Annotated in this window: 107 protein-coding genes and 1 riboswitch (1 of these 108 running past the window's edge); of the genes, 78 read left to right on the top strand and 29 right to left on the bottom strand. The window is 39.7% G+C overall.

The genetic code is table 11. The annotated features are described in order from the left end of the window. Positions 1 to 720 carry the beginning of a GMC family oxidoreductase gene (locus JOC34_RS15865; protein ID WP_205137764.1) on the bottom strand. Its footprint begins 1,020 nt before the window's first position, so only the first 720 of its 1,740 coding nucleotides appear in the window; it begins with the start codon at positions 718 to 720; the stop codon falls past the left edge of the window. 25 nt (positions 721 to 745) lie between these two features. Then, on the bottom strand, positions 746 to 1,486 hold the full coding sequence (locus tag JOC34_RS15860; RefSeq protein ID WP_205137763.1) for a gluconate 2-dehydrogenase subunit 3 family protein: 741 nt from the start codon (positions 1,484 to 1,486) through the stop codon (positions 746 to 748). Positions 1,487 to 1,779: 293 nt separating this feature from the next. Between JOC34_RS15860 and JOC34_RS15855 the strand changes: the two genes are divergently transcribed. From JOC34_RS15855 to JOC34_RS15825, 7 genes are all read left to right on the top strand, one after another. Then, complete coding sequence (locus JOC34_RS15855; protein WP_205137762.1) at positions 1,780 to 2,154, top strand: CidA/LrgA family protein; 375 nt, start codon at positions 1,780 to 1,782, stop codon at positions 2,152 to 2,154. Beyond that, positions 2,147 to 2,833: an LrgB family protein gene (locus JOC34_RS15850; protein ID WP_338062689.1), complete on the top strand. Its 687-nt coding sequence runs from the start codon at positions 2,147 to 2,149 to the stop codon at positions 2,831 to 2,833. The genes JOC34_RS15855 and JOC34_RS15850 overlap by 8 nt, the downstream gene beginning before the upstream one ends. Before the next feature lie 182 nt (positions 2,834 to 3,015). Next, positions 3,016 to 4,278, top strand: coding sequence for an argininosuccinate synthase (locus tag JOC34_RS15845; RefSeq protein WP_205137760.1), 1,263 nt, complete (start codon positions 3,016 to 3,018; stop codon positions 4,276 to 4,278). Beyond that, the gene (gene argH / locus JOC34_RS15840) at positions 4,275 to 5,699 is read left to right on the top strand and encodes an argininosuccinate lyase (RefSeq protein WP_205137759.1); all 1,425 of its coding nucleotides are present in this window, start codon (positions 4,275 to 4,277) and stop codon (positions 5,697 to 5,699) included. The genes JOC34_RS15845 and argH overlap by 4 nt, the downstream gene beginning before the upstream one ends. Before the next feature lie 70 nt (positions 5,700 to 5,769). Next, positions 5,770 to 6,732, top strand: coding sequence for an ornithine carbamoyltransferase (gene argF, locus JOC34_RS15835; protein ID WP_205137758.1), 963 nt, complete (start codon positions 5,770 to 5,772; stop codon positions 6,730 to 6,732). A gap of 125 nt (positions 6,733 to 6,857) precedes the next feature. Continuing rightward, a complete protein-coding gene (locus JOC34_RS15830) occupies positions 6,858 to 7,613 on the top strand; it encodes an SDR family NAD(P)-dependent oxidoreductase (protein WP_205137834.1) in 756 nt (251 codons plus the stop codon). A gap of 18 nt (positions 7,614 to 7,631) precedes the next feature. Further along, positions 7,632 to 8,057 (top strand): MarR family winged helix-turn-helix transcriptional regulator, encoded by a 426-nt coding sequence (locus JOC34_RS15825; protein WP_205137757.1) that lies wholly within the window; start codon positions 7,632 to 7,634, stop codon positions 8,055 to 8,057. Between the two features lie 71 nt (positions 8,058 to 8,128). Here the strand turns inward: JOC34_RS15825 and JOC34_RS15820 are convergent, their stop codons facing one another. Continuing rightward, on the bottom strand, positions 8,129 to 9,025 hold the full coding sequence (locus JOC34_RS15820) for a DMT family transporter (RefSeq protein ID WP_205137756.1): 897 nt from the start codon (positions 9,023 to 9,025) through the stop codon (positions 8,129 to 8,131). A 74-nt stretch (positions 9,026 to 9,099) separates the two neighbouring features. Next, positions 9,100 to 10,161 carry an NAD(P)/FAD-dependent oxidoreductase gene (locus JOC34_RS15815; RefSeq protein WP_205137755.1) on the bottom strand — a complete coding sequence of 354 codons (1,062 nt, stop codon included), beginning with the start codon at positions 10,159 to 10,161 and terminating at the stop codon, positions 9,100 to 9,102. Between the two features lie 216 nt (positions 10,162 to 10,377). Here JOC34_RS15815 and JOC34_RS15810 point away from each other — a divergent pair, with 216 nt between their 5' ends. The 3 genes from JOC34_RS15810 to JOC34_RS15800 all read left to right on the top strand — a co-directional run bounded on the left by JOC34_RS15810 (position 10,378) and on the right by JOC34_RS15800 (position 12,453). Further along, complete coding sequence (locus tag JOC34_RS15810) at positions 10,378 to 11,517, top strand: MFS transporter (RefSeq protein ID WP_205137754.1); 1,140 nt, start codon at positions 10,378 to 10,380, stop codon at positions 11,515 to 11,517. 80 nt (positions 11,518 to 11,597) lie between these two features. Then, a complete protein-coding gene (locus tag JOC34_RS15805; protein WP_205137753.1) occupies positions 11,598 to 12,071 on the top strand; it encodes a PaaI family thioesterase in 474 nt (157 codons plus the stop codon). A gap of 88 nt (positions 12,072 to 12,159) precedes the next feature. After that, positions 12,160 to 12,453 (top strand): TIGR04104 family putative zinc finger protein, encoded by a 294-nt coding sequence (locus tag JOC34_RS15800; protein WP_205137752.1) that lies wholly within the window; start codon positions 12,160 to 12,162, stop codon positions 12,451 to 12,453. A gap of 277 nt (positions 12,454 to 12,730) precedes the next feature. Here JOC34_RS15800 and JOC34_RS15795 read toward each other — a convergent pair whose 3' ends face one another. Further along, positions 12,731 to 13,168: a MarR family winged helix-turn-helix transcriptional regulator gene (locus JOC34_RS15795; RefSeq protein ID WP_205137833.1), complete on the bottom strand. Its 438-nt coding sequence runs from the start codon at positions 13,166 to 13,168 to the stop codon at positions 12,731 to 12,733. A gap of 184 nt (positions 13,169 to 13,352) precedes the next feature. Between JOC34_RS15795 and JOC34_RS15790 the strand changes: the two genes are divergently transcribed. Both JOC34_RS15790 and JOC34_RS15785 read left to right on the top strand, forming a co-directional pair. Beyond that, entirely contained in the window at positions 13,353 to 14,891 is a 1,539-nt protein-coding gene (locus JOC34_RS15790) for an MDR family MFS transporter (RefSeq protein WP_205137751.1), read from the top strand. Positions 14,892 to 15,079: 188 nt separating this feature from the next. After that, complete coding sequence (locus JOC34_RS15785; RefSeq protein WP_205137750.1) at positions 15,080 to 15,490, top strand: VOC family protein; 411 nt, start codon at positions 15,080 to 15,082, stop codon at positions 15,488 to 15,490. A gap of 212 nt (positions 15,491 to 15,702) precedes the next feature. Here the strand turns inward: JOC34_RS15785 and helD are convergent, their stop codons facing one another. Further along, entirely contained in the window at positions 15,703 to 18,006 is a 2,304-nt protein-coding gene (gene helD / locus JOC34_RS15780; protein ID WP_338062688.1) for an RNA polymerase recycling motor HelD, read from the bottom strand. 152 nt (positions 18,007 to 18,158) lie between these two features. After that, a complete protein-coding gene (locus JOC34_RS15775; RefSeq protein ID WP_205137748.1) occupies positions 18,159 to 19,385 on the bottom strand; it encodes an MFS transporter in 1,227 nt (408 codons plus the stop codon). 188 nt (positions 19,386 to 19,573) lie between these two features. Here JOC34_RS15775 and JOC34_RS15770 point away from each other — a divergent pair, with 188 nt between their 5' ends. Next, positions 19,574 to 21,499, top strand: coding sequence for an ATP-dependent DNA helicase (locus JOC34_RS15770; protein ID WP_205137747.1), 1,926 nt, complete (start codon positions 19,574 to 19,576; stop codon positions 21,497 to 21,499). A 211-nt stretch (positions 21,500 to 21,710) separates the two neighbouring features. Next, positions 21,711 to 22,016 carry a hypothetical protein gene (locus JOC34_RS15765; protein WP_205137746.1) on the top strand — a complete coding sequence of 102 codons (306 nt, stop codon included), beginning with the start codon at positions 21,711 to 21,713 and terminating at the stop codon, positions 22,014 to 22,016. Between the two features lie 115 nt (positions 22,017 to 22,131). Here the strand turns inward: JOC34_RS15765 and JOC34_RS15760 are convergent, their stop codons facing one another. Next, the gene (locus JOC34_RS15760; protein WP_205137745.1) at positions 22,132 to 22,461 is read right to left on the bottom strand and encodes a DUF3899 domain-containing protein; all 330 of its coding nucleotides are present in this window, start codon (positions 22,459 to 22,461) and stop codon (positions 22,132 to 22,134) included. Positions 22,462 to 22,944: 483 nt separating this feature from the next. On the opposite strand from JOC34_RS15760, the gene JOC34_RS15755 reads away from it, so the two are divergent. From JOC34_RS15755 to JOC34_RS15715, 9 genes are all read left to right on the top strand, one after another. Beyond that, positions 22,945 to 24,648 carry a peptide ABC transporter substrate-binding protein gene (locus JOC34_RS15755; RefSeq protein WP_205137744.1) on the top strand — a complete coding sequence of 568 codons (1,704 nt, stop codon included), beginning with the start codon at positions 22,945 to 22,947 and terminating at the stop codon, positions 24,646 to 24,648. A gap of 129 nt (positions 24,649 to 24,777) precedes the next feature. Next, a complete protein-coding gene (gene opp3b / locus JOC34_RS15750) occupies positions 24,778 to 25,710 on the top strand; it encodes an oligopeptide ABC transporter permease (RefSeq protein ID WP_205137743.1) in 933 nt (310 codons plus the stop codon). Further along, complete coding sequence (opp3C, locus tag JOC34_RS15745) at positions 25,707 to 26,726, top strand: oligopeptide ABC transporter permease (protein ID WP_205137742.1); 1,020 nt, start codon at positions 25,707 to 25,709, stop codon at positions 26,724 to 26,726. Before opp3b ends, opp3C begins: the two co-directional genes overlap by 4 nt. Positions 26,727 to 26,744: 18 nt before the next feature. Beyond that, positions 26,745 to 27,803 carry an ABC transporter ATP-binding protein gene (locus JOC34_RS15740; RefSeq protein WP_205137741.1) on the top strand — a complete coding sequence of 353 codons (1,059 nt, stop codon included), beginning with the start codon at positions 26,745 to 26,747 and terminating at the stop codon, positions 27,801 to 27,803. A 1-nt stretch (position 27,804) separates the two neighbouring features. Further along, the gene (locus JOC34_RS15735; protein ID WP_205137740.1) at positions 27,805 to 28,746 is read left to right on the top strand and encodes an ATP-binding cassette domain-containing protein; all 942 of its coding nucleotides are present in this window, start codon (positions 27,805 to 27,807) and stop codon (positions 28,744 to 28,746) included. Positions 28,747 to 29,516: 770 nt separating this feature from the next. Next, a complete protein-coding gene (locus tag JOC34_RS15730; protein ID WP_205137739.1) occupies positions 29,517 to 30,161 on the top strand; it encodes a LytTR family DNA-binding domain-containing protein in 645 nt (214 codons plus the stop codon). A 111-nt stretch (positions 30,162 to 30,272) separates the two neighbouring features. Further along, positions 30,273 to 31,802, top strand: a complete 1,530-nt coding sequence (locus JOC34_RS15725) for an acetyl-CoA hydrolase/transferase family protein (RefSeq protein WP_205137738.1) — start codon at positions 30,273 to 30,275, stop codon at positions 31,800 to 31,802. 200 nt (positions 31,803 to 32,002) lie between these two features. Continuing rightward, positions 32,003 to 33,046 carry an ArsR/SmtB family transcription factor gene (locus tag JOC34_RS15720; RefSeq protein WP_205137737.1) on the top strand — a complete coding sequence of 348 codons (1,044 nt, stop codon included), beginning with the start codon at positions 32,003 to 32,005 and terminating at the stop codon, positions 33,044 to 33,046. Positions 33,047 to 33,082: 36 nt separating this feature from the next. After that, positions 33,083 to 34,294, top strand: coding sequence for an MFS transporter (locus JOC34_RS15715; RefSeq protein WP_205137736.1), 1,212 nt, complete (start codon positions 33,083 to 33,085; stop codon positions 34,292 to 34,294). 62 nt (positions 34,295 to 34,356) lie between these two features. Here JOC34_RS15715 and JOC34_RS15710 read toward each other — a convergent pair whose 3' ends face one another. Continuing rightward, the gene (locus JOC34_RS15710; protein ID WP_205137735.1) at positions 34,357 to 34,989 is read right to left on the bottom strand and encodes an NUDIX hydrolase; all 633 of its coding nucleotides are present in this window, start codon (positions 34,987 to 34,989) and stop codon (positions 34,357 to 34,359) included. Positions 34,990 to 35,251: 262 nt separating this feature from the next. Here JOC34_RS15710 and JOC34_RS15705 point away from each other — a divergent pair, with 262 nt between their 5' ends. From JOC34_RS15705 to htpX, 7 genes are all read left to right on the top strand, one after another. Next, positions 35,252 to 36,151, top strand: a complete 900-nt coding sequence (locus JOC34_RS15705) for a polysaccharide deacetylase family protein (RefSeq protein ID WP_205137734.1) — start codon at positions 35,252 to 35,254, stop codon at positions 36,149 to 36,151. Positions 36,152 to 36,170: 19 nt separating this feature from the next. Then, entirely contained in the window at positions 36,171 to 36,830 is a 660-nt protein-coding gene (locus tag JOC34_RS15700; protein ID WP_205137733.1) for a YkyA family protein, read from the top strand. Between the two features lie 757 nt (positions 36,831 to 37,587). After that, positions 37,588 to 38,271: a phosphoribosylaminoimidazolesuccinocarboxamide synthase gene (locus JOC34_RS15695; protein ID WP_205137732.1), complete on the top strand. Its 684-nt coding sequence runs from the start codon at positions 37,588 to 37,590 to the stop codon at positions 38,269 to 38,271. A gap of 284 nt (positions 38,272 to 38,555) precedes the next feature. After that, positions 38,556 to 39,608, top strand: a complete 1,053-nt coding sequence (gene desA / locus JOC34_RS15690; RefSeq protein ID WP_205137731.1) for a Delta(5) desaturase DesA — start codon at positions 38,556 to 38,558, stop codon at positions 39,606 to 39,608. Between the two features lie 611 nt (positions 39,609 to 40,219). Continuing rightward, positions 40,220 to 41,347, top strand: a complete 1,128-nt coding sequence (locus JOC34_RS15685) for a sensor histidine kinase (protein ID WP_205137730.1) — start codon at positions 40,220 to 40,222, stop codon at positions 41,345 to 41,347. Further along, complete coding sequence (locus JOC34_RS15680; RefSeq protein WP_205137729.1) at positions 41,344 to 41,943, top strand: response regulator transcription factor; 600 nt, start codon at positions 41,344 to 41,346, stop codon at positions 41,941 to 41,943. The genes JOC34_RS15685 and JOC34_RS15680 overlap by 4 nt, the downstream gene beginning before the upstream one ends. Before the next feature lie 124 nt (positions 41,944 to 42,067). Further along, entirely contained in the window at positions 42,068 to 42,946 is an 879-nt protein-coding gene (gene htpX / locus JOC34_RS15675) for a protease HtpX (RefSeq protein ID WP_205137728.1), read from the top strand. A 96-nt stretch (positions 42,947 to 43,042) separates the two neighbouring features. On the opposite strand, the gene JOC34_RS15670 is transcribed toward htpX, so the two are convergent. Then, entirely contained in the window at positions 43,043 to 43,723 is a 681-nt protein-coding gene (locus tag JOC34_RS15670) for a universal stress protein (RefSeq protein WP_205137727.1), read from the bottom strand. A 471-nt stretch (positions 43,724 to 44,194) separates the two neighbouring features. On the opposite strand from JOC34_RS15670, the gene JOC34_RS15665 reads away from it, so the two are divergent. The 9 genes from JOC34_RS15665 (at position 44,195) to JOC34_RS15625 (ending at position 52,217) form a co-directional block, all read left to right on the top strand. Beyond that, the gene (locus JOC34_RS15665; protein ID WP_205137726.1) at positions 44,195 to 46,603 is read left to right on the top strand and encodes a Na+/H+ antiporter subunit A; all 2,409 of its coding nucleotides are present in this window, start codon (positions 44,195 to 44,197) and stop codon (positions 46,601 to 46,603) included. Continuing rightward, entirely contained in the window at positions 46,593 to 47,015 is a 423-nt protein-coding gene (locus JOC34_RS15660) for a Na(+)/H(+) antiporter subunit B (protein ID WP_205137725.1), read from the top strand. Before JOC34_RS15665 ends, JOC34_RS15660 begins: the two co-directional genes overlap by 11 nt. A gap of 3 nt (positions 47,016 to 47,018) precedes the next feature. Continuing rightward, positions 47,019 to 47,357: a Na(+)/H(+) antiporter subunit C gene (locus JOC34_RS15655; RefSeq protein ID WP_205137724.1), complete on the top strand. Its 339-nt coding sequence runs from the start codon at positions 47,019 to 47,021 to the stop codon at positions 47,355 to 47,357. Next, complete coding sequence (locus JOC34_RS15650) at positions 47,350 to 48,828, top strand: Na+/H+ antiporter subunit D (protein WP_205137723.1); 1,479 nt, start codon at positions 47,350 to 47,352, stop codon at positions 48,826 to 48,828. The genes JOC34_RS15655 and JOC34_RS15650 overlap by 8 nt, the downstream gene beginning before the upstream one ends. Before the next feature lie 33 nt (positions 48,829 to 48,861). Then, positions 48,862 to 49,344 carry a Na+/H+ antiporter subunit E gene (locus JOC34_RS15645; protein ID WP_205137722.1) on the top strand — a complete coding sequence of 161 codons (483 nt, stop codon included), beginning with the start codon at positions 48,862 to 48,864 and terminating at the stop codon, positions 49,342 to 49,344. Next, the gene (locus tag JOC34_RS15640) at positions 49,344 to 49,628 is read left to right on the top strand and encodes a Na(+)/H(+) antiporter subunit F1 (RefSeq protein ID WP_205137721.1); all 285 of its coding nucleotides are present in this window, start codon (positions 49,344 to 49,346) and stop codon (positions 49,626 to 49,628) included. Before JOC34_RS15645 ends, JOC34_RS15640 begins: the two co-directional genes overlap by 1 nt. Continuing rightward, positions 49,606 to 49,968, top strand: a complete 363-nt coding sequence (locus JOC34_RS15635) for a Na+/H+ antiporter subunit G (protein ID WP_205137720.1) — start codon at positions 49,606 to 49,608, stop codon at positions 49,966 to 49,968. The genes JOC34_RS15640 and JOC34_RS15635 overlap by 23 nt, the downstream gene beginning before the upstream one ends. A gap of 217 nt (positions 49,969 to 50,185) precedes the next feature. Next, on the top strand, positions 50,186 to 50,794 hold the full coding sequence (wrbA, locus tag JOC34_RS15630; protein WP_205137719.1) for an NAD(P)H:quinone oxidoreductase: 609 nt from the start codon (positions 50,186 to 50,188) through the stop codon (positions 50,792 to 50,794). Between the two features lie 163 nt (positions 50,795 to 50,957). Further along, the gene (locus tag JOC34_RS15625) at positions 50,958 to 52,217 is read left to right on the top strand and encodes a CYP152 family fatty-acid peroxygenase CypC (RefSeq protein ID WP_205137718.1); all 1,260 of its coding nucleotides are present in this window, start codon (positions 50,958 to 50,960) and stop codon (positions 52,215 to 52,217) included. Positions 52,218 to 52,266: 49 nt separating this feature from the next. Here the strand turns inward: JOC34_RS15625 and JOC34_RS15620 are convergent, their stop codons facing one another. Continuing rightward, on the bottom strand, positions 52,267 to 53,283 hold the full coding sequence (locus JOC34_RS15620; RefSeq protein WP_205137717.1) for an LLM class flavin-dependent oxidoreductase: 1,017 nt from the start codon (positions 53,281 to 53,283) through the stop codon (positions 52,267 to 52,269). Between the two features lie 226 nt (positions 53,284 to 53,509). On the opposite strand from JOC34_RS15620, the gene rlmN reads away from it, so the two are divergent. Then, entirely contained in the window at positions 53,510 to 54,577 is a 1,068-nt protein-coding gene (gene rlmN / locus JOC34_RS15615; protein WP_205137716.1) for a dual-specificity RNA methyltransferase RlmN, read from the top strand. A gap of 17 nt (positions 54,578 to 54,594) precedes the next feature. On the opposite strand, the gene JOC34_RS15610 is transcribed toward rlmN, so the two are convergent. After that, the gene (locus JOC34_RS15610; RefSeq protein WP_205137715.1) at positions 54,595 to 55,506 is read right to left on the bottom strand and encodes an EamA family transporter; all 912 of its coding nucleotides are present in this window, start codon (positions 55,504 to 55,506) and stop codon (positions 54,595 to 54,597) included. Positions 55,507 to 55,908: 402 nt separating this feature from the next. Here JOC34_RS15610 and JOC34_RS15605 point away from each other — a divergent pair, with 402 nt between their 5' ends. Both JOC34_RS15605 and JOC34_RS15600 read left to right on the top strand, forming a co-directional pair. Continuing rightward, entirely contained in the window at positions 55,909 to 57,096 is a 1,188-nt protein-coding gene (locus tag JOC34_RS15605; RefSeq protein ID WP_205137714.1) for a ParM/StbA family protein, read from the top strand. Positions 57,097 to 57,105: 9 nt separating this feature from the next. Beyond that, positions 57,106 to 57,639 (top strand): hypothetical protein, encoded by a 534-nt coding sequence (locus tag JOC34_RS15600; RefSeq protein WP_205137713.1) that lies wholly within the window; start codon positions 57,106 to 57,108, stop codon positions 57,637 to 57,639. A 25-nt stretch (positions 57,640 to 57,664) separates the two neighbouring features. Here JOC34_RS15600 and fdhD read toward each other — a convergent pair whose 3' ends face one another. Then, the gene (fdhD, locus tag JOC34_RS15595; protein ID WP_205137712.1) at positions 57,665 to 58,477 is read right to left on the bottom strand and encodes a formate dehydrogenase accessory sulfurtransferase FdhD; all 813 of its coding nucleotides are present in this window, start codon (positions 58,475 to 58,477) and stop codon (positions 57,665 to 57,667) included. A 405-nt stretch (positions 58,478 to 58,882) separates the two neighbouring features. Here fdhD and JOC34_RS15590 point away from each other — a divergent pair, with 405 nt between their 5' ends. From JOC34_RS15590 to JOC34_RS15575, 4 genes are read left to right on the top strand one after another with little or no spacing between them, the layout of a single operon-like run. Beyond that, positions 58,883 to 59,428 (top strand): GbsR/MarR family transcriptional regulator, encoded by a 546-nt coding sequence (locus tag JOC34_RS15590; protein ID WP_205137711.1) that lies wholly within the window; start codon positions 58,883 to 58,885, stop codon positions 59,426 to 59,428. Beyond that, a complete protein-coding gene (locus JOC34_RS15585; protein WP_205137710.1) occupies positions 59,421 to 60,296 on the top strand; it encodes a beta-keto acid cleavage family enzyme in 876 nt (291 codons plus the stop codon). The genes JOC34_RS15590 and JOC34_RS15585 overlap by 8 nt, the downstream gene beginning before the upstream one ends. A 20-nt stretch (positions 60,297 to 60,316) precedes the next feature. After that, positions 60,317 to 61,279, top strand: coding sequence for a 3-hydroxyacyl-CoA dehydrogenase NAD-binding domain-containing protein (locus JOC34_RS15580; RefSeq protein WP_205137709.1), 963 nt, complete (start codon positions 60,317 to 60,319; stop codon positions 61,277 to 61,279). A gap of 16 nt (positions 61,280 to 61,295) precedes the next feature. Next, positions 61,296 to 61,772, top strand: coding sequence for a thioesterase family protein (locus tag JOC34_RS15575; RefSeq protein ID WP_205137708.1), 477 nt, complete (start codon positions 61,296 to 61,298; stop codon positions 61,770 to 61,772). 104 nt (positions 61,773 to 61,876) lie between these two features. Here the strand turns inward: JOC34_RS15575 and gdhA are convergent, their stop codons facing one another. After that, entirely contained in the window at positions 61,877 to 63,262 is a 1,386-nt protein-coding gene (gene gdhA / locus JOC34_RS15570) for an NADP-specific glutamate dehydrogenase (RefSeq protein WP_205137707.1), read from the bottom strand. A 167-nt stretch (positions 63,263 to 63,429) separates the two neighbouring features. Between gdhA and gltC the strand changes: the two genes are divergently transcribed. The 4 genes from gltC (at position 63,430) to JOC34_RS15550 (ending at position 68,472) form a co-directional block, all read left to right on the top strand. After that, positions 63,430 to 64,335, top strand: coding sequence for a glutamate biosynthesis transcriptional regulator GltC (gene gltC, locus JOC34_RS15565; protein ID WP_205137706.1), 906 nt, complete (start codon positions 63,430 to 63,432; stop codon positions 64,333 to 64,335). A 97-nt stretch (positions 64,336 to 64,432) separates the two neighbouring features. Then, positions 64,433 to 64,623, top strand: a riboswitch (cobalamin riboswitch). 153 nt (positions 64,624 to 64,776) lie between these two features. After that, positions 64,777 to 67,017 carry a ribonucleoside-diphosphate reductase subunit alpha gene (locus tag JOC34_RS15560; RefSeq protein WP_205137705.1) on the top strand — a complete coding sequence of 747 codons (2,241 nt, stop codon included), beginning with the start codon at positions 64,777 to 64,779 and terminating at the stop codon, positions 67,015 to 67,017. After that, positions 67,014 to 67,448 carry a flavodoxin gene (locus tag JOC34_RS15555; protein WP_205137704.1) on the top strand — a complete coding sequence of 145 codons (435 nt, stop codon included), beginning with the start codon at positions 67,014 to 67,016 and terminating at the stop codon, positions 67,446 to 67,448. The genes JOC34_RS15560 and JOC34_RS15555 overlap by 4 nt, the downstream gene beginning before the upstream one ends. After that, positions 67,429 to 68,472, top strand: a complete 1,044-nt coding sequence (locus tag JOC34_RS15550) for a ribonucleotide-diphosphate reductase subunit beta (RefSeq protein WP_205137703.1) — start codon at positions 67,429 to 67,431, stop codon at positions 68,470 to 68,472. Before JOC34_RS15555 ends, JOC34_RS15550 begins: the two co-directional genes overlap by 20 nt. A 92-nt stretch (positions 68,473 to 68,564) precedes the next feature. Here JOC34_RS15550 and JOC34_RS15545 read toward each other — a convergent pair whose 3' ends face one another. After that, a complete protein-coding gene (locus JOC34_RS15545; protein WP_205137702.1) occupies positions 68,565 to 69,827 on the bottom strand; it encodes a hypothetical protein in 1,263 nt (420 codons plus the stop codon). Between the two features lie 193 nt (positions 69,828 to 70,020). On the opposite strand from JOC34_RS15545, the gene JOC34_RS15540 reads away from it, so the two are divergent. Together JOC34_RS15540 and JOC34_RS15535 are read left to right on the top strand one after the other, a co-directional pair. Next, complete coding sequence (locus JOC34_RS15540; RefSeq protein WP_205137701.1) at positions 70,021 to 71,070, top strand: MerR family transcriptional regulator; 1,050 nt, start codon at positions 70,021 to 70,023, stop codon at positions 71,068 to 71,070. After that, positions 71,070 to 71,552: a GNAT family N-acetyltransferase gene (locus tag JOC34_RS15535; protein ID WP_205137700.1), complete on the top strand. Its 483-nt coding sequence runs from the start codon at positions 71,070 to 71,072 to the stop codon at positions 71,550 to 71,552. The genes JOC34_RS15540 and JOC34_RS15535 overlap by 1 nt, the downstream gene beginning before the upstream one ends. A gap of 238 nt (positions 71,553 to 71,790) precedes the next feature. Here JOC34_RS15535 and JOC34_RS15530 read toward each other — a convergent pair whose 3' ends face one another. Then, entirely contained in the window at positions 71,791 to 72,921 is a 1,131-nt protein-coding gene (locus JOC34_RS15530) for an N-acetylmuramoyl-L-alanine amidase family protein (RefSeq protein WP_239544490.1), read from the bottom strand. Positions 72,922 to 74,052: 1,131 nt separating this feature from the next. On the opposite strand from JOC34_RS15530, the gene JOC34_RS15525 reads away from it, so the two are divergent. Continuing rightward, positions 74,053 to 74,253: a hypothetical protein gene (locus JOC34_RS15525; protein ID WP_205137698.1), complete on the top strand. Its 201-nt coding sequence runs from the start codon at positions 74,053 to 74,055 to the stop codon at positions 74,251 to 74,253. A gap of 65 nt (positions 74,254 to 74,318) precedes the next feature. Here JOC34_RS15525 and JOC34_RS15520 read toward each other — a convergent pair whose 3' ends face one another. Genes JOC34_RS15520 through JOC34_RS15495 form a run of 6 tightly spaced genes read right to left on the bottom strand, consistent with a single transcriptional unit; the run spans position 74,319 to position 79,399 of the window. Further along, the gene (locus tag JOC34_RS15520) at positions 74,319 to 75,557 is read right to left on the bottom strand and encodes an ABC transporter permease (protein WP_205137697.1); all 1,239 of its coding nucleotides are present in this window, start codon (positions 75,555 to 75,557) and stop codon (positions 74,319 to 74,321) included. Then, a complete protein-coding gene (locus JOC34_RS15515) occupies positions 75,550 to 76,476 on the bottom strand; it encodes an ABC transporter ATP-binding protein (RefSeq protein ID WP_205137696.1) in 927 nt (308 codons plus the stop codon). The genes JOC34_RS15520 and JOC34_RS15515 overlap by 8 nt, the downstream gene beginning before the upstream one ends. Before the next feature lie 16 nt (positions 76,477 to 76,492). Next, positions 76,493 to 77,392, bottom strand: a complete 900-nt coding sequence (locus JOC34_RS15510) for a M23 family metallopeptidase (RefSeq protein ID WP_239544488.1) — start codon at positions 77,390 to 77,392, stop codon at positions 76,493 to 76,495. Position 77,393: 1 nt separating this feature from the next. Beyond that, positions 77,394 to 78,257 (bottom strand): ATP-binding cassette domain-containing protein, encoded by an 864-nt coding sequence (locus JOC34_RS15505; RefSeq protein WP_205137695.1) that lies wholly within the window; start codon positions 78,255 to 78,257, stop codon positions 77,394 to 77,396. Then, positions 78,254 to 78,649 (bottom strand): GntR family transcriptional regulator, encoded by a 396-nt coding sequence (locus tag JOC34_RS15500; RefSeq protein ID WP_205137694.1) that lies wholly within the window; start codon positions 78,647 to 78,649, stop codon positions 78,254 to 78,256. Before JOC34_RS15500 ends, JOC34_RS15505 begins: the two co-directional genes overlap by 4 nt. 30 nt (positions 78,650 to 78,679) lie before the next feature. Continuing rightward, positions 78,680 to 79,399, bottom strand: coding sequence for a hypothetical protein (locus JOC34_RS15495; protein ID WP_205137693.1), 720 nt, complete (start codon positions 79,397 to 79,399; stop codon positions 78,680 to 78,682). Positions 79,400 to 79,719: 320 nt separating this feature from the next. On the opposite strand from JOC34_RS15495, the gene JOC34_RS15490 reads away from it, so the two are divergent. The 4 genes from JOC34_RS15490 to JOC34_RS15475 all read left to right on the top strand — a co-directional run bounded on the left by JOC34_RS15490 (position 79,720) and on the right by JOC34_RS15475 (position 83,133). Then, the gene (locus JOC34_RS15490) at positions 79,720 to 80,235 is read left to right on the top strand and encodes a DoxX family protein (protein WP_205137692.1); all 516 of its coding nucleotides are present in this window, start codon (positions 79,720 to 79,722) and stop codon (positions 80,233 to 80,235) included. A gap of 117 nt (positions 80,236 to 80,352) precedes the next feature. Further along, on the top strand, positions 80,353 to 80,952 hold the full coding sequence (locus JOC34_RS15485) for a superoxide dismutase family protein (protein WP_205137691.1): 600 nt from the start codon (positions 80,353 to 80,355) through the stop codon (positions 80,950 to 80,952). 198 nt (positions 80,953 to 81,150) lie between these two features. Further along, complete coding sequence (locus JOC34_RS15480) at positions 81,151 to 81,867, top strand: sulfite exporter TauE/SafE family protein (protein ID WP_205137690.1); 717 nt, start codon at positions 81,151 to 81,153, stop codon at positions 81,865 to 81,867. Positions 81,868 to 81,939: 72 nt separating this feature from the next. Further along, positions 81,940 to 83,133 carry an MFS transporter gene (locus JOC34_RS15475; protein ID WP_205137689.1) on the top strand — a complete coding sequence of 398 codons (1,194 nt, stop codon included), beginning with the start codon at positions 81,940 to 81,942 and terminating at the stop codon, positions 83,131 to 83,133. A gap of 58 nt (positions 83,134 to 83,191) precedes the next feature. On the opposite strand, the gene JOC34_RS15470 is transcribed toward JOC34_RS15475, so the two are convergent. Next, a complete protein-coding gene (locus tag JOC34_RS15470) occupies positions 83,192 to 85,033 on the bottom strand; it encodes an FtsX-like permease family protein (protein WP_205137688.1) in 1,842 nt (613 codons plus the stop codon). A gap of 15 nt (positions 85,034 to 85,048) precedes the next feature. Beyond that, positions 85,049 to 85,813: an ABC transporter ATP-binding protein gene (locus JOC34_RS15465; protein ID WP_205137687.1), complete on the bottom strand. Its 765-nt coding sequence runs from the start codon at positions 85,811 to 85,813 to the stop codon at positions 85,049 to 85,051. 259 nt (positions 85,814 to 86,072) lie between these two features. Between JOC34_RS15465 and JOC34_RS15460 the strand changes: the two genes are divergently transcribed. After that, on the top strand, positions 86,073 to 89,249 hold the full coding sequence (locus JOC34_RS15460) for a DEAD/DEAH box helicase (protein ID WP_205137686.1): 3,177 nt from the start codon (positions 86,073 to 86,075) through the stop codon (positions 89,247 to 89,249). 132 nt (positions 89,250 to 89,381) lie between these two features. Continuing rightward, entirely contained in the window at positions 89,382 to 89,534 is a 153-nt protein-coding gene (locus tag JOC34_RS15455) for a hypothetical protein (protein WP_205137685.1), read from the top strand. 1,009 nt (positions 89,535 to 90,543) lie between these two features. Here JOC34_RS15455 and JOC34_RS15450 read toward each other — a convergent pair. Beyond that, complete coding sequence (locus JOC34_RS15450; protein WP_205137684.1) at positions 90,544 to 91,338, bottom strand: serine hydrolase; 795 nt, start codon at positions 91,336 to 91,338, stop codon at positions 90,544 to 90,546. A gap of 346 nt (positions 91,339 to 91,684) precedes the next feature. Between JOC34_RS15450 and JOC34_RS15445 the strand changes: the two genes are divergently transcribed. The 5 genes from JOC34_RS15445 to JOC34_RS15425 all read left to right on the top strand — a co-directional run bounded on the left by JOC34_RS15445 (position 91,685) and on the right by JOC34_RS15425 (position 97,591). Continuing rightward, positions 91,685 to 93,361 carry a peptide ABC transporter substrate-binding protein gene (locus JOC34_RS15445; protein ID WP_205137683.1) on the top strand — a complete coding sequence of 559 codons (1,677 nt, stop codon included), beginning with the start codon at positions 91,685 to 91,687 and terminating at the stop codon, positions 93,359 to 93,361. Between the two features lie 330 nt (positions 93,362 to 93,691). Further along, complete coding sequence (locus JOC34_RS15440; protein WP_205137682.1) at positions 93,692 to 94,621, top strand: ABC transporter permease; 930 nt, start codon at positions 93,692 to 93,694, stop codon at positions 94,619 to 94,621. Positions 94,622 to 94,626: 5 nt separating this feature from the next. Beyond that, a complete protein-coding gene (locus JOC34_RS15435) occupies positions 94,627 to 95,547 on the top strand; it encodes an ABC transporter permease (RefSeq protein WP_205137681.1) in 921 nt (306 codons plus the stop codon). An 18-nt stretch (positions 95,548 to 95,565) separates the two neighbouring features. Next, positions 95,566 to 96,594, top strand: coding sequence for an ABC transporter ATP-binding protein (locus JOC34_RS15430; RefSeq protein ID WP_205137680.1), 1,029 nt, complete (start codon positions 95,566 to 95,568; stop codon positions 96,592 to 96,594). After that, a complete protein-coding gene (locus JOC34_RS15425) occupies positions 96,587 to 97,591 on the top strand; it encodes an ABC transporter ATP-binding protein (protein ID WP_205137679.1) in 1,005 nt (334 codons plus the stop codon). The genes JOC34_RS15430 and JOC34_RS15425 overlap by 8 nt, the downstream gene beginning before the upstream one ends. A 46-nt stretch (positions 97,592 to 97,637) precedes the next feature. Here JOC34_RS15425 and JOC34_RS15420 read toward each other — a convergent pair whose 3' ends face one another. After that, a complete protein-coding gene (locus JOC34_RS15420; RefSeq protein WP_205137678.1) occupies positions 97,638 to 99,257 on the bottom strand; it encodes a long-chain fatty acid--CoA ligase in 1,620 nt (539 codons plus the stop codon). Between the two features lie 181 nt (positions 99,258 to 99,438). Here JOC34_RS15420 and JOC34_RS15415 point away from each other — a divergent pair, with 181 nt between their 5' ends. From JOC34_RS15415 to JOC34_RS15385, 7 genes are all read left to right on the top strand, one after another. Next, positions 99,439 to 100,449: a TAXI family TRAP transporter solute-binding subunit gene (locus JOC34_RS15415; protein ID WP_205137677.1), complete on the top strand. Its 1,011-nt coding sequence runs from the start codon at positions 99,439 to 99,441 to the stop codon at positions 100,447 to 100,449. A 105-nt stretch (positions 100,450 to 100,554) separates the two neighbouring features. Further along, the gene (locus JOC34_RS15410; protein WP_205137676.1) at positions 100,555 to 101,082 is read left to right on the top strand and encodes a DUF1850 domain-containing protein; all 528 of its coding nucleotides are present in this window, start codon (positions 100,555 to 100,557) and stop codon (positions 101,080 to 101,082) included. Beyond that, complete coding sequence (locus tag JOC34_RS15405; RefSeq protein ID WP_205137675.1) at positions 101,075 to 103,078, top strand: TRAP transporter permease; 2,004 nt, start codon at positions 101,075 to 101,077, stop codon at positions 103,076 to 103,078. Before JOC34_RS15410 ends, JOC34_RS15405 begins: the two co-directional genes overlap by 8 nt. Positions 103,079 to 103,187: 109 nt before the next feature. Then, positions 103,188 to 104,531: an MATE family efflux transporter gene (locus JOC34_RS15400; protein ID WP_205137674.1), complete on the top strand. Its 1,344-nt coding sequence runs from the start codon at positions 103,188 to 103,190 to the stop codon at positions 104,529 to 104,531. Between the two features lie 57 nt (positions 104,532 to 104,588). Next, on the top strand, positions 104,589 to 105,023 hold the full coding sequence (locus tag JOC34_RS15395) for a hypothetical protein (protein ID WP_205137673.1): 435 nt from the start codon (positions 104,589 to 104,591) through the stop codon (positions 105,021 to 105,023). A gap of 1 nt (position 105,024) precedes the next feature. Further along, the gene (locus tag JOC34_RS15390) at positions 105,025 to 105,651 is read left to right on the top strand and encodes a lysozyme family protein (protein WP_205137672.1); all 627 of its coding nucleotides are present in this window, start codon (positions 105,025 to 105,027) and stop codon (positions 105,649 to 105,651) included. 49 nt (positions 105,652 to 105,700) lie between these two features. Next, positions 105,701 to 106,078 carry a RidA family protein gene (locus JOC34_RS15385; RefSeq protein WP_205137671.1) on the top strand — a complete coding sequence of 126 codons (378 nt, stop codon included), beginning with the start codon at positions 105,701 to 105,703 and terminating at the stop codon, positions 106,076 to 106,078. Positions 106,079 to 106,149: 71 nt separating this feature from the next. Here the strand turns inward: JOC34_RS15385 and JOC34_RS15380 are convergent, their stop codons facing one another. Together JOC34_RS15380 and JOC34_RS15375 are read right to left on the bottom strand one after the other, a co-directional pair. Further along, positions 106,150 to 106,395: a YuzB family protein gene (locus tag JOC34_RS15380; RefSeq protein ID WP_205137670.1), complete on the bottom strand. Its 246-nt coding sequence runs from the start codon at positions 106,393 to 106,395 to the stop codon at positions 106,150 to 106,152. Between the two features lie 144 nt (positions 106,396 to 106,539). Then, complete coding sequence (locus JOC34_RS15375; protein WP_205137669.1) at positions 106,540 to 107,745, bottom strand: MFS transporter; 1,206 nt, start codon at positions 107,743 to 107,745, stop codon at positions 106,540 to 106,542. A 300-nt stretch (positions 107,746 to 108,045) separates the two neighbouring features. On the opposite strand from JOC34_RS15375, the gene JOC34_RS15370 reads away from it, so the two are divergent. From JOC34_RS15370 to JOC34_RS15360, 3 genes are all read left to right on the top strand, one after another. Beyond that, entirely contained in the window at positions 108,046 to 108,960 is a 915-nt protein-coding gene (locus JOC34_RS15370; protein ID WP_205137668.1) for a DUF1002 domain-containing protein, read from the top strand. A gap of 82 nt (positions 108,961 to 109,042) precedes the next feature. Further along, the gene (locus JOC34_RS15365; RefSeq protein ID WP_420856156.1) at positions 109,043 to 110,575 is read left to right on the top strand and encodes an MFS transporter; all 1,533 of its coding nucleotides are present in this window, start codon (positions 109,043 to 109,045) and stop codon (positions 110,573 to 110,575) included. Between the two features lie 217 nt (positions 110,576 to 110,792). Further along, positions 110,793 to 111,629 (top strand): 3D domain-containing protein, encoded by an 837-nt coding sequence (locus tag JOC34_RS15360; RefSeq protein WP_205137667.1) that lies wholly within the window; start codon positions 110,793 to 110,795, stop codon positions 111,627 to 111,629. A gap of 81 nt (positions 111,630 to 111,710) precedes the next feature. On the opposite strand, the gene JOC34_RS15355 is transcribed toward JOC34_RS15360, so the two are convergent. After that, positions 111,711 to 111,866, bottom strand: a complete 156-nt coding sequence (locus JOC34_RS15355; RefSeq protein WP_205137666.1) for a hypothetical protein — start codon at positions 111,864 to 111,866, stop codon at positions 111,711 to 111,713. 192 nt (positions 111,867 to 112,058) lie between these two features. Here JOC34_RS15355 and JOC34_RS15350 point away from each other — a divergent pair, with 192 nt between their 5' ends. The 4 genes from JOC34_RS15350 (at position 112,059) to JOC34_RS15335 (ending at position 115,254) form a co-directional block, all read left to right on the top strand. Beyond that, entirely contained in the window at positions 112,059 to 112,448 is a 390-nt protein-coding gene (locus tag JOC34_RS15350; RefSeq protein WP_205137665.1) for a hypothetical protein, read from the top strand. A 193-nt stretch (positions 112,449 to 112,641) separates the two neighbouring features. Then, positions 112,642 to 113,832 (top strand): glycine C-acetyltransferase, encoded by a 1,191-nt coding sequence (locus JOC34_RS15345; protein ID WP_205137664.1) that lies wholly within the window; start codon positions 112,642 to 112,644, stop codon positions 113,830 to 113,832. Positions 113,833 to 113,960: 128 nt separating this feature from the next. Next, the gene (locus JOC34_RS15340; protein WP_205137663.1) at positions 113,961 to 114,908 is read left to right on the top strand and encodes an NAD-dependent epimerase/dehydratase family protein; all 948 of its coding nucleotides are present in this window, start codon (positions 113,961 to 113,963) and stop codon (positions 114,906 to 114,908) included. Between the two features lie 142 nt (positions 114,909 to 115,050). Continuing rightward, the gene (locus tag JOC34_RS15335) at positions 115,051 to 115,254 is read left to right on the top strand and encodes a hypothetical protein (RefSeq protein WP_205137662.1); all 204 of its coding nucleotides are present in this window, start codon (positions 115,051 to 115,053) and stop codon (positions 115,252 to 115,254) included. Positions 115,255 to 115,343 lie beyond the last annotated feature (89 nt).

Genomic DNA, 115,343 nt, shown 5'->3' with positions numbered 1-115,343 from the left:
GCTTGACTTTGCGCCATATTCACAGCCAAACCGCTCACAGAAACCACAATATTGACATGCATTGATCGTTTCTCCGTCTGGGTTCTCATACTGCTCAGATAAGTTTGCTGATGGCAGTTGAAATGGGTGAAGCTTCATATTTTTAGTTGCTTTCTTAAAACGGTAAAGGATTGGTGAGCTTTTCATTGGCCCAGTTGGATAATCATGTTTTCGGGGAGCACCCATTGGGTTTTCTTCCCCGCTAATACCTGCTGTTTGTTCAAACTTGTAAAAGTAGGGTTCTAATTCATCATAAGTAATACCCCAATCTTGAATGGTGTAGTCTTCCCCGAGCTTGTCCTTTCCATATTTCTTATCGGTTTGTGACTTTATTTCCAGGTCATAGGGTAGGAAACGCCATGTATGCCCATTCCAGTGATCGCCTGCTCCGCCAACACCTTCTCCAGGGAGGAAAGATCCCAGGCGTCGCATAGGTAGTGCACGTTCATCCGGTTTATTTCTGAAGGTAATCGTTTCTTTGGATGTATCTTGCATCAAACCATAACGAACCGCATACCGATATTCATCATGGATCATTTGGAAGTCCTCGGTTGATCGATCGCCACCACGTTCAAGACCAACGACATTTAAACCTTCTTTAGCTAATTCTGCAGCAATAATGCCGCCTGTCCAACCTACTCCAACGGTTACAGCGTCCACCTTGTCTAATTTCTTTGCCATGTCTTCTATTCCCCTTTCATTTTACTTAAAGATGTTCGTGTAATGCGCTAGGTTTCATCTCTACAAAATCTTCTTCTTCAATTTCATTGATATAACTCATTTGGCTACCAGGGTATTCTTTCATTTTCCAACCAGCCATATCTTCATTTCCGCCATATAAAGGATCTGAATATGCGCCTGCAAGTGTCGCAGACCTTAACAGGTCAAAGAACTCTGAAGCTTTCACGCCTTTTAATTTCACTTTGTCATCTTCGAACTTCTGTAGTATTTTATCTTGCTGTTCCCCTTCTAGACTTGTAAAAGAATCGTTGAAATCTGATTGACTTTCTTTCTCAAGCGCCCGGATGCCCTGCATAAATATTTCGTGTCGCTTCAATGGTGATTGAAGCCCTTGAAAGGCTGTTCCATCATGAAATGGACCCTGCATATATTCCTGATCATTTCTTCCGTAGGATCCGGCTAATTGGTGATCGATAAAGTAAGGTACACCAAGCGCTAGCGCACCAGGTCCGTTATCATCTTCAGGGAAGATTCGCTCCGTTGCGGCTCCAAGCGTCTTAAAATCTGCTTGTCTAGTAAAATACATCAATGCCTGATTGAACTTTGCTTCTTTAACGGGAGCTGTGGAGGTTTGTTCTGATCCTTTAAAATTAACTCCAAGGAGTGAACCAAGCAATCCTCCGCCAACGACACCACCCGCTACATAACCTGAGTTTTTAACAAACTTTCTACGAGAAATTTTGGAATCCTTTTCTTCGTTAGCCATTTTCCTCCCCCTAATTTTTAATTTTGAATAAAATGTAAGTTATTGTCTATTCCACACAATTAAGAATATTAAACCTAAAATAGCTTGTAAATATAAAGGTACCTCAATTTTAAAAAAGATGATGTGAGCGCTTGCTCTTTATAAAGGCTTTCCATTTTCCTAATGGGGTGTTATATACTAATGAATAGATTGTGAGATTTTCAGGCTAAATGCTTTATTAATTAGGCTGGAAGAATTAGTATTGTATACTTGTGATGTTTTTATTTTTGTTAGAAAAGTAGGAGTGTTGAACGTTGTTGAAGCTGATTAAAATTATCATGCATATCATTATTTTATATGGCATTTATCTAATAGGAAACTGGATTCAGGTTGCGTTAAACCTGTTTATACCAGGAAGTGTAATTGGGATGGTGCTTCTGTTTATTGTTCTGATGACAAACATCATCAAGGTAACATGGATTGAGGAAGGATCGAAGTTAATTATCAATCATTTAACATTATTCTTTATCCCTGCAACGGTAGGCGTTATGAATTATTTTGAATTATTTAAAGGAAATGGCTTCCTGCTGGTTTTGATTGCGCTCTTGAGTACAGCGCTTGTGATGGCGTTATCGGGTGTTATAAGTCAGTGGTTGATGAGAAGGAAGGAAGTGCCGCATGATGAATAGTTTAATTGCCTTATTATCTATCGGCGGTACACTTGTAATCTATACTTTTGCGAGACAGCTTCATATCCGGGCCGCCCGCACATTTACATTACCTGTTATCACCTCAACATTTATCATTCTTGTCATTCTGTTAACGTTTCACATTCCGTATGAGACGTATATGATTGGCGGAGATTGGATTAATGAATTACTTGGTCCGGCTGTTGTTGCCCTGGCATATCCGCTTTACCAGCAACGCGACATACTGAAACAAGTGATGGTGCCAATTTTATGTGGTGCGTTGATCGGGGCAATCGTGGGAATTTCAACGGGAATATTATTGGCAAGGTGGGCGGGATTTGATGAACTTATCATCTATTCTTTAACGCCGAAATCCGTAACGACGCCGGTTGCGATGGCTGTTACCGAGTCATTGGGCGGGATTACACCACTGGCGGCAGTGTTCGTCATGATTGCTGGAATCGGTGGCGTGCTGATGAGCGCTGGTATCTTTAAGCTTTTCCGGATTGATCATTATCTAGGGCGTGGTGTCGGACTTGGCAGTGCGTCACATGCCATGGGTACGGCAAAGGCACTAGAAAGCAGTTTAGTAGAAGGATCCATCAGTACAATCGCAATGGTATTCAGTGCAATACTTGTATCCATCCTAACACCAGGGATGATTCTATTACTGATGTAGGCAGACATCTTACTTGATGGGAGATCCAAAAGGACCATAAGAAAATATTGAATTCCAAATACCTGTAATGATGCGGGTGTTTGGAATTTTTTAATATTTATTGCATTTACCCCTTGCATTAATATTCATTATAATGCATAATAATTCAATAATACTTATAAAAATAAAGGAGCGGTTGAGATATGGATAAGGAAAAGATTGTTTTAGCTTATTCAGGTGGTTTGGATACATCGGTTGCGGTGAAATGGTTACAGGATAACTATAACTATGATGTGATTGCAGTTGCGCTTGATGTTGGGGAAGGTAAAGATCTTGAGTTTGTTAAAAAGAAAGCATTGGATGTTGGTGCAATAAAGTCCTATGTGATTGATGCGAAGGCATTATTTTCAAATGAATATGTTTTGCCAGCATTACAGGCGAACTTACTATATGAAGGTAAATACCCACTGATATCAGCACTTTCCCGTCCATTAATCTCTAAGATCCTTGTTGATGTTGCGGAGAAAGAAGGCGCGGTAGCCGTAGCGCACGGTTGTACTGGTAAAGGAAATGATCAGGTTCGGTTTGATGTTTCTTTTACCGCACTGAATCCGAATTTAAAAATTGTTGCCCCGGTACGGGAATGGGCAATGACAAGAGATGAAGAAATTGCTTACGCAGAAGCACATGGTATCCCTGTTCCGGTTGATGTGAATAATCCATTCAGTATTGATCAGAACCTATGGGGACGTAGTAATGAGTGTGGCGTACTGGAGGATCCTTGGGTTGAAGCTCCTAAAGAGGCATATGATCTCACTGTAGATCCGGTTGCAGCACCTGATGAACCACAGGTCGTTCAAATTGCCTTTTCACAAGGAAAGCCTGTTTCTTTAGATGGGGAGCCACTTCCGTTAGAAGAACTGATTTTAAAACTAAATGATATCGCGGGTAAGCACGGGGTTGGACGGATCGACCATGTGGAAAACCGCCTTGTTGGTATTAAATCAAGAGAAATTTATGAAGCACCGGCAGCAATGACACTCATTGCTGCACACCAAGAGCTGGAAGCATTGACGTTACCAAGGGAAGTCGCACAGTTTAAACCAACGATCGAACAAAAGCTTGCGCAAACAGTCTATGATGGGCTTTGGTATTCTCCGTTAACAGATGCATTGAAAGCATTTATTAAAGAAACACAGACACATGTTTCCGGCAATGTAAAAGTTAAATTATATAAAGGCCATGCACAGGTAATCGGACGCGAATCTGCCCAGTCGTTATATGACTTTGACCTGGCAACATACAATGCAGGCGACGCTTTTGATCATGAAGCTGCATTAGGCTTTATCAAACTTTGGGGTCTGCCAACAAAAGTGCATGCCGAAGTGAATCAAACGCATATCAAGCAAGACGAGGACTCGATTGAAAAGGTTGACCTTGAAATAGAGGAAGCTGTGAAACAATGAAGTTATGGGGCGGGCGTTTTACGAAACCAACAAATGAACTAGTGGATGCTTATACGGCTTCCATCCATTTTGATAAAAGGTTAGCAAAATATGATATCCAGGGAAGTCTCGCCCATGTAGAAATGCTGAAGGTATGTGGGATTTTGCCAGCTTCGGATACGGAGGAGATTTCCAAAGGACTCAAAGCAGTTGCTGCAAAAATTGAAACAGGAGAAGCGGAGTTAAGTGAACAGCATGAAGATATTCATATGAATATTGAAAAGTTGCTTATCGATGAAGTTGGTCCTGTCGGAGGTAAACTGCATACAGGTAGAAGCAGGAATGACCAGGTAGCACTTGATATGCGCTTGTACTTGAGGGAAGCCTTGTTGGAAATTACCCAGTTGCTCGTTCATTTACAGGAAGCACTTCATCAACAAGCTAAAGCAAATTTGGACACGGTGCTCCCAGGTTATACGCATTTGCAGCGTGCACAGCCAGTATTGTTTGCCCATCACATGATGGCTTATGTGTTTATGTTTCAGCGTGATGTTGAGCGACTGACGGACAGTTGGAAACGGGTGAATAAATCACCGCTTGGTGCAGGTGCATTGGCGGGAACGACGTTTCCGATTGATCGGGAACTGGTAGCGGAGCAGTTACAGTTTGATGGCATTTGTGAAAATAGTCTTGATGCAGTAAGTGACCGTGATTTCGTTGTTGAATTTTTAGCGGATAGCGCATTGATTGCCGCGCACCTATCCAGATTGTGTGAAGAGCTTGTGCAATGGTCAAGTGCCGAGTTTAATTTTATTGAATTGGATGATGCCTTTTCAACGGGAAGCAGTATGATGCCACAGAAGAAGAATCCGGATGTCGCAGAGCTGGTTCGTGGGAAGACCGGCCGTGTATATGGTCATTTGATCGGTATGCTTACCACGTTGAAGGGACTGCCACTCGCTTACAATAAAGATATGCAGGAAGACAAGGAAGGTATGTTTGACACCGTGGAAACATTAAGAGGTGCACTTGCACTATTTGCTCCGATGGTAGAAACAATGGATGTCAAAAAAGAGAACATGTATGAAGCAGTTTCCAATGATTTTTCTAATGCCACTGATTTAGCGGATTACTTAGTTGGAAAAGGAATGGCATTTAGAGAATCACACGCGGTTGTGGGGCAGGTTGTCCTACATTGTATTAATGAAAACAAATATCTGTTGGATCTAACATTAGAAGAATTTCAGGACTTCTCAGCATTGATCGAGGAAGATATTTTTACTTTGTTAAGGCCAGAAGCAGTTGTAAATGCACGTGACGTTGCCGGTGGAACAGCTAAAAATAGAGTGGAAGACCAAATAACACTAGCAAATAAATTGTTTGAAGCAAGTAAAGTTTGGATTTTAGAGCATGAAGAAGCCATCGTATTAAAAAATAACTAAATGGTGTGTTCAAAAGACCGGTAAAAAGGACTGTATGAACATCCCTTAAACTAAAGGAGTGTATGTTTAGATGGGAATCGTGGCGAATAAAGTGACTTTGGAACAACAACTTGCAGGTAGAGATTTTTTAACGCTTGCAGATTACAATAAAGAGGAGATTGGTTATTTATTAGAGTTGGCCGCACATGTCAAGCAGCAGAAGCAGTCAGGAAATATAGAACAGCCATTAAAAGGAAAAACACTTGGCATGATTTTTGAAAAATCCTCTACGAGAACGCGCGTATCTTTTGAAGCGGGCATTTATCAATTGGGTGGAACCGGATTATTTTTAAAGTCTGATGATATTCAAATTGGCAGAGGTGAACTTATCTCCGATACGGCAAAAGTACTTTCCGGCTATTTGGATGGCATCATGATCCGTACGTATTCGCAAAAAGATGTAGAAGCGTTGGCGAAGCACGCGAGTATCCCGGTGATTAATGGTTTAACGGATACGTATCATCCTTGCCAGGTGTTGGCAGATATGCAGACGATTCAGGAAGTTAAAGGCGGCTTAAAAGGCATAAAGGTTGCTTATATTGGGGATGGAAACAATATGGCACATTCCTTGATGCTTGGTGGAGCCACAATGGGAATGAATATAAGTATAGCAGCACCCGAAGGTTATCAGCCGGATGAGGCGATTACAGAAAAGGCAATGTCACTTGCCGGTGTTGAAGGCTGTAAAGTGGAAGTAACGGATAATCCTGAGCAGGCTGTCCAGCAAGCTGATGTGATCTATACGGACGTATGGGCCAGCATGGGTCAAGAAAGCGAGCAAACATTAAGAGAAAAAAAGTTTGCTGATTATCAGGTAAACAAAGAATTATGTTCACTGGCCAAGAAAGATGCAGTTATTATGCATTGCCTCCCTGCGCATCGTGGTGAGGAAGTCACCGCAGACATTATTGATGGAGAACAATCGGTCATCTTTCAGCAGGCGGAAAATAGACTGCATGCACAAAAGGCACTTATGACTGCCTTAATGGGATAAATTAAAGGATAGATTTCATAGATAAATAGGGCTGGCTTACATAAGCCAGCCCTATTTATTGCATAATACTTCAACGTTAAACTATTTAGTGTTAAACTATATATTGACGAAGGAGATGTTTAATGATGAGGAAACTAGAGAATAAGATTGCAATTATAACTGGTGGGGCATCAGGAATTGGAAAAGGTATGGCTATGGCTTTTGTAAAAGAGGGAGCAACGGTTGCCATTGTCGATTTGAACGAAGAAATTGGACATGAAACAATAAAGGAATTACAAATCTATCAGCCGAAATCAATGTTTATTCAAGCAAACCTTGCCGAACATGATAAATTAGCAGGTATCGTTCAACAGGTGATTGATAAATTTGGTAAACTAGATATTTTAGTGAACAATGCACATGCTTCAAAAAATATGCCGTTTGAACAGGTTACGCAGCAGGATTTTGATCTATCCTTTGGTACAGGTTTTTATCCAACTTATTATCTGATGCAGGCAGCTCTACCGTATTTAAAGGAATCAAAAGGGAAAATAATTAACTTCGCATCTGGTGCAGGAATTAACGGCGATGCAACCCAGGCAACTTATGCAGCAGCAAAAGAGGCTATTCGTGGGATTTCACGTGTAGCAGCAAATGAATTTGGACCATTTGGAATTAATGTGAATTTAATTTCCCCGATCGCAAACTCACCTGCTGTACAGAAGTGGGCGAAAGAAGAGCCGGAATATTATCAATCCATGCTTTCAAAAATTCCGTTGCGCAGACTTGGAGAGCTTGAAGAAGATATCGGACGTGCCGCTGTATTTCTAGCTAGTGAGGACTCAGATTATATTACTGGACAGACGATCATGGTAGATGGTGGAGCAACAAAACTGCGTTAAATGAATAGGAGGGAAGAGATGGATGAATCAAATATTTTTAAATTGATTCGTACAATTGAGTTGTTTACAAATGAAACAATTATAAGGTGGACAAAGGCATTTCAGCCAAACCTCGGGATATCCTCCATTCTGGTTCTGGCTGAATTAAGAGATAAGGGCGAGCAAAAACAGTCCTCCTTGTCCAATGGATTAGGCTATACACCAGGGGCCATGACCAATATTGCCAATAAGCTAATTAAAGAAGGCTATGCAGAGCGAAAATATAATCAAGACGATCGCCGACTAGTTTTACTTGTGATTACAGACAAAGGAATTTCCGTCTTAAACGAGGCCAGGCAAACAGGAGAAGCGTTAAGAAAAGAGCTTTTTTCTGTGCTAAGTGAAGCGGAAATAGCACAGCTTTTAGTGATTCATGAAAAATTGTTAAAGGGATTGGGTAAATAGCCTATTATCTTTGTTAGGTTATCGATCAAAAGGGTTGAATATATATTCAACCCTTTTAATCTGCAAAATATTTATCCTGCGTCTTTATATGCAATCCGGTTCTTTTGCTGAATCAGGAATAAAAAGACACCAGTCAGTACGAAAATGCCACCAATAATTTGCCAGCCGACAAGTCGTTCACCTAAAAGCAATACAGCTAATAGCGTTGCCCCAACTGGCTCACCTAAAACACTCATGGATATCGTTGTTGAATTTACATAGTTTAATAACCAGTTGAAAATAACATGCGCAATCGTTGGGAAGATCGCCAATAGTAGGAAAATCCCCCAATCTTGTTTTTCATAGCCAACAAAATCAATGCCCGCGATTAGGTTATAGATGCCTAGAAAAATGGCGGCAAACGAAAACACACAAAAGCTATAGATCCAATGCGATATTTTCCGTACGATATTTTGCCCAATCAACAGATAACAAACCACGGCAATCACACATAAGAAAGACAGGATATCCCCGATAATTGCTTCTTTACCTAACCCAATATCACCCCAGCCAATCATCATGACGCCAACAATGGCAATCCCCATCGTAACCAATGCCGCTTTGTTTGTCCGTTCTTTATATAAAATAAATCCGCCAACCAAAGCAACTACAGGCTGCAAGGCAAGTATGACTGTGGAACTGGCAACCGTAGTTAACTTCAACGACCCGAACCAAAGTGCAAAATGCATGGCAAGGAAAAAGCCGGAGAAGACTAAAAAGAACCAATCCTTTTTCGTGATTTGTTTAAATGCATCCCGTTTTTTCCATGCAATTGGAATAATAAATATACTGGCAAAAACCATACGGTACATACTTAAAATAGTAGAGGGTGCATCGGACCATTTAACAAAAATAGCCGCGAAGGAAATGGCAATAATAGAGATGATTAGTGGAATACTGATAGATTTCGGTTTGTCTTGATGATTCATTTTTCTTTAGCTCCTTCATAAAAGTAAAAAAGGATCAGGGTATAAACCTGATCCCTCTCCACATTTTATACAATTTAATGACGTTTATTCAACCAAAGCACCCCAGACTTTGCAATGCGTGGTACAAGCCCTGTGATTGGCATTTGCATCATGTTGCCAAAGCCATCTGACTTACCTAAGGATCCAAGTGTACCTTTTAGTTTTATTTCTTTTGGTTTCTTTGGTTTCTTATCCTGTAATACAGCTAATAAAACTTCGGCGATCTGTTCCCCCTGTTGACCGGCCAACTGACCACTTGGGGAGAACTCAGAGGAAGCACAGTCTCCAACAACATACACGTTTGGACTTTCTGGTACCTGATAATAATCGTTCAATACGATTTTTTCTTGTCTATCTTTTGTAAATGGTAATTCTCTTACTAAGTGATGTGGCTGCACTCCTGCTGTCCAAATGGTAACGTCGTTGACATAGCAAACACCGTTGTTACATACGCCGTCTTTCTCCACATACTCAACATTGGCGTGGTGTAGCACATCTACATCGTTTGCAATAAACCATTCCGCAACATAGTCTTGAATTTTTGAATCAAATGCCTTCAATACAGATGCTCCCCGATCAAGCAATCGGATGTTTAAGTCCGGTCTGCTTTCTCTAATTTCAGAAGCAACCTCAATCCCGCTTAGACCAGCACCTACGATGGATACTTTTCCGTAGGCCTTCAAATTCCCGACAGCAAGACCAGTATGACGCGCCTTGGCGAATGTTTGGACACTTTCTGTAAATTCCTCTACGCCTTCAACCCCATGGTAATTATCTTCACATCCGAGTCCAATCACGAGGTAATCATAGGAAATAACTTCCGTTGAATTTTCAAATGTGATTTTTTGGTTTTCTGAATCAATCTTATTAATCTCTTTATAAACATAGTTAATCCGGTTATCATCAGGAAAATCCAGTCGCACATCCCGCTCAGCGACTGTCCCTGCTGCGATTGTAAAAAACTCTGTCTTCAATGAGTGATATGGATTCCGATCAACTAGTGTAATGTGCACATCTTCAGGTAATTGATGGTCTAATAGACTGAGCAGAATCTTTATTCCGCCGTAACCACCACCCAAAATGACTAACCTTTTCATATTAAAATCCCCCTGCCCTTTGTGAAATAAATTCGGGTTATCCACGTGAAAAAATAAAAATTTAAAATGGCATAGAAAACGCTCCTGCCTAAAGAGTAACAAATGTAAGACTAGAAAACCAGAGGGATCTCTAAGTCTGATTTTTTAGTAAATCCTTTTTATTTAATATCCTGTATTTTGCGGTATAATACAGAGGTAGAAAGAGAGGAATTACTTATGACTAAAATGCTCTACTTTATTATTATTGTTTCTTTTTTAGATACATTTATCCAATTGCCAATTATAACACCTTATGCGTTGGAACTCGGTTCATCGCATATTCTAGCGGGAGGTATTGTCGCGATTTACTCGCTTACAAATATGATAGGTAATATTATAGGCGGTCATTGGAACGATCGTTTCGGACGAAAAAGGATGTTGTTGGTAGGTATGCTTGGTGCAGCCTTCATTCTATTGTTATATCCATTTGCACAAACGGGTGAACAGCTTTTCGTGATTCGATTGCTACACGGTTTGGCTGGCGGTGTCTTAATTCCTGCAGCTTTCGCCTATGTAGGTGATCAGACAAATAAAAACACCAGAGGAAAATCGATGGCATTAACAGGTGCATGTATCGGAACAGCAGCTATCATTGGTCCAGCACTCGGCGGAATCATGGCTGCAAGATCTCAAATTGATTATGTTTTCTTCCTTGTCGCCGGATTATTTTTTATCGCTACGATACTATTATTATTGTTTGTGAAGGAGTCCTTTACCTCCTCGGAAAGGGAAGGTGTTTCCCTCAAGCACTTTGTTCCATTAATGAAGGATAGATTGCTACTGCAAGCTTCGTTGGCAGCTTTTGCTTTGATGGTTAGTAATGGTACATTAGCATTTGCTCTCCCATTAAAAGTAGCGGAAATGGGACTCGATTCGGAAACAACAGGTATGCTGCTGAGTACATTCGGCATTGTTGCCTTAATCGTCTTTTTGACGCCGTTAAATCGGATGTTTGATCATTTCTCATCTATTATATTGGTTGTTATTGGCTTATCCATGATTGCTTTTGTACATATATTGCTGAACTTTACTGCCAATTATACTATTAGCTTTTTACTAATGGTTGTATATGGGGTTGGATTTGCGTTTGTATTCCCGGCAATGAATCGAATCGTCGCCGACGCGTCCTCGAAGGTTGACCGGGGAAAAGCTTATGGTATTTTCTATGCATTTTTCTCCCTTGGTTCTGTTGTCGGATCCTTTATGTCCGGAGCTGCAGCTGAAATTATTGGGTTGCCCTTTACAACTAGCGCGGCGATTATGCTAACTATTGGCATGGTTTTATTGTATATGTCTAGAAAGAATAAACACACTTAAAAAGGGGACTGTCCCCTTTTTAATCGTGCGCAGGGTAATTCTGATATGTTATACTATTCTAAAAAGGGAGGCGATTTGTAATGGGGAAAGTTATAAACGCAATTCAAGATGAGTATGCTGACGATTATTCCTGGTGTTATGGTTGTGGCAGGTTGAATGAAGAGGGAATGCATTTACGAACAGGTTGGCAGGGGGAGAAAACCGTAACGGTATATGAACCACGACCGGAGCAAACAGCCATCCCTGGTTTTGTTTATGGGGGTTTAATTGCATCGCTAATAGATTGTCATGGTACAGGGTCAGCCTCCCTTGCATTGCATCGGAAAAATGGCCATGAACCTGGAGATGGTGTTGAACCACCAAGATTTGTAACCGCCTCATTAAATGTGAACTTTGTAAAACCAACACCACATGGCGTGCCTTTAAAAGCAGTCGGTACAATAGAGGAAATCCATCCAAAGAAATGGAAGATACATACAGAAGTTTTTGCAGATGATGTATGTTGCGTAACCGGAGAAGTAGTAGCGGCCGTAATGCCGAAGACGTTTATGTAAGGGGACTGTCCCCCACAATACTACCACGTTAAAGCGCTAAAGCGATAAGGGACTGTCCTTTGATAATAAGAAGAAGGTGGGTCTAGTGATGCCGGTTTGCCAAAGTTGCGGGAAAGAATGGACATGGAAACAGACGATGAAAACATTGTTTAAATTGAAATGCCCCTATTGCGGGGAAAAGCAATATGAGTCAGCCAAATCCAGAATGAAGAACGGTATGATTAGTGTATTGATCAGTTTAATTGCAATGCTTGCAGCAAATATATTATTGGACCTATCGCTCGTTTCAGCAATTATATTCGGTCTTCTAGCCGTCGTCATTTTGTTTAGTGTCTACCCATTCGTATTGAAACTGTCTAATGAAGAAGAACCTTATTGGTAACAAAAGGAACAGTTTCGTTATATTACTCAACGTATTAACTAGTTTGTAGGATTGAAAGCGTGACTATATTAGTAGGGGAATAATGGTTATACGTAATAGGTGTTGAAAAATTTCCGTCACATAAAGTGAAACTTCATTCAGTAGGGGTTTTACTGCCCGTCAAACTGCGATAAAAATAAAATAGAAAGTCAAATCAAAAACCATTTTGCTCAATTATTGTTCAAAATGGTTTTTTCTTGTTTATTTTAATATAAGGTTCCATACGAAAATATTAAGTTCAGGAAGAAGACTTGTTACTTTTAGTGGAGCTAAGATGTTGAATCTGATCCTCCAGAACCGTACCTGCTTTATCTAGAAACTGCGTTATAAGCTCCAGTTCTTCAGGTGTATAAGATGAAGCCAGTTTAATCATTGCTTTGTGAAGTGGGTCGTACGCATTGACCATCTCTTCTTTTGTTTCATATTCGGGGACAATAATCACTCTCCGTCGGTCACTGGGATCATTTTGCCTGCGAACATAACCAATTTTTTCAAGTCGGTCAACTAATGCGGTGACGCTACCCGTAGCAAGCCCAGTTTTCTTTGATAGCTCTCCGGCAGTGATTGGACCAGTTTCACGCAGGATATCTACGGATGTGAAATCATGATTGTATAACCCAAGAGAGCTAGCTACGTTTTGTTGGTATAATACCGTTCTGGTCCCCAGTCCACGCATGAGCGAGACAAAGTTTTCCTGTGAATCTGTAGTTTTATTTTGTTGATAGCTTGACAAAAGAAAAACCTCCCTTTAAAGTATATCTTGATGATCGAGATATTCGACAAACTAGATACTTGTTTATCGTGCAATTATATAAGTCCATTATATCGAAGTCATTAATAGATTGTAAAGGGGTTTACAGATGGAGACTGCAAAAAGTAATACGAAGTTAGTTGTGGCAGGCTTGTTACTGGCTGTATTTATGTCAGCGATTGACAATACCATTGTTGCAACGGCAATGGGATCGATTGTATCCGACCTTGGTGGACTAGATAAATTCGCTTGGGTTACGGCTGCTTATATCGTCGGAACAATGGCAGGTATGCCGATATTTGGTAAATTATCCGATATGTATGGCAGAAAAAGATTTTTTATTTTTGGTATATTGATGTTCTTATTTGGTTCGGTACTGTGCGGTTTTGCTCAGTCTATGGAGCAGCTCAGTATTTTTCGTGCAATTCAAGGGGTTGGCGGCGGCGCGTTGATGCCAATAGCCTTTACTATTGTATTTGACATCTTTCCACCAGAAAAACGGGGGAAAATGATTGGATTGCTTGGTGCAGTATTCGGTGTAGCAAGTGTTGTTGGCCCACTTCTCGGTGCTTTTATTACAGACGCTTTAGGCTGGGCATGGATATTTTATATTAACGTGCCGATTGGTATCATTTCGTTCATTCTGACTATGAAGTATTATAAAGAATCTTTGTCGTATACGAAGGAGAAGATCGACTGGTGGGGGGCCTCGACACTTGTTATTGCTGTCGTTAGCTTGATGTTTGCACTGGAGCTGGGGGGCGATCAGTATGAATGGAATTCAACACCTATCATTGCATTGTTTGCCAGTTTCACTGTTTTCGCTATTGTGTTCCTTTTCGTGGAATGGCGAGCTGAAGACCCAATATTGCCGTTCTTTTTGTTTAAACGTCGTTTATTTGCTACTTCCCAAATTCTAGCTTTTCTGTATGGCGCTACATTTATTTGCTTGGTCGTTTATATTCCTATCTATGTTCAGGCGGTATATGGAGCCACGTCTACCAGTGCTGGACTGATCCTGACACCAATGATGCTAGGGACTGTTGTAGGAAGCGCGATGGGAGGTATCTTCTCGACAAAAACAAGTTATCGCAACTTGATGATCCTTTCCGTTATTCCTTATTTTGTTGGAATGTTTTTGCTCGGTACGCTTACACCAGATTCAGCCCGTATGACGCTTACGGTATATATGATTCTCGTAGGATTTGGTATGGGATTCTCGTTTTCATTGCTACCGACGTCTTCTCAGCATAATTTGGAATCTCGCCACCGTGGTACGGCAATCTCAACCAATTCGTTCGTACGTACGCTTGGAATGACGCTAGGAGTTACTATTTTTGGTACGATTCAAAGCAAGATGTTTACCAATAATCTAACTGAAGGTTTCAAGGGTATGGGGGAGAATACGGATGCAGTAATGGGGAATGTGAGTGACGTGAGTCAGATTTTCGAACCAAGTGTGCGTGCAAATGTGCCTACTGTAATTCTAGAGAAAATTATTGATGCAATGTCCAACTCAGTTGCGCATATTTTCCTCCTTTCACTTATTCCGGTCGGCATTGCGGTCATCGTTGTCTTCATGATGGGGAATACCCGGGTTACCGTTTCAGAAAATGGAGATGACGAAGCAAAGCATGATTCGTTGTAAACTGCTTGGCTTTCTATAAATAGCCTCAAATAATCAATTAGGTATTTTACCTTTTAGGAGCTAATTTGAATGAAGCAATCGGATGGCTTTTGCACTTTGCTAAGGATTTGGAAGGAATCAAACGTTTTGCAAAAAGCAAAACATGCATGTAATAAGCAAAAAACAAAAGAAAAAGTGAGGGGATTACAATGAAGATCAACCATCTTAATTTAACAGTAACGGATGTCGCTGCGGCAAAAAAGTTCTTAGAAACCTATTTTGGCCTAGGATGTAGTTTAAACCTAGGAAATGCGATGGTCGGCATGTATGATGACGATGGATTTTTGTTAAATTTAATGAAAGGTAAGGATGTAAACTATCCAAAAACATTCCATGTTGGTTTTCCACAAGAAACTAAAGAAGAGGTGGATGCGTTGAACCAACATTTAAAAGCGGATGGATTTGAAGTAGAGGAACCTGCACTCTCTCATGGATCCTATACTTTTTATCTTCAAGCGCCAGGAGGGTTTACGATCGAAGCCTATTGTCTCATAGAAGGGGAAGATCCGACCGCTGGAAAGATTCCCAGTTTCGGGAAGACAAAGGGCACTTCTTTTTAAATGCTTTTTACAATATAGGAATGAACAGATTCTGGCGGGATTGAAATTGATGGAGAAAATCCCTTCTTAATTTAGAAATTATTCCCGCTTCATCAAAAAAGGAACATTCTCCCACCAGATTAAAGTGATAATAGGGTGGGAAATGTTGCTTTCTTACTGCATAAATGCAACTAAGGCAATTCGCCCAAAAGGCCTGGCGAATGCCAAGTTTTCTAATAAACATATGTTTCAGGCGAAGCTTCTTCAATAAACCTGTTACTCTCTTCCAATGAGAACATATGCAGCTCATGCATGGCCCGGGTACAGGCGGTATAGAAAAGATTTCTTTCCGATTCTTTGCTATAGTCGGATGCATCATAAATGATGACTGCATCAAATTCGATGCCCTTGGCTAAATAAGCAGGGAGAATTAACAGTCCTTTGTTAAACGTGTATGTTTCCTGATCCATCAATTGAACGGTAGTTTGCGACTTCAACTGCTGATAAGCTTGGTTGCTTTCCGCCATCGTTTTGCAGATAATCGCAATCGTTTGGTGTCCCGATGATTGCAAAAGATGAATTCGATCAAGCATTTTCTCACTTAACTCCTGTTCATTATTTCGGATTGTCAATGTTGGCTTATCACCGTCCCGGTTAAAGGGTTCGATCTGTTCGCCCCCTTCGATCAACTGTCTCGTAAATTCGACAATCGGTTTGGTGGAACGGTAACTGCGCATTAGTTGGATCTTTTCCTGTTTGTCCGTTGCAACGTTTTCTAGGATAGAGGTTGAAGTCAACGAATGGACATAAATTGCTTGATTCATATCTCCCAATATTGTCATATGGCAATGGGGAAAAAGTGCTTGCAAATAAGCAAACTGAAATGGTGAATAATCCTGTGCCTCATCAATAAAAACATGTTGAATATGTGTGTAGGATTTTCTTCCTTGAAGTTGGTCGAGAAAATAAATATATGGCGTTACATCCTCCCAGAATAGTTCATCATTGTTTAGTTTTTCCAGTGTTGTTTTACATATGGATTTCCAGTTTTCAGGCAAGCTACCCAATGCTTTCTCATCGTTGAAAAGTTGATTGTAGCTTGCTTTTACATCCATAAATCCTAAATCACTAATCATCTCTTTAATCGGCTGAAAATGTTCACGAACCACATTCTCGCTTAGTATTTCCCATTCCTGATCCACGTCGTCAAAGGTTTCGTCTTCATATTGCTGATTTCTTTGTGCTTCATGATACGCATCCATATAGTCCGCTTTGTCTAGCAGTTCAATTTCCTCCGTCACCCAATCTTCGTATTGTTCATAGCGTTCCTGTTCCTCGATTTTATCCATAAGCCATTCCGCTACCATTTCCAATCGGTTTGGGATCGAGATCGAAGTCTCGAATCCATAAAAGTGCTGTTGTATTTTTTCGGCAGAAACGATTGTCCTCTCCTGGAAGGTAATATCATGAAATTGTAATCCTTGTTGGGCTAATTCATCTATATAATTGTCGATGAACGCTTTAAATGCCAAGCTGGATTTATATTGTATGCCTTCGATCCGGATTGCATTATCTTTGGTCGTAAGGATGGTTTCCATCTGCTCGAAAGGGTCTTCTATAAGATGTTGCGTCCCAATACGTTCCGCTGCATACTCCTGGAAGGTAGTTTGACGCATGTTTTCTTCGCCGAGTTCAGGAAGAACGGTTGCTACATAGCTATTGAATAATGGGTTAGGGGAAAATAAAAGCATGTTCCCTGCTTGCAATGTTTTGCGATTCGTATAAAGCAAATAGGCAATTCGTTGAAGAACTGCTGATGTTTTTCCGCTTCCTGCGACACCTTGAACAATCAACAGTTTACTTTTTTCATCCCGGATAATTCGGTTTTGCTCCTGTTGGATTGTGGAGACAATGCTTTTCATCTTTGTACTGGAATGGTTCCCAAGCATTTTCTGTAGTAAATGATCACCAATAGTTAAACCTGTATCAAATAATCCTTCTATTTCGCCATTTTTTATAATGAATTGCCGCTTTAATGAGATTTCACCTTGAATGGATCCGTCCATTGTTTCGTATTTGGCTTGGCCTAAGGTGTAATCATAGTACATGCTTGAAATAGGTGCTCGCCAGTCATAGACTAAAAAGTTTTCGTCTGCTTTATCCATTAATGAGGCCATCCCGATGTAAATAGAATCTGGATAGTTTTCGCCATCTTCCAGGAAATCAATCCGCCCAAAATAAGGACTATCATGTAGTCGATCAAGCGTTTTTAATTGGTCATGCTGATGCCCGTGACTTCTTTCCTTTTCGGACAACAATTCAGCTTGTTGTTTGATACTGGCCTGCGTTTCAATGATGTCATCTGGTTCATCGACGTTTACAGTTACATCCTCCCAGAAATTTTTCCGTAATTCGATGATGCCTTTCTTTAGGCTTCCTGTATTTTGTTGTAGGTGAGTTTGCTTCGCTTCAATTTCAAATATTACATCGTTTACGCGCCGTTGTTCTTGTAACAATAATTTGCTCTTATTATCCACCCAAACACTCCCTATGAAAATGTAGTTTAAATGCTTGACAAACATATTTTAACAATGTATAATTATATTTGGATATCTATCTGCATTTTTATGAGCGAATAGACCATTTTAAACTATAACATTTTATTGGGAGCTTTTCAAGGCTTCTTTTTTTATGCGTACCATTCTTGTACTTTTTCATCTGTTGGGAGTAGATAAGTTAACACACCTAGCAGCGGTAACAATGAGATAGCTATCATCGTTGGTGTTAAACCGACAAGGTCAATCAAGGAACCGAGCGCTACAGATCCAACCGCGCCCATCCCGAATGCTAGTCCTACAATTAATCCGGACATGGTGCCGATTTTCCCTGGGACGAGTTCTTGGGCATAGACAACGGTTACTGAAAAACTCGCCATTAATAAGAAGCCAATGAGAGCTAATGCGATAATTGCTCCACTTGCTCCGAGATAGGGCAATGCCAATGAAAGTGGTGCTGGCGCAAGTAATGAAAATAGAATGACGGTTCGTTTACCAAAGCGGTCTGCTAATGGGCCACCAAAAAACGTACCAACTGCACCCATGAACAGGAATGTAAATATGTAAATTTGTGATTTTGCAATGGAAAGACCGTAATTTTCTATTGCGTAGAATGCATAGAAGTTAGAGATAGCACTCACATACCAAGAACGGGCAAACACCAGAAAAATGAGTACAATGATCGCACCTTTGATTGCTTTGGATATGTGTTTATTTGTGTTTTTCTTCGTAGTTGAAACTTTATTGGCAGCAAAGACCTTCATTTTAGCGGCATACCATTTAGCAATATAGATGAGAAAGAAAACTGCCAATCCTGCAATGAGTGTAAACCAAATGGCACCAAACTGACCTAATGGGACGAGCACCAATGCTGTAATAACAGGTGCTAAAGCCTGTCCCGTGTTACCACCAACTTGGAAAATGGACTGCGATAGACCACGGCGTGGGCCTGCAGCAAGATAAGCTACGCGCGACCCCTCTGGATGGAAGATAGCTGATCCGAAACCAATAAACAGAACGCTTACAAGAATAGTCCAAAAGTTAGGTGCGAGTGCCAATCCAAGCATACCCAGCATGCTGCTTGCCAGCCCAACAGGTAAAGCAAATGGCATCGGGCGTTTATCCGTATACATGCCAACTAAAGGCTGCATCACGGAAGCAACCATGTTTAAGGTGAATGTGATAAGTCCAAGTTGGGTAAAAGTCAGTCCCAGTGATTTCTCTAATATTGGGAACATAGCAGGAATAACTGCTTGCAGTGAATCATTTAACAAGTGACAAATACCAATAATAAACAAAATAGAGTAGACCGTTTGCGTGCTTGAATCAGTGATTACTTTCGTTTGTGTATTTTTTTCCATGACTTCTCCTTTCGATAAGCAATATAGCAGTTTAAAGTATTTGTATTTATGCTTATCAATAGTTTGCAGTTTTTTTCCCGTTTATGCTAGTATTATAGCTTGTTGACTGAATTTTAATAGGGACAGTCCCCCATCGCTTTAGCACTTTAACGTGGTGGGGGACTGTCCCCGGAAAGAGGCGTTTTAAGATGGTAAGAAAGCAGGCACTTCCATTTACTGTAGGGAAGACAGAGAACTTCTTCGATCGTTTAGGCGATTATGTTGGGGATGTCTTCTACGATATTTTACCTGAAAAGGGTTTCGAACTGCGTGATGAACAAATATATATGGCCTTTCAGTTGGAACAGGCTTTTAAACATAAACGTACTATTTTTGCGGAAGCTGGCGTTGGAACAGGGAAGACCCTTGTTTATTTATTATACGCTATTAGCTACGCGCGTTACCGGGGAAAGCCGGCAATTATCTCTTGTGCTGATGAAACGCTGATTGAACAGCTTGTCAAAAAGGGTGGGGATATTGAAAAGTTAGAAGAGGCATTAGGACTTCGCATTGATGTTCGATTAGCCAAAGCCCGGGAACAATATGTATGTATGAAGAAGTTGGATCCACTTGCCAATCGAACAGATGATGAAAGTATTTTACAGGTTCATGACCAAATTCCGGATTTCGTTTTTGATACAGGTGCTTCGATGCAATCATTTGAGCGCTATGGGGATAGGAAAGAATATCCTTGGGTGTCAGACGAAGCGTGGGAGAAAATCGCCTGGGATCCTTTGCAACAGTGTTCAACTTGTGAATGGCGCCATCGCAGTGGACAGACGTTAAATAGGGATTACTATCGCCATGCAACAGACATTATTATTTGTTCCCATGATTTTTATATGGAACACGTTTGGACGAAGGATTCACGAAAACGCGAGGGGCAAATGCCATTACTGCCGGAAGCGAGCTGTGTTGTATTTGATGAAGGGCACCTGTTGGAACTTGCTGCACAAAAAGGCTTAACCTATCGATTTAACTTTGATGCATTGAATAAAGTGTTGACGGGTTACATGGGACAGGATGTAAGAGAAGAATCCCTTGTTCTGGTAGAAGACATATTGATGCTACATGAAGAATGGTTCGATTTACTGGGCGAAACGGCAACCGCTGTAGAAGGGTCAAATCGCTTGGAAGTGCCGCTTTCCGAAACAATGATCGGCATGGCAAGACGTCTTCATGACAAAGTTGAACAGTTGCTCGAGCAACTGGTGTTTGATGCTGAGTTATTTACGATTGAGGACTATCACATTAAAATTATTGAGGAGTACTTGGAGTTCTTCTCCTATGGTTTATCTATTTTACTAAAAGAGGATGAGGGCATTTTTTGGCTAGAGGAAAATAGTACGACAAGTAGTTTGGTTATTATGCCTCGTTTAGTCGAAGATGTCTTGAAAAAGGAAGTATTTTCACAGGAATTGCCATTTGTTTTTTCATCAGCAACGTTATCACAGGGCGGAGACTTTTCCTACCTTGCTAACAATTTGGGAATTAAAGCATATGATGCTTGTTCAGTGGCATCACCATTTGATTATGCGCATCAGATGGAGATAAACGGCTATATTGAAAAGGATTTACAGGACAAGTGGCAGAAGATTGGTGAACAATTACTTGAAAGTGCTGGCAAGGCATTGGTACTCTTTTCCTCCAGCGAAGAAATGAATCAGTTTCGTCAATGGGCCGCGACGCAAGATTGGCCATTTCAGTTGCTCTATGAAGGAGATCGGGAAATTAGCGAGATGGTTATCCAATTTCAGAAGCATACATCATCTGTCCTTTGTTCCTACAATCTATGGGAAGGACTGGACGTACCTGGTGAAGCTTTATCAACGGTCATTATCTCATCCCTTCCATTTCCACCAAAGGATCCCGTATTTCAGGCGAAGCGAAAAGAAGCAGCGCACCCTGAACAGGAAGTGGATGCACCGTACATGATCCTCCGATTGCGCCAAGGCATTGGACGGCTCATCCGTACAAATGAGGATAAAGGGACAATTCATATTTGGATGACCGAAGCGGAGAAACAAGTATATCAACAAACAATTGAACAAGTATTACCGGTTAAGATGAAGTAGGCACTAAAATATATAAACCAGATCATGGCAGCAACTATGCTTTGATTTGGTTTTTTTATTACAGTTTGGCGGTAGTAAGACTCCCACTCAATGAAGGTTCATTTGATCATTTAAGAAAAAACGGGAGAAAAAATAAAAAAGAGCAACGAAACTATCCAACCGGGCATAAGTATAATAATATAAGGATAATGACTAAGTTAGGGGGATAAATATGTCGGGGGTTTTTTCAATTATTGCATTTATAGCGATTTTGGGCGTCACGATTATTGCAACGATGGATAGGCTCAAAGAACTAAGTGTATGGCGTAGTATTGGTATTATTTTATCTTTTTTTATGACGATTGCGATCGCTACATTATTGATTTATTTCGGTGGAGATTGGTTTGCGGGATATATCACCAATGGCTTGATGGAAAATATCGTTTTCTTCATCATTGTTGTACTCGTTATCATTTTGCTATCCAGCGGGTTAAATAAAATCATTAAGAAGTTAACCAGAGAGCACCATGAACAGTAGCGGATGCCCCGGTACTGCTCCATGCTGCTTTATACGAATATAAGAACCTTTTAAGGATAGCCGTAAAAGGCGACGAACGCTCTCACCATTAAAGCCTCGCAATAACCCAAGTTTTCTAATAAAGGAATAACGCACAGAGCATGAGCAAAATGGTTACGATACCCGTAATGAGTGGAGATTGATAATTTTGTGGAACCAAACGGGATAATGGCTCCCGATCTCTTTCGGTCATTCGGCTGAAGAAATATTGAAAACTGTAAAAAACAATATCAAAAAAGCGTCCTTTCATTACATAACCAGCCATCGATATCAGGATAAAGATCGTACCAATGACGAAAGATACATTGATATAGGATAAAAGATCAAGGCGTTTGTAAAAGATGAAGGCGCACACGAGCACCGATATTTGAGTTATAACAATCCAGGTTATCGTTTTCTTGAGCATAGGTCAGCATCCTTTATTAAACAATAATATGTGCGAAATGTGGTCGTTCTGATAAAATAGAATAAGGCAAGCTGTTTTATGAAATAACTATTGCCATCCTGTAAGTTCATTGTTATATTATATAATGGAAGCGCATCCAAGTCAGGTATTATATTAACAGTCTAGCATGAAAACTATAATCAGTTCATGTGTTTATTGCAAGTAGTTTCTCTGGTTTTTTTGAATTTTATTCAATAAGAAGTACGTGCATCACATGATTATAAAAAAATCTGGTAATTTTAGGGATAAGGACTTAGGTCTAAAAACGGGGTTAAATGGCTGATCTAGTGCATTAGATACAGAGTGGAAGAGGTGAGAGATTGAAAGATTTGTCCAATTCGAACAGAGAATTTTGTGAAATCGTGCTAAATAGTGATTTACAATTTAGTAAATTATTGTATAATGTATCTTGGGAACTATAAAATAAAAAAGGGTGGTTTAAAGATGAAAAAGTCGAAATATTATCTTTTTATTGTACTAGCTATGACTCTAGTAATGGTACTTTCTGCTTGTGGCGGTTCAGGTTCTGACTCTGATTCAAAATCTGATTCAGATGACAGTAAAAAAGATGCAGATAGTGGCGAAGCTTCAGGTGAACAAGTATTTAACATGATTGAAACGGCAGAGATACCGACTGGTGACCCATCATTAGCAACAGACGCTGCCAGCTTTATTGTTTTTGGACAAACGATGGAAGGCCTATATATTTTAGATGAAAGCGATACACCCGTTCCTGCGATTGCAGATGGCGATCCAGATATAAGTGAAGATGGTAAGGAGTATACATTTAAGTTACGCGAAGATGCGGAATGGTCTAATGGGGACCCCGTTACAGCTAATGACTTTGTCTATTCTTGGCAAAGAGCAGTAGATCCTGATACCGGATCTGAGTATGCTTACATGTTCTCTGGCATCATTGAAAATGCAACAGAAATTATGAATGGGGATAAAGATCCAGAAGATTTAAAAGTGGAAGCTGAAGATGATTTCACTTTAAAAGTGACTTTGGAACAACCTGTTGAATATTTGGATTCATTATTGGCATTCGGTACGTACTTACCATTAAATGAAAAGTTTGTTGAAGAGCAAGGAGACAAATTTGGAACGAATAGTGACACCATGTTAGCAAACGGTCCATTTGTACTAACAGACTGGGACGGCAGTGGTTTAACTTGGAAATATGAGAGAAACGATAACTATTATGATAAAGATAACGTTGCTTTAGACGAAGTAAATGTACAAGTATCTAAAGAACCAAGTACAGCAGTTAACTTATTTGAAACAGATAAGGCAGATCGTACAGCTGCATTAAGTGCTGAATATGCACAACAATATCAAAATGATGAGAATGCTTCTACATTTGAAGAAGGTAGCTCATGGTATCTGAAGTTCAATCAGGAACGGGATGGCAAAGATACACCGCTAGCAAATGAGAATATCCGTAAAGCAATAGCAATGGCTTTTGATAAACAAGCATATACAGATACAGTTTTAGCAAATGGTTCTGTTCCTACTGGTGGTTTAGTACCGAGAGGATTAGCAACCAATCCAGAAACAGATGAGGACTTCCGTGAAGAAAGTGGAGACCTGATGGGAACTGATTTGGATAAGGCTAAAGAGTACTGGGAAAAAGGTTTAGAAGAATTAGGAGAAAAGGAAATTACGCTTGATTATTTGAGTGATGATACAGAAAACGCTAAGAAAACAAGTGAGTACTTCCAAAACCAATTAGAAACAAATCTTGACGGATTGAAACTTGAATTAAAGAACGTACCGTTTAAAGTGCGTTTGCAGGATACTACTAAACAAGACTATGACATTGTCATGCATGGTTGGGGACCAGATTATCTGGATCCAATGACATTCCTTGATTTATTTGTTACAGATGGAACGAATAATGAAACGAGTTACTCAAATAAAGACTATGATAAACTGATCGATGATGCTAAGGTGAAATATGCCAATGACCCTGAAAAACGTTGGGAAGCAATGTTAGAAGCTGAAAAACTTTTAATTGAAGAAGATACAGTAATTGCACCTATTTATCAACGAGGTAGATTGGTTCTTATCAAACCAACTGTTAAAGGTCTTGAAGAACATTTATTTGGACCTGACTATTCATTGAAAAACGTTTATATGGAAAATTAATTTTGCTACGAAGTTAACTGCAACAGGTGAATGAAAAGAGAGTATTCCATAAAAATACTCTCTTTTCTCCATGTATACACCCTTTTTATTAGAAAATTTATATTTATTAGCATATAGGAGGAAACACCGATGGCGAAGTATCTCATAAAGCGTGTAATTTATTTGGTTATTACGCTGTTTATTATAACTTCATTGACATTTTTTCTAATGAAGTTCTTGCCTGGTAGCCCATTCCAAAATGAAGAAAAACTATCTGAAGAACAACGTGTGATTTTAGATGAGAAATATGGGTTAGATGAGCCAATTCCTGTGCAATATGCCAAGTATATGGTGAATATTGTTAAAGGTGATTTGGGTGTATCATTTCAGTTTGATAATCAGCCTGTTACAGATCTTTTAATAAAACGGATGGGTCCATCATTACAGCTTGGTTTCCAGGCGATGTTTATCGGAACACTTATTGGTATATTACTTGGTGTTCTGGCTGCTATGTTTCAGAATACATGGATCGATTACGGAAGTACGTTTTTAGCTGTATTAGGAAAATCGATTCCATCATTTGTGTTTGCCGCACTCTTGCAATATGTAATCGGGGTTAAGCTTGAATTGCTTCCCGTTGCTGCTTGGGACGGGTTTGCCTCATCTATTATGCCGACGATTGCCTTAGCTATTTTTCCAGTTGCAACAGCCGCTCGTTTTATGAGAACAGAGCTAATTGAGGTTTTTGGCTCAGATTATATTACATTGGCGAAAGCAAAAGGGAATTCAAGAATGGAAGTGTCCTTCAAACATGCTATCCGCAATGGGTTAATTCCTCTTGTAACAGTACTTGGACCTATGGCTGTGGGACTGATGACGGGATCTATGGTCGTGGAACAAATATTTTCGATTCCGGGAATCGGCGAACAGTTTGTAAAATCGATTCAAACAAATGATTTTCCAATTATCATGGGGACAACCATATTCTTTGCTTTCCTACTGACGGTAATTATTTTAATCGTAGATATACTATATGGAATTATTGATCCAAGGATTCGCTTGCAAGGAGGGGATAAATCATGACAAATGCTCCAGATAAAATTGAAAAGCATCGATTTGAGCCCGCTCCAAAGGATCATTTTGACAATGAGAAGATTGAGAAGCCGCAGCTTTCGTTTGCAAAGGATGCATGGCTTCGGGTTCGGAAAAATAAAGCTGCGCTCGTTTCTGCAGTCGTTTTGTTTCTTGTTATCGTGATGGCGATTATTGGACCACACATTACAAAATTTGATCCCTATGCACAAGATGTTACCAAAGGGAATCTTCCACCTCGGGTCCCACTCTTAGAAGATATTGGGATATTTGATGGCAGTCAAAAAATTGGTGGTGTTGAAACAAATAAATATGAAGATCTAGGTTTAGAAGAATACTATTGGTTTGGAACAGATAGCCTGGGGCGTGATTTGTTTTCACGTGTCTGGTTAGGAACAAGGGTGTCATTATATATAGCGCTCTTAGCAGCAGTAATTGACATGGCTGTTGGTGTCGCCTACGGATTAATTTCCGGTTTTAAAGGTGGTAGAGTGGATAATGTGATGCAGCGTATATTGGAAGTTATATCTGGTATCCCCAACTTAATCGTCGTTATTTTGATGTTATTAATAATGAAACCGGGCATCCTATCGATTACAATAGCCATGGTAATAACCGGTTGGGTTGGCATGGCCAGGGTTGTACGGGGGCAAGTGCTGAAGTTAAGGGATCAAGAATATGTACTTGCTTCGAGGACGCTGGGAGCGAAAAGCGATAGATTATTAATCAAACATTTATTACCCAATTTATCCGGGGTTATTATTATAAACACGATGTTCACGATTCCTAGCGCCATCTTTTTTGAAGCATTCCTAAGTTTTATCGGGATTGGGTTGCAGGCGCCGAGAGCATCACTTGGTACACTGATTGAGGATGGTTATAAAACGTTTCAATTTTTACCTCATTTAATGGTTATTCCGTGTATTGTTATTTGTATTATCCTAATAGCTAGTAATTTAATTGGAGATGGACTTCGTGACGCATTTGATCCTAAAATGCGTGATTAATAAGTGAGGTGAAGCTACATGAAAAAGATATTGGAAGTTGCAGATCTTAATATTTCCTTTCATACATTTGCAGGTGAAGTGCAAGCCATCCGTGGTGTAGACTTTGATTTATATGAAGGAGAAACACTTGCCATTGTAGGAGAATCCGGTTCGGGTAAATCGGTAACAACCAAGTCGATCATGCGACTGTTACCGACAGGCAATTCGGAAATAAAAAAGGGGAAAATCCTTTTTGAAGATAAAGATATTGCGAAAGCATCAGAAAAGCAAATGCAAAAAATTCGCGGAAAAGATATTTCAATGATCTTTCAGGATCCCATGACTTCATTAAACCCGACGATGACAGTTGGAAAACAAATTATGGAGCCACTATTAAAGCATCAGCATCTAAGCAAAAGTAAAGCAAAGGAACGGGCATTACATCTACTTGAATTAGTGGGGATCCCCAATCCGAAAGAGCGTTTAAAACAATACCCGCACCAATTTTCAGGTGGAATGAGGCAACGGGTTGTGATTGCTATTGCACTCGCCTGTGCTCCAAAAATATTGATTGCAGATGAGCCTACAACGGCACTTGATGTTACAATTCAAGGTCAAATATTAGACTTAATGAAGGACCTGCAAAAGCAAATAGAAACATCGATTATTTTTATCACACATGATTTAGGAGTCGTTGCGAATGTTGCTGATCGTGTAGCGGTCATGTATGGTGGTAAAATTGTAGAGATTGGAACAGTGGACGAGATATTCTATAATCCACAACACCCCTATACATGGGGACTAATTAGTTCTATGCCTAGTTTAGATTCGAAGGATGAGGAATTATATGTAATCCCTGGTACACCGCCAGATTTACTGCATCCTCCCAAGGGTGATGCATTTGCCCCACGAAACCATTATGCGATGAAAATAGACCTGGAAGAAGATCCGCCAATGTTTAAGGTTTCGGATACCCATTTTGCTGCTACATGGCTGTTGCATCCCGATGCACCTGAAGTAGAACCGCCTGTTGCAGTTCAAGAAAGAATGGCTAAATTTCAAGCGAAACAAGCGGCTTCTTTAAAGGGGGAAAAGTGAAGTGGCGGAATTAGAAAAGTTGTTAGAGGTTAAACACCTTAAGCGGCACTTTAATGCTGGCAAACCTAGTGAAGTCCGAGCTGTAGATGACATCACGTTTGATATATATAAAGGGGAAACATTGGGACTTGTTGGTGAATCAGGTTGTGGAAAGTCAACAACTGGAAGAACCATCATCCGTCTATATGATGCAACAGATGGGGAAGTGCTTTATAGAGGTGAAAGTGTCCATGGGAAAAAATCAAAATCGGAATTGAAGAAATTCAACCGCAAAATGCAAATGATTTTCCAGGACCCATATGCATCGTTAAATCCAAGAATGAAGGTATCGGATGTGATTGCTGAAGGTATCGATATTCATCGTCTCGCCAAGTCGCCAAAAGAGCGGATGGAAAGGGTTTATTCGCTTTTGGAGACAGTGGGGTTGAATCGTGAACACGCGAATCGTTTTCCGCATGAGTTCTCTGGGGGACAAAGACAAAGGATAGGTATTGCTCGTGCACTAGCAGTAGAACCGGAATTTATTATAGCGGATGAACCAATTTCAGCCTTGGATGTATCTATTCAAGCGCAGGTAGTCAACTTGCTTAGAAAACTGCAGAAGGAAAAAGGGTTAACGTATTTATTTATTGCCCATGATTTATCAATGGTTAAATATATAAGCGATCGAATTGGTGTAATGTACTTCGGAAGATTAGTGGAACTTGCGCCGGCTGAGGATTTGTATCGTAATCCGATGCACCCATACACGCAGTCATTGCTATCTGCAATTCCGTTACCGGACCCAGATTATGAACGAACCCGCGTCCGACAATCCTATGACCCTGATGCACATAAATACGCGCAGGGAGAAGAAGTGAAAATGCGCGAAGTTGCCCCAGGACACTTTGTAAACTGTTCGAAAAAAGAGTTTAAACAATTCCAGGAAAAATATAAAAAATGAATAGAAAACAGCGTGGTATCCTTTATGATCCACGCTGTTTTTGTTGCTATTGATATAAACCGGGGCGTAACATACCGCTTCGGAAATACACTACGCGCATCCTAGGGCTCGCGCTGAGCCTTCAACGTACAGGATGTGCTAGTGCAGACGTTGCCCCAGGACTGGCGTACTTAGTCTGCCTCGCTCGCAAAGAACGCTCACTGTGGGGTCTCATCGTCTTCGCTTTCCCGCAGGAGTCTACGTGTATTTCCTTCGCTGATATATGCCTTGGGACTTGCAACTTTATCATATTTATTCATTGCTTGATTAAACAATTGCTACTTCCTTTTATGAATGAGCTGAATGAAATGACAAAGCATTTTTCGCAATTAGCTTTACTAGTCCGGATGAGTGGAGAGAGGTGACTCCTGTGGGAACAAAGGTTTTCAGTGGGACGAGTAATCGCAGTCCCAGCACGAGACTGAAGACACCAAAGAGTTGTTGGTGATGAAGGCCGACTAAAATCGTCCAGCTCATAGGCAGGCAAGCTAATTACGTCCTTTTCGGCCAACGCTTGCAGACCTCTTGTTGAGGCCGTGCCCGCGGAAAGCATCGCCCAGAGCGATCCCGGACGGCGCAAAAGCACACGTTTTGGAAACACCTCGGTGTTACCTCGCAGTTTATACTTGCTTTTAAGATTCATTACCTAGAAAAAACAATAATCTACTAGAGAGCAGCCTTGTTGTATAATAAAAGTAGTGAAGTATTATTTTCATTAAAGGAGCCTAATTATGCAAAAATTTACACTGGGACCATTATTGGATGTAGTTGGAGAGCTTTTTTCCGACGAAATATCGATTGCTGTGTCCAATACAACAGAATATATTTATTACCGACCGAGTAAACGAGTGGACTTGAAAATAAGCTCAGGGGATCCGATTAAAGCAGGAACAATGGCTTATAAGGCCATGCTGACAGATCAAAAGATGTCCGAATTTATCAATCGGGAAGTATTTGGTGTTCCTTATCACGGTATGGCAGTGCCTTTCCACAATGATGGGGAGCTTGCAGGTTGTGTTACCGCAATTTATCCGACATTCACGGAAGGAAAATCCGTCGTAACAGTCAAATCTGCTGATGGGTGGAAACCCATTCCATTTCAAGATGTCATCTACTTGGAAGTAAAAGAGAGGAAAACATATGTCAGGGCAGACGGCTTTTCGGGCACCCATAACAATCCCCTGCAGGAGTTCGAGTATACGTTGCCAAGGGAGTCATTTATTCGTTGTCATCGCTCCTTTATCGTGAATGTAAATCATATTAAGGATATTCACCCAGATACTCACTCTACTTTTGTTTTGGCAATGGATAATGGTGATCAAATTCCTGTTAGTCAATCGTATGCCAGTTATTTTCGGAAAATGTTGGATTTCTAACAGCTATTTTCTGTTCGGTGCATTCGTTTTCATGCTTCGTGCAGGATTTATCTATTTCCGTCAAAAATTCCCAATTCAATATCTGAATAAGTTAGAATAGTTTTAAAGGTTATGAAAGAGGGATTATATATGAAGAAAGTTTATGATCGTATAAAAGATCCTCGCCTACATGATCGCGTCGTTTCCGCAGAGGAAGCTGCATCATGGATTCAAGATGGCATGACATTGGGGTTAAGTGGTTTTACACGTGCCGGAGATGTGAAAGCGGTCCCAACAGCACTGATAAAGCGGGCAGCGGGGGAGACATTTAAGGTAAATGTTTTCACAGGTGCATCGTTGGGATCGGATATTGACAAAATGTTTGCTGAGGCTGGAATAGTTAGTAAGCGCTTGCCGTTCCAGGCGGATGCAACCATGCGTAAGAAAATAAATGAAGGCGAGCATTTATTTGTTGACCATCACTTATCACACACTGCTGAACTATTAAGGGGCGAAGTGATTAATAGAATCGATTACGCTATTTTGGAAGCGATTTCTATCACGGATGATGGCATGATTATTCCAACAACATCGATTGGAAATTCATTGTCATTTGCTGAAAACGCAAAGGGAATTATTATTGAAATAAATATGGCACAGTCCGAACTATTGGAAGGACTTCACGATTTGTATAATCCTGGCAAGCAAGGGGAACGTGATCCGATTCCATTGACAAAGGTAGCTGATCGAATTGGGACAAAAGGAATCCCTGTGGACTGGAATAAGGTGAAGGGGATTGTTTTTACCGATCAACTGGATTCTCCCTCCACGATTGTAGAGCCAGATCATGAAACAGAAGTGATGGCCCAGCATCTGCTGGAATTTTTCCATAAAGAAATTGAAGCAGGACGATTAACGGAAAGTCTGGCACCATTACAATCAGGAATTGGATCGGTTGCCAATGCGGTGCTACATGGCATGATTGATTCAGAGTTTAAGGATCTGGAAGTTTATTCAGAAGTATTGCAGGATGCTGTGTTTGATTTAATTGATGCAGGCAAAATTAGCTTTGCTTCCTGTTGTTCCATTACGTTATCTGAGCAGAAGATGAAACAAGTATTTGCTGATTTTGAAAAATACCGGGATAAATTGATCATGCGACCACAAGAAATATCCAATCATCCAGAAATTATCCGCAGACTTGGTTTGATTTCTATTAATACAGCATTAGAGTTTGATATTTATGGAAACGTTAATTCTACACATGTTACAGGGACAAAGATGATGAATGGAATCGGCGGATCTGGTGACTTTGCCCGTAATGCACGTTTGGCAATTTTCGTTACTAAATCTATCGCTAAGGATGGAGATATATCCAGTATTGTTCCATTTGCTTCACATGTAGACCATACAGAGCATGATGTAGACGTTGTAGTGACGGAGCAAGGTTATGCAGATCTAAGGGGGTTAGCCCCGAGGGAACGTGTGCTGTTGATTATTGAGAACTGTGCACATCCGATGTATCGGGAACAACTGTGGGAATACTATAATGAAGCATTAGAGCGGGGTGGACAGACACCACATGTCCTGGAAAAGGCATTGTCATGGCATACGAATTTTTCCAAAGATGGAACGATGAGACAATTGGTGGAAAAGGTTTAACGAAAGAAGCGCGTTCAAAATTAAATAGATTAAAAAGGCACATGAGCATCCATGCTTATGTGTCTTTTCGTTTGGACTGTTTTTCCGTTTAGCAGGGAATACGTTCAGTAATTAAAAAAGTTTAATATATTATTCTATAAATATTGAATAATATATTCTATATGTGTAGAATAAATGGTAATGAATGGAGGTTGTTAAGTATGGACGTTTTGAGTACAACAGGTAGAAGGCGTGAAACGTATCAGGTTGAAATAAAGTACTCAACCTTGTGGGAGTGCGCCCTGGGAATTGCGGCAGTTACAAATACTCCTTTATTAGATTCCTTGGAGAAGCCGATAAGTTTTTGGAAAGAAACAAGGGGCTCCTTGCCAGTGGATTTGCGTGAGCACCTGAATTATGTAGAAGAAAATAACACTTGGAAGGCATTGTTACAACTACTACATCAAGAGGACTTTCAAACTTTGGCGGCGTTTATTACTTATATAGAGGAACTTTCTTCCACAGAGCTCAAATTTAACTGTATACCTTTTGTCGGTTATGCGCATCAAACAACGAGAAAAGCTGCAGCATTAGGGAGAGAGGAAGCTATCAAGAAAATGAAGACATTAACAAGTGATAATCCCTTTTTTCCCGATTACATCGCGTTTGTTTGTAATGTAGACGTACATCAGCTTAAACATCATCTTATTACAATCATGTCACGATGGTATGAAAATGTAATTAAACCGTCGTTAGATCAATTTAATAACATGCTGCAAGCAGATGTTGAAGCAAAAATGCATATGAAAGGGAAGATGAATCCTGAAGAATTTGTTGAATGGGCAACAGCAGGCGTGTCTTACAGTCCTGAGCCTAGTGTACATAAGGTACTTTTGATTCCGCATTATATTTATCGGCCGTGGAATATCGTCGCAGATATGGAAGGAACAAAGGTATTCTATTATCCGATTTCAAATGAAAGTATTTCACCTCAAGATAAATACCTGCCAAGTAACTTTTTAGTGCTAAAACATAAAGCACTAGGTGATGAGGTGAGACTAAGAATTGTTAAGTTACTGTCTGAAAGAGATCGAACACTTCAAGAAATAACAGAAAAATTATCGGTGGGAAAGTCAACAATTCATCACCATTTGAAGATTTTGAGATCGGCACAACTCGTCGAAATTACAGATGCCGTGTATGTATTGAAAAAGAATTCAATTGAATCATTAGCAAAAGAAATAGATTTATATTTGCAACAATGAATCCACAGATAATCATGAATAGAATTGGGTGACTTCATGGGTATATTGAAAAATAGATCTTTTACCTTTATCTGGATGGGTAACGCTATCTCGGAATTAGGCGGAGCCTTTGGAACTTTTTGTAACGCGCTTTTGATATACGAAATCACAGGTTCTACAATGGCTTTAAGCAGTATGTGGCTATTATACTTTATCCCTTCACTTGTTTTACAATTGTTTATCGGCCCTTATATTGATCGATGGAGTCGGAAATGGGTGATGATATTTGCACTGTGGAGCCGCGGACTGGTTTTTCTTATCCCGTTGGGAGCTGTTGTTATGGGGCAAATAGAGCCATGGCATATTTACGCAGCCCAATTAACCGTGGGTTTAATTACACCGCTGTATGTCCCTGCAAATCAAGCGATTTTACCTACGATTGTTGAAAAGGAACAATTACGTACAGCGAACGCCTATATTGATGGAACAGTTCGACTGATGACCTTTATGGCGCCAATTATTGCCGGCATTGTAATAGAATACATTGGCATTACACTAACATTGACATCCGTATGTGTACTACTTGCGTTAAGTGGCTGTTTATTGCTAATGATTCAGGAAACGAGAAACGTGCATGCTGTTCGGCGTACATGGGTGGAACAATTCGCAGAAGGGATACGTTACTTTTTCAAACAAAGAATGATTGTATGGTTAGGCGTATTTCTGGCCTTTGTTCAATTCGGGGTAGGCGTTACAATGATTATTAACCTGCCATATATAATGAATGTGCTAAATGGGAATTATGCCATGTATGGCTATTTTATGGCATCCTTCCCATTGGGTTATGTGATGGGTTCGATACTTGTGGGAAAAGTAACATATCGAAGCAAAAGGATTCTAATGTTAGGTTCGCTTGTAATAGGGGGACTTACCTTTATCGTATTGGGATTTAACCAGTGGATTATATTGGCCCTTGTTATGGAAGCAATTGGAGGAATAGCTATGGCCTTCTTTAACGTACATAATACAACGATTTGTCAGCAAACGGTGCCCAACCATTTAATGGGAAACGTTTTCTCTGTTCGTTTATTGATTATTCGGGGTGCATTGCCATTAGGTGTATTCGTTGGCGGAACGTTGAGCGAACTGTGGGGTGTAAGGCTTTTATATATACTTATAGGTGTCATTATTTGTACGGTTTCATTGTTGGGTATTATCCTTCCTTATTTTAGATTCATTGATCAGCAAACAATGTTTCCTGAATCTTAATCCAGCACCAATTATCAATAATAATTAAAAACACATGAGCTTTTTTATGCTCATGTGTTTTGTTATAAGGTGAAGGGTTCTTTTTTTAGCAATTCTATAAAGTGGGCCAATATCTTTGCTGTTAATCCCCAAATTGCTTTTCCATCATACTGATAAAATATTTCATCTATTTGATGCATTCGCCACTTATAATTTTCTCCGCCATGAATTAATTCATAAGGAAAATCCGCTTCAGGTATAACCTGTAAATCAACTTTATATTTGTTGGGCTTTGTTTGAAGAAAATAGGTGAGCGGTACAGTAAAGACCTCATCGACCTCAGATGCGTTTGGTGAAACCTGATCCACATTAGAAATCCTGCCGATAAAAGGATAAACGATCCGCCCGGAATCAGAAACCAAATAATCAAGTGGAATAACTTCACTTATGTCCGCTTCGCTTATTCCCAACTCCTCAGAAGTTTCTCGGATAGCTGCATGCTTTTCGTCTGGATCTTCTTGATCCACTTTCCCACCTGGAAAACAAATATCCCCTGGCTGACTTCGCATATGCTTTGATCTAACCTCAAATAAAATGTGCGTTTCCTTATTAACTTCAATTAGTGGAAGCAGGATAGCATATTTTCGGTATTTTTCATAGTCAAGAATAGTAGGCTGTCGGTCTTTTAACATTGTAATGATATCCGATGCATTCATCTTATCACCCCCATATCACAAAATATATGCATGGTTCCATGTTTCTAGTATACAAGTTTCCACTGTTGAAAGACCAATAATTGAAACAAATAGACTATAGACTTATATAACTCCCCTTAATTTCTGGCATCATTAGAAATAGGGAAATTTAGGGGTGTACAGACTGCGAAATTTGTTGCATGATAGGGGTATTAATCGAATATTAGGTCATTGCACCTATTTTACATAAAGTTATCAATTAGTTATCTGGGGGGATGCGCTAATGAAACAACATAAACATTTAAATCGCAAAGGGAAAATAACACTATCTATTATCGCTGTATTTATACTGTCATTCTTCTTTCTGCGTTTAGCTAGTATCGATAAAACAGCCGCTTCTGGGGAGAAGATAGAATCTGTTTCGGCAGAACAACTTTCCCTTTCATTTGAAACCAAAAAGGCATTTTCTGACTCTGATCTCCATCAGTCTTTCCAAGAAAAGGAAAGGCAAGCAAAGCAAAAGGCTCAGGAAAAACAACGTAAAGCAGAACAAAAAGATAAAGCCATTTACTTAACATTCGATGATGGGCCATCACCCGAAGCTGGTGAATTGCTCGATATATTGGATCAATACAATGCCAAAGCAACTTTTTTCATGCTTGGTCCACAGATACAAAGCCGTCCAGAGATTGTTGAAAGAATGGTGAATGAAGGATTTGGGCTTGGTTTACATGGAATCACACATGATAAAGACCAAATATACCGTTCGACGGAAGCGCCTACAGAGGAAATGAGCGACGACCAGGAGATTGTGCAGGATGTGAGTGGTGTTTACACGGAACTTGTTCGCCTACCTTATGGCAGTATCCCTTATTTGACGGAAGAAATGAGGGGATCATTGAATCAGCAGAACTTTAAAATATGGGATTGGAATGTGGACAGCCGGGACTGGGAGTTGAAGGACCAACGATTTATCGATCATACTATTCAGGAAATCGAAAATGTAAAGCAAGCGGGCGAAACCCCGGTAGTATTGCTTCATGATAAACCGGAGACGATTCGACATTTGCCTAAATTATTAACCTATCTTCAGCAGGAAGGTTACCAAACAGAAACAGTCACAAATAAAATGGCGCCTTTAACATTTGAATGTGAAGGCCGCTGCCATCCTATCAATGGGTAAATAAGATCGGGGGATGAACATGATTAAAAACTGGAAGTTATTCATTTGTTTGATGATGTTGTTTCTGATACTGCTTAGCGGTTGTCATCACGACCAAAAACAAGCGGAGAACATTTATACAGATCTGGAAAAGGCAGCGGACCAGGAAAAGGTTTTTGCGGATAAGCAACAAGCCTTAAAGGAAACAGGTGAGGAAGAACAGACTATCTATCAAAAAATCATGGATATTGATACGGATCATGTAGAGCAATTAAAGCAGCACATAGGAGCTGCACAAAAAAACAACGAACAACAAAAGCAGTTATTGGAAGAAATTGATGCAGGTTTGAACGATGCTTATCAGCTCTCTCTACCCACTAAAAAGGTTGCAGAGGAGATTAGGGATACGGAACAACAAAAGCTCGCGATAGAAACTGTAGAATTAATGGATAAACGATATGAGCTGTTTGAGTCCTATTACAAAGATTTTGAGGATAGTCTAAAAGAAAGTAAGGAATTCTATGGACAGCTGCAAAAAGAAGATAGGGATACCGAGGCACTTGATAAACAAATTAAGAAAATAAATAAGCGCTATCGTAAAATGGAAGAACAACAAGACGAATTTAACCGCTGCACGGAACAATATAACGAAACGAAAAGTAAATACTATCAAGCAGCAGGACTTACGAAGCATACATAGAGTGAAAATTCATCTCAGTGGGAGTTTCGACGCACAGGATATGCTAGTGAAGACATTGCGACAATGCTTTTCGATGGGACGAGGAACGACAGTACCGTAGTCCCAGAACGTCGCGATTTTAGTCTTTGTTCCAAGTAAAGAAAGTATTAACGAAAGGGGATATCTAAGACTCGTCGCTTCAGAAATATACTACGCTTTCCATGGGCTTGCGCTCAGCCTCCTCGAAAAAGAAGTACACTTTTTCTGCGGGGTCTTCCCACTGCGCTTTCCCGTAGGAGTCTACGTATATTTCTTCCGCTGGTGATAGTTGGTTCTTGACGGTATATGGATAAAAAGGAAATCAAGGAGAAAACCTCCCACTCTTTTCTTTTTAGAGAAGAAAGCTAACCTTAGATTACCATGTGATGGAAGCGGAAGGTAGTCGACTCCGGCGGGAAAAGCAACAAGTCTTTATGGTGGGACGAGTTAGCGCAGTCCCAGCTGAAAATCCCGCAGGAAGCATTGATGAAGGTCGACTAAAACCGCCCTTTGTGGGCAACGTCGACATACCCCTTGCCGGGGCACCCGCGGAAAGCGACTACCTGGAGCTGACATCTTACTTGATGGAAGATCCCAATGGGAGTTTTACTGCCCGCCAAACTGCGATAAAGTTTCAAAAAAATAGGAGACATATAAGAACAATGTCGAATTTACAGTTGTATCATTCTGTGTGATAATAAAAGAATAAAACTGCTGTTGAGAAGAGAGGAAACTTTCCATGGAACTTTTATTTTCTGGTAAAACAAAAGATGTTTATGCACTTGAAGACGGAAATTACATGCTGAAATTTAAAGATGATGTGACTGGAGAAGATGGCGTATTCGATCCTGGCGCAAACACAGTTGGTCTTACAATAGAGGGTGCTGGCCAGGCTGGGCTGAAGCTGACTAAATTCTTTTTCGAAACATTAAAGGAAAAAGGTGTTCCAACACATTATATTGATGCCAATGTGGAGGAGACGACGATGACTGTTGTTCCGGCAACTGTTTTTGGAGAAGGTCTAGAAGTGATTTGCCGTTACAGGGCGGTTGGCAGTTTTCTAAGACGCTACGGTAAATATGCAAAAGAAGGACAGGACTTGAACGCATTTGTTGAAGTAACCTTGAAGGACGACGAGCGGCAAGATCCGCCAATCAGTGAAGACGCACTTCAAATGTTAGGTATTTTAACAAACGAGGAATATGGAACGTTAAAAACGTTGACACAAAAAATCTCTCATATTGTCAAGTCAGAATTGGCGAAGAAAAACATTGAACTTTATGATATAAAATTGGAATTTGGCAGAGATGCAAACAACCAAATCGTGCTCATTGATGAAATATCTGGTGGCAATATGCGTGCATATAAGGATGGAAAGTATATCGAACCATTACAATTAGAAAAAATGATGACTGCAAAATAGAAATTATTTAAAGAGGTGCTAAGCGAATTGATCGCTTAGCACCTCTGTTTTTTGGTAGATAGAAAGTGTAAACTTACCTACTATATAAGTGCAACTGAGGCACTCGCTATTAAGCGAATGCCTTAGTTTTTTAAGGACATCAAAGTTTGTGAAGTGGGTGCGATACATGACAAGTGTCATGTCCCATCCTTGACGATTATGACTTATAACATGTTGGGGTTTTGCTTATAATAAAGTTATCAATATAAAAATAAACGATGGAACACTTATTATAGGAGGAAATTATGAGTAAACAAAAACAAGCACAATTAAGAAAAAGTGTTGCTCCATTTGCAGCTTCTAATACAAAATCAAGTATCTTTCAGTTAGTAAATACGATTGTACCTTTTTTCTTACTTTGGTTTCTGGCATACCAAAGCTTGTCCGTTTCTATCTGGTTATCGCTTGCACTATCCGTTGTCACAGCAGGATTTGTTGTTCGTACGTTCATTATTTTCCACGATTGTACACACATGTCCTTTTTTAAGAATAAGAAAGCGACTCGGATTGTTGGTACAATTACAGGGATTATAACCCATTTTCCTTTTGAAAAATGGAAACGTGATCACGCAATTCATCATGCAACAAGCAGTAATTTAGATAAGCGTGGTACTGGCGATGTTTGGGTCATGACCGTAGAAGAGTATCGGGAAGCATCCTTTTGGGGGAGACTTGCCTACCGTCTTTACCGCAACCCGATTGTGCTGTTTGGGTTAGGTCCGATTTATCTGTTTCTTGTTTCGAATCGATTTAATCGAAAAGGTCCAAAAAGGAAAGAACGCTGGAATACGTATTTAATTAACTTTTCTATTGCTGCTATTTATGCCCTGCTAATTTGGGCGATTGGCTGGCAGGCATTTCTCCTTGTACAAGTGCCGATATTATTTGTATCAGGATCGCTAGGTATTTGGTTGTTTTACGTACAGCATCAATTCGAGGATTCCTATTTTGAAAATGAATCCGAGTGGGATTACGTGAAAGCTGCTGTGGACGGGAGTTCCTATTATAAGTTACCAAAAGTGATAGAGTGGTTAACCGGTAGTATTGGATACCATCATGTCCATCATTTAAGTCCAAGGGTGCCAAATTATAACTTGGAAAAAGCACATGAATCCACGCCACCATTGCAACAGGCAACAACAATCACGCTTGCTTCCAGTTTAAAGTCAATCCGCTTTCGGTTATATGATGAAGCGAGCAAAACGTTTGTTAGTTTTCGTGATGTGAAAGAACTGCTGAAAAAGCCGACATCCCAAGTAACTGTGAAGTCGAGTAAACCGAGCTTTCAAGAAAAATAAATATAGGTAGAAAAATCAAGAATACTACTTGGTTCTTATGGATTCTCCGTCAAGTGAGATGTTTGCTCCAGGTAGTCGCTTTCCGCGGGCAACACTTCAGCTTCCTCGAAAGCAAAGAACGCTTTCTGTGGGATCTTCAGTTGTTGCTTTTCCCGCAGGAGTCGATTACCTTCCGCAACCATCCATGATAATCTAAGGTAACCTTTCTTCTCTAAAAAGGAGAAAGCGGTGATTTACCCTTGTTTATCTTTTTATCATAGAAGGGTAGATAACTATCAAAACCAACGATCGCCAGAGCGGAAGAAATATACGTAGACTCCTGCAGGAAAAGCGTAGTCGCTGAGACCCCACAAGAAAAGTGGGCTTCTTTTCTGAGGAGGCTCAGTGCAAGCCTGCGGAAAGCGTAGTATATTTCTGTAGCGACAAGGACTAGATAATGCGCCCTTCGTTTATATTTTCTTAACTGCTAACATTGCCCTTCAGCTTTTGACTGAAGGGCTTTTATCATTACGCAGTGGTGCGTTATTTTGTTATACTGAGGTGGATAGATAGCAAAGTCGGATCACGCAGGTGTTGATGATGGGATAACACTGTATAAGGAGGAATTACATATGCAAAATTGGTTTCATATATTCCCGAAGAATACCGGGCTTAGTCTCTTTGCCTGGATTGCTTTTTGTGTTCTTCCTTTTTATTTTATATTTCGTTCCAACACAATGGCTGAAGTTATCATTGGTATTTTAATGATTATGATATTTTTTACCGTTTATAGAGTCTCCTTTATTTCCAAAGGGTGGACCGTATATGTATCCGTAGGCATTCAAATAGCGATCAATATTGGAATGACGTTGTATTTTGGCTATGTATATTTTGCGTTGTTTTTAACATTCTTCATCGGCAATATTCAAAATAAAGCTGGCTTTATTACGTTATATATTGTGCACCTCGTTACAACCATCGCCGCAGTAATTGCAGGATTTTTCATACAAAGTCAGATCTTTTATTCGCAAATTCCCTTTATTTTACTTAGCGTATTAGGTGTCATACTTATTCCTGTCAATTTGTATAATCGTAATAAACAGGAGGAACTGGAAGGGCAACTGGAGGATGCAAATAAAAAGATATCCCGGTTAACTGTAATGGAGGAACGGGAGCGTATTGCGCGTGATTTACACGATACATTAGGGCAAAAGCTTTCTCTTATCGGTTTGAAGAGTGATTTGGCAGGAAAATTAATAGAGCGAAATCCGGAATTGGCCAAAATAGAAATTAATGATATTCATCAGACAGCCAGAACAGCTTTAAAAGAAGTGCGAGAAATGATATCCAATATGAAAAATGCCAGACTTAAAGAAGAAATTATTCGTGTAGAGCAAGTGGTTATAGCGGCACAAATGGAATTCCATTTAAAAGGGGACCCGGATCTTATGGGGACGCCGCTGCTGGTTGAAAATGTATTGAGCATGTGCTTGAAGGAAGCTGTTACAAATGTTGTTAAACATAGTCAGGCCACGTGTTGTACGATTGATGTCATACAATCGCCGAGTAAAGTTTTAATTAAAATAGTGGATGACGGCATCGGTTTAGTTGAACACTCCGATTTCATGGAAGGACATGGGATACGGGGGATGAAAGAGCGCCTGGAATTTGTTAATGGCAGTTTATTGATCGATACAGCCAATGGGGGGACAACACTTTGTATACAGGTGCCGAATGTTATTCAGGAGGGGATATCATGATCAGTATTGTGATCGCTGAAGATCAGGGGATGCTGCTTGGAGCGCTTGGTTCTTTGCTTAATTTAGAAGATGATATGCAGGTTGTTGGAAAAGCAAAGAATGGGGAAGAAGCATTAGAATTAGTAAATGAGCACGATCCGGATATATGTATCATGGATATAGAAATGCCGGTAAAGAGTGGGTTGGATGCGGCAGAGAAATTGAAAAATAGTAATTGTAAGGTGATTATTTTAACAACCTTTGCCCGAAGCGGCTATTTTGAACGAGCCCGGAAAGCGAATGTGAGTGGCTATCTACTAAAAGACAGTCCAAGTGAGGAATTAGCCAATTCGATTCGGATTATTATGGATGGGCGTCGGATTTATGCGCCGGAGTTAGTGGACATGGCCTATCATGAAGGGACTCCACTTACAGAACGAGAGGAACAAGTAATTCAATTGATTGCCGATGGAAAGACGACGAAAGAGATTGCAGGTGCATTGTTTATAACAACAGGTACCGTACGTAATTATGTCTCCATCATCTTTGATAAATTAGATGTCAGTAACAGAATTGAAGCCATATCTAAATATAAAGATAATGGTTGGTTTAATTAGTTCACAAATTAGTAACAATTCCATTTTGTCTGGAGACGGATTGATTCCATACTTGTGATTGTACGGGCTGGATTATATAATACAACTATGTTACATGAAAAAAGTAGATAAAAAGGGTGAGATGATGGGTAAACGAATATTTTACTTTCTGCTAACAAACGTATTGGTATTACTTACGATTAGTATTATCTTCTCTATTATCCCAGGGGGCTGGGGTTATATTGATCCAAATGGCAATATTAATTTGATGCAACTGTTAACTTTTAGTGCTGTAATAGGGTTTACAGGTTCATTTATATCGCTTGCTATCTCACGCTGGATGGCAAAGAAAATGATGAATGTCCGTGTGATAGACCCGGACAATCCATCAACGGATTATGAAAGAGTTGTTGTGGAAAAGGTACATCGCCTATCCAGGGCTGCAGGGTTATTGCACATGCCAGAGGTTGGTATTTATGATTCGCCTGAAGTGAATGCATTTGCCACTGGCCCTTCAAGGAAACGCTCTTTAGTCGCTGTTTCCAGTGGGCTATTACAAGGAATGGATGATGACGCTGTCGAGGGTGTGATTGCACATGAAGTGGCACACGTTGCTAATGGGGACATGGTTACAATGACACTGTTGCAAGGAGTCGTTAACACGTTTGTTGTATTCCTGGCTCGTGTTGCTGCATGGATCGCTTCGCGTTTTGTAAAAGAAGAAATGGCACCAATTGTTCACTTTTTGGCGATCATTGTATTCCAAATTGTGTTCTCTGTTCTAGGAAGCTTGGTTGTATTTGCGTACTCCAGGCACCGCGAGTTTCATGCGGATCGTGGTGGGGCAGATATAGCGGGTAAAGATAAGATGAGGCATGCACTTGAATCGTTGAAAGCATATTCAGATCGTGTGAAGGCGAACGATGATACTTCCATTGCCACATTAAAAATAAATGGGAAACGAAAATCCAATATTTTTTCAACACATCCCGATTTAGATGAACGGATTAAGCGTTTAGCTTAATTAGAAAAAAGCTTCTCCAGCGCAATAAATTTTGCTGTTGGAGAAGCTTTTTATGTTAACGCATTATATGAAAGCTGTGCTCGTGCGAGGCACAAATTAACTTTTTTTCAAATTTGGTGGTTCTACCATTTTGCCTGTTACAACATCTTCTGTTATATGAACCTGACATGTTTTACCATGGGCTATAAATTTGAAAATGCCATTGTTGAAGTCTGTTCCGGTCTCTTTATAAAAAATCCCTTCATAAAGATTTTCTTTAGATCTTGTAAAGAAAAGTCTATAGCTATCTTTATCGGGTCGCAAAAAACCGCGTACCCCTTTTTCGTAGGAAGTATCGTCCATCTCTACGCCTTTGAGTGTCCGGTCAATAGAGACGATATGGATATCGATGAATGTCATGGCGCGCAACAGCATATTGGAAAATGACCCCTTCGTAATTTCTTCCCATCTGTTTTGTGGGCTTTGTCCAATAACGATTTGTGTAATATTGTGATTGTGTGCAACCTCTTTAATGGCTCTGACAGATGATCTCTCGCTGTCACGAATAATGAATTCCTCCGCATCCAATTCATCAGCCAGTTCTTCCCATCGTTCGATATAACTGGACTTTTCCGCATCAAATTCATCATGTGGCCGCGTGTCTACAGTTAAAATATATAAAGGGCAGTCCAGCATGTCAGCTAATTTATGGCCTCTCCGGATCAATCGTTCACCATTGGGGCCATAATACACACAAACTAAAATACTTTCATCCATTCTACCTTTTATCTTTTTCATGACAACCATCACCCCATTAATTATTCATAGTATACGTTATTAATTCTTGAATGAAACGTTCTAAAACCTAATCATTCTAACACGATTATGTGTTGAAGTAAAACCCTTTTTGTAAATGCAATAAATTTCCCGTTAAATCGGGGTTTACCAAGCGATTCCCAATGTATAAAAAGGGCTCATTTCGAGTACTATAATCGTTTAGGATACTTGTTATTTTACGCTACATTACAAGCTTTAGGAATGCAGTGTCATGATGTTTCGTGTATAATTACAGAGTATCTGTTTATTTTGGCAGATAAGAAAGTATAACTACTTTCTTACTGTATAAGTGCAACTAAGGTAAACACCGAGTTTTCTAATATTCTTATTACTGACTTGCTATGGCATACATATTATGGCGCTAGAAACCCTATAAGTCAAGGGTTGAAGGTTATTATGCAAGTCTGGTGAGGTTGAATTGGAGGTTTCATTTTGTTAACTATAAACATGGCAATTGCTATTCCATTTATCATTGCCGCGCTTATTCCATTCGTGTATAAAAGATTTACACGTGTCCACATAGGTTGGTTTGTGCTTTTCGTTCCCGCAGTTTTGTTTATAGCACTTGCTCGTTATATTCCGGCCATGGCTAAAGGAAATACATATCTTCGCTCGTTTGATTGGATTCCTTCCTACAATATTAATTTTTCGACTTATTTAGACGGGCTCAGCATGATTTTGGGACTCCTTATTACTGGTGTTGGAACACTTGTAATTCTATACTCTATTTATTATTTATCTACAAATGAATCACTTCACCGCTTTTATCTTTATCTACTGTTGTTTATGGGGAGCATGCTTGGGGTTGTTTTCTCTGATAACATGATGGTGCTATATGTATTCTGGGAATTGACGAGTATTTCATCCTTTCTCTTAATCGCATTTTGGTTCCATCGTAAGAAATCCCGGGAGGGTGCGCAAAAGTCGCTTCTTATTACTGTAAGCGGTGGTTTTGGAATGCTGATTGGTTTTATTATGCTTTATGTAATGACCGGAACGTTTAGTGTTCGTGAAGTTATCGCAACGATTTCAACTTATACAGATCATCAACTGTTTTTACCCGCAATGCTGCTAATTTTACTCGGTGCTTTTACAAAATCAGCACAATTTCCCTTCCATATTTGGTTACCCGACGCAATGGAGGCACCGACGCCTGTTAGTGCTTATCTACATTCAGCTACAATGGTAAAAGCAGGGATCTATTTGGTTGCCCGTTTTACGCCTGTCTTTGGTGGAGACGCAACCTGGTTCTGGCTGGTTAGTGGGGTTGGTTTGTTTACAATGTTTTGGGGGTCATTTACTGCAGTAAGGCAGGTCGATTTAAAAGCATTGCTTGCTTACTCGACGGTTAGTCAATTAGGGCTAATTATGAGTTTATTCGGTATAGGGTCAGCTGCGTATTATTATGACTTTTCCACATCATCCATTATCTATACGCAGGCCACATTTGCTGCGCTTTTCCATTTGATCAATCACTCAACATTTAAAGGTGCCCTGTTTATGATTGTTGGTATCCTTGACTTTGAAACAGGAACGAGGGATCTCCGGCGACTTGGAGGATTAATGGCTATCATGCCTGTATCCTTTACCATTGCCTTAATTGGAAGTTTTTCGATGGCGGGATTACCACCGTTTAATGGTTTTTTAAGTAAGGAGATGTTTTTTGAAGCTGCCCTGAATATCGGTCAGCTTGATATATTTTCATTAAGTACCTGGGGAGTCATTTTTCCGATTATTGCCTGGGTAGGAAGTGTATTTACGTTTGTTTATTGTTTGATCATTGTTTTCCAAACCTTCTTTGGCGAGCGCCACCTTGAACGATTAGAGCGCCCACCGAAGGAAGCCTCGATTGGCATGCTGACAGCCCCTGCTATTCTAGCTTTACTAGTTGTTGGTATTTTCTTTTTCCCTAATCTGATTGGACGTTATTTACTGACACCCGCAATGGCGAGTGTTTATCCACAGCTTGCTTTGGAAGGGAATTTAGGTCAAACGATTTCGGCATGGCACGGATTCAATACAGAATTAATGATGACAATAGGTGTAATCATTGTTGGTGCCTTACTCTATTTATTCCGAAATTATTGGAAAGGTGTCTACAAGCTATTTCCAGCGAGTTGGAGCTTGGATGCACTATATAATTATCTATTGGAACAGTTGGAGGGAAGCGCCTATTCGATTACTAACTTTTATATGACTGGAAGCCTTCGTAATTATTTGGTGTTCATTTATCTTTTCTTTATTGCGTTGGCTGGAGGAACATTTTTATACACCGGGGCGCTATCCATTGATTTATCCGGAGATGCTCCGATTGGTATATATGAAGGATTGATTGTGCTTGTGATGATCATCGCCGCTATTTCTATTCTATTTGCAAAATCGAGATTGACGGCAATAATATTGAATGGTGTATTGGGCTATTCCATTTCTGTTGTTTTTGTACTGCTTCGTGCTCCGGATCTCGCATTGACCCAAATCGGTGTTGAAACGATGACAACCGTATTGTTCCTGCTTTGTTTTAACTTTCTTCCCGATTGGAAAAAAGAGGATGCCCCTAAACGGTCAAAGGCCCTGAATATGGGTATTGCTGTTTCTGTGGGTGTGTTATTTGTATTAATTGCGCTTTCCGTTCAAAATGGCGATTTATTTAACTCTGTTTCAAGCTATTTTGAAAATGCGTATGAACTTGCCGGAGGTAAAAACATTGTTAATACAATTATCGGTGATTTTAGAGCGTTTGATACGATGCTCGAGGTTACTGTACTCCTTATTGCGGGAATCGGAGTTTTCTCACTGGCGAAATTGAAAACGAAGAAGGGAGACCAGAACCTTGAAGAGTAATGATGTTATTTTACAGGCTGTTACAAAAATTGTTGTATTTATTATATTAACATTGGCTGTTTATTTGTTCTTTTCAGGTCACAACAATCCGGGTGGCGGATTTATTGGTGGACTTGTTCTGGCTGCTGCCGTTGTTTTATTAATTCTTGCATTTGATGTAAATACAATGCAGCGGGCGCTCCCCTTCGACTTTAAAGTAGTTGGTGCGCTTGGAGGCTTTATCGTTATTGCGACAGGTTTTGGTTCTCTCCTATTTGATGTTCCATTTTTAACGCAAACGATGGGAGAATTTGATGTACCATTCTTCGGGGAGATGGAATTTTCTACTGTTACAATTTTCGAAGTTGGTGTTGCCTTGGCTGTCGTAGGGGTTGTAGTTACAATTATATTAAGTATTAGTAAGGATGTGTAAACCATGGAAACGTTAATAACCATCCTATCAGGTGTTTTAGTAACGGTTGCTACTTATCTGCTGCTTTCCCAAAATATGATTAGAATAATTCTGGGATCAGCGATCCTTTCCCATGCTGCGAACTTGCTATTAATGGCAATGGGAGGATTTGAAAAGGGAAATGTGCCATTATTGGGGGAAAATGCTTCAGGTTTCACTGACGCATTGCCACAAGCATTGATCCTAACAGCTATTGTGATTAGCTTTGGTGTAACGGCGATCTTTCTTGTGTTGGCATACCGTACGTATGAAGAAAACGGTACAGATAATTTGGAAGCATTGAGAGGTAATAATGATGAATAATATGCTTGTGTTACCTATGGTTATTCCGCTTCTTACCGGTATCTTTCTTATTTTTATCCGCCGTTATATCAAACTGCAAAAATGGATAAGTTTAAGCGCGATGATCGTTAATGCGGGAATTAGCTTCTACATATTAAATCGTATCCAATCAGAAGGTATATTACGGCTTGATTTTGGGGGCTGGACCCCGCCATTTGGCATATTGTTTGTGGCAGATTCATTTTCCGTGTTGCTGGTACTGACCTCAAGTATTGTTACGATCCTTTGCTTGCTTTTTGCCTTTTCATCGATTGGAAAGGCAAAAGAAAACATGTTCTTTTATTCCTTTGTTAATTTTCTTGTAGCCGGTGTTAACGGATCTTTCTTAACTGGTGATTTGTTCAACCTATATGTATTTTTTGAAGTAATGTTACTGGCTTCTTATGTATTAGTTGCATTAGGTGGAGAAAAAAGGCAGTTAAGGGAATCCATAAAATATGTTGCCATAAATATTCTGTCATCCTGGATTTTCCTCGTTGGGATTGCTTACTTATACGGTACAGTCGGTACGTTGAATATGGCACATTTATCCGAACGAATTGCTGAAGTGGGGCAGACACCATTATTAACGGTTATCAGTGTCTTGTTCATGATCGTATTCAGCTTAAAAGCTGGTCTCTTTCTCTACTATTGGCTACCGGGTTCTTATGGTGCTCCACCACCCGCTGTTGCGGCGTTATTTGGCGCATTGTTAACAAAAGTAGGTATCTATGCGATGTTTCGTTTCTTTACACTGATCTTTTACCACGAGCCATCTATAACACATACGATCATCGGTATACTAGCCGGACTCACCATGATCGGGGGGAGTATTGGTGCGGTTGCCTATAAGGATATTAGGCAGGTCGTAACTTATAATGTTGTTATTGCTGTTGGTTTTATTTTCGTAGGATTAGCGGTTGCGACTCCTGCAGCCATCGAGGGTTCTATTTATTATCTAATTCATGACATGATTGTAAAAGCACTCTTATTCTTGTTGGCGGGTACAGTAATCTTGCTTACAGGCACTGGCAGAATGGACAAGATGAGTGGGCTGATTCGAAATTACCCTTCATTAGGTTGGATGTTCTTTATTGTGATGTTGTCCTTAGCAGGAGTTCCTCCACTAAGTGGCTTTATTGGAAAAGTGTTGGTAGGACAAGGAGCCATCGAATCCGGTCATTATGTCTTGCTTACCCTTGCTTTCCTGTCTAGTATATTTGTTTTATATTCCCTGTTAAGGGTCTTCTTGAATTGTTTCTGGGGTGAAACGATAATTAGTGAAGAAGATGAAAGACCATTAAAAAAAGGATGGGTTATCCCGTGTGTCTTGCTTGTTTTGGCAACCATTGGTCTTGGCCTTGGAGCAGAGTCGATTGCTGTTTATGTTAGCGATGCTGCAAATACACTATTGAATCCGGAAATATATATTGATGCTGTCTTAAATGATTGATAGTGAATGCTAATAATAGAGGAGGTGGATTAAATGCCTGCCCAATTTTTAATTAACTTATTTATTGCTTTTTTATGGATGATGTTTGTTGATGAAGATGAATTGAAGTTCTCGACCTTTTTTACCGGCTTTATTGTTGGAGCGCTTATCGTCTTTCTGATGCATCGCTTTTTTGGAGAACAATTTTATTTGCGCCGGTTTTACGCAGTGGTTAAATTAGTGCTGATTTTTAATTCAGAGTTGATCCAGTCCAGTATATTTGTTCTTAAACATATCTTAAGCCCTAAAATTCATATTCAACCGGGAATATTCAGGTATGAAACAGTACTCAGAGGCGAATGGGAAGTCCCTGCGCTTGCATTGCTATTGACCTTGACGCCAGGATCTGTCGTAATGGAAGTGACCCCTGAGGGGAATGTGTTTTATATTCACGCTATGGATATCGAACAATCACGGGATGATTTAGTCCGTTCTTTAGCAAAATTTGAAAAAGCTATCATGGAGGTGACAAGGTAATGATTGATATCATGTTAATTATAGCGCTGGCACTATTTGGTTTAGCGGTGTTAATAACGCTCTTTCGGGTTATTGTGGGGCCAAGTCTACCTGACCGTGTGATTGCCTTGGATATGATTGGTGTTATCCTTATTTCGGGAATTGCGACCATATCTATATTGCTCGAAACAAAGGCTTTTCTTGAAGTTATTCTTATATTAGGGATCTTAGCATTTATAAGCACCATCGCTTTTTCGAAATTTATCGAAAGGGGTGTTTTTATTGAGCGTAAGCGGGATCTTTGAGTTTCTGGCAGCCCTGCTTATTTTAATCGGGGGCATTATCAGTGTGATCAGTGCTTGTGGCATGATTCGTTTCCCAGATGTTTATTCTCGTTCACATGCCGCGACCAAGAGCTCTACGCTGGCAGTGTTATTAACATTACTTGGTGCATTCTTATATTTATGGGTGACAGAATCATTAGTTAGTGTTCGTTTACTACTAGGTATTTTGTTTGTGTTTTTAACGGCCCCTGTAGCTGGACATCTGATCACCCGTGCGGCCTATAGATCAAATGTAAAGTTATCGGAATCAACGATTGTAGATGAGCTTGAGGAAGCGTTGCAAAAAAATAAGCATGAATAGTAAATTGGTAAGCTGTTGTATGAAAGCACAGCTTACCTTTTTTATGATTTTAGGAATGCTTGCTTGACACAGAGGATTACTTTATGTATTATACTTACATAAAGTAATTTACTTTCTAAACAATAGTTAAGAGGCTTACTTTTGCAATCATTCCGCATAAGATCTTTGAAATGGGAGATTTTAAGAATGAAAAAGAATGAAAAAGGAGATAGGGAAAATGGAGAACGTAAAATTAGCAGTAGTATATTATAGTTCAACAGGAACGAACTACAAAATGGCTGAGTGGGCAAAGGCAGCAGGAGAAGCTGCAGGTGCAGAAGTTAGATTAGTTAAAGCGCCTGAGCTTGCACCAGAAGCAGCAATTGCATCAAATCCGGCATGGAAAGCACATTATGATGCAACGCAGGACGTTCAAGAAGCAACTTCTGATGATCTTGAATGGGCAGATGCTATTATCTTTAGTGTAGCAACACGCTTCGGTGGTATGGCATCTCAGATGAAACAATTCTTGGATATGCAAGGCGGATTATGGGCTAAAGGTGCATTAGTAAATAAAGTAGTTAGTGCGATGTCTTCTGCACAAAATGATCATGGTGGACAAGAAGCAAGTATCCTTTCTCTATACACATCATTAATGCATTGGGGCGCTATTATTGCAGCACCTGGCTATTCAGATCCAGTACTATTCACTACTGGCGGAAATCCTTATGGTACAAGTGTTACAGTTGACGAAGATGGGAATATGTCTAGAGATGTGAAACCAGCAGTTGAACATCAAGCAAGACGTACAATCGATATTGCAGCACGTGTGAAAGCTGGTAATTAATAAGGGACTAATGATAAAAGGCAAGGCTTGGATCAAATATTTTGATCCAAGCCTTTTATATATAATTAAATATAATCGACTTAAGCTATTGTAATTCTTTGTTTGTGAATCAATAATCTCGGGAAAACTAATAGAAATAAGCCAATAGAGGAGAATTTAATATATGACTTCAAATCTGCAAATTCCTCAAGAAGAGGGGATAGATAATACACTCGCAGTGTTATCTGAAGGCTATCAATTTATTCCGAACCGATTAGTAAAATTCAATTCAAATATTTTTACAGCGCGCCTATTGGGACAACAAGCAATCATAATAGGTGGTAAAGAAGCTGCGGAACTATTTTATGATGAAGAGCGATTTCAGCGCAAGGGAGCAGTGCCTAAACGTGTATTTAAATCACTGTTTGGGGTTGGTGGTGTTCAAGGATTAGATGATGCAGCACATGAGCATCGGAAACAATTATTCATGTCACTTATGACAGAGGAGCGTATCCGATACCTAAAAAAATGCTTGAATCATCAATGGGAAATTGCTGCAAAGGAATGGGAAAGGAAAAGGAAGATTGAACTATTTGCAGCGGCAGAAGAAATGATGTGTAGAACTGCTTGTCAGTGGGCAGGTGTTCCATTATGGGCAAAGGAATTAAAACAGCGGACAAAGGATCTTGCGGCAATGATTGATGCATTTGGAGCTGTTGGACCGAGGTATTGGCGAGGCAAACAAGCCCGTTCAAGATCTGAACATTGGATAAGAGGATTGATTTTACAAGTACGGACGGGGAAAATATTCGTACATGAGGATACAGCTATATACCAAATGGCATGGCACCGTGATCCACAAGGGGATTTATTAAGTGTGAAGACAGCTGCAGTTGAACTAATCAATATCTTGCGCCCAATTGTAGCTATTGGCAGATTTATCACTTTCAGCGTTCTAGCATTGCATCAACATCCAGAAACAAGGAAACAATTTCTGGAAGAGGATGCGGATGGTTATGCGCAGATGTTTGTTCAGGAGGTGCGTCGATTTTATCCATTTGCCCCTTTTTTAGGTGCGAAGGTGCGACACGATTTCACGTGGAATGGATATGCGTTCAAGCAGGGGACACTCGTTATATTGGATTTATATGGAACGAATCACAGTCCGGCACTATGGGAGGACCCGAATACATTTTATCCGGAGCGATTTAAAGATTGGGGCGGCAGTCCATTTGATTTTATCCCTCAAGGCGGTGGGGACTACGACAAAGGACATCGCTGTGCAGGTGAATGGATTACGATCGAAGCTATGAAGACAAGCCTTCAGTTTTTGACTACGCGAATCGAATATGAGGTTCCTCAACAGGATTTGAACTACAGTATGGTGCGGATGCCAACCATCCCAAAAAGCAGATTGATGATTCAAAATGTAAAGGTAAAATAGTCTTCAGATAAAAATCCCCTGATTGGTTAACAACCAGGGGATTTTCCTATTAATCCATCATCTCAGCAAGGATTTCAAAAGATCGCAGTCTGTCATCATGATTAAAAACTTGTGTGTTAATAATGACTTCATCTGCCTTTGTTTCTGCTAGAAAGCTTTCAAGTCCTTTTTTTACGGTTTCAGGGTCCCCAATAATTGTCGCGGGGCCATTGAGCGTTTGTTGAACACCCATCCGTTCCCGTTCTGACCAGAGGTCGTCCATATTATCAACAGGGGGCTGAAGCTTTTTTGATTGCCCCTTTATTTGAAATAGAAATTGCTGTTCTTGTGAAGTTGCTAGGTATTTTGCATGTTCAGTAGTATCAGCAGCGATAACATTTACACCAATCATCGCATAAGGGTCATGCAGCGTATCTGACGGTTGAAAATTAGCTCTGTATAGGTTCAGTGCCGGAATGGTATATTGTGGCGAGAAATGGCTTGCAAATGAAAATGGCAGTCCTTTCTTTGCGGCCAACCTAGCACTAAAATCACTGGAGCCTAGAAGCCATATCGGGATATCGAGTCCATTGCCAGGGACGGCTTGTACACGATTGACCGGATCATCTGAGAAATAGCCTTGAAGTTCCTCCACTTGCATTGGGAAATCCGCCACATCCGTACTTAATGTGCGCCTGAGCGCATAAGCTGTGGCCTGATCACTTCCGGGTGCACGTCCAAGTCCCAAATCAATTCTACCCGGATAAAGGGATTCCAATGTACCGAATTGTTCAGCGATAACGAGTGTCGCATGGTTCGGTAACATAATTCCGCCAGCCCCAATTCTGATATGTTCTGTCGCGCCGGCAATGTGTCCAATGATGACAGACGTTGCAGAACTGGCAATACCCGGCATGTTGTGATGTTCAGCCAGCCAATAACGGTTAAATCCCCATTTATCGGTGTGCTGCGCCAAATCTACGCTATTTTCAAAGGATTGTTTTGGGTAACTTCCTTCTATAATTGGTGCAAGATCGAGTACCGATAACGGTACATTATTAAATGTCTTTTTATGTGTATTCTTCAATATATTCACTCCCAAATATCTTTATTAGAAATGATACGCGATATACCTCTTTCGGTCCAACCTTCGGCTTAAGGCTGAGTGGTATTTAGTATGGCTTCCGTTAGCTATAATTGTGATAGTGCCATGGATACGAGTTAATTTCATGAATATTTATTTGCATCAACTGGCTATTTCCAGTAATATAAGGGGATGATGAAATGTATTGTTCGAAGAGAGGGTACTAATAATGAGTAAAACATCCATTTATGGACTAACATATGAACAATTAACGGACTGGCTCTTAGAGCGCGGTCAAAAGCGGTTTCGTGTCGATCAGGTATGGAACTGGCTTTATAAAAAGCGTATTACAGGCTTTTCTGAAATGAAAAACGTGAATAAGGATACCATCGAATTACTGGAAGAAAACTTTGTGTTACACACGTTAGACGAGGAAATTCGACAGGAATCGAAGGATGGAACAATTAAGTTTTTATTTAAGCTGGATGATGGCAACCTAATCGAGACCGTTTTAATGCGGTTTAATTACGGTTTGTCTGTTTGTGTTACCACGCAGGTTGGCTGTAATATAGGCTGTACATTTTGCGCGAGTGGTTTGCTGAAAAAAAGCCGTGATTTAACTGGTGGAGAAATCGTTGAACAAATCATGAATGTGCAGAAACACCTTGATGCCAAGGGCAATGATGAACGTGTTAGTCATATTGTTGTGATGGGTATTGGGGAGCCATTTGATAACTTTACGAATCTAATGAACTTCCTGTATGTTGTAAACGATGATAAAGGCTTAAATATTGGAGCAAGACATATTACCGTATCAACAAGTGGTCTTGCCCATAAGATATATGAGTTTGCTGACACCGGTATCCAGGTAAACTTGGCTATTTCTATTCATGCACCAAACAATGAGCTGCGCACAAAGATTATGAAAATCAATAAAGCATTTCCAATTGAGAAGTTAATGAAATCCGTTGACTATTATTTAGAAAAGACAAACCGGCGAATCACGTACGAATACATTATGCTTCGTGATGTAAATGATCATAAGGAAGAAGCGTTGCAACTAGCTAAATTGCTCTATAATCATCGACATCTAGCTTATGTGAACCTCATACCTTATAACTCCGTTGACGAACATAATCAATATCAGCGTAGTGAGTCTGCATCCATTCAAACTTTCTTTGAAACGTTGAAAGGGCAGGGGATCAATTGTGGTGTACGCTGGGAAAATGGGGCAGATATTGATGCTGCTTGTGGGCAACTGCGAAGTAAACAAATGGAGAAAAAGAAAATTGGTTAATAAAAAAGCATACCTGCTCAGGTATGCTTTTTTATTTGCGCTCTATGAGCCTGTAATCTTACGTTACCAATCTCGTTTAATATGATCGCAAAAATAATGAGAATCGTCCCCATCCACTGCAACAGTGTAACGGATTCCGAGAGCAATATGCTTGCGGAGACAATGGCTACCGGAAGCTCTATAGCGCTTAGTATGTTGGATAAGCCGCTTGTGATTAAGGGGGCACCTTGTGCAAAGAACAGGGGTGGGAGTACAGCGCCAAATAATGCAACGCCTGTTGCAACAAGCCATAGTCCCCCATCAGTAACTGGAATGGTAGGGATATCCTTCATGAATAGGACTAAGACAAGTATAACGGATCCGCTTACCATGAAAGAACTTCGTACCCATGGATCAACTGATGTAGCAACCTTGCCGCTAAAAAAGATAAAACCTGCATAGGTGAATGCGGAGAGAATACCATAGATAAATCCTATGGTTGGCAATTCCTGTGTGGCCCCATTAAAAATATTTGATGCAAATAATACCCCTATTAAGATGAAGACGGTCGCTAATAAGGTGATAATTGTTGGTTTTGTTTTAGTGAATATCCAATCGTATATGATTCCGATCCAAACAAACTGAAAGAGCAGAATGATAGCTAGTGATGCCGGAAGAAATTGAATGGATCCGTAGTAGAAAATAGTAGTTAAGCCAACAAAAGATCCGGTCAACATGATTTGTGCCATGTTTTTCGTTGTTAACTCCTTGAAATTGGACCGTCGTAGTAATGTGATGCCCCATAATATTAAAAAGGAGATAAGCATTTGAATAATATTCAATTGTCCCAATGAATAGCCCAAACTAAAGCTTAACTTTGCGAAGATAGGGGTAAATCCAAAGCTTGTAGCCCCAATTAAGACGTAAATAATTCCTTTGTTTTTCTGCATGATAAAGCCTCCAAATAAAGCCATCATATCATATTAAAGCTTATGAATGACAAGGGAATGAAAATGGGTAGCTTGGGATTGGTCGAGAGGGGAGGTGTTTTGTGTTGCCAAATGGAGCAGACATCCAGTGAAATCTAATCGTAAAAGGCTATATCTTTTTTTGGGATAGTGTTTTATGATTCACAAAAGTGATGTATACAATTTACGAACACAAGTTTACATAGTCGTGTACAAAAGTGTTCAAAAAAGTAAACATGTATACAAACAAGTACACATGTTGGATTCTAGGCGAACGCAAAAAGATTACATGTAAACATAAATGCAAACATTAAAATAACATTTGCTAAATCTAGTAAAAAAAGTTAATCTATCTATATAGGAAGAATAGAGAGGAGAAGTAAAATGACAAAATCAAGAATCGCGGCAGTGGATGTAGGTAATGATGCACTGAAGGCTAACTTTGGAAAGATGGAACGTGAATTATATATACCAAATGTAATTGCACCTGATTTAGAAGATCGTCCAGTAATTGGAATAGAAGATTTAGACGAAAAAGATGTACTGGATAATATACATATTCGGGTACATTCACCAGCACTGGAAGAGAATGGTGTTGTTTACCGTGTAGGGAACCTAGCAACAAAAACAGATAATTCAACAGAATTGGATCCAGGCAGTAGTAAATCCGAGGAAGATCAAACACTCGTAATGCTTTTTGCTTCCTTAGCTTTGGATGCGGTAGAGGCAGAAGACTTTAAAGCGTCTAAGAATGATATTATTGATGCAAATTACACATTAGGGACAGGCCTTCCACTTAGAGAAGTGAAAGAAGGAAAAGATGTTGGTTACCGTTCCCAATTACTAGGATCTGTTCACCAAGTAGAGTTTCTCGTTACGCCAATGTACCAAGGGAAAAAGGTAAATATTAAATTTGATGAAGTGAAAGTATATCCGGAGGGCTTTGCAGCGTACGTGAACCTTATCATGGATAATGACCTTAAAGTAACGAATAAAGAATTAATTGATAAACAAATACTAATCCAGGATATTGGTGGACTTTCAACAGATGTTGCTGTAATTAGAAATCGTAATGTAGACGATGATAAAGCTCAAGGATTCAACCTCGGTGTTTCAGAATCTCTGGAAGCAATTCGCGAGGAAATCCGCTCTAAACATGGCGTAGAATTAGACAGTAGACGTGATGTCGTGGATATTATCACACGGAAGAATGATAGACATCATATCATGGTAAAAGGCAGCAGAACGAACGTACATGACATAACAGACCACATTCTATTAGAGCTGGCCAAAAAGGAGTACCGTTTTTTGAGAAACGTTTGGTCTAAAAACTCACAATCAGAAATCTGCTACTTTGTTGGTGGTGGTTCCGCAGTATTAAAGGATTATATAAAAGCACTAAACAATAAATTAGATGGATACAATATTGAATTCTTCGAAGACGAAAACGAAAGTATCTGGATGATGGCTAATGCGTATTATAAATTAATTACAGATTTCGTTAGAAAATCAGGTGGAAACACAAAAGTTGAAGCGGTTGAACCAGGGAAAGAAACTACAAAAGCAAAATAGGGTGAGACAATGTCTAAAAAGAATATAGAGCGTGGACAATCGATTACGTTTCGAGTCCCCTCTGATACACCTGATTACCTTTTGAAACAATTACAGAAGCTTAAAGAAACAGAGCGAAGGAACTTTTCGAGCCAAATTGCTCAATTTGTATTAAAAGGGGTTAATGAAACCTATACAAGAGAACGGGAGACAATTACCGTTCCGCTCCCGAAACAGTTGACAAAAGAGCAGAAAAGTTGGTTGAAGCATGAACATTCCGAAGCGCTTATTGGAAGCATTCTTTATCAATTGTTGAGTGACCCAATGCGCGCAACGACATTACTTGCCTCCCTAAATAGTAATACATCAGACATTGATGAGGCTTTATATCTTCAGGAAGAAGCAGCGGCGTCAAAAGAAGAACAAGAGCAGCCCATTTCCATCGAAGATAATGCTTTAGATGATTTGAATTTAGATGGCCTCAATTTAGAACAGGAAGAACAAGAGCAGGAACAAGAGGAAGAAGATCCTTTAGGTGACTTCTTTTCAAAAATGAATAAATAAAAGGCTGTCCATTTGGATAGCCTTTTTATTTAGAAGCTTCGCTCGTTTTACCTGTCTCGATAACCCGAAACGGGTGTGTATAGACGTTCATTTTATGTCCACGTGCAAAGCCTATAACGGTAATACCTAGGTCGTTTGCAAGTTCAAGTGCTAAATCAGTGGGTGCAGATTTAGAAATTAATATCCCGACTCCGATTTTTGAGATTTTCAATAAAACCTCAGAAGAAATTCTACCACTAAAAACAATTACTTTATCAGCTACAGGTATGCTACGCTCCATGATATGACCGTATATTTTGTCTAATGCATTATGACGACCAATATCTGTACAAATCTCAAGGATTTCATTCAACGTACAGATTGCAGCATTGTGAACCCCGCCAGTTCGTTTGAACTCTTGAGATTGGAGTTGTAATTGATTCATTAGCTCGAAGCATTGATCGGCAGAAATAGACAACTTACTTGTAATGGTTTTTGCCGTTTTTACATCACTTTGAAAATAAAATTGTCGACTTTTTCCGCAACAGGATCCAATAAATCGTTTGGAATGATTGTGCTGCAATGAATGTAATGGCTTATCCATTTCAATATAGGCAAACCCGCGTTCTTCATCAATTTTTATGGCACTGATTTCTTTGTAAAAACGGATAATACCCTCTGACGCAAGAAAGCCAATTAATAATTCGTGGATGTCAGTTGGTGAACAAACGATTGTTGCAAACTCTTCGCCATTTAAGACAACTGTGAGCGGGAATTCAGTTACAATTTCTTCTTCTCTAACAGACATATCTCTCTGATCAAATCGAATAAACTCCCATTTATTTGCACGCCCATCCATTATTATCACCTCTATGAACCTTCACCTATCGGGGCTGGCCAACTTAAAAAACTGTTTTAAAACCCAAGGATTATTCCAACTGTCATCATTTTTTAACTTAAAAGTACGTTAACATGTAAACGTGAACAACGCTAGTGATCTGCTTTAGGTGATTGGCATTTAAAATAACGGGGATAGTAGAAAGATATCTGATTTAACCAGGAGGCTATACATTTAAATAACAAAAGTGGACAAACAAAAACGTTGTAAATAACGTAAACTTTGTAAACTTTTTTGTTTATAAAGTTTACGCTAATCATACGCGTATTTACTTCCATATCCTCCATATATCTAGTGTAAATGGAACTTTTGTTTTTATCATGTAAATGTTAAAGTTTGAATAGGTCAAGAAAAAGGGTGATGGGAATGGCTTCACATTCAAAGGAAGTTGCAGCTATTGAAGCACAGTTTATTGAAAAGATAACGGATAACATGCAATCCTTCGGTGTATCTGCCACTGTCGGGCGTGTGTTGGGAATTATCTACATGAGGCAAGAGCCGATGACATTAGAGGATTTATCTGATGAAACAGGTATGAGCAAGACAAGAATGAGTCAGGTTGTTCGTGAAATGATGAATTTAAATGTGGCCGAGCGCGTTTTTAGAAAAGGAATTCGTAAAGATTTATATCAAGTTGAACAAGATTACTATCAAACTTTTGTATCCCTTTTTACATCTACGTGGCATAAAGCAATCAATAAAAATAAACATTTCGAACAAAAACTGAAGCACATGTTGCATGACTTGAAGGAGGTAGAGCAGACAGACGAACAAGTGTTGAATAACATTTTAAAGGAAATTCGCGACTGGATGGACTATTATGATTGGATTAAACGATTGGTTATATTCTTTGAAAGTGGCGAAGTATTTAAACATGTACCAAAAAGACCAGGAGGAGATCAATATGAATAAAAATGTAATCATTTCATGTGCGGTAACAGGTGCAGGGGAAACGAATGAAAAGAGTCCTCACGTACCAGTAACACCGAAGGAGATTGCTGATTCAGCAATTAAAGCAGCGAAAGCAGGTGCAACGATTGCACATATCCATGTGCGTGATCCAAAGACAGGAAAGTTAAGTCATGATGTGAATCTCTTTCAAGAGGTTGTCGAGCGAATTCGTGAGGCAGATACAGATGTCATTATTAACATTACTGCTGGTGGTGGCGGTGATTGGATTCCTAGCGAATCAGATCCAACAAGAGGCGGTGCAGGTACAGATATGCAAACGCCGGAAGAACGCCATGAGCCTGTTGGTTTGTTGCTCCCGGAAATATGTACGTTAGACTGTGGAAGTGTAAACTTTGGGGACCAAATATATATTAGCCCAACCGAATGGCTCCGGAAACAAGCCGGTCTGATTAAAGATAGTGGTGTGAAACCAGAGTTAGAATGCTTTGATACGGGACATGTGCGCTTTGCGAATCAATTGGTTCAAGAAGGTTTAATTGAGGGAGATCCTTTATTCCAATTTTGCCTAGGTATCCCGTGGGGTGCAGACGCAGATGCGGAAACGGTAGCATATATGAAGAGCCGCATCCCGGAAAACGCACATTGGGCTGCATTTGGTATCGGGCGTATGCAAATGCCAATGGTTGCAGAATCTGTGCTTCAAGGTGGTAATGCGCGTGTCGGGCTTGAAGATAATCTGTACTTGAAAAAAGGGACATTAGCAACGAATGAACAGCTTGTTGATAAAGCTGTCGGGATTATTCAAGGTCTTGGTGCAGATATTATGTCGCCAGCTGATGCCCGGGAATTATTAAAACTAAATAAATAGAAAAGAAAGAGGCGTTAAATATGACAACAGAGATGAATAACATAACCGTTGTAGGAACAGGTGTAATTGGCAATGGCTGGATAACAAGATTTTTGGCGAATGGCTATCAGGTGACAGCAAGTGACCCAGATCCATCTGTCGAAGCCAAAACACGGGATGCTGTTGCACGTGCATGGCCGTCCATGAAAAAAACAGGACTAGCTGAAGGTGCTTCTATAGACAATTTGTCTTTTGAAAAGGATCTAGCAAAGGCTGTTGCTAACGCAGATTTTGTTCAGGAAAACGTACCGGAACGAGAAGAACTAAAGCGAAAGGTGATCAGTCAAATTGATCAGCATGCACCGAAGGATACAATTATCGCTTCAAGTACATCGGGAATTTTACCAAGTACACTACAAGCAGATTGTGTCAATCACCCTGAACGGGTCATGGTTGCACATCCGTTTAATCCGGTTTATTTGATGCCTTTAGTTGAATTGGTCGGCGGCAGTAAAACAGCGTCATCCTTTGTCGAAAAGGCAAGAACGTTTTACGATCAATTGGGAATGAAGCCACTTGTCATTAGGCGTGAGATTGAAGGTCATGTGGCAGATCGATTAATGGAAGCTATCTGGCGGGAATCCCTACACATCGTAAATGATGGTATCGCAACGACAGAAGAAGTCGATGCCTCGATTGTATATGGACCTGGTTTAAGATGGGCATTAATGGGACCATTTATGACGTTGCATATGGGTGGAGGAAAACAAGGTATGCGCCATTTGCTCGAACAATTTGGCCCGGCATTGAAGCTTCCATGGACGAAACTGGAAGCACCGGAACTTACTGATGAATTGGCTGAAAAGGTGATTAATGGCTGTGAAAAACAGACAGCAGGTGTTGAAATGGAACAACTCGAAGAACGCAGAGATCAATTCTTAATTGAATTACAAGACCTGTTGGAAAAATATTGGCCAGGAGCTTCGATTAACGGAAAATTGTAAGGACGGGGGAAAGCAAATGACAAAAGCAAAAGTAATCCTGGAAGATAAAGTGCGCAAGGATTGGATCGATTATAACGGGCATATGAATGATGCGGAGTATGTGCGTGTATTTAGCTGGGGTGTTGATTGTTTCATGAAACTGATCGGTATTGATGAGCAACTTCGAGACCAGCAAAATTATACCATCTTTACAATGGAAAGCCATGTTTGCTATTTAGACGAAATGAAATTGGATGAGCCCTTTTCCGTCCATTTACAACTGATTGATTATGACGAAAAACGTGCACATGTATTTTATGAGTTATTCGGTGAAGATGGAAAACGGGCTGCAACCAGTGAGCAGATGCTGATGGGAGTCGATCAGCATACAGGTCGTGCTGCAGCCTTCCCTGAAGCGGTATTTGCGAAAGTGAAACAGCTTGCAGATGCACATACACCGGATGAGCAACCGAAGGAAGTCGGTCGTGTCATTGGGATCAGACGGAAAAAATAATGATATGTAAAATGCCCTGTCGTTTTCTCGACAGGGCATTATTGGCAGATAGGAATGTATAGCGTTTTCCTATTCTAATGTTTATTTGGTTGTTTATGAAAGTTTTAGATAACACCTTGCTCAATCATCGTATCTGCAACCTTAATGAACCCGGCAATATTGGCACCGATCAGTAAATTATCTTTATGTCCATATTCCTTTGCCGAGGTGACACAGTTGTGATAAATCTTTGTCATAATTTCCTGCAGTTGTTCATCCACTGCTCCGAAATTCCATGACAGACGCATGCTGTTTTGAGCCATTTCCAGCGATGAAACGGCAACACCACCGGCATTTACTGCCTTCGCTGGTGCATACATGATCTCATTATTAACAAAAACATTGACAGCTTCTGCAGTTGAAGGCATATTCGCTCCCTCTGCTATAACTTTTACGCCATTAGCAACAAGTTGTTTCGCTGCTTCTTCACTGATTTCATTTTGTGTGGCACATGGAAGTACAACGTCACAAGGGATAGACCAAATGCCTGTGCTGTCATCAACATATTTCGCTTCAGGATGATATTTTACATACTCACTGATCCGATCGGAATGTACTTCTTTAATTTGTTTTACTAAATAAAGATCAATACCATTTTCATCATAAATATAACCGTTCGAATCACTACATGCAACTACTTTTGCACCTAGTTCAATGGCTTTTTCCATGGCATAAATAGATACATTGCCAGACCCTGAAACAACGAAAGTACTATTATTAATCGTAGCGCCTTTGTGTTTTAGCATTTCTCTGACAAAGTAAACAGCACCATAGCCTGTTGCTTCTTTTCGTCCAAGGCTACCACCGTAATTAATTCCTTTCCCGGTTAAAACACCTGTATGGGAGGCGCCAGCCATACGCTTATACTGTCCAAACATATATCCGATTTCTTTTGCCCCTACGCCAATATCTCCGGCGGGGATGTCGATATCTGGTCCAATATGTTTCGCCAGCTCCGTCATAAAGCTTTGACAAAAACGCATAATTTCATTGTCTGATTTGCCTTTCGGATCAAAGTCAGCGCCACCTTTACCGCCACCAATTGGAAGTCCGGTAAGTGAGTTTTTAAAAACCTGATTAAATCCAAGGAATTTTACAACACTCAGGTTAACGGTTGGATGGAATCGTAATCCACCTTTATACGGTCCGATTGCACTATTGAATTGTACACGAAATCCTCGGTTCACATTTATTTTCCCGCTGTCATCTACCCATGGTACGCGAAATGAGATGACACGTTCTGGTTCAACTAATTGTTCTAGTATACCTTTTTCCATATAGATGGGGTGTTTTTCTAGGATAGGGACAAGTGATTTGAAGAAAGATGCTACTGCCTGATGAAATTCTTCTTCACCGGGATTTCGCTGTAATACGGTATTAAATACTTCGTCTAAATATTCGTGGACAACAGTTGTTTCTTTCTGTTTTGGCTGTTCTTTAGTAAGTTTCATAAATATCTGTTGTACCTCCTTTTCGTATTGCGATATATATATTATAATGCCGAAAACGCTGTAAATTATTATTGTACTAATCTTACTAGATTTAATCAATCTAAGCAATATGGAATATAGATATAATCAATGCCGATATGAGATAATAGTAAAAAGAGGTGATGAGATTGGAATTAAGGCAGATAAAGTACTTCATTGAAGTAGCCAAGCGTGAGCACGTGACAGAAGCAGCAAACGCAATGCATGTAGCGCAATCAGCAGTGAGTCGGCAAATTGTTAATTTAGAGGAAGAGCTTGGTGTCAGTTTATTTATAAGGGAAGGACGTACCGTAAGATTAACGCCAATCGGTAGAATTTTTCTGGACCATATGGAACAGGCGGTTAATGTAATTGATGATGCGACACAGGTGATTGAAGAATATACGGATCCGGAGAAAGGGACTATCCATGTTGGTTTCCCCAGTAGTCTTGCAACATATATTTTACCTACAGCAATATCAGTGTTTCGGGACAGGTATCCGGAAGTTAAATTTCAATTGAATCAGGGCTCTTATTACGATTTAAAAAAGGCAGTTGTTAAAGGTGAAATAAATATGGCATTGCTCGGCCCTGTACCAATGAATGAAAAGAAACTAAAGGGAAAAATCTTGTTTACGGAAAACATTGTCGCTTTATTGCCAAGAAGCCACCCATTAGCAAAGGTTCCTTCTTTAAAACTAACGGAGTTGCGTGAGGACGCGTTTGTTTTGTTCCCGAAAGATTATGTATTAAGGGATATTGTTATTGATCTTTGCAGAAATTTGGGATTTGAACCGACCGTATCGTTTGAAGGAGAGGATATTGATGCGATTAAAGGGCTGGTGTCAGCTGGACTTGGTGTTTCGCTTGTGCCGGAAATCACCTTGATTGATAACCTGCCGCGTGCAACAGTTAGCGTGCCTGTAGCAGAAGCAAATGTTACCCGAACAGTTGGGGTTGTCATACCAACTGAACGTCATTTGCTCCCGACGGAAAAATTGTTCTATGAATTTTTGCAGGAATTCTTTACTCGGCTAGAAAAGTTCCAAAATTAATTCGTGTTTTTTCATCCTTTTCTCCTTGCATAAAAATATTGGATATGCTAGTCTTTAGATACAATATATCGAGACGATGTTGAAATAAAATACCATATATAGTGTTACGAGTCATGGTGACATGTTTTGTCTTAATAGGGAATTCAGTGGAAAACTGAAGCTGTCCCCGCAACTGTAAGTGCAGATTAACGAGAAATCCACTGTATCTATCATGAAATTGACGATATGGGAAGGACTCTAGTAGATGGAAGCACAAGTCAGGAGACCTGCCACAACTTGTAGTTTCATATCTCCGGGTTGAGAGAAGTTGAAACGATGGAAATAGTATGTCTGATTTCTGTCGTTTTTGAGCTGCTCATCCCCTGGGATGCGTGGCTTTTTAGTTTTGGGGATAGTACTTATTTAATCGTCGCCAGATATACATAAAGGGAGGAATTAATGATGACACTTGCTACAACTGTTACACCGAAAATAGATGATCTTCATTTATTCATTGACAATGCTGCGAAAGGTCTATCAATTAACACAGAAGAATATAAGGAAAAAGCAGAAAGAACCATTCAGACGAATTCCACGGTCGAAAAAGTCACGGAAGCCCTTATCAAGATTGCATTGGAAAATATCGATGAAGCACAGCCGGAATGGACGTTTTTAGCGGCAAGAATCTATGTACAGGAGTTATATCGAAAAGCGGGTGAAAATCGTCATTATGATCCAGCTAAACAGTATGGCAATTTTTATGAATTAATTCAAACCTTAACAGATAAAGGGATTTATGCCAATAACCTGCTTGATAAATATACAAAAGAGGAGATTGCAGAACTTGGGGAGAGTCTGCAGCCTGAAAGAGATTTACTGTTTAATTATTTAGGTATATATACGATTGCAACACGCTACTTGGCAACAGATCATGAAAAGAACATCTATGAGCTGCCACAGGAGCGTTGGATGATTATTGCCATGTACCTGATGCAGGATGAGGATAAAGCACAGCGTACACACTTGGTTACAGAAGCATACTGGGCGCTTAGCAACCTGTATATGACAGTTGCAACACCAACATTAACGAACGCAGGGAAAACACATGGACAATTATCGAGCTGCTTCATTGATACAGTGGATGATAGCCTACAATCGATTTATGACAGCAATACGGATATCGCTAAACTCTCCAAAAACGGTGGAGGAATTGGTGTTTACATGGGGAAAATTCGTAGCCGTGGCAGTTCGATCAAAGGCTTCAAAGGGATGTCCAGTGGTGTTGTACCATGGATTAAGCAATTGAATAATACTGCTGTAAGTGTAGACCAGCTGGGAACAAGAAAAGGCGCCATTGCCATTTATCTTGACGTATGGCACATGGATATTGAATCATTTCTTGATTTGAAGCTGAACAATGGGGACGATCGGATGCGTGCCCACGATATATTTACTGGTGTGACATTACCGGATTACTTTATGGAACAAGTGGACAAGCGTGGCGACTGGTACTTATTTGATCCCCATGAAGTGAGACAAGTAATGGGTTATTCATTGGAAGACTTTTATGATGAAGAAAATGGGGACGGCACATGGCGTAGGAAGTATGAGGAATGTGTCGCATCACCAAACCTTACGAAAAAACAAGTACCAGCAATTGCTATTATGAAGCGGATCATGAAATCACAGCTTGAGTCTGGCACACCATTTATGTTTTACCGTGATGAAGTGAACAGACAGAACAGCAATCCGCACGAAGGAATGATTTATTGTTCCAATCTATGTACGGAAATTACACAGAACCAATCGCCGACACAATTTCTCGAGGAATTTGTTGAAGCGGACAACACGATTGTTAAAAAATATAAAGCTGGTGACTATGTTGTATGTAATTTAAGCTCGATCAACTTAGGCAAAGCAGTACCTGATGACGTATTGGAAAGTTTGATAAAAATCCAAGTCCGCATGTTGGACAGTGTGATTGATATTAATACATTACCAATTAAACAAGCACAGCTTACGAACCAAAAGTACCGTGCGATTGGTCTTGGAACGTTTGGCTGGCATCATTTACTTGCCCTTAAAAATATTAAATGGGAAACAGATGAAGCTGTTACATTTGCGGACGAGCTATACGAAAAAATTGCTTATTTAACGATCCAAAACAGTATGGAATTGAGTAAGGAAAAAGGTAGCTATCCAGCCTTCGAAGGAAGTACGTGGAGCAATGGTGCTTATTTTACAAATAAAGGCTATACAGATGAGAAGTGGGCGTCACTGCAAGCAGAGGTACAGGAAAATGGTATGAGAAATGGTTATTTAATGGCGGTCGCACCTAATTCGTCAACATCCATGATTGCTGGCTCAACTGCTAGTATTGATCCTATTTTTAAAACGTTTTACAGCGAGGAAAAGAAGGATTTCAGAATCCCAACGACAGCACCGGATCTAAATTCTTATACGTATGATGTTTATCGTCGATCCGCATATATTGTTGATCAGCGTTGGTCTGTGAGGCAAAATGCCGCACGCCAAAAGCATGTGGATCAAAGTATCTCATTTAACATCTATGTTCCAAATACAATTCGGGCATCTGTCCTGCTGGATCTTCATTTACAGGCATGGCAGGGAGGAATAAAAACAACTTATTATGTGCGCTCTACCTCAAGTGATATTGAGGATTGTGAGTGGTGTGAAAGTTGAGAACCTTAATTGCATACTTGTCCTACAGTGGAAACACGGAAGAAGTCGCAGATTTGATCAAAACAAAATTAAAAGAAAATAATATGCAGGTGGATTTACACCGAATCGGGATTGATGCACCAATCGATCCCGAGAAATATGATTATCTTTTTATTGGAACCTTCACATGGGACCAGGGAAGAACACCAGATGAGGTAAAAGATTTTATATTGGAAGTTGGTTATAAGCCAGACAATATCGCGGTGTTCGGAACAGGTGATACACAATTTGGCGGTGATGAATTGTTCTGTGGAGCAGTTGATAAGCTAACATCCTTTTATCATAGTAACTGGAACGGCTTAAAGATTGAACAGTCACCAAGAGGAAGTCAAGAGAGATTAGTAGATGAATGGGTAGAAGGAGTGTTGCAAGATGCCAAAATCTATGCTTGAAAAAGCGAAGACTTTAGAGCCGGCGAATCCGAACAAATCAACAGGTATATTTGGTGGGAAGTCAAGTGGAATTCTTAATTGGAACGACATTGCTTATCCACACTGGTATAAAATGTATAAACGATTAATCGGAAATTACTGGCAAGCGGACGAAGTAAACATGTCGGGTGATGTGAAACAATTTGCTACGTTAACGGATAAAGAAAAAGAGGCCTATTTAAAAATTATTGGGTTGCTATCTACATTGGACGGTCCACAAACAAGAACAGCATTGCTGTTATCTTTATATGCGACAGATGCATCGGTACAATCGATTATGGCAGTCATTGCACAACAGGAAGCAGTTCATAATGAAAGCTATTCTTATGTACTATCGTCCGTTGTATCTTTCGATGAACAAAATGAATCGTTTCAACTAGGTAGAAAAGACCCGATTCTGTTAAAGCGAAATGCAATTATCACGGAGCAATACAATGCGTTTGTGGAAGAGCCAACAATTGAGAATATCTTGAAAACACTAGTATATACATCGTTATTGGAAGGAATGTTTTTCTATTCCGGCTTTGCGTTTTTCTATAATTTAGCACGACAAAATAAAATGGTTGGTACGTCAACAATGATTAGTTATATAAATCGTGATGAACTGGAGCATGGTCGATTTATCTCAGAATTATTCCGAGCAACATTGGCAGAAAATCCGGAATATAACACAGCCGAATTTAATGATTGGGTATATGAGAGCTTTAAAACGTCTGTGGAGTTAGAGATTGAATGGTCTAATTATGTACTGGCTGAGGTCGAAGGAATCGATCTAAACGAAATGGCAGGCTACATTAAATACCGTGCGAATAAAATGTTGCGTATGATGGGCTTAAGTGAAATATACCCGGAACATGTGGATAATCCAATGAAATGGATCCGCGCTTATGTGGATAACTTTGATGGAACAAAAACAGATTTCTTTGAACAAAAATCCAGACAATATACAAAAACAAGTGATTTGAACGGGTTTGACGATTTATAATTTTAAAAGGGAAACCAGCTTAATGCTGGTTTCCCTTTTGTATTTAAATTCCATGTTTCTATAAGCACTGCCAGTCAATCTGCAAAGCGTTATTAGAGTTCATCGAGTGAAATCACTTCGCCTGTTACAGCATCAACACCATAAGAACAGTCAATTTTGCCGCACAGTATATACTTTTCTTTTGCTTTATCCAATACATAGACTGGGTTCACATCAATATAGCCACGTAATTTGTCAAAAGCCGCTTCTGGTGATAAAACCGCATTCTCGGCATCTGAGAAGTTTTTCAGCATATCAAGAACGACATTATTGTCATTGAAGTTGAGGACCTGGTATGCTTCTCTATCCATGATGATATTCATCTTCCTTTCAATTACACGTGGGTCAGATAAGGGAGATTTTAATTCCGCAAATATATATCCGTGTTCCCGCCAAATACCAGTTAATTTCCATTGCCCACTATCATTAGGGAATTCACACTGTAAAAAATGCCCTATCGACTCGACTGCCTGTACTTGATCCTGCTCTGTTAAGGGTTTCGTATCCGGATGGGGTTCATTAGCTAACGCTTCTTCTAGAGATACTTCTAATGATAGATCAATCTCAAGTGGCTTAAATGGCTCTTTTAGCGGTTTATCCCATTCCAGGATGATATCTTTCTTTACAAGAGAATGATTTGCTTCTACTTCACTAAAGGTAAGCTGCCGCTCGCCATCGTTTGTAACAAAAATAGTTGTAGCGCCATAAACAGGAAGCCACTTCTCCTCATCCTCCACAGGGACCTCGAGTAGCTTACACTGTTCGCTGGCAATGGGATCCGTGATCATAGGCGTTAATGAAAAGGGTTCCCAATTAATTTGTGTTTCATCTGGAAAATCACCATCAATGGAAAACAAAACAAGCTGGTCTTGATCATTAAATTGCATGCGAATTGACCCAGAAGGATAGACTGCTACGTTGTCAACTGCTGCTTGAAAATAGAGCTCCCCATTTTCATCATGAATCAGTTTAAACTGGCGACCAAATTCCAGGCCGGTTTCTTCCTCAACCCATTCAATGGTTTCCTCCATATCAAAGGTGGTTAAAATCGCATCTGCATAGGTAACTTCCTGTACGAAAGCGATCCGTCTTAATCGTTTTCTATGTATATCGAATTCTATAATTGCTGTACCAGCCGGGTTAAAACCCTCGTCTGTTTCTTCCAAGTCGTTTGGGAACCATTCCATGGATAAGAGGTAGGATGATTTACTAAAGCTGTCTTGCTCCCGAAATATATGGTGTCTTTTTAAATGGTAATTACTTAAACCAAACTTTTCAACTGTATGATCAATGATCTCTTGCAGTTTCTCGTGCATGTTTAAAACCTCGCTTTTTGATGAATTATTCTAAGTATAACATGCTTGTTTTGCACTGATAAGAAGCAAAACTTTCTAGAAAATCCATCAGGTTACAATCGCTAATAGATGATCTCATTTTATAAAAGTATAAAAATAACTTTACCTTCACCTAACGTAAAGGTTTATAGTAAGGTGGAAGGGGGTTGCAAGTATGTATATCCATGAAGTGGCTGAGCAATTAGGTACGACATCAAGAACGATTCGATTTTATGAGGAAAAGGGGTTAATAGCCCCGAAAAAGGATAAAGAAAATGATTATCGCACGTTTACGGAGAAAGACGTCTTTCGTTTGAGTACGATTATGGCGCTGCGCGAAGTTGGTATCAGTTTAAATGACATGAAGAAACTTCTGGAAGACCCACATATGGGCATGAGGCAGTATTTAGACATACAACGTGCTGCTTTATTTGAAAAGTGGCTTGAAATGAAAGACATGATTAACACCATTGATAACATGGTAGAACACCTAAAGGATGATAATGAGTCGATCAAAGGAATCCAGCAGCTTGGCCTGCATTTAAGGAATTTAAAGAACATCCGCCAAAATTGGCAGGACAAATGGAATTTTGACAGTCAGGCAGTTGATTATGATCATAGCTTAAAACTGCATGGATATAGATTCAATGTCCACCAAGATTATGACCAGGCGCTAACCCAGGTAGCGGATACCATTCAATTAAAACCAGGCAATACATGTTTGGATATTGGCATAGGGACAGGAAATCTTGGAGCGAAATTATTGGAGAAGGGGATTAATGTCATTGGAGTGGATCAATCTGAACAAATGTTGAAAGTGTGTAGGGAAAAACATGCCGCAATTGAAGTGCGAAAAGGACACTTTTTAGCCCTTCCTTTATTAGATCAGACAATGGATGGCATTGTTTCAAGCTATGCGCTGCATCACATACCAGATGATAAGAAGCTGATGGCTTTCGAAGAGATGACTCGCGTATTAAAGCCAGGCGGTCAAATCTGTATTGCAGACTTAATGTTTGTAGATGAGCAGCATCGAGAACAAGTACTGCAAACCTATCAGCAGGCAGGAAATACGGAAGCTGTATATGCCATTGAAGATGAATACTATGCGAATCGATCGTTATTAATGGATTGGCTATCATCGAACGGATACCATGTGGAGACCTACCGATTTAATCCTATTTTGAGTATGATTTATGCACGGAAGAGGGAGGTAGGATCATAATGCATACTGATGTGAAATTAGTATGCTATCATGCTGAATTAAGGCCACAATTTGAAAACTATTATTTATCAAACGATGATTTAAACTATACTGGACATCCTAGTGATGCAATAGCTACATCTGAAAATGATTCACACCGTTATCCAATCATTATTGAACAAAATGGTGTGGCGCTAGGTTTCTTTATTCTTCATGACTGGGAAGGGGTAAAAAAGTATAGTAAGAACAGATATGCCTTGCTACTGAGGTCTTATTCCATTGACTCAAGATACCAAGGTAAAGGGATTGCCAAACAGTCACTTAAAATATTACCAACTTTTATGAAAGAAAATTTCCCTAGCATAACCGAGGTGGTTCTAGCTGTAAACAAACAAAATCGCCATGCGCAATATGTTTATAAAAAATGCGGCTTTAAAGACAAAGGGTTAAGGGTGATGGGAAGAAAAGGGGAGCAATTTGTTTTGCATAGGGATATTCGATAATGTGCTATATTTTAAGGAAATTGGATATAGCAGGTTTTATGAGTATGAAAAACACTACTTTTACTAAAGGGGAGAAAATATTAAACATGCGGTGAGGAAACAACATGTTTAGAAACCTTTCCTGCTGTTCAGATCCTCAAAGTTCCTCTTAGGATGCAATATCTTATTGTTGTAAACTTACCAGATAATCACATAGAAAAAGCTGTCCTATAATGAAAGGACAGCTTTATTTAGGTTATTAATGTAAATAATTTTTCAATCCATTTGTTATTGCTTGTGCTACTTTGTTTTGATAATCACTTGTCTGTACGACAGATAGATCATTGGGATTTGTGATGAATCCCAGCTCCATTAACACGGCAGGTGCGCTACTTTGCTGGATCACACGGTAGTTTGCCTGCATAACGCCTCTATCTTGTAAATTAACTGTCGAAGCTAAGGAAGATTGAACGCTTTGTGCTAAGTTTTTACCGGATCCACTCGCATAATACGTACTGATCCCCCCAATTGAGATAATTGGAAAGGCATTATAATGCAGGCTGACAAATGCATCTGCTTGATTAGAATCACTAATGCGCACCCGTTCATCTAAAGAAACAAAGTAATCGCCTGATCTTGTTAGCGTAACGTTCGCCCCTGCATCACGAAGTGTCTGTGCTACATGGTCTGCGGTAGATGAGATAATATCCTTTTCTTTGACACCATTCAGCCCGATTGAACCAGGGTCTTTTCCGCCATGACCAGGGTCGAGTACAATATTATACCCCTCTAGTGATTGATTCGATGGTTGTTGATCTGTTGACGTACTTTTTGTTTTACTTGCGGGGGCTTCTTCGGTCTCTAGTTCGGATGCTTGTGATTTTGCACCTTCACTTGTTAACCAGGCAGCAATCCAGCCAGTTGAGCCATCTTTAAAAGAAACCTTGTACCATTCCCCTGCTGATTCCGCTACGTTGTATGTATTTCCTGAAGATGCGGATCCGATGATGGAATGATTTTCTCCTGGACCGGAACGAATATTAACATTGTCTGTAGCGACCGTTATCGTTTCCGCGGTACCTTCTGAGCTTGATTCCGTGTTTGACTTAGCAGTACCAGTTGACATCAAATGATGCTTGGCAACCCAAACCTCCTGACCACCATAGTAAGTTTGAATCCACCCGTATTGCTCCTGAAAAGCTACAACTTTATCGCCTGTCATTAATTGACCAATTACTTGTGCATCATCAGCGGGTGCACTTCGAACATTAAGTGATGTGGAATGGACTTCATAAGTTTGCCCACTCTCTGCATGACTAGCAGTTGGAATAAATAGAAATAAAAATAGCAGGAAACCAATTCCAACGGTAAAAATTCGTGTAAGTTTCATATAAGCCTCCTTAAGCATATTATAAAAATGCGACTATTAAATAAATGATAGTACTTATTCATAACCGAAACAAGGGGTAAATAAACATTTTTCGGCAAAGATCATTCATAAGTACTACAGATGTTAGTCATATTTTACTATAAATCTACTGTAATGTTAAATAACAGATTATTAGCAACTCAATTTTCGTACCAATAAAATACGTTCAAAGCGCTGATAATGGAAACAGGTTACTGAGGCGACCGCAGCCCGTATACACTACGCTTTCCGCGGGCGGCTGTTGAGCCTCCTTGTGCTAACGCACTGCGGGGTCTCACCGATGCCTTTTCTCCCGCAGGAGTCTTCGTGTATACGGGCTGCTAAGTATAGCGTTTGCCAATGAAAGCGTGCTTTAGCTGGATGAAATGACAAAGTACCTTCCCGTAAATAGCATTACCAGTCCGGGTGAGAGAAGGGCGGTGACTCCAGCGGGAAAAGCAACAGCTGAAAATCCCGCAGGAAGTGGGTTCTGCTTCCGAGGAAGTTGAAGCGTTGCCCGCGGAAAGCATCCGCCCGGATCGATCCCGGACGGCGGAATAACACACCTTTTGGGAAATAAACATGCTGTTATGTCGCAGTTTATATAAATGTGATAATAAAAAACGACAAAATTAACGAAAAGGCTTTATCAAAAGTCAAATTGAGTTAATAACAGCAATTTTCATAAAGTGAACGATGAATTTACGTATATATGTTAGAATTTGTTTAATGGATTTTTAGGAGGCTAATAGTTGATTTATACGGGCGCTGAAAATGACGCATTTGTTGGGGCATCCTTGACGATGATTATCATGCTTGCCGTTATAAGCGTAGTGCATATAACCCTTTGGCTTTATTATAAGGAACGACCGAAAATCGATCAGGGATTTTGTTTTTCTTACTTTAAATTAAGTTATCGTCGAAGATTTAAGCGTGACATGTGGAATATGCCCCTTGTATTTATTTTTATCATACTTTTTCTTAAATACTTTCCTAATTATTTTCCGGGAGTCGGAATACTGCTGATCACTATTACAATACTGTTGTCTATCATCCAACTTATATATAATTATAAAATGTGGAAAAGGAACGAAGCTTAAAAGGAGAATAGAAATGAGTGCTAAATCAAGTATGAAAAAGAGAAGAATCATCAGATATATTGTTGTGTTGGCAGCGGCGATTATTGTACGATTGCTGTTGGCATTTTTTGCATCTATCGAAGTACAGAAATACGTAAGCTTAATTATTATTATAGCGGCAATCGCTGTATTTTTTACATGGGATTACTTGGGTGAGAAGAGAAGGGCGAAATGATGTAAAATAAGCCAGTGCAATGCATGCGCTGGCTTATTAAAATGTTCACTTCTTATGAGGGAATACTAAGCACGAATCCACTTCCATATTTCCTTCGGTGTGGCATTTTTTCCATACATGAGGATACCTACTTTAAATATTTTTCCTGCCAGTTTCATGAATAGCCAGGTACTTATAATCAGAATAGCATAAGCAATGGCGATTTCAATCCATGGCCAATCCTCCAGCATCGCTAACCGCATCATCAGTACGCCAGAGGATGTAAATGGAATATAAGTACCAATCTGTGCGAATAATCCGCTTGGGTCATTCAATACAGGTCCGATAAAAACAAATGGAAGAAATGGCAACATGAGTACCATACCCTGGAAATTTCCTGAGGTTGATATATCAGCCATTGTTGCACCAAGCGCAACGAAAATAGAAGCAAACAGTAAATAACCTAATATAGCGAGACCTACTAACAATAGCAATTCTGGTACAAGTAAGTACTCCATAATAGGAATATCAGTCTTCCAGATTGCGAGTGGAATGATAAACACAAGGAATACAACAACTTGGATAATTCCTAAAATAAAATAACCAATAATTTTCCCTTGCATTAATTCTCCCGGTGTTAACGATGATAAGATGATTTCTGCAATTTTGTCCTTCTTTTCCTGTGATGCACTTTGGAAAACCATCATGCCGGTGAAAACGATGGAAAGCAGAATGATGCCGGCAAAGGCTGCTGGAACAACACGTTCCATTGGATCCAATCCAGATTCTCCTGATTTATTATTAGCTTCTGTTGCCGTGCTTTCATCAACAATACGCTCATCAAAGGTAACCCCTTGATTGACAAGTGCTAATTGCTCATCAGATAAGCCTGCTACTTTCATTTGCATAGCACGTAGCGGCTCCTCCAGTAATTGAATATCATGGGTGAAAAAGCTATCTATTTCCTCACTCGTATAAACAGGCACCATACTATCATCGAGTGCATGATGATCAACAAAAATGTAGGCTGTATCTTCTTGCCCGTCTAATGCGTTTGCGGCTTCCGTTTCGCTGATGTCCGTTGTGTGCACATCCCAATTCAATGCATGTTCATCTACTGTCGCCTGTAAATCCCCGTAAATATCTAATTGATCATTGATATAGACCTGTGTAACCACTGGTTTATCGTCGGAGTCCCCAAATAAACTCGGAAGCAAAGCAAAAAATAAGAAAAGCGCCGGTGTTAAAAATAACCCGATAATAAATGATTTATTTTTCAAGTTGCGTTTAATTTCCCATTTTGCGACCTTTAATGTGTTATGCATGCGCTTTATGTCCCTCCTTTAATAAATTCTTATCTGTTGCGATATCAATAAAAATTTCATGAAGGGAAATACGATCAATCGTCAGCTCGTGAATAGTAAGCTGCTCCGGCAAATTCCTTAACCATATCGTAGGCTGTACCTCACTTGCTAAATAAAGAACAGTTGTATCACCGTCCTGCTCAACACGCTGTACATCCGGTAAATTTGCCAGATCATTGCGACTGTTATTCCCGTGGATGGTACATTTGAAATTTGCATATTGTTGTTTGACATCGTCCATTTTTCCATAGATGACCCGCTGACCACGGTGCATCATAAATAACCGGTCAGCCATTTCTTCGACTAAGTTCATTTGATGGGATGATAAAAGAATTGCTGTTCCATTACTTGCCAGACTTTTCATTTCTTGTTTAAATAGATCTTGGCTAACCGGATCGAGTCCGGAAAAAGGTTCATCTAAAATGAGTAATTCTGGCTCATGAAGAATGGAAGCGATGAATTGTACTTTCTGTCCCATGCCTTTGGACAATTCTTCAACCGATACTTTTTCTTTTCCTTCCAAATCAAATTTCTTTAAATATGCTAATGCTCGGTTCTTTGCTTTGTCTAATGGATAGTCTTTCAGATCAGCTAAGTATAATAAAATATCCATTACTTTTACGTTTTTATATAATCCGCGTTCTTCCGGTAAATAACCAATTTTATGCCTTGGAATCGTCTTACTGTTATGGAAGGTAATAGATCCCTCATCGGGATACATAATTCCCATAATGTTTCGGATCGTTGTCGATTTCCCTGCGCCGTTTGGCCCAAGAATAGCCATGATCTCTCCCTTTTTCACATCAAAGGAGATACCTGATATGACTTGTTTGTCTTTAAATGATTTGCTTAAGTTTTCTACAGATAGCATTGTGTCCATCCTATTCATTCTCCTCTCATCGTACTAAATTATTTCTCACCAGAAATTTACCATCAAATTGAATGGGGATTCCTATGCCATTTTTCTCCGCATGTATATGAAGGTGGGGCTCGGATGTATTACCGGAATTACCGACGAGTCCAATTTGTTGCCCTTCTTTTACACTATCTCCTTTATCAACTGTGACACTGTTTTCCTGCATGTGTGCAAGTAGGATGATAGCATCAATATTTTCGCATGCGAGTGTTACATGATTGCCTTCGGGTTGTTCAGGATTTGTTTCCGGCGGGATTTGGTCAGGCAAGTCATTCTTTGCTTCCAATACCTCCCCATTACAGGGGCTGTAGATTGTATCCCCATAGATCTCATATTTATCCAACTGTTTTGGATGAAGCCCCCTAGCACGAGTCCCGAAACCATTCAGTTTTAGAATATCCATTGCATATTGTTGCGGCTCATAAGCATGATGATAATTCATTAATGTGTTACTTCCACCATGTGCGACATAATAGGTACCATCTTTTAATGGGGAAGAAAGTTCGATCGCTTCATCTTTTGTAAATAAACTGCTGAATACAAATACATTGTACATCGCAAAAACAAGTAAAATTAGGATGTTAATCCCCGTCGATATTTTTTGCCTGCGTTGTAATTTTTTTCTAAAGGGGAGTGCGTTATTATTTTTCCAGGAAAAATAAATAGCCGGAATCAATAAGATCACCCAGATATATCTGATATAGTAACCCAGCCATGACCAGTTTCCGCCGAAAAATAACCATGATATCAAAGCTGCAGTCAATAATGCCTGAAGCATCCAATCAAGTTTACTATTCGCTTTTAATCTCCAAAGTGTAAAAATAAAAACGGCTGGTAAAATGATTACGATAATAACCATCTGTATAATGTCAAACGTCATTTTAATTTCTCCCTTTGCCTGCTAATAAGAGTGTAATGATTTCTTCTAGATCAAGTGCTTTCCGATCAAGCCATTGCAAATTGTTATCATTTAAATATTGCTCCGTAATGTCTGGTTGGTTCGATATGATCTGCTTCCCGTTTCGAGAAACTTCACCTGAAACAGGTATATCAGGAAGTGCATCATTCATCCAATAGCGTTTATAGCTTTCTGTTAAGGCATCTTTCTCAAAGTTACCGATCATTTTCCCATTTTGTAAAACAAATAAGTAGTCTGCAAGTTTCTGAATATCATCTGCCTGATGACTTGTAAGCAGAATGGAACGCTCTCCCTGCTCCATCCAATCGACTAAAATATCCGAAAGGTATTGTTTAGATGGAATATCCATGAATGATGTTGGTTCATCAAGGATTAGCAGGGCGGTGTTTCTTGGAATCGTTAGTGCCAATGATAATTTTTGCTGTGCGCCCTGTGATAGCTTGCCAAATCGTTTGTTTAGAGGGATATCGAATTGCTCGATGAGTTTTAGAAAGAGTGCGTCATCCCAATTTGGATATAAGGGGGCGATTAATTCTTTTAACTTGTTCCCTGTAAAAGGGTTATAGCCTATTACGGTCTGTGGCTGATAGGAAATGTAGCTTTTCCAGTCATCCTCCTCGTGGCTTATATATGTATCAAATATTTTTACATGACCAGCACTAGGATTTACCATATTCATGATGATTTTGAGCAAAGTACTTTTTCCTGAGCCATTGTTTCCCACCAGCGCCGTAATGGTTCCAGGGTCAATTTGTAAATTAATTGGACCCAACTGAAAATCATCCACTTTTTTCTCTATTTGAGATACTTCTAATGTCGCAGTCATTTTTTATCCTCCTCATAGGTTGTCAGTATTTCTTTAAAAATACCTTCGATTTGTTGGAACGTATAATCATAGCTAACTGCAGTCTCTATGGCCTTTTCCATGGCCTGGTAGACAGTTGAAACTTTTATCTGCTGTTTGATGGGGTCAGCAATTTTGGCGACAAATGTTCCTTTACCTTGGATTGTTTTCGTAAATCCTTCATTTTCTAAATTTTGATAGGCGCGTCTAATCGTAATCACACTGATTTCCAAATCCTTAGAAAGCGCACGAATGGAAGGTAATGGAGTGCCTTCCGCTAATAATCCGCTGGCAATTAGAGCCTTTAGCTGTTTTTCTATCTGATGATAAATCGGTTCCCGTGAATCTTTGGAAAGTCGGATCGGCAGTTCCATAACACGCACCCCTTTCTATGAACACACACATTAGAGATAATCAATTTCCCCCATTTTCTTTTTTAGGTATGATTTCCAGTATTGGCATCCGAAAAGAGCAAGTACAATGGACAACACTAAAGATAAAAACGGCCATTTTTGCGCAAAAATTACCGTCCAATATACAATCCCATAATCAAAAACATACTGATAAATGACGAACAGAGCGATACTGCCACCGTATTGTGCAATACTATCGAAAACAAACTTTTTTGTATTAGCCTTATATCCTGCATCACTGGCAGGCATTATGTAACCCACATAGACGCCAAAAGAAAGCCAAATAATCGAAAAGGTGATATAAGACAGTGGCGATAACATGCCTTGCAGATCTGCATTCAGGACATACAGCAAGGCAAGTAATAAAAATTGAAATGGAAAAGAATAGATAAAATAGAGTATAAACCTGCTTTGAACCAACACCTTCTTTGTTATCGGCAGTTGGCTAAGCATGATGAAAAACGGTAACCCCCAAAAATCCCCATCTTTTTGGTATTGAAATTCTTTTGGTTTCATGAATAACGGCACGAAACCAAAAGCCAACAGGAAAAGTAGATCAACGATTCCGTGGTTGATAGACACAGAGTCACCTAAAGTACTTATGACAGATAATGCTAGTAGAGTATACAATAAAAAAACAAATAAGAATCCTTTTAATGAAGCCTTTAATTCAAACATGGCCAGTCCAAGCGCCTGTTTCCATTCCTGCATGATATTTTCCTCCCTGTAACTGTTAAACTGTGTATGTGTATATAAACAGTATACTGAGTTCATTTAAGAAGTCAATAACATATTCTAAAAAGTTATTATTATTGTTCTGCTTTGCGGAAAAGAAAAGCCCATTGTAAAACAAGCACATTAAACGGGTTCACAATTTCGTCATAGCTTTGTTTCCTTTATGTGAAACTTTTCACAAACATGTTTTCAACTCCTTAAAACATGCTATGATGTAATTGTAAGAAGGAAACACCTTTACAATCGATTGTGAAATAGTGAGCAAGTTAAACAAACATAAAAGGGAGATGGGTATCATGTTTATGAATTTCATTCGCAATAATAAAGTTTTTGCTGGCGTGTTAGCTTTTCTTCGGATTTACATTGGATATCAATGGATGACGGCAGGGTGGGGAAAGATTACTGGTGGTGGTTTTGATGCAGCTGGATTTTTACAAGGTGCAATCGCTAGTGCGAGCGGGGAAAACCCCGCTGTACAAGGATGGTGGGCGACGTTCTTAGAAACTGTCGCGTTGCCAAATGCAGATCTGTTTACGTTCTTAGTTATGTGGGGGGAATTATTAGTAGGTGTTGCACTGATCCTTGGTATTTTCACGAACTTTGCTGCATTAATGGGGATCACGATGAACTTTGCATTCCTTTTCAGTGGCACAGTAAGCACAAACGCACAAATGGTGTTGATCACAGTTTTCCTTATCATAGCTGGATATAATGCTGGGAGATATGGTTTGGACAGATGGGTACTACCTTTCTTGAAAAACCGTATTACCAAAAAGAATAAAGCAGATAAAAAAGAAGTCGTTATTGCATAGTTTTAAAGGGTTAGTCTTGATTGGAAAAGACTGACTCTTTTTCATTTTAATGTTTATACAAGTCCTTTAACGTGAATATTGAGTAATAACTGTGTATAAGAAGGGAGCTATTATTCAATGAAACGTTGGATTGCTTTATTATTTGTCATTACGCTTGCAGTGATGATAAGTGCTTGTAGTGGAAAAGATGATGAACAAAATACAGAAGGTCAAAATCAGAATCAGGGTGAGGATGCTACCGAATCCGAGGATAGTGCAACAGATGAAGAGGAAGTGCTGGTATCCTTAAATGATGCTGATGAAGAAGTTGTAGCAACCGCAACACTAACAGAGGATGACAAGGGAGTGAACGTGAAACTGGAAGGTGAGGGCTTACCAGAAGGTACACATGCATTTCATATCCATGAAAAGGGTGTCTGTGATCCACCAGATTTTGAATCCGCAGGTGGTCATTATAATCCAGAAGATAAGAACCACGGAAAAGATGATCCAGAAGGTCCGCATGCCGGCGACTTTGATAATATCGAGGTTGGTGAAGACGGAAAAGTAAATGAGGCATTTACAACGGATCAAGTCACATTGAAAAAAGGTGAAGAAAATACATTGTACACAGATGAAGGGACATCACTAGTTATTCATGCAGATGAAGATGACTATAAATCACAACCAGCAGGTGATGCTGGAGATCGTATAGCATGTGGTGTAATTGGAGAATAACGTTTATGCGGAAATGCCCAGGATTTTTATTCCTGGGCATTTCTATTTGTATGGATAAAAAAGTATAAAATGAAACTGTATTCAGTGAGGGTATTACTTGCCCGTTAGCCTATGATAAAAGCTTCAGGAAATGCCACTTACGCAAGCTTAGTTTATGTTAGTATGGACTGTATATGATTACGATTGTAGGTGTGTGGTTTGGACTTTGTTATTTTATTTTCGATCATTATTTTATGTGCCTCTATATTACAAACGAGTACCGGTTTTGGCTTTTCTATTATGGCAACACCTTTTTTGTTGATTTTATTTGAACCACGAGAAGCAATTCAAATTAATTTGATCCTATCGCTAGTTATTTCAAGCGCATTGATCATGAAAATTAGAAAAGATGTGGATGTTGGGATTTTAAAACGGCTAGTATTGGGAAGCTTAGTAGGTTTACCGGTCGGAATATGCTTGTTTTTAGCCGTGAATATGACTTGGTTGAAATTGGGCATTAGTATATTAATCCTTGTACTGACATTATTATTGATCATGAATTTTCGTGTCAAGCAATTGCCGAAGCGTGACAGGCTTATTGGTGGATTTTCAGGAGCATTTACAACAAGTATTGGTATGCCTGGGCCACCACTTTTATTGTATTTTTCCGGGACAAATACAACGAAGGAGACGCTGCGGGGAACAACACTTGCCTTTTATTTGTTTATTTACTTGATAAGCTTAATCATTCAGGTGATTTTTGCAGGAACATCCAAGGAAGTGTGGACATCTAGTTTGTTAGGGCTACCACTTGTTGGTATCGGTTTGATGCTTGGGCAGCTGCTGTTTAAATGGATTAATCAAGATCACTTTCGCGTGTTGACTTACATATTATTGTTAGTTGCTGGAGGATATTTGCTGGTGCAACAATTTTAAGGCGTAACTTTTTCAATTAAATGAGTGCTCATGTATAATAATACTTCGAGTAACGAAGAAAGGAAGTTTTAGATGAGTTCTCAAGCAAACGAAAAAGTACAACCGAATAAAGAAAAAATATGGACGCGCGATTTTGTACTGATTTGTCTAGCGAACTTTTTTATTTTCCTTGGTTTCCAAATGACGCTTCCAACCCTGCCGATTTTTGTACAAGAATTAGGCGGTAGTGACCAGATGATCGGACTGATTATCGGTATTTTTACTTTTTCAGCGTTAATTTTCCGCCCGTATGCGGGAAAGTTATTGGAATCAAAAGGAAGACAATTTGTTTACATGCTAGGGCTTGCGGTCTTCGTCTTTTCTGTCGGATCTTATGCTTTTATTGTAAGTATTGGATTTTTGCTGATGATGCGAGTGGTACAGGGAATCGGCTGGGGATTCTCTACCACTGCGACAAGCACCATTGCAACGGATTTAATCCCACCTAAGCGACGTGGAGAAGGTATGGGGTACTTTGGTCTGTCCGGGAATCTGGCACTTGCCTTTGGGCCAGCACTTGGCTTAACGTTAGTTGGCGTTATATCTTTCACAAGTTTATTTTTAATCTGTGGTGGACTGGGCCTAGTTGCATTCCTATTATCGACAACCATTCGCTATAAGAAAGTGGAGACATCTCCAGATAAAACGGTCACAGTTAAGTTTGATATATTTGAAAAGACAGCCTTAGAGCCGTCTATTTTGTTGTTTTTTATTACCGTTACGTTCGGTGGTATCGCTTCTTTCCTTCCTTTGTATGCAGCTCAGAAGGGAATAGCAGGAATTGAACTCTACTTTCTTGTCTATGCGATCTTTTTAATGGTTTCCCGAACCTTTGCAGGGAAAATTTATGATCGGAAAGGTCATCTTTACGTATTCCTACCAGGAACTGTATTCATATTTATTGCCATGTTGTTATTAGCCTGGCTACCAAATATATCGGTAATGCTAATTGCAGCTGGAATATATGGATTAGGATTCGGAAGTGTGCAACCGGCATTACAAGCATGGGCAGTTGATAAAGCACCAGGAAATCGAAAAGGAATGGCAAATGCAACGTTTTTCTCCTTTTTTGATTTAGGAGTTGGATTGGGTGCAATGACATTTGGTCAATTGGCTTCTATGTTTGGATATGGTTCAATCTACAAAACCGCAGCATTGTCAGTACTGCTCGCGATGATACTGTATATATATTTATACTTACGAGCAAAAAAAAGACAATCATTGTAAAGGAAAAAGCCAAGTACATCAGGGAAGTAAAAAATTGTCCCGAGTACTTGGCTTTTCTTTAAATTTCTTTTGGAAGAACAATTCGTTTATACATCTGAACCGTTAAAATATAATAGACGCCATAAATCAGTAGGAAAATACCAACTGGAATCCATATTTTCGTGTAAGGCTCAATGATGATAAAGGAAAACATTTGCATACCCACAATAACGTGTACGAGTCCAACCAATGCCGGGAATAAGAATAGCAGGAACAGCTCGCGGTAAATGGATTTAGCCAATAAAGACTTTCGAACCCCGATTTTCCGCAGCATAGAATAACGCTGTGCATCTGCATTCGCGCTGGATAGTAATTTAAACATCAGCACACTGGCCATCATCATTAAAAAGGCGATACCCAAAAATAATCCCATAAAGATGGTTCCACTGGCAATCCCTTTAAAGGCAAGATAGTTACTATACTTGCTTCCCGTTATTTCAGGTGTTTCACCAGTCAATGACTCAGCTAAAGTGAGCTGTCCGGCTTCCAATTTTTCAAGTTGCGGCAGTGCGGCTGTAAAATCATCGAGTTTGGCAACCACCACGATTTCTTTACTGCCTTTTATTTTTTCAAAGTTTTCCTGATCAACAATCGATATCTCCCGATCGCCAAACATGTAATAACCGGCGTTTAATTCGTTATTAACTACTGAAAACCATTCATCAGGCATATCCCCCAATACATATTTATCTTTAGAAAGCGGTTCTGTTACGCGTTCCGATTTTGGCAATTCCATTGATTCTGGATTGAATGCTTTAAACAATGGGGGATGATCTATTAGGTCATTCTTGAGAAAATACACACCATCATCATCTACCTTATAATGGTAGAAGTTTTCTTCCTCGGTATTTAATTGCTCGATTATTTGTTTGTCCGCATCTGACGGTTGATGAATCGCTAAGTCGTTGGCATAGATCATCCCTGCTTGTTTTTCAACGTTGTGGTAAAAGGCAATACCCGCTGTCATCGCCCCTAAACCCAATGCAACAAGCATGGCGACCGTTCCCAGTACGCGGGTTAAATTCATCATACGAAATCTTAGTTGTGCAAGGGTAAATGAATTGATTCCTTTTTCATTCAGCGTACGAATTCCCTTAAGCTTCTTCACCACATAAGGCAACAGGGAAATAAATATAAGATAGGTCCCCAGTGTGATCGTAATAGCCGCAATAATGACGCCGAACTGCATAAGTTTAGCAATGTTGATCATTGCATAATAGCCAACACCAATTAATAGGATAGCAAAGAGTACACCTACAATCGTCCAGCTTCCTTTTGCTTTCACTGTATCTTGCTTTCTGTCTGCATGAAGTAAGTCGAGCACCGACTTTCCGGCGATTTTGGCCGCATTTACAATCGAAGTCAAGAAAAACAGAATCACATAAAAGATAACGGTTGTGATCATAGAAGAAAGGTAAAATGCCTCAAATCCTTCTCCACTGAAATCCAACTGCCACATAAATAATCCAGCGATTCCCTTCGACATGCCGATGCCAATCACGATGCCGGCAGCCAGGGAAATAATGCCGATGAAAAAGGTTTCAAAGAACATGAGTTGGGTTACCTTATGTTTCTTTGCCCCAAGCATCATATACATGCCCAACTCTTTTTGTCTCATCGAGAGCATAAAAGAAGTGGCATAAAAAATATAAAATATCGTAATAGCCGCTAAAATAAATGTTCCAACATGGAATATAAATACGATTGATCCAATCATGGCATTTGATTCCAGAAACACTTTATTTTGTGCCAACGTTTGAAACATATAAAATATTGCAATGGACATCGTTAGTCCGAATAAAAGGACCAGATAATCCTTAAACGACTTGCGCATACTTGCCCGTGATAATTTAAATAGCATTCCATTTCCTCCTTCCTATTCCATCTCAGGAGCGGCAAACTCTGCCAACACATTGAGAATTTCTTGATGGAACGCCATCCGCGAACCATCACGATGAATTTCCTTGTACAACTTGCCATCTTGGATGAACATGATTCGCCTGCAATAGCTCGCACTAAGTGGGTCATGGGTTACGAGCATAATGGAGACATCATGGTTTTCATTTAATTGAGCGATGGTTTCCATTAAGCTATTCGCGTTTTTTGAATCAAGTGCACCGGTTGGCTCATCTGCCAAAATCATGGCAGGCTCATGTACCAACGCCCGTGCAGCTGCCGCACGCTGTTTTTGACCACCGGAAATAGTTACGGGGTACTTTTCCAAAATACCTTCAATGCCAAGCTTCACTGCAACTTTACTGACAGCTGGTTTGATTTTCTTTGTAGATACACCTTGTAAAGATAACGGCAGTGCAATATTTTCGTAGATTGTTAAGTTTTCCAGTAGATTGAAATCCTGAAAAATAAAACCTAGTTGCTTAGATCTGAAATCGGCTAATTGTCCTTGTTTCATCTCGGTGATGTTTGTTCCGGCGATTTGAATCGTTCCCTCTGATGCTTTGTCGAGTGTCGATATAACATTTAATAATGTGGTTTTCCCTGCGCCAGATGGGCCCATAATGCCAACGAATTCTCCTTGATTCATATCAAATGACACATGATTTAACGCGGAAAAGAGATTTTCACCTTTTTTTCCATACGTTTTGTGCAGATTGTTTACTTGTAAAACAGGCTGTTTCATAACGTTCCCTCCATATCTTTAATCTATAACAAGTGTAAACCAATCTGCGTTATTCTTGTATGTGTTTACCTTTCAGGATCCTTACATTATTGAAAGGTTAGCAGCATGATGCAGAATGCTTTAAAAAGTCTACAAATAGAACGAAATAGCGTATAATATATTGCTAGCTTCCCTATCCTAATACAGGATAGTTTAAAAACCGGGTCATCTCGTTTACAATAGATGTAATGAGACGGTAAAAAGGTGGGTTTTCATAACGTTGAAGAGTATAAGTGATATCAACATCCAAAAGTTATTTCCAGCCATTATTTATAAACGTGGATTGGATTATTATAAAAAGGATCTGGTAAGTGATCTGTTGTATGATTTGAATTATCATGTATGGACAGCGACTGTTCACGGTACAGAGGATTATTTTGTAGAAATTGATATGACGGGATTTGACAAAGGTTCGATTGAAACACATTGTGATTGCCCGGCGTTTTCTACGTATGGATCGTGCAAGCATATTGCAGCTGTGCTATTAAGTATTGCAAATAAGGAGTCCAATAAACAGCCGGATACGCCTAACTATGAATACCAGATAACAAATCGCTTTATTCAAGCGCTGAGTTCCATTCAGCCACAGACTGTAACACCAGAAATTTTACCGAAAAAAACCCCTATGCAGGTCGAGTATTATTGTAAATGGTCCTATGATAGAAATTTATTAATAGAGTTAAAAACAGGTGAAAAGCGTTGCTTCGTCGTGAAGGATGCGTATGATTTCCTGGGAAATGTTCTGCAAGGAAATGAATATTATTTTACAAAAACATTCACATATAATCCAGATATCCATTATTTTCAGCCAAAGGATTTAGAACTCTTTGAATTGCTTTATTCGATTCAAAAAAATGAAGAGATCTATAATGGCTATACGTTTTATCATTACTCGGGGAACATGAATGAGAAGCGCTCGATCATTGTTCCACCGCTCGTTGCTAAACAGCTCCTGGGAAAACTCGTTGAACGGGATTTTACGGTGGAAACGAAAAAAACGCATTATACAGATATATCGATTGAAAAAGAGACGCTCCCATTTCACTTCTCCTTGTCAAAAAATGAACGCGATGACTTAATATTAACCATGGATGATATTGCCAATGGAACGTATTTTAAGCCTTACAACATGTTGTTCTATCAAGGTGTGTTTTATTTTCCCGCAAAAGAGCAACTACCTATCCTTGAAGAAGTGACTGATTTTGGTATGGAAGATCTAAAGTTGCCGATAACAAAAGACCAGGCAGATACCTTTTTATCTGAGGTGCTTCCCTCTTTAAAGAAAATAGGTGAGGTCGACGTTTCAGAAAAGGTTGCTGCTGAAATTATTCAGGTTTCACTAAGGGCAAAGCTTTACTTGGAAGTACAGGTGGACTGGATTGTTGGGAAACTGGAATATCACTATGGAGATCAGCAGATTGACCCATTTGGCGGTGGTCGTGAGCAAAGTGACACGATTATTATCCGTGACGTGGAAAAGGAACAACAAATTATGCATCTGATCGAGCATGCTAATTTCCATTATAATGGGAAGGATCTATACATCGAGGGCAGCGATGAGGAAGAGATGTATGAGTTTCTCTACGACGTGCTGCCAGTGCTTGATGAGTATGTGGAGCTATTTCTAACGTCAGATATTCGGAATATGATCGTGGAAAATGAACCGACACCAAGCACAAGTGTCCGTCTGGAGTCCGCTTCTAATCTGCTAGAAATCGGTTTTAATGTCGATGGTGTGGATGATTCGGAAATTAATCAGATTATTAATGCCGTCATTGAGAAAAAACGTTATTATCGCCTGGAAAGTGGTGCTTTACTGTCATTGGAAGGGGAAGGCTTCGATTCCATGAAGCAGTTTTTCAATGATATGGAGATCTCGAAAAACGATGTACGAGACGGGAATGTCCAGGTCCCGGTTTATCGTGGTACACAAATCGATGAGTTGATTGATACAAGGAAAAATTACGATGCATCCTTTCAAAAGCTGCTCCATCAGCTTCGATCACCGGAAGAACAAATTTATGAACTGCCAGAGAAATTGAATGCATCATTGCGTAACTATCAGAAAATCGGCTATCAATGGTTTAAATCGTTAAGTGCCTACCATTTAGGAGGTATTTTGGCTGATGATATGGGACTTGGTAAAACATTGCAAAGTATTGCCTATATTGCATCTGAACCAAGCGACCACCCACATTTAATTGTTGCGCCGTCGTCGGTTGTATATAACTGGAAAAACGAATGTGAGAAGTTTGCTCCAGACTTGAAAGTAGCAATTCTTACAGGGGCACCACCAGAACGAAGGGAAAAAATCAAACAGCTAAAAGACATGGACATTTGGATTACCTCTTATGCTACGTTAAGGCAGGATATTGAGCTTTATCGTGAATTAACGTTTCAAACGATGATTCTTGATGAGGCGCAATATATAAAGAACTATGCAACAAAAACGTCCCAAGCCATCCGCGAAGTAAAGGCGAGTCGTCGATTTGCATTGAGTGGTACCCCAATTGAAAACTCGATTGATGAGTTATGGGCTATATTTCAGGTGATTTTACCAGGACTGATGCCTAGTCAGCGTAAATTCAAACAATTATCCCACGATAAAATAGCTATGATGACAAGACCATTTATTTTACGTCGTTTGAAACAAGACGTTTTAAAAGAATTACCGGATAAGATAGAATCGGTTCATGTTTCTGAATTGACGAAAGACCAAAAAGAGTTGTATGTCGGATATTTACGACAACTGCAGCAGGAAGCTTCCCAATCGATGAAGGAGGGTGGCTTCAATCAAAATCGGATGAAAATATTAGCTGGATTAACGCGGCTCCGTCAGCTGTGCTGTCACCCTTCCCTGTTTATTGAAAATTACCAGGGGCAGTCTGGGAAACTAGAACAATTGATGGAAGATATCAGAAGTGCGATGGAAAATGGAAAAAGAATGCTTATTTTTTCCCAATTCACAAGCATGCACGAGATTATTATTGAAAGACTGAAACAAGAAGGGCTGGAGTATTTTTACCTACATGGGCAAACCCCTTCACAGGAACGGGTGCAAATGAGTGATCGCTTTAACAATGGCGAAAAAAATATATTCCTGATTTCCCTTAAAGCCGGAGGAACAGGCTTAAACCTAACCGGTGCAGATACTGTTGTACTTTATGATCTCTGGTGGAATCCGGCAGTGGAGGACCAGGCAACAGGGAGAGCACACCGTTTTGGACAAAAAAAGGTTGTTCAGGTTATTCGCTTAATTACGGAAGGTACGATTGAGGAAAAAATTTATGATCTGCAACAGAAAAAACGGGAACTAATTGACCAAGTGATACAGCCGGGAGAAACGATGTTATCCAGCTTGAGCGAAGCAGATGTCAAGGAATTATTAAGTATCTAACAGGAAGCACATTTATGGTGTGCTTCTTTTTTTCTAAAAAAGTGTTTGCTTAATATTCAAAAAAGGAATAGAATAAAAAATATAGATTTTACGTGCTTCCAGGAAGGTTAATGATGAAAGGGGAAGATGACATTGGTGACTACTATTGGGAAAGGGTTTGTAAAATTTATCGTGGCGAATGTAGCAGTATTATTTGCGATTATGCTTTTACCGATATTTTTATTTACGGATAGTGTACCATTTTTTGATGCGATCATGAATTTCTTGTTTAGTAATAAAAGCTAATTTTCCTTAAATAAAGTCAGTTTTTATTGCTAGATGAGCGCTCTTAATAACGCAAAGCGAGCACAGCTAAAGGTTGTGCCCCTTTGCGTTATATTTTATTTACTTACCCAACTTTCGCACCATTAAAAATACGTTCAAAGTGTTAGACGAGTTAAACCTAGAATGTTTCTAATAATTCCCTTGACAACCTTGTAAAATAAAGGGATTGTTTTTTACACAAAAGAGATAAGATGCGACATAAATTCTATTATGTTAGATCTGTAGCACTGATAATGGAAACGGATTACTTAGGCGACCGCAGCCTGTATACACTTCGCTTTCCGCGGGCGGCTGCCTGAGCCTCCTTGTGCTTACACACGATGCCACTGAAAAAGTTAAACATAGCATAATATATGTGGATCTACCATCGCATCTTCGAATATACTGTGCTTTCCGCGGGCGAGTGTCGAGCCTCCTCGGACTACCGTCCTGGGGGGTCTCGTCGATCACTTACTTCCCGCAGGAGTCTCCGTATATTCGAGATGCTAGGTTAAGGTGAAAAGACAAGGTTTTTAAAATCTACCGCTTTTTCAGTGGCCTCCTTACACACTACGGGGTCTTATCGATGCCTTTTCGACGAACACGATGTTCTAGTGTCGGTGTTAGTCACAGGACTTGACCTTATTAGCCGATCTCCCGCAGTAGTCTTCGTGTATACGGGCTGCTAAGTACAGCGTTTGCCAATGAAAGCGTGATTTAGCTGGATGAAATGACAAAGTACTTTCCCGTAAATAGCATTCATTCCGGGTGAGAGAAGGGCGGTGCTCCAGCGGGAAGAGCACGTGTCCGAAGACCCCCGAGAGTGGGTTTCTCGAGGTGGCTGAGGCCGTGCCCGCGGAAAGCATCCGCCCGGATCGATCCCGGACGGCGAATAGCACACCTCTTGGGAAATAAACATACTCTAATGTCGTAGTTTATATACATGCGATAATAAAAAGCGACAAAATTAACGAAAAGGCTCTATCAAAAGTCAAGTTGAGTTCTTTAAATAATGGATTAAATATCGGCCGATTTCAGCGATATAGGATTGGCCACTACCACTATTGTTCCAGTCCGCTGTTAAAATAGCAGCCTCAACCACAGTATTTTTATATTTTATAATCGCTACATCATGTTCAACACCTTCTAATTCACCGGTTTTATGGAAAAATACTACTTGGTCATTTTCATCGACGTATTTTGGCAATTTATCCTGCAATTGTTGATGGCAAAGAATGGTGAGGATATGTTTTCTAGAAGCTTCCGTTATAAACGTATTGTCTTGCATATATAAGTTTAATAAACGAACCATATCCCGCGCACTAGTATAATTTTCATTACCCTTAGCTTGTGCTTTTGTATCCATAAAATGACGATTTATCTTGCTTGTGTGACAACCGATTTGTTCAGTAAAGTGATTAATGTTTTCGATCCCAACCTTATCCAATAATATATTGGAGGCTGTGTTGTCTGATATGATTATCATTAGCTCAAGTAAATGTCGGTAACGAAGTGCAGGAGGGTCGGTTAAATATCCAATCACACCAGACCCACCAACGATATCATAGTTACTCATATTAACCATTTCATTTAAGTCTAAGTTTCCCTGCTCCGCTTGACGAAACGCCTCTGTTAAGATAAATAGTTTGGCAACACTTGCAGCCTTTCGTTGTTTCGCATCATTTAATACAATATCTCCATCTGGTGTATGAATGAAAATGGACAGATGATCAGCGACATCTTTCGTCAAGTTATGAATTTCATTGCTTAATTGCTCAAAATACATCATGGATCCCCCTTTACCAAGTAAAACTTTCCATTAGCGACTATGTTATATGAATTTTCCCAAAAACGTCAAGCCAGTTTTATTGATAATCAGATCGGGATTGAAAAAACATATAAAGATGGCAAGAATAAAAATTTCACATCTATTTTATTAATTCCTTTTATCCAACAATAACAACGCTTTCATATCAATCTAAGAAAATACAAGCTGAACGTTTTTGATTAATTAAAAACAATATTTAAAAAATGGTGAATTATATTATAATACATAGTATAATGTATTATAGGACAATTCGGACTAACATTCAGATTGTCCAAATAAAAATAAATGCAGGGGGTTAAAGTCTATGAATTTTAAGAGGTGGACACTGCTTCTGGTGTTGGTGTTTGCAACGGGGATCTTTCTTGCAGCTTGTGGTGGAGAAGATGCTAGTGGTGATGAAAGTGGCGACGTAGCAGAAGCGGAGGATCAAAGTGGCGATGAAGGTGGAAGCGGTAATCTTGCAGAAGATCAGTCAATTAGTGTAAACATTAAAACGGAACCGCCTTCATTACATCCTGGTCAAGCAACTGATACAACTTCAGGTGCCGTTTTAAACAATACTTTTGAAGGTTTAACAAGGATTAATCAGGAAGGTGAACCAGAAGAGGCAATGGCGGAATCGATCGATGTTTCTGATGATGGATTAACCTATACATTTAAGATTCGCGACGATGTTGAATGGTCTAATGGGGATCCGGTAACAGCTGAGGACTTTGAGTTTGCCTGGAAATGGGTATTGGATCCAGATAGCGCTGATACAGATTATGCCTACCAACTATATCCGATTAAGAATGCCGAAGCTGCCAAAGAAGATGGTGGTTCCTTAGATGATGTTGGTATTACAGTAGAAGATGAGCAAACATTAGTCGTTGAATTGGAAAACCCGACAGCCTATTTCTTAGACTTAACAGCATTTTATACATTTTATCCAGTAAATAAGAAAGTTGCAGAAGATAATGATAAATGGGCATTAGAAGCTGGAGAAGATTATGTGAGCAATGGCCCATTCCTGCTTGAATCATGGGCACATAAAGATGAAATTGTCTTGAAAAAGAACCCGGAATACTGGGATGCTGATACAGTCTCATTAGAAACAATCAGCATGCAAATGATTGAAGACGAAAGTACAGAACTGGAATTGTATGAGAATGGCGACTTAGACTGGGCTGGAGATCCGACTGGCAGCATTCCATTGGCAGCCATTCCTAGTTTGAAAGATGAAGGTACATTGAATATTGAAGATAAAGCCGGTGTGTACTATTACTCATTTAATACAGAAGAGGAACCATTTGATAACGAAAACATCAGAAAAGCCTTTGCTTTATCACTTGACCGAAAAAGCATGGTAGAGAATATTACCAGAGGGGAACAAAAGCCAGCAATGGGGTTAGTTCCGCCATCGATTTTTGAGGAAAATGAAGAAGGCTACTTTAAAGATAATGATGTAGAAGAAGCAAAGAAATATTTGGAAAAAGGATTGGATGAGCTTGGCCTGGACAAATTACCGGATGTAAAGCTTTCCTATAACACGGATGAAGGTCACGAAGCAATGGCACAAGCTGCACAAGATATGTGGAAAAGTAATTTGGAAGTAGATGTAGAACTTAATAATGAAGAGTGGAATGTTTACCTCGATTCCATGGGTGAAGGAAACTATCAAATTGGTCGTATGGGCTGGATCGCCGACTTTAACGATGCAATTAACTTCCTGGAAATTTTCCAGACCGTGGGTGGTAACAACTATACGAACTGGGAAGATGAAGAATATGCACAAATTTTAACAGATACAAGAACAGAAACAGATGTAGATAAACGTCGAGGAATGCTGCGTGATGCAGAGGACATCTTCATGGATGCAATGCCGATAGCACCTGTTTACTTCTATACTAACCTATGGGTTAAGCAGGATTATGTAAAAGATATTGAGGTTTCACCACTAGGTGAATTTCAATTTAAATGGGGTTATATCGAAGAACATTAGATGGTTACTCATGGATAAGGTATATAGATGAAAATGCTATATACCTATCATGATCCAGGTCAATAATGTACGAGAATGATAAAACCCTTTGATATAAAGTTTTCAGCGTACCAGTTTACGTGCGAACAAGCACATTTAAATGGGAATGTGGAACTAACAAGGGGGTGCAGTCAATCACTCCCTTTTTATTTTGAATCTATTTTGAAGTTCAGGATTTATCGTAGTCTGGCGGGCAGTAAGACTCCCGCTGAATGAAGTTTCACTTTATACAGCTGTTTATTCGCTAGAGGCGGTATTAATTTAAAATATAGAATGTGGAGGTGTAGCATTTTGGCCAAATATTTGTTAAAGAGGCTGGGCTTTATTCTTTTGTCCCTTTTTTTTATTGTGACAATTACATTCTTCATCATGAAGGCTGCCCCAGGTGGTCCTTTTGCTTCCGAAAGAAAGCTGACACCAGCTATTGAACAACAATTAAATGAAATATATGGGTTAGATGATCCATTGTACAAGCAATATATTGATTATGTAATTAGTACTGCACAATTGGATTTTGGGCCTTCGTTTAAATATGTTGGACAAAGTGTTAATGGAATTATTAAAAGAAGTTTCCCTTATTCCTTTATATTAGGCATGGAAGCAATTCTCCTTTCATTATCTATAGGTGTGCTGCTCGGTGTCATTGCAGCACTCAAGCATAATAAATTTAGCGACTATGCCGCAATGGTTATTGCAGTTCTGGGTATTTCCGTACCGAGTTTTATTATGGCAACCATTCTGCAATATATCTTTGCAATCAAATTACAGGCGTTACCTGTAGCGAAATTTGATAGTTTTGCACATACGTTATTACCAGCAATTGCTTTAGCGACCACCCCACTTGCTTTTATTGCACGTTTAATGCGTTCAAGCATGCTTGACGTGTTAAATGCGGATTATATCAAAACAGCAAAATCAAAAGGATTAAGTAAGCGGGTGGTTACCTACAAACATGCAGTCAGGAATGCAATAATGCCGGTGGTATCCTACATGGGCCCACTAGTTGTAGGAATTCTAACAGGAAGCTTTATTATCGAAAAAATATTTGCCATTCCTGGGCTAGGTAATGAATTTGTGGAAAGTGTCACGAATCGAGATTATACCGTCATTATGGGGACGACAGTATTCTTTGGCGCGCTTTTACTGGTTTCCATATTAATTGTCGATATTATTTATAGTCTGATTGATCCCCGTATCAAGATCACAGGGAAGGGAGAATGATAGGCATGCCACAACCACAATTAAATGATTCAGATTTTGAACCAATACAATATAGTGAGTACGATGCGGAGAAAATAGTAGGTAGAAGTACATCTTTTTGGAAAGATGCCTGGCGGCGCTTTAGAAAAAACAAACTTGCTTTAATTGGTGTGGTAATTATTATTCTGCTTGGGATCATGTCGTTTATTGGTAGCCCGATATCAGGTCATAATTACTCCGATAACGATTTAATCAACTCTAATCAATCTCCATCCGCTGAGCATTGGTTTGGTACCGACAACCTGGGCAGAGATATATTTTCCAGAACATGGTATGGAGCTAAAATTTCCCTATTTATTGGGTTGATGGCAGCTTTCATAGATTTGATTATTGGAGTGATCTGGGGAGCTACGGCTGGATTCTTTGGTGGAAAAATAGATGAATATATGATGCGTATCGCGGATATCTTAACAGCTGTCCCTTATCTACTGGTCGTTATCTTATTAATGGTTATTATGCCTAAAGGGTTATGGACCCTGATTATTGCGATGACGATTACAGGCTGGATCAATATGGCAAGAATTGTTCGTGGGCAAGTAATGCAACTGAAATCTGAGGAATATGTTATCGCCTCCAGGTCCTTAGGTGCGAAAAAGACAAGGCTTATGTTCCGGCATCTGGTTCCAAATACGTTGGGTCCAATTTTGGTAACGCTAACTTTAACGATTCCAACTGCTATTTTCACAGAGGCATTTTTAAGCTATCTGGGTCTTGGGGTGCCAGCACCTTTAGCAAGCTGGGGTACGATGTCATCCGATGCTTTGTCGTTCTTGAAATATGAGCCTTATCAGCTGTTTTTTCCGGCATTTTTCATTTGTTTAACGATGTTGGCATTTAATGTAATTGGTGATGGAATGAGCGATGCGCTGGATCCGAAAGAGCGCTAATGCAGGGGGGATATGGTGATGAGTAGAATTTTAGAAGTAAACGATCTGTCTGTATCGTTTCAAACATATCATGCAGAGGTGCAGGCAATCCGTGGTGTGAATTTTCATTTAGACGAAAAGGAAACATTGGCAATCGTTGGTGAATCCGGTTCTGGAAAAAGTGTGACAGCGCAATCTATCATGCGTTTGATTGAAATGCCACCAGGCGAGTTTGTGGATGGTTCAATCATGTTTGCTGGAGAAGATTTAACCCAAAAGTCAGAGAAACAAATGGAAAACATTCGTGGAAAGGAAATTAGTATGATTTTCCAGGATCCAATGACCTCTTTGAATCCTACAATGACGGTAGGCAAGCAAATTGCAGAAGCGTTGATCAAGCATCAGCATATGTCGAAAAAGGAGGCGCATAACCAAGGGATAGCGTTGTTAAAGTTAGTTGGGATTCCTAATCCGGAAGCACGTATTAATCAGTATCCACACCAATATTCGGGCGGAATGCGGCAGCGGGCAATGATTGCCATTGCGCTTTCCTGCAATCCCAAAATACTTATTGCAGATGAACCGACGACAGCACTGGATGTAACGATTCAGGCACAGATACTTGATCTGATGCGGGGGCTGCAGGAGAAAGTAGGGACCGCGATTATTTTAATTACGCATGATCTTGGTGTTGTAGCCAATGCTGCAAGTCGTGTAGCGGTCATGTATGGTGGTAAAATTGTCGAAACTGGAACCGTCGATGAAATTTTCTATAACCCAAAGCATCCTTATACATGGGGCTTATTAGGATCGATGCCAAAACTGGATGGGAGTCATGAAACATTACAGGCCATACCTGGTTCCCCACCGGATTTAGCGGATCCACCCAAGGGATGTCCGTTTGTAACGCGTTGTCCTCATGCCATGAAGGCCTGTAAGGAACATATGCCGGCGTATACGAATCTATCAGATACACAGAAGACGGCTTGTTGGCTGCTGGATGAGCGTGCACCAAAAGTAGAGCTACCTGAGTCTGCCATCGTAGGGGGGACAACAGTGCATGGATAACAATCGAGAAAGGTTACTCAAAATAGAAAACTTAAAAAAGCATTTTAAAATTGATCGTAATACTGTATTAAAAGCGGTAGATGGAATTAGTTTTGATATATATAAAGGGGAAACATTTGGCTTAGTTGGTGAATCGGGTTGTGGCAAGTCAACAGCGGGAAGAACGATTTTACGTCTCCATGAAGCAACAGAAGGAGAAGTATATTTTGCCGACGAAAATGTTCATACAAAGAAATCTGCTAAGCAACTAAAAAAGTTTAACCGTAGTATGCAGATGATTTTCCAAGACCCTTATGCCTCACTGAATCCAAGAATGACGGTGAAGGATATTATCGCAGAAGGCATTGATATTCATGGTCTCGCGAAGAATAAACAGGATCGTTTGAATCGGATAAATAGCTTACTGGAAACAGTCGGGTTAAATAGGGATCATGGTAACCGTTACCCGCATGAGTTTAGTGGCGGACAGCGACAAAGAATTGGGATAGCACGGGCGTTAGCAGTGGATCCTGATTTTATTGTAGCGGATGAGCCAATATCTGCTCTGGATGTGTCCATTCAGGCGCAGGTTGTCAATTTGTTAAAACGATTACAGAAGGAACGTGGATTGACCTTCTTGTTTATTGCGCATGATTTGTCGATGGTGAAACATATTAGTGATCGTGTTGGTGTGATGTATTTAGGAAATATGGCAGAAATTGCAGCGAGTGATGATTTGTATGCCGAGCCTTTACATCCGTATACGCAGGCGTTGCTAAGTGCCATTCCAATTGCGGATCCGAAAGTAGAACGTTCAAGGGATAGAATTATTGTAGAAGGAGATGTACCGAGCCCGGTAGATCCGCCAAGCGGCTGCCGTTTTCGTACAAGGTGTCCATTTGCGATGGATGTATGTGCGAAAGTGGATCCTGTATTTCAGAAATACAAAAAAGATCACTGGGTCGCATGTCACCTATATGACGAGGACTATAATGAGGATTACAAGGTCATACAATAGTAAACTTTTGCAAACTCACACCAAACTGGAGTGAGTTTGCATGCGTTCAATTTTGTATATTAAAGTGTTCTTCCACTACTCCACGGAGCTGTCTTTTTAAAAACTTCCCAACAGATGTCTTTGGAATTTCTTTGAAAAACAGGATGTCATCAGGCAACCAGAACTTGGCAAATTGCGGTTTGAGAAAGTCGAGCAGCTTTTCTTTCATCCCCTCTTCGGAAAACGCCTCTTTTAATACAACACATGCAATCGGGCGTTCCTGCCACTTTTCATCTGGTATGGCAACAACACTTGCTTCAAAGACTGCATCGTGTGTCATGAGTGCATTTTCAAGATCAACGGAAGAAATCCACTCTCCACCGCTTTTAATTAAATCATTTGTGCGATCGACGATTTTAATTAACCCCTCTTCATTAACGGTGACAACATCTCCGGAATGGAACCAGCCATCAATGAATGCGCTATCGCTTCTATCGTCACGATAATATTCGTCAGCAATCCAATTTCCGCGCAACAATAGCTCGCCCATCTCTTTACCATCCCATTCCACTTCTCCACTATTGCCTATGACCTTCATGTCGACACCAGGAACAGGCATCCCTTGTGTGGTACGTACGGCTAACTTTTCGTCGTCTGTTAAGTCCTGCTGATAGCTTTTTAGACGGGAAACAGTCACGAGTGGTGTTGTTTCTGTGGCGCCGTAAGCATGGTAGAAAGGAATATTCAATTTTTGTTCAAAAGCCTTGATCAGACCTAATGGTGCTGCCGAACCACCACAGAGAACAGCACGTAAACTGGATATATCATAGTCACCATTTTCCAATTCACGTAGTAAACCAAGCCAAATGGTAGGAACACCAGCAGTGATGGTTACCTTGAATTTTTCAATAAATTCGGCAAGCCGTTTCGGTGTGAATCGGGGCCCGGGCATCACCTGTGTACAACCAAACCAGGTACAAGCAAAAGGAGTTCCCCACGCGTTGACATGAAATTGTGGCACAACAGGCATCGAAACATCTGATTCCGATATACCTGCAGTATCTGTCAACCCTAATGCATAGCTGTGTAAGACAATGCCGCGATGACTATAAAGCACACCCTTTGGTTTACCTGTCGTTGCTGAGGTATAGCACATTCCCGCAGGATCGTTTTCATCTATATTTGTAATAAATGGGTAAGTTGGGTCCCCGGTTTGAAGTAGTTCTTCATAGGAATAAAGCGGTTCTAATGTAGATTCAGGAAGCTCCTCCTTGTCTGTCATGAGGATAAATTTTTCCACTGTCGTTAACTGGTGTTGGATTTTTTCTATGAGAGGCAAAACATCTTCATCGATAAATAAGATTTTATCTTCTGCATGATTAATGATGTAGATAATGTGTTCAGGCGATAGGCGGATATTGATCGTGTGTAAAACGGAACCGATACCAGGTGCAGCAAAGTAAATTTCTAAATGCCGATGATGGTTCCAGGCTAAAGTGCCGATTCGGTCTCCTTTTTGGGCGCCTAAATCTTTTAAGACACTCATCAAGCGCCGTGTGCGTTTGCCGATATCCGCATAGGTGAGATAATGCAGCTTGTCATGGGTTTGCGAGATAACCTGCTTTTTGGCAAAAAACTTTTCAGCGTGTTCAAGCATGGACCCTACAGTTAGTGGAATGTGCATCATACGAAAACATCTCCCTTATAGTAAAATAGTTTCATATATATTATATCATATAGTTAGAATAATAAGAACTTACCGGTATGTGACTATTCATTTAATAATAGCCATCTTGAGAATAGATTGACAATGGTAATCATATAAGTGTAAAATACATATACATTAAAATTACAAGGGGGAAGTCTACATGAAGAGAAAGCATTTATTTTTTACTAGTTCAATTTTACTAATATTGGCTTTATTCCTGGCTGCCTGTGGCGACAGTAGTAGTGGTAGTAGTGATGGTGACAGCGGTGATAAGGATGACGGTGGCAAAGAAGATGCACCTGAATTTCTAAGTATGTTAACCGGTGGAACAAGTGGGACCTATTACCCGCTTGGTGGAGAAATGGCTAAGATTATAACAGATGATACAGGTATTCAAACAGATGCTGTGTCATCCAATGCTTCAGCAGATAATATGGTCGCTTTAGCAGAGGGTGAAGCAGAAATTGCCTTCTCCCAAACCGACGTTACTGCGGATGCAGTAGCGGGGGAAAATGCTTTTGATGAACCGATTGACAATGTACAGGCGATCGGATCCCTGTATCCGGAAACGATTCAAATTGTAACCACTTCCAAAGCAGGAATTGAGTCAGTTGAAGACCTGAAAGGTGAGAAGGTATCTGTTGGTGCACCCGGTTCAGGAACATATATCAACGCAGAGCAAATTCTGGAAGTACATGGTATGACAATGGATGATATTAATGCACAAAACCTCGATTTTGAAGAATCAACTGGAGGCATTCAGGATGGTAACATTGCTGCAGCCTTTATTACAGCAGGTACGCCTACAGGGGCGGTAGAAGGATTGTCCGCAACGGAAGATGTTGATATTGTTCCAGTAGAAGAAGATAAAGCAGAAGAATTAGTTGATAAATATCCATATTATGCTGTTGATACAGTGGAAGAAGGGACATATGGACTTGAGGAAGATGTTCCTACCGTTGCAGTGCTTGCAATGCTTGCTGTAACGGAGGACGTTCCGGAAGACACAGTTTATGACATTACGAAAGCAATTTATGAACATGCAGAGTCTATGGCACATGACAAAGCCAAATTTATTAAGGTGGAAGATGCATTAAATGGCATTGGCATCGACGTGCATCCGGGAGCACAGAAATATTTCGATGAAAAAGGTGTAAAGAAAGACGAATAGGTATTTGTAAGTTAGTGGGAACCGGCTGTCAATCCTATTAGTAGGCGTTTGCTGCCGGTTCTTCTTTGTTAAGTACAGATAAACTGAATTTACAGGTGAAGGATCATGTCTAAAGTTATAAAGAGGTTTTTTCTGACAGCAATCATTATTTTAGTTCTTATGATGTTAGCATCTATACCATTTAAACATGCACTGGTGTTTTATAAGGGGAATACGGAACAATTGGAGGCCTATCTCCCGCTTGAAGCAGGTGATACATTTCAGCTTATTTGGAAACATTCTATCCATTTAACGGATGTGGTAGAGAAATATAAGGTACTGGATAACGATGATATCAAGCAATATGAAATTGTTTATGAACATTTCGGGATCGGTATGCCTTCTAATGCCCTAGAAGGGGAGACCTTTGTCTATGAGGATGGGAAATATCATATTAAAGACTTGGACAATGTATTCCCTACGATAAATCTCCGCAACGGGAAAACAGTATCAGAAAACCGGCTTGTCTGGGGTGCCGATGATCAGTATATTATTCCATTGAATAAGTATTTTAAACCGGGTGATTGGTTTACATTGAAAATCGAGCAGCTATCTTTATGGGACTACCTGAAAGGAGTGGAAATTCATGAGTGAGGACAACAACCATGAGCAATTGAGTGTAGAAGAACAGGAAAAGTTAATGGAAAAATACGATACAGAATCCAATACCCGAAATTTGGGCGGTTGGATTGCCAAAGTGGTCTTTTTCATATTGATTGCTTTTTCCTTATTTCAACTTTATACGGGTGCATTTGGACAATACACAGCTTATATACAGCGAACCGTTCACTTAGGATTTGCCTTAACCCTTATTTTTCTTTTGTATCCTGCAAGAAAAAAGGGAAAGAAAAAATCAGTTGCCTGGTATGATTATATACTTGTTTTATTATCTATTGGTGTTTGTAGCTACTGGCCCTTTTTTTATGAATCACTGGTACAAAAAATTGGCGGAATAGATAACCTCCAGGCGATTATTGGTGGCATAGCTATATTGCTGGTTTTAGAGGGAACAAGGAGGGCAGTAGGGCTACCAATTGTTATTATTGCAGTTGCTTTTATGATCTATGCGCTGTATGGACCTTACATGCCGGGTATGCTGGCACATAGGGGCCTTAGCATAGATCAATTGATTAATACGATGTTCTTTACGACAGAAGGTATTCTTGGGACACCATTACAGGTTTCTTCTACATATATTTTCCTGTTTTTATTGTTTGGGTCATTTCTTGTTCAAACTGGTGTTGGTAACTATTTCAACGATTTAGCGATTTCACTTACAGGTACACGGGTTGGTGGACCGGCCAAGGTCGCGATATTCTCCAGCGCTCTAAATGGAACCATCTCCGGAAGTTCGGTAGCGAACACGGTAACAACTGGTTCCTTTACGATTCCGATGATGAAGAAACTCGGTTATCATAAAAACTTTGCTGGTGCTGTTGAAGCTGCGGCATCTACTGGTGGACAAATCATGCCACCGATCATGGGGGCTGCCGCCTTTTTAATGGTCGAATTTGCAGGTGTTGGCTATTGGGAAATTGCTAAAGCAGCAACCATTCCAGCCATCCTGTATTTTACTGGGATTTGGATTATGACCCATTTTGAAGCGAAGAAAATAGGACTTCTTGGTTTACCGAAAGATCAAATTCCAAGCAAGCTTGTTGTTCTAAAGAAAATCTACCTTATATTTCCGATATTTGCGATTGTCTGGTTGTTGTTTAAGGGGGTTAGCATCGAGCGAACGGCGTTATATGGGATAGGAATTACGATACTGGTTAGTTTGTTCCGTAAAGATACAAGAATTACGCCTAGTAAGTTTGTTGTTGCGTTAACTTCTGGTGCACGTACAGCATTAGGGGTTGCCTCTGCAACAGCGTGTGCGGGGATTATTGTAGGTGTTGTTACAAAAACAGGATTAGGTTTGAAGTTGGGGAATGGTCTTGTGAGTTTGGCTGGAACCATTGCCAGTACACCTGAGATACAATTATTTTTAACGTTAGTGTTTACGATGATTACTTCGATTATTTTAGGAATGGGGTCACCGACCACTGCTAACTATATTATTACATCTACCATTGCGTTACCGGCAATATTAGCTTTAAATGATCAACTGGAAGTTGCAATACCGGTATTAGCAGGGCATATGTTTGTATTCTACTTCGGTATTGTGGCTGATATTACGCCGCCCGTTGCCTTAGCTGCATTTGCGGCTACGGGGATATCTGGTGGGGATCCAATACGGACAGGTGCAAATGCGACGAGATTAGCAATTGCAGCGTTTATTATCCCATATATGTTTGTGTTGCAACCGCAGTTACTGATGATTGACACGAGTTTTTGGGAAATTATATTTATCTTAATAACAGCGATTTTGGGAATGATTGCGATTGGCGGTGGATTAATCGGTTTCTGGTACAGACGGCTATACTGGCTTGAACGAATTATAGCGGTTGTAGGGGGACTTATGCTGATCTATCCAGAGGGGAAATCTGACTTAATTGGATTTTGTATTTTCATTGCACTGATTATCTTCCAATTCGTTGTGAAACGGGAAAATATCAATGATGAAAAGTTGGAGAAGGCACAAGGATAATTTAATAGGAAAAGCAAAAGGGTGATCATGCTGATCACCCTTTTGTATGCTTTCGTATAGGTTTCATGCTAAAATTTTAAGGAGATGTTGATGAAAGGCTGGGGAATAGATGAAAAAGCAACACGACTTTACACAAGGGAATATCCTAAAACAATTAATCGTGTTCTCGGGTCCAATTATGCTAACCAACCTACTGCAAACTTCTTATCAGTTTGTTGATAGTTTATGGGTTGGGAACTTGCTTGGAGCAAACGCTTTAGGGGCTGTTGCTGTTTCGAGTACGATTATTTTTACGGTACTTTCTTTTGTTATTGGTTTAAATAATGCGGCATTAACGATTTTGTCTCAGCAAAAGGGAAAAAATAATGAAGCAGGAATGAAGAATTACTTGAATGCGTTTGTTGTAGTTCTTGCAGTTCTATCTATTATGCTCGGTGTTTTTGGCTTTGTTTTTGCGGAGTGGCTCTTGCAGCTCTTAGGTACGCCGGAAACCATGATGGTAGCGGCAAAGTCTTACTTGCGAATAAATTTCCTTGGGATGTTATTCCTATTTGGCTATAATTTTATTAGTACGGTACTTCGCGCGCTTGGAGACAGCAAAACACCAATGCGATTTGTGATGATTGCAGTTGCGTTAAATATTGTGCTTGATCCGCTCTTTATAGCCGGTTTTGATTTAGGGGTTGAGGGTGCAGCCTATGCGACAGTTATTTCCCAGGGAGTAGCATTTCTATATGGGCTTATTTATGTATTACACCGTAAATTGGCGCCATTTAGTTTACCGACGATTCCAACGAGACAAGAGGTTGGCTTAATCTTAAATTTAGGTATTCCATCTGGTTTACAAATGGGTGTGATATCAGCCGGAGCTGCAGCTATCATGAGTGTTGTAACAGGCTTCGGTGGTGGAGTTGTTGCAGGTTTTAGTGCCGCACAGCGACTGGATAGTCTGCTGATGCTACCTGCACATGCATTGGGAACAGCTGTTACGAGCATGGCAGGACAGAATATTGGCGTACGTAATTGGCCACGGGTAAAGCAGATCGCCACGTATGGTGTTTTATACAATTTTGCAGTTATGCTCAGTGTAGGGATCCTGATTGTTTTTTTCGCAGAGTATGGGATGAAGCTGTTCATCCGCGAAGAAGCAGCGGTTGCGTTTGGCACAAGATATTTACAAATTGTGGCGTTATGCTATCCATTTTTGGGGATTAATTTTATATTGAATGGAATTGTTAGGGCGTCAGGTGCAATGTATCAAGTGCTTGCATTAAATATTATATCATTCTGGATATTACGCTATCCGTTAACAGCGCTCCTTTCTAATTTATTTGGTGATATTGGTATCGCGCTAGGGATGGGCAGCAGTTTCGTGATAAGCAGCTTGTTTGCCTTTCTTTATTATCGGTTTGGGAATTGGCGGAAGAAAGAGATCTTTGCTAAGGGAAAATAAACTTATGCACAATTTGTGGATAACTTTTGTGTGATAAAAGATAGCTGAGGTAATGCAATGAAATTGTGTATAAAGTTGATCGTGTCAGGTGTTTTGGCTGCATTTGTATTAGGTGGATTTTTGAAAAAAGTCGAACAAATTACAGGTGAAACAGTGTATGTCCTGTTACTGAATGTGGATTACTTTCCTATCATCAAAGATTGGGAAATGAACGAAATACTAGACTTCTCCTTACATGTTTTTGTGTCCATTGGCTTAGTGATCATACTCTATTGGGTATTTAATCGATTAGGTGTTTCACGAAATATATATCCGTATGTGATTGCCAATCTTATGATTGGTTTTACATTATTTTTCACAACCGCATTTTCAAATCGGACACCAGACATTTTGGATGTTGCTGCTTTTACCTATTGGATAGTTGGGCATCTTATTTACGGTGTAATTGTTGGTTGTTTCATTGTATATATAGACGTTAAAAGGGATAGATAAAATGAAGTTAAAGAAAAAGCAAAAGCAAGCAGTAAAGCGGACCAGTATGATTGCATTATTATTTTGCAGTGTTTTACTTGTGATATCATTTTTATCATATGAAAAACCAGATACGAATAAGCGTCAATATCCACAACCAGTAGTGAGTGATGAAGTAAAAGATTACCAACCGCTTGTGGAAAAGTATGCAAAGCAATATAATGTGGATAACTTTGTGGATATCCTGTTAGCAATGATGATGCAGGAGTCCGCTGGGAGAGGGAACGATCCAATGCAGGCATCGGAAAGCTATTGTGGCAAGCGAGCATGCATAGATGACCCCAAGCTTTCTATTAAACAGGGCGTTCATCATTTTTCAAAAGTATTAGCTAAAGCAGATGGAGACCTGGAGTTAGCTATACAATCGTATAACTTTGGCGGAGGTTTCATTGATTATGTTCAAGAAAGATCAGCAAGCTACTCAGAAGCAATCGCAATAGACTTTTCCCGAGAAATGTATGAAAAGGCATCTGATAAGGATGGTTATCGCTGTTTACGCGATGAGGCGAAAGAACATGGAGCTTGCTACGGTGATATCTATTACGTACAATCTGTTATGAATTATCGAGACGTAATAGCGGAAGAATGATAGTGAAAAGTGTTATAATTAGAATAACAATTTAAAGGAGGAAAAAACGATGACAAAAGCGATACATACGGAAAATGCACCAGCTGCAATTGGTCCCTATTCACAAGCAATTGAAGCAGGTGACTTTATTTACGTATCAGGGCAAATCCCGATCGATCCATCCACAAGTGAAGTAGTAGAAGGAATTGAAAATCAAACACATCAGGTGCTAAAAAACCTGCAAGCTATTTTAAGTGAAGCAAATACCGATTTTTCGCAGGTAGTTAAATTCACCATCTATTTACAATCTATGGAGGAATTTGCAACAATCAACGAAATTTATGGTAGTTATTTATCCGAACCATATCCGGCAAGGGCTACAGTAGAAGTAAGCCGTTTACCAAAAGATGTGCTCGTTGAAATGGATGTTGTAGTGTACAAGAAATAAGAGGTCTTTTCGACAAACATTTCCCGGGAAATGTTTGTCGACATATATCTGAATCAAAGAAGAACTGGCTGTTATTGATAAACAGCCAGTTCTTCTTTGATTGCTATTCTTATCTTATCTAAACATTCCTCGGGTGTTTTACCGAAAACGCGTTTATTATTAACAAGTGCATAAGGTCTTACAGCACAAAGACCACAGAATGATAAACATTCATTCATCAAGACTGCCACTTCTGGAAATTCTGCTTCGATGATTGCTTCAATATCTATTGTAGTGATTGCATTTCCGTCACAAACCTCGACAACGACAATACCCAATGTATCACTTTCTTTCTATTGTTAAACTAAATGATGACACTGTCATTTGTAGCATACCCCGGTTAACAAATCAATATTTCTGCATTAGCTTGTTGGTTGGTCATTCATGGAAAAAAGCGGAAGCAATTTGCTGTTCCGCTTTCGTTAACCTTTATTCGGGGATAATGAATGGGAATGCTTTGGAGCGCGCTCGTATTTATACCAGGTCACAAGCATAATAAATCCGCTTAATACAAGTAAACCACTCGTGACATAAAACACAGCAGAGAATCCAAAGTATCCGGCTATAAAACCACCAAGGGCGGGCCCGATAATATTACCAAGGAATCGTAAGCTTGTGTTATAACCTAGTACCTCACCTTGCATGGATAATGGCGCTTCCTGTCTAATATAAGCGATTCTTAGTGGAACGATTCCACCGATAGAAACCCCAAGCAAGAATCTTAATCCGACAAGCTGCCAAATATTTGTAACAAATGCTGCAGGGAAATAGACAATTCCAGCCATAAATAACAAGCAGATTAATATTTTTATATAACCAATCCTGTCACCTAATCTTCCCCAGCGCCTCGTCATTAGTAGGTTACCCAATCCGGCAGCAGAAAATGCCATCCCGGAAAATAATGCAATACTTGCTGGTCCATGAATTTCTGCGACAAACAAGGATAAAATAGGTTGCACGCTGAAGTGGGCTACTTGAACCAATACGGATAACAGTAAGACGATCAGCAAAACGGGTTTACGGAAAATATGCTGTAATACTTCTTTACTGGAATAAGATTTATAATCAGCCTTGTTTTCGGATAGTTTCATTTGAATTTCTTTGATGCCAAAGAAAACGAGTATTGCAGAAATAAATATAGTGATCGCTACCCATCTGAATGTGTTGGCGTAGCCAAAGGAATCCGCCAATACACCACCGAGCAGTGGGCCCATCAATGATCCTGTAATACTACCTGTTTGTAATGTTCCGAGTACACGCCCTGCAACTTCTTTTGGTGTTTGTGTTGCGATTAATGCTTGGGACATAGGAATAAATCCCGTAACAATTCCCATAAACATACGCAATAAAAAGAGCTGCCAGACGGATGTCACAAATCCCATAAGGAATACGGATAAACCAATACCAACAGCAGATATAATTAAAATGTTTTTCCTGCCGTATTTATCCCCAATCCGTCCCCAGATGGGGGAAAAGATAAAAGCAGTAACAAACGTGATTGCGAATATCCAACCTGACCAATTTTGTACATAGGTACTGGAAAAGTTTCCAAGTGATTCGATGTACAATGAGATAAATGGAAGTACCATCGTCATACTGCCAGAAACAAAAAAGTTAGCGAACCACATGATCGCTAAATTACGTTTTACAACTTGTTCTTGATAACCGATTGTAATATCCTTCCTTCTTAAAAAAATTACTTCGTTACCCTAAGTATATAGCAAATAAAAAAATATAAAACTAATATGCTCAAGACTTCTGATTTGTCAAATTCTAAGTCGATAATAATTATTTTTAGGTAAATAATGTTCAACGGGAGTGTAAAACGTTATAATATAATAGCATGCTTAAGCCATTACGTTATGAATACACGTTAAAGCTTCCATAGTGAATGAAAATAACGCAAATGTTAAAGGAGAAATCTAAACATGAAATATAAATTAAGAATACTTATGTCGTTGTTATTAATAGTAGGTTTAGTTACAGGACTCTCTACCCCAGTGAGTGCAGATGGTGGCGCAACGGACACAGATAGCATTAATGAAAAACTTGGCGTACCAATTGTTGTCTATGGCGATACGCTAACAGATGATCAGAAGGCTGAGGTTCGTGAACTTTTGGAAGTAACAGATTCCAGTACTGTAGAGGAATATAATGTAACAGGTCAGGATATTGCCAATTATATTGATGGTGATCCGAATTCCCGCATGTTTTCTTCAGCAAAAATTGTTAAACAGGAAAAGGGTAATGGCTTAACGATTAATATTGTTACACAAGATAATATTACAGAAGTGACAAAAGAGATGTATGCCAATGCACTGTTAACAGCAGGTGTAGAGGATGCGACTGTAGATGTTGTCTCCCCAGTGAAAGTGAGTGGGCATTCCGCTTTAACTGGTATTTACAAGGCTTATGATGTGGATGGCGAGGAACTGGATAAAGATCGTATGGAAATAGCAAACGAAGAATTGGACGTTGCTACAGATTTAGCGAAAAAAGATGGCATGAGTCAGGAAAAAGTAACGGAATTGCTAACAGAAATCAAAAAAGAAATTGCCGATCAAAACCCGGCAACCAAAGAAGATGTGGAGAAAATCGTTAAAGAACAATTGGATAAACTGGACATATCATTAAATGATGCAGACCGTCAATTACTGATTGATCTATTTGAAAAAATGCGGGACTTGGATATTGACTTCGGTAAGGTGAAAGATCAATTGGAAGATTTAGCTTCCACCGTAAAAGATAAAATGGATGAATTGGGATTGGATGAAGGCTTCTGGGAAAAGGTAGCAAACTTTTTCAAATCACTTTTTGACCAGATTAGTAATTTGTTTAAATGATTATTTGATTAATGCATCGCGTTATCAAAGGGCTCATCATGATGAGCCTTTTTGTATATTGTAATATGCTGGAGCTGGTAAAATGATGAAAAAAAGTAAGTCCTCACAAGGATGGGCGATTACGCTATTTACGATCGGCGTATTTATGGCAGGGATGGATAATGGAATCATTAGCACGGCATTAACAACCATTAATGATTCATTTAATGTATCGCCTTCCTGGGGCACATGGAGTATTACCTTATATACACTCGGTATAGCTATTAGTGTACCTGTGATTGGCAAGTTATCCGATCGTTATGGTAGAAGACGATTATTTATCATAGAAATAGCGCTTTTTGGCTTAGGCTCATTGCTCGTTGCGCTAAGTCCCAATTTCGTTTTTCTTTTAGCTGCCCGCCTGCTTCAGGCATTTGGCGGTGGTGGGATTTTCATTATTGGTAGCTCACATATTTTATCCACATTGCCAAAGGAAAAGCAGGGAAAAGCTTTAGGGATGTTAGGTGGGATGCATGGACTATCAGCGGTAATCGGTCCCAATTTGGGGGCAGTTATTCTGAGCTTGACTGGTTCATGGCATTGGATGTTCCTAATTAATATACCAATCGCAGCCTTTTTAATCCTCTTCGGTTTTCTTAAAATAGAAGAATCCAATCCTGGAACTACTAAACCATTGGATTTCAAAGGGACGATTTTATTATCCCTTGGGATCTTGGCATTAATGTACGGGATTACGCAGTTAAATAGTACAGCATTTCTTCACAGTATGACCCAATTGGATGTTGCACCATTTTTAATTGTGGGTATCACATTGCTCGTCTTTTTAATCTTTCATGAGCGAAGTGTTGAAAAAATAGGTGGCGACCCGATTCTCGCTTTTTCTTTACTCAGGAACAGATTATTTCAGGTTACATTGATACTTGGACTGCTTTCAGGTGGTTTTTTATCCGGAATTATTTTTATTCCTTCCTTTGTACAGCAAGTATTACAAGTGCCTGTCGAACATGCTGGCTATTGGCTAACCCCGTTGGCAGTCGCTTCCGGGATAGGAGCTGGCCTTGGCGGGGTATTCACAGATAAATATGGCGCAGTTAAAACAATTATCTTATCAGGGATTGTTGGCGTCGTTGGCTTCTTGCTATTTCCCTTATGGGTAGACGGATTTATGACATTTGTACTTGCCAGCATGCTTGCAGGTATTGGATTAGGTATTTTACTCGGTGCGCCACTTAATGTTCTAGTTGGTGAAAGTGCTATTGAGGGGGAGCAAGGATCTGCGCTAGGAACATTATCATTAGTAAGACAAATCGGGCTAACATTATTTCCGACGTTATACGCTGGATTTATCACAGGTGCATTCACAAAAATAGAACCTGCTATCCAGCAAAGCTTCGGTGAAAAGCTCACTGTTTCGGAGGATAATTATGGCCATTTAATTAATAGTATAGAAAAAATCGCTAACCCAGAACGAAGGGATGCGGTGATGATCAAAGTTCAGGAAATCATCCAAAGTGGTTTTTCACAAATGTTCTTTACTGCAGCAGTACTATCTATTCTTGTATTATTATTGGGAATTTACTTATATAGAAGAAGACAAAACACATCCGATTTATAAACTGGATGTGTTTTTGCTTATTAAGAGAACGTTAAGCTATGACTATAGTATTGCTAAATGGCTAAAATAACCGACTTTTGTCTCATTTATATTACAATTGTAACATAAGGCGACTTTCTGTAATGCTTGTAACAGACTCTTAAAGTTTCTGTAACTGCATTGGCTATAGGCGTGTGATAGTATAGGCAATGTTAGAAATTTAAGGAGGGACTACTTAATGAAAAAATTAGTAGCGGCACTCGCAGTAGGTGTCATCGTGTCTGGAACAGCAGTATCAAGTGTTTCAGCAGAATCGTACGACGTTAAAGAGGGAGATAGCCTGTGGAATATCGCAGATCAATATAATACTACCGTTGATGAACTCGTTGAAATAAATGAATTGAAATCTACTACCATTCAACCAAAACAGGAAATTGTTATTGACAATGAAGTTGAAAAGTATGTAGTTGAAAAGGGAGATACACTTGGTAGTATAAGTAAAGATCACGATACAACGGTAAGTAAGTTAAAAGACTGGAACGATCTTAAATCAGACTTAATTGTTACCGGTCAGGAGTTATCAGTGAATGGTACACAAGTAGCAGATAAAGAAAAAGCACCTGCTACAGAGAAAAAGGCAGAACCAAAACAAGAAACGAAAAAGGCTCCTAAAGAAGAAGTGAAAACAGAGCCAAAGAAAGAAACTAAAGCTGAACCAAAAGAAGAGCCAAAAAAAGAAGCAAAAGAAGAAGCTTCCAATGATGAAGGCGATAAAAGCCCAGAAGGCAAAACAATTTCAGTATCTGCAACAGCATACACAGGTCAATGTGATGGATGTTCAGGTGTTACATCAACAGGTGTCGACTTAAATGCGAATCCAAATGCTAAAGTTATTGCAGTTGATCCAAGTGTTATTCCACTAGGTTCAAAAGTACATGTTGAAGGCTATGGTGAAGCAACAGCAGCTGACGTTGGTGGTGCAATCAATGGTAATAAAATTGATGTTCATGTTCCAACAAAAGGCGAAGCTAACAACTGGGGCGTAAAAACTGTTAATGTAACGATCCTAGATTAATTTTGACGAATGAAACAAACAATTAAATAGATGGGTAAAGGAAAGCATGCTATTATGTTGCTTTCCTTTTCTTTGTATCTATTAAACACCTAAACTTCTTCCGATATATGATGATTCGATTGTCTCCAAATGATCTTCATTAATAATTTTGTTTGTATCCGCTGTTGCCTGCGTATAACCCACGATTCCAAATCCCAAAATAAACACGATAAACAAAGCGATTAGCATTTTCTTCATAACATTTCTCTCCCCAGTAGGTAATATCTATCTTAGATTATATGAAAAAATCTCCGACAGTACCATTGTTTTATATGACAATTTCACTGGTAAATCTTACAAAGATGTAAGTATATTCATGGCTAATTAATAGACAAGCCGATTCTGATAGATTAGGATAGATTTATACAATATATAGGAGGTTGGAAAATCGTGCGGAGATGGGGAACTGGCGGCTTATTCGTTGTATTGGCAGCAATCTTGTATATTATTTCCTTATTTATGCCATGGGTAACCGTTGCCCTATTTAGCTTAAACGGATTTCAACAGGAGGGTTATTTCGTATTTATTCTATTTATTTACCCGTTGTACATGGTGCTTGCAAATAAATCAATGAATTTAATGGCTGGACTGGCTTTGGCGATTTTTTCGGTACTATTTTTAGTCTATTATGCAACTTCTTCGTCAGCAGAATATATGGGAGCAACGATTGGTGTTGCGGGTGCGGGGCTCTATACCGCAATTTTTGCAGCAATTCTCTTTTTAGCAGGTATTATTATAAAAGCAAGAGAAGTACGACCTAACGATAAACCTTCTGATTAATTCAGAAGGTTTTTTTAAAAGAAAAAAAGTAGAAGCTTCCGACGTAGATTGGATTTCTTAAAAAATAAATCTGATAAACGAAATAATTTTACTATTAACGCTTTCAGATAGAGTATAAACATTTGATTGGCTTTATGTTAAAATGAAGATGAACAATAAATAAAGCGCTTACATAACGAGGGAGGAACCAACAGTGACGAGCAGAGCATTAGATCAATTTTTAAATGAAAATATTGCGGAATTAAAAGAACATGGACTATATAATGAAATCGATCCTGTACAAGGTGCCAATGGACCCAAGATCACGGTGGAAGGCAGGGAGCTTATTAACCTGTCATCCAATAACTATTTAGGGCTGGCAACAGATGACCGTTTGAAGAAGGTTGCCAAAGAGGCGGTAGAATCCCATGGTGTTGGATCGGGGGCTGTGCGTACAATTAATGGTACGCTTGACCTTCACATTGAGCTTGAGGAAAAGCTCGCGGCATTTAAAGGAACGGAAGCGGTTATTTCCTATCAATCCGGATTTAACTGTAACATGGCGGCTATTTCAGCTGTAATGGATAAAAATGATGCGATTCTCTCCGATGAATTAAATCATGCATCAATTATTGATGGCTGTCGTTTATCCAAGGCAAAAATTATTCGTGTCAATCATTCAGACATGAACGACCTTCGTCAAAAGGCAAAAGAAGCGGTAGAATCTGGGATGTATAATAAAATTATGGTAATTACAGATGGCGTATTTTCCATGGATGGCGACATCGCAAAGCTTCCGGAGATTGTTGAAATCGCTGAGGAATTTGATTTAATTACCTATGTGGATGATGCACATGGTTCAGGTGTGCTTGGAAAAGGTGCAGGAACTGTGAAACATTTTGGACTACAGGATAAAGTGGATTTCCAAATGGGAACATTATCAAAAGCGATTGGCGTGATTGGGGGTTACGTTGCGGGCAAGGAAAACCTGATCGATTGGCTCAAAGTTCGATCCCGTCCGTTTCTTTTCTCAACTGCGGTTTCACCTGCCGATGCGAAGGCGAGCACAAGAGCGGTAGAGCTTTTAATGGAAAGTACAGCGTTAAATGAAAAGCTCTGGAAAAACGGCAATTACCTGAAAGAAGGACTAAAGCACATTGGCTTTGATATCGGTAAAAGTGAGACACCAATTACACCATGTATCATCGGTGACGAAAATCAATCACAGAAATTCAGTAAACGACTATATGAAGAAGGTGTTTATGCAAAAGCAATTGTATTTCCAACTGTTCCAAAAGGGACTGGACGTGTTCGTAATATGCCTACAGCAGCACATACAGAGAAAATGCTGGACGAAGCAATCGCAGTTTATGAAAAAGTGGGTAAAGAGATGGGATTGATTTAGCAGTAAGAAAGTATAACTACTTTCTTACTGCATAAGTGCAACTAAGGCAAACGACTAAAGGCTTGGCGGTGTATGCCAAGTTTTCTAAACTTTACCGTATTTTACCGCTGAAGAGAGGATTTAAAGTAATGAAGAAAATATTAGTTACTGGCGCACTTGGACAAATAGGTTCAGAACTTGTCGAAAAACTGCGTGACATCTATGGGGATACGAATGTAATTGGAACAGATATACGAAAGCGTGCTGGTCAATCTGATGAATTACCATTTGAAACGGTGGACGTTACAGATGCGGATCGCCTTTACAGCGTAGCAAAGGAGCATCAGGTTGACACGATCATGCATCTGGCAGCATTATTATCAGCAAATGCCGAGAAAAAACCGAAACTTGCCTGGGACTTGAATATGGGGGGGCTTGTTAATGCGTTGGAGGTTGCTCGAGAACTTGATTTGCAATTTTTTACACCAAGCTCAATCGGTGCATTCGGTCCTTCCACACCAAAAGATAATACGCCTCAGGATACATTGCAACGACCGACAACCATGTATGGCGTAAATAAAGTTGCTGGGGAACTGCTTTGTGACTATTATTACAATCATTTTGGTTTAGATACGCGTGGCGTTCGTTATCCGGGTCTTATATCGCATGCGACACCACCTGGCGGGGGCACAACAGATTATGCGGTCGAAATATATTATGAAGCAATGAAGCACAAAGCATATAGTTCTTATATTGCAGAAAATACATATATGGATATGATGTATATGCCCGATGCATTGGACGCAATCATTCAATTAATGGAAGCAGACCCGACCAATCTAAAGCATCGTAATGCGTTTAATATTTCTGCAATATCTGCAGCACCAAAGGATTTTGCCAAAGCAATTCAAAAATATATCCCGGATTTTACGTTGTCATATGATATTGATCCAATAAGACAGGAAATTGCCGAGAGTTGGCCAAATCATATAGACAGTTCAGCAGCAACAAAAGAATGGGGCTTTAAAGCAAAGTATGACATTGACAAGATGACCAGAGCAATGCTTGAACATATCGGATATAAAGTCGATAGTTAATCGCAAAGAACGTTCTCTTCTGTGAAGGGAACGTTTTTCATTATTTAATTTAAAATATTTTTTTCCGTTGTATACAAACAATTTCCATGTCTTCAGGGTATATTAGTAGTAAGACGTACCTTTAAAGTGGGAAGTGAGATCGATGAATAAAAGGAGAGTTATTACATCACCTATTATTATTTCAGGGGCTGCATTTGTAGGTATCAAATATTATATGCAAACAAAGAAGCTCCATATAAAGAAGCAGACAATCCGTACCAATTTAAAAAAGATGAAGCGCATTGTAATTTTAGGGGATAGTGTAGCAAGAGGTTACGGAACAGATAACGGAGGATTAACAGATTAAGTCCGTATAATTGTGTAAATAGAAAAGGGTCAATCATCAAACCCTATATACAATGTTTTTAACCACAAAAATATCGTATATAGAAAGGA

The organism is Virgibacillus halotolerans (assembly GCF_016908515.1).
In the GTDB taxonomy this organism is placed as follows: domain Bacteria; phylum Bacillota; class Bacilli; order Bacillales; family Amphibacillaceae; genus Virgibacillus_M; species Virgibacillus_M halotolerans.
This window is presented reverse-complemented; position numbering and strand designations above follow the sequence as displayed.

What these genes read in the sequence shown, in the direction of transcription:
- JOC34_RS15805 (WP_205137753.1), top strand. Translation starts at nt 11,598, where the DNA reads ATGGGGAAAGTTATAAACGCAATTCAAGATGAGTATGCTGACGATTAT.
- JOC34_RS15650 (WP_205137723.1), top strand. Translation starts at nt 47,350, where the DNA reads ATGAATAATATGCTTGTGTTACCTATGGTTATTCCGCTTCTTACCGGT.
- JOC34_RS15430 (WP_205137680.1), top strand. Translation starts at nt 95,566, where the DNA reads ATGAGTAGAATTTTAGAAGTAAACGATCTGTCTGTATCGTTTCAAACA.
- JOC34_RS15405 (WP_205137675.1), top strand. Translation starts at nt 101,075, where the DNA reads ATGAGTGAGGACAACAACCATGAGCAATTGAGTGTAGAAGAACAGGAA.
- JOC34_RS15605 (WP_205137714.1), top strand. Translation starts at nt 55,909, where the DNA reads ATGACAAAATCAAGAATCGCGGCAGTGGATGTAGGTAATGATGCACTG.
- JOC34_RS15420 (WP_205137678.1), bottom strand. Translation starts at nt 99,257, where the DNA reads ATGATGCACATTCCACTAACTGTAGGGTCCATGCTTGAACACGCTGAA.
- JOC34_RS15500 (WP_205137694.1), bottom strand. Translation starts at nt 78,649, where the DNA reads ATGGAACTGCCGATCCGACTTTCCAAAGATTCACGGGAACCGATTTAT.
- JOC34_RS15600 (WP_205137713.1), top strand. Translation starts at nt 57,106, where the DNA reads ATGTCTAAAAAGAATATAGAGCGTGGACAATCGATTACGTTTCGAGTC.
- JOC34_RS15400 (WP_205137674.1), top strand. Translation starts at nt 103,188, where the DNA reads ATGAAAAAGCAACACGACTTTACACAAGGGAATATCCTAAAACAATTA.
- JOC34_RS15625 (WP_205137718.1), top strand. Translation starts at nt 50,958, where the DNA reads ATGACTTCAAATCTGCAAATTCCTCAAGAAGAGGGGATAGATAATACA.
- wrbA (WP_205137719.1), top strand. Translation starts at nt 50,186, where the DNA reads ATGGAGAACGTAAAATTAGCAGTAGTATATTATAGTTCAACAGGAACG.
- JOC34_RS15370 (WP_205137668.1), top strand. Translation starts at nt 108,046, where the DNA reads ATGAAATATAAATTAAGAATACTTATGTCGTTGTTATTAATAGTAGGT.
- JOC34_RS15335 (WP_205137662.1), top strand. Translation starts at nt 115,051, where the DNA reads ATGAATAAAAGGAGAGTTATTACATCACCTATTATTATTTCAGGGGCT.
- JOC34_RS15800 (WP_205137752.1), top strand. Translation starts at nt 12,160, where the DNA reads ATGCCGGTTTGCCAAAGTTGCGGGAAAGAATGGACATGGAAACAGACG.
- JOC34_RS15725 (WP_205137738.1), top strand. Translation starts at nt 30,273, where the DNA reads ATGAAAGAGGGATTATATATGAAGAAAGTTTATGATCGTATAAAAGAT.
- JOC34_RS15730 (WP_205137739.1), top strand. Translation starts at nt 29,517, where the DNA reads ATGCAAAAATTTACACTGGGACCATTATTGGATGTAGTTGGAGAGCTT.
- JOC34_RS15475 (WP_205137689.1), top strand. Translation starts at nt 81,940, where the DNA reads ATGAGTTCTCAAGCAAACGAAAAAGTACAACCGAATAAAGAAAAAATA.
- JOC34_RS15450 (WP_205137684.1), bottom strand. Translation starts at nt 91,338, where the DNA reads ATGTATTTTGAGCAATTAAGCAATGAAATTCATAACTTGACGAAAGAT.
- JOC34_RS15580 (WP_205137709.1), top strand. Translation starts at nt 60,317, where the DNA reads ATGACAACAGAGATGAATAACATAACCGTTGTAGGAACAGGTGTAATT.
- JOC34_RS15825 (WP_205137757.1), top strand. Translation starts at nt 7,632, where the DNA reads ATGGATGAATCAAATATTTTTAAATTGATTCGTACAATTGAGTTGTTT.
- JOC34_RS15435 (WP_205137681.1), top strand. Translation starts at nt 94,627, where the DNA reads ATGCCACAACCACAATTAAATGATTCAGATTTTGAACCAATACAATAT.
- JOC34_RS15655 (WP_205137724.1), top strand. Translation starts at nt 47,019, where the DNA reads ATGGAAACGTTAATAACCATCCTATCAGGTGTTTTAGTAACGGTTGCT.
- JOC34_RS15525 (WP_205137698.1), top strand. Translation starts at nt 74,053, where the DNA reads ATGAGTGCTAAATCAAGTATGAAAAAGAGAAGAATCATCAGATATATT.
- JOC34_RS15410 (WP_205137676.1), top strand. Translation starts at nt 100,555, where the DNA reads ATGTCTAAAGTTATAAAGAGGTTTTTTCTGACAGCAATCATTATTTTA.
- JOC34_RS15830 (WP_205137834.1), top strand. Translation starts at nt 6,858, where the DNA reads ATGAGGAAACTAGAGAATAAGATTGCAATTATAACTGGTGGGGCATCA.
- JOC34_RS15640 (WP_205137721.1), top strand. Translation starts at nt 49,344, where the DNA reads ATGATTGATATCATGTTAATTATAGCGCTGGCACTATTTGGTTTAGCG.
- gdhA (WP_205137707.1), bottom strand. Translation starts at nt 63,262, where the DNA reads ATGAAACTTACTAAAGAACAGCCAAAACAGAAAGAAACAACTGTTGTC.
- opp3C (WP_205137742.1), top strand. Translation starts at nt 25,707, where the DNA reads ATGACAAATGCTCCAGATAAAATTGAAAAGCATCGATTTGAGCCCGCT.
- JOC34_RS15395 (WP_205137673.1), top strand. Translation starts at nt 104,589, where the DNA reads ATGAAATTGTGTATAAAGTTGATCGTGTCAGGTGTTTTGGCTGCATTT.
- JOC34_RS15740 (WP_205137741.1), top strand. Translation starts at nt 26,745, where the DNA reads ATGAAAAAGATATTGGAAGTTGCAGATCTTAATATTTCCTTTCATACA.
- JOC34_RS15755 (WP_205137744.1), top strand. Translation starts at nt 22,945, where the DNA reads ATGAAAAAGTCGAAATATTATCTTTTTATTGTACTAGCTATGACTCTA.
- rlmN (WP_205137716.1), top strand. Translation starts at nt 53,510, where the DNA reads ATGAGTAAAACATCCATTTATGGACTAACATATGAACAATTAACGGAC.
- JOC34_RS15545 (WP_205137702.1), bottom strand. Translation starts at nt 69,827, where the DNA reads ATGCACGAGAAACTGCAAGAGATCATTGATCATACAGTTGAAAAGTTT.
- JOC34_RS15485 (WP_205137691.1), top strand. Translation starts at nt 80,353, where the DNA reads ATGAAACGTTGGATTGCTTTATTATTTGTCATTACGCTTGCAGTGATG.
- fdhD (WP_205137712.1), bottom strand. Translation starts at nt 58,477, where the DNA reads ATGGATGGGCGTGCAAATAAATGGGAGTTTATTCGATTTGATCAGAGA.
- JOC34_RS15720 (WP_205137737.1), top strand. Translation starts at nt 32,003, where the DNA reads ATGGACGTTTTGAGTACAACAGGTAGAAGGCGTGAAACGTATCAGGTT.
- JOC34_RS15495 (WP_205137693.1), bottom strand. Translation starts at nt 79,399, where the DNA reads ATGCAGGAATGGAAACAGGCGCTTGGACTGGCCATGTTTGAATTAAAG.
- argH (WP_205137759.1), top strand. Translation starts at nt 4,275, where the DNA reads ATGAAGTTATGGGGCGGGCGTTTTACGAAACCAACAAATGAACTAGTG.
- JOC34_RS15360 (WP_205137667.1), top strand. Translation starts at nt 110,793, where the DNA reads ATGAAAAAATTAGTAGCGGCACTCGCAGTAGGTGTCATCGTGTCTGGA.
- JOC34_RS15355 (WP_205137666.1), bottom strand. Translation starts at nt 111,866, where the DNA reads ATGAAGAAAATGCTAATCGCTTTGTTTATCGTGTTTATTTTGGGATTT.
- JOC34_RS15820 (WP_205137756.1), bottom strand. Translation starts at nt 9,025, where the DNA reads ATGAATCATCAAGACAAACCGAAATCTATCAGTATTCCACTAATCATC.
- JOC34_RS15770 (WP_205137747.1), top strand. Translation starts at nt 19,574, where the DNA reads ATGGTAAGAAAGCAGGCACTTCCATTTACTGTAGGGAAGACAGAGAAC.
- JOC34_RS15610 (WP_205137715.1), bottom strand. Translation starts at nt 55,506, where the DNA reads ATGCAGAAAAACAAAGGAATTATTTACGTCTTAATTGGGGCTACAAGC.
- JOC34_RS15810 (WP_205137754.1), top strand. Translation starts at nt 10,378, where the DNA reads ATGACTAAAATGCTCTACTTTATTATTATTGTTTCTTTTTTAGATACA.
- JOC34_RS15465 (WP_205137687.1), bottom strand. Translation starts at nt 85,813, where the DNA reads ATGAAACAGCCTGTTTTACAAGTAAACAATCTGCACAAAACGTATGGA.
- argF (WP_205137758.1), top strand. Translation starts at nt 5,770, where the DNA reads ATGGGAATCGTGGCGAATAAAGTGACTTTGGAACAACAACTTGCAGGT.
- JOC34_RS15670 (WP_205137727.1), bottom strand. Translation starts at nt 43,723, where the DNA reads ATGAAAAAGATAAAAGGTAGAATGGATGAAAGTATTTTAGTTTGTGTG.
- JOC34_RS15540 (WP_205137701.1), top strand. Translation starts at nt 70,021, where the DNA reads ATGTATATCCATGAAGTGGCTGAGCAATTAGGTACGACATCAAGAACG.
- JOC34_RS15695 (WP_205137732.1), top strand. Translation starts at nt 37,588, where the DNA reads ATGGAACTTTTATTTTCTGGTAAAACAAAAGATGTTTATGCACTTGAA.
- JOC34_RS15850 (WP_338062689.1), top strand. Translation starts at nt 2,147, where the DNA reads ATGAATAGTTTAATTGCCTTATTATCTATCGGCGGTACACTTGTAATC.
- desA (WP_205137731.1), top strand. Translation starts at nt 38,556, where the DNA reads ATGAGTAAACAAAAACAAGCACAATTAAGAAAAAGTGTTGCTCCATTT.
- JOC34_RS15845 (WP_205137760.1), top strand. Translation starts at nt 3,016, where the DNA reads ATGGATAAGGAAAAGATTGTTTTAGCTTATTCAGGTGGTTTGGATACA.
- JOC34_RS15445 (WP_205137683.1), top strand. Translation starts at nt 91,685, where the DNA reads ATGAATTTTAAGAGGTGGACACTGCTTCTGGTGTTGGTGTTTGCAACG.
- JOC34_RS15860 (WP_205137763.1), bottom strand. Translation starts at nt 1,486, where the DNA reads ATGGCTAACGAAGAAAAGGATTCCAAAATTTCTCGTAGAAAGTTTGTT.
- JOC34_RS15590 (WP_205137711.1), top strand. Translation starts at nt 58,883, where the DNA reads ATGGCTTCACATTCAAAGGAAGTTGCAGCTATTGAAGCACAGTTTATT.
- JOC34_RS15785 (WP_205137750.1), top strand. Translation starts at nt 15,080, where the DNA reads ATGAAGATCAACCATCTTAATTTAACAGTAACGGATGTCGCTGCGGCA.
- JOC34_RS15775 (WP_205137748.1), bottom strand. Translation starts at nt 19,385, where the DNA reads ATGGAAAAAAATACACAAACGAAAGTAATCACTGATTCAAGCACGCAA.
- JOC34_RS15685 (WP_205137730.1), top strand. Translation starts at nt 40,220, where the DNA reads ATGCAAAATTGGTTTCATATATTCCCGAAGAATACCGGGCTTAGTCTC.
- JOC34_RS15510 (WP_239544488.1), bottom strand. Translation starts at nt 77,392, where the DNA reads ATGACGTTTGACATTATACAGATGGTTATTATCGTAATCATTTTACCA.
- JOC34_RS15425 (WP_205137679.1), top strand. Translation starts at nt 96,587, where the DNA reads ATGGATAACAATCGAGAAAGGTTACTCAAAATAGAAAACTTAAAAAAG.
- JOC34_RS15710 (WP_205137735.1), bottom strand. Translation starts at nt 34,989, where the DNA reads ATGAATGCATCGGATATCATTACAATGTTAAAAGACCGACAGCCTACT.
- JOC34_RS15790 (WP_205137751.1), top strand. Translation starts at nt 13,353, where the DNA reads ATGGAGACTGCAAAAAGTAATACGAAGTTAGTTGTGGCAGGCTTGTTA.
- JOC34_RS15815 (WP_205137755.1), bottom strand. Translation starts at nt 10,161, where the DNA reads ATGAAAAGGTTAGTCATTTTGGGTGGTGGTTACGGCGGAATAAAGATT.
- JOC34_RS15530 (WP_239544490.1), bottom strand. Translation starts at nt 72,921, where the DNA reads ATGAAACTTACACGAATTTTTACCGTTGGAATTGGTTTCCTGCTATTT.
- JOC34_RS15340 (WP_205137663.1), top strand. Translation starts at nt 113,961, where the DNA reads ATGAAGAAAATATTAGTTACTGGCGCACTTGGACAAATAGGTTCAGAA.
- JOC34_RS15535 (WP_205137700.1), top strand. Translation starts at nt 71,070, where the DNA reads ATGCATACTGATGTGAAATTAGTATGCTATCATGCTGAATTAAGGCCA.
- JOC34_RS15415 (WP_205137677.1), top strand. Translation starts at nt 99,439, where the DNA reads ATGAAGAGAAAGCATTTATTTTTTACTAGTTCAATTTTACTAATATTG.
- JOC34_RS15375 (WP_205137669.1), bottom strand. Translation starts at nt 107,745, where the DNA reads ATGTGGTTCGCTAACTTTTTTGTTTCTGGCAGTATGACGATGGTACTT.
- JOC34_RS15795 (WP_205137833.1), bottom strand. Translation starts at nt 13,168, where the DNA reads ATGCGTGGACTGGGGACCAGAACGGTATTATACCAACAAAACGTAGCT.
- JOC34_RS15680 (WP_205137729.1), top strand. Translation starts at nt 41,344, where the DNA reads ATGATCAGTATTGTGATCGCTGAAGATCAGGGGATGCTGCTTGGAGCG.
- JOC34_RS15560 (WP_205137705.1), top strand. Translation starts at nt 64,777, where the DNA reads ATGACACTTGCTACAACTGTTACACCGAAAATAGATGATCTTCATTTA.
- JOC34_RS15505 (WP_205137695.1), bottom strand. Translation starts at nt 78,257, where the DNA reads ATGACTGCGACATTAGAAGTATCTCAAATAGAGAAAAAAGTGGATGAT.
- opp3b (WP_205137743.1), top strand. Translation starts at nt 24,778, where the DNA reads ATGGCGAAGTATCTCATAAAGCGTGTAATTTATTTGGTTATTACGCTG.
- JOC34_RS15490 (WP_205137692.1), top strand. Translation starts at nt 79,720, where the DNA reads ATGTTTATGAATTTCATTCGCAATAATAAAGTTTTTGCTGGCGTGTTA.
- JOC34_RS15520 (WP_205137697.1), bottom strand. Translation starts at nt 75,557, where the DNA reads ATGCATAACACATTAAAGGTCGCAAAATGGGAAATTAAACGCAACTTG.
- JOC34_RS15765 (WP_205137746.1), top strand. Translation starts at nt 21,711, where the DNA reads ATGTCGGGGGTTTTTTCAATTATTGCATTTATAGCGATTTTGGGCGTC.
- JOC34_RS15585 (WP_205137710.1), top strand. Translation starts at nt 59,421, where the DNA reads ATGAATAAAAATGTAATCATTTCATGTGCGGTAACAGGTGCAGGGGAA.
- JOC34_RS15700 (WP_205137733.1), top strand. Translation starts at nt 36,171, where the DNA reads ATGATTAAAAACTGGAAGTTATTCATTTGTTTGATGATGTTGTTTCTG.
- JOC34_RS15470 (WP_205137688.1), bottom strand. Translation starts at nt 85,033, where the DNA reads ATGCTATTTAAATTATCACGGGCAAGTATGCGCAAGTCGTTTAAGGAT.
- JOC34_RS15715 (WP_205137736.1), top strand. Translation starts at nt 33,083, where the DNA reads ATGGGTATATTGAAAAATAGATCTTTTACCTTTATCTGGATGGGTAAC.
- JOC34_RS15390 (WP_205137672.1), top strand. Translation starts at nt 105,025, where the DNA reads ATGAAGTTAAAGAAAAAGCAAAAGCAAGCAGTAAAGCGGACCAGTATG.
- JOC34_RS15550 (WP_205137703.1), top strand. Translation starts at nt 67,429, where the DNA reads ATGCCAAAATCTATGCTTGAAAAAGCGAAGACTTTAGAGCCGGCGAAT.
- JOC34_RS15645 (WP_205137722.1), top strand. Translation starts at nt 48,862, where the DNA reads ATGCCTGCCCAATTTTTAATTAACTTATTTATTGCTTTTTTATGGATG.
- JOC34_RS15365 (WP_420856156.1), top strand. Translation starts at nt 109,043, where the DNA reads ATGATGAAAAAAAGTAAGTCCTCACAAGGATGGGCGATTACGCTATTT.
- htpX (WP_205137728.1), top strand. Translation starts at nt 42,068, where the DNA reads ATGGGTAAACGAATATTTTACTTTCTGCTAACAAACGTATTGGTATTA.
- JOC34_RS15575 (WP_205137708.1), top strand. Translation starts at nt 61,296, where the DNA reads ATGACAAAAGCAAAAGTAATCCTGGAAGATAAAGTGCGCAAGGATTGG.
- JOC34_RS15515 (WP_205137696.1), bottom strand. Translation starts at nt 76,476, where the DNA reads ATGGACACAATGCTATCTGTAGAAAACTTAAGCAAATCATTTAAAGAC.
- JOC34_RS15705 (WP_205137734.1), top strand. Translation starts at nt 35,252, where the DNA reads ATGAAACAACATAAACATTTAAATCGCAAAGGGAAAATAACACTATCT.
- JOC34_RS15760 (WP_205137745.1), bottom strand. Translation starts at nt 22,461, where the DNA reads ATGCTCAAGAAAACGATAACCTGGATTGTTATAACTCAAATATCGGTG.
- JOC34_RS15385 (WP_205137671.1), top strand. Translation starts at nt 105,701, where the DNA reads ATGACAAAAGCGATACATACGGAAAATGCACCAGCTGCAATTGGTCCC.